Raw genomic sequence first — 88,367 nt, 5'->3', positions numbered from 1 at the left:
ATATGACAGATGCCCAAAGGTATTCCTTTCGGCCATCGCTCTAGCAGCTACCGTACTGTTCTGGCTGTAAATCAATGAGTCTGGAGCCTAATTCTGCAAGGTTGTCCGTCATCGAATGATTTGGAACACGAGCGTTTGATTGGTTTTGGTGGATCAGGCTCGCTGTAGTTTCTATCTACGCCGCGTTCTGATGATGCAGCAAGCGGCGTTTCTGGATTGTCTGGTGTTTGATTTCCTTTCTGCGTCTGAGGATTGTTTCGGCTCGACCGAAGTAGACATCGGCGGGTGTCAGATTGCTGATGCTCTCGTGGTATCGGTTGTGGTTGTAGTGATCGATGAAGTTGCCGATGGCCTGTTCGAGCGCTCCTGGCAGATAGTAGTTTTCCAGCAGGACACGGTTCTTCATCGTCTGATGCCATCGCTCAATCTTGCCCTGGGTCTGCGGATGGTTGGGCGTTCCCCGAACATGATCCATACCCTGCTCATCCAGCCATTTCGCCAACTCGCCAGAGATGTAACTGCTGCCGTTGTCGCTGAGCAGCCGGGGCTTGTGGGCAACGGTGACACTGTCACAACCTGATGCATCCAAAGCGTCTTCCAGCGTTCCTGTGACATCGTCAGCTTTCATCGTGGTGCAAAGGCGCCAAGAGACAACGTAACGGCTATAATCATCCAGGATCGTAGACAGATAGAACCAGCCCCAGCCAATGACTTTGAGATAGGTGAAGTCGGTCTGCCAAAGCTGGTTCGGCCGCACAGTCTTCTCATGGAATTCATCCGCCGCTTTGATGGTGATGCAGGCTGGACTGGTGATCAGATCCTGTGCCTTCAGAAGCCTGTAAACACTGGCCTCAGAAACGAAGTAGCGCCTGGTGTCGGTGAACCGTACCGCAAGCTCGCGGGGCGATAACTCGGGTTCTTCCAGAGCCAGTTCCACGATCTGCTTGCGCACCTTGTCGGGGATGCGGTTCCAAACCCTGCCTGGCCGGGAATGGCGATCCTCAAGCCCGGCCTCGCCGAAAGACAGATACCTGTCGTACCAGCGGTAGAAGGTCGTTCTGGGAATGCCGAGCTTTTCCAGTGTGCGTTTGATCGGCAGGTGCGAACCGTCAACCAGCCGGATGATCTCAAGCTTTTCGGATGCGGGATATCTCATTCGTCGTCTCCCCCATCCTCGAACATGCTTTTTTTGAGCAGCCGGTTCTCAAGGGTCAGGTCGGCGACTACCTCTTTCAGCGCCGACGATTCCGCTCTCAAATCCTTCACCTCAGAGCTGGTAGCCTGGCGTGCGGTATCGCCAGCCAACCGCTTCTTACCGGCCTCAAGGAACTCTTTCGACCAGCTGTAATACAGGCTCGTAGCTATTCCTTCGCGGCGACACAGCTCCGCTATGCTGTCTTCACCACGAAGCCCATCCAAAACAATACGGATCTTCTCCTCTGCCGAATGCTGGCGCCGTGTCTTCCTGCGGATGTCTTTGATAACTCTCTCTGCTGACGCTTTCTGTTTCCCGGACTTCATTCTCATCTCCACTCTCTGATGGTTACGATGAGCCTGAAATCCTCCGCTACGCAATCAACCTAGTCTGTTCCATGGGTGCCGATGGCAGACAGTCGAAACCGGAGTTGTAGCGCGCGAATCCGAACAGGCGATCACCAGGAATCCCCTCTCCTGCTCGCAGCTTTACGGTTTGCATGGGCTCGGCACTTAAGCCTTTAATTGGGTACCGGTTCAATCTGACGATAGAGAGCGTGTTCATATCACTGCACCTGACCAAATGAATTGTGCACGATTCTGCGTGGTCCGTGCAGTTTGACGCTATCTCCAATCCTCAAAGGTATCGAGCAAATAATCTGCCAGAGCATCGCTAGCGGGTTCGCCAAGCCGGTCGCCGCATGCTGGCCGCGATTGTGAGCTGCGCTTATTTTAGTCGAATTGACCATTTAGTGCCTCACTGCTGAAAATACATGCGCATCATCGCAAACCAAAAAGCTCATTTAAAATCAATGGCTACAAAGCGAAATTAACGACCTTCTTTGTTCACTTGAGGTACGAACCTCAAAAATTTCTGGACTTGAGGTGCGTACCTCAAATAGCCTTGGAAGTATGCCGCGATTCGCACATCCTCGATTGACGGCGCAAAAAGGGAGGAATGGATGACTTACACAAAACTGGCCTCGGCCAGCGCAATAGTCCTTGCCGCTACTACTCTTTCTACCAAGGCAAATGCTGAAGATCTGACACTATGTTGGGCTGCATGGGACCCGGCCAACGCGCTTGTTGAGCTATCGAAAGAATTCGAAGCAGAATCCGGCCACACAATGAACTTCGAGTTTGTTCCCTGGCCAAATTTTGCGGACCGGATGCTGAACGAGCTGAACTCTGGGGGTAAGCTCTGCGACCTGCTGATTGGTGACAGCCAATGGATCGGCGGTGGCGCTGAGAATGGTCATTATGTCCAGCTGAACGAGTTCTTCGATGCTGAAGGCATCAGCATGGATGACTTCGCGCCGGCCACTGTCTACGCGTACTCGACCTGGCCCAAGGGTACACCAAACTACTATGCGCTGCCTGCGATGGGCGATGCAAACGGCTGGTTCTATCGCAAGGACTGGTTTGAAAACCCCGACATCCAGGCTGCATACAAAGAGGCGACTGGTCAGGACCTGCGTGAACCGCAGTCTCAGAAAGAGTTGTTGCAGATCGCTCAATTCTTCCAAGGTCGTGAGATCGACGGCAAGACTGTCTATGGGGCAGCAATCTTCACCGAGCGCGGCTCGGAAGGGATCACCATGGGTGTGACTGGGGCGCTGTATCCTTGGGGTTTCAAATACGAAAACACCCCAGGATCCTATGACATGGAAGGCGCCGTAAACTCACCCGAAGCGGTTGAGGCTCTGGAATTCTACAAGGAGTTCTACAAGACAGCGACGCCCCCGGGATACACCAACTCTTACATGGGTGAGAGCTTGGACGCCTTTAAGTCCGGTCAAGTCGCCATGGCGATGAACTGGTTTGCGTTCTTCCCAGGTCTCTATGCCGACCCCAATACCGGCGGTGACAAGATCGACTTCTTTGTGAACCCACCCCAAAATCAGGCAGGTTCGACACTGGGCGGACAAGGTATTTCTGTCGTCAGCTACTCTGACAAACAGGACGCCGCACTTGAGTACATTAAATGGTTCGCACAGCCCGAAGTTCAAGCCAAATGGTGGGAACTTGGCGGATACTCCGCACATAACTCGGTGCTGGAAGATCCCGGTTTCGTAGACAGTCAACCGTTTGCCGGTGACTTCCTGGAGGCAATGGGCGGTGTGCAGGATTTCTGGCAAGAGCCTGCTTACGCGGAGCTTCTGCTGGCAATGCAGAAACGCATCCACGACTACGTGGTTGCTGACCAAGGTACAGCTCAGGAAGCGTTGGACCTTCTGATCGAAGATTGGACGGAAGTCTTCGAAGACGAAGGCAAGCTGTAATCCGGACACAGGCCGGAGCGGGTGCAATCCCGCTCCACCTTCACCCGTGAGCCCTAAACCAACAAGAACTGGCAAAGAGATGTCTGACAGGACCGTAGATCGCGTTGCGCAGGCAACGCCCGAGCGAGTTGCGCGAAAGATCCGGGGATTATCCGACCGCGCGATCGCCTGGATTTTCATCTCCCCAACGATTTTTCTATTGCTGGCGATCAACATCTTTCCGTTGATCTGGACCATCCAACTGAGCTTTACCAACTACAAGGCCAATCGGATCGGGCGCGAAGTCAAAGATGTCGGTCTCAGGAATTACGAGCGTATCCTGACGGACTCGGACACCTGGCTGAACATGCAGGCGACGGCGCATTTCCTGTTCTGGACGATCTTTTTCCAGGTCCTGATCGGGTTTACCCTGGCGTGGCTGATCAACAAGAAATTCAAGGGCAACGATCTTTGGACCACAATTATCGTGCTGCCGATGATGCTGTCTCCGGCGGTTGTCGGGAACTTCTGGAAGTTCCTGTATCAACCTCAGATCGGCCTGTTTAACTACATCGTGTCGTGGTTTACCGGCAAGGACCCATCGAGCTTTGAAATGCTGGGGTCCGTCACGTTGGCCCCATGGGCGATCGTGATTGTCGACACCTGGATGTGGACCCCCTTCGTGATGCTGATCTGTCTCGCCGGGTTGCGTAGTATTCCCGGCTACATTTACGAGGCGGCTGAGATCGACAGGGCCAGCAAGCTGCGGCAGTTCTTTACGATTACCATCCCAATGGTGTTACCGTTCCTGATGCTCGCTGTGCTGTTTCGAGGGATCGAGAACTTCAAAATGTTCGACCTGGTGGTTCAGCTCACCGGCGGAGGACCGGGGTCTGTTACGGAACTCACTTCGATCAACCTGAAACGCGAAGCCTTTGAAAAATGGCGTACAGGCTATGCGTCAGCCTATGCGATCATCCTTTTCGTCACCGTGTTCGGCCTTGCGTCGATCTACGTCAAAGCCCTGAACAAGGTGAAACAGAGATGAGCAGTTTTTCCGTCACAGAACCTTCGAACCGGTCCAAATGGATCGCAGGCTTCCTGGTCATTACTTATGCGCTGATCACGATGATCCCGCTGGTGTGGATCTTGCTGACAGGCTTCAAATCCCCGGCCGATGCGATCAGCTATCCACCCAAAGTGGTCTTTGACCCAACGCTTGAAGGCTACGTCAACCTCTTCACCACGCGCACACGGCAGACGCAGGAGTTTCTGGAAGCGAACCCACCGCAGAATTGGGCCGATGAGATTGTCCGCCAGTACGACATGGTGATAGTCGGGCCGTCCAAGTTCGGCGAGCGCTTTATGAATTCGGTTATCATCGGATTTGGCTCAACGTTCTTGAGTATCTTCCTTGGCACGCTGGCCGCCTATGCGTTCAGCAGGTTTAAGGTCCCACTCAAGGACGACCTTCTGTTCTTCATACTTAGTACAAGGATGATGCCTCCGGTTGCTGTCGCCATCCCGATTTTCCTGATGTTCAGAAACCTCGGTTTAAGCGATACGCATCTCGGGATGATCCTGCTCTACACGGGGGTGAATATTTCCCTGGCAGTTTGGTTGCTTAAAGGGTTCATCGACGAAATCCCAAGAGAGTACGAAGAAGCCGCCCTCATAGATGGCTACACGAGGTTTCAGGCCTTCTACAAAGTGGTGCTGCCGCAAGCCGCCACAGGCATCGCGTCAACTGCGATCTTCTGCCTTATCTTCGCCTGGAATGAGTACGCGTTTGCCGTGCTGCTGACATCCGCGAATGCGCAGACTGCACCACCGTTTATCCCGACCATTATCGGTATTGGCGGCCTGGACTGGCCTGCTGTGGCTGCAGGTGCCACGATCTTCCTGATCCCCGTCATGATTTTCACCATCCTGATGCGCAAACATTTGCTGCGTGGGATCACATTCGGAGCCGTACGCAAATGAGCGAGTTTCTTACCGGATTGCTACGGCTCCGCCGCGGTCCATGGGAGATGGTCGCAACCATCCTAATCGCACTGGGTGTCTTCATGCTGATGCAACCCTTTGTCCTTTGGGCCTTCACCTACTCTTTCATCGTCACGCTGATCGGAACCGTCATGTTCATCATCGTCAGCCATTTCCCGGAGTAGAAATGGCCCAGATCGTAGTCAAAAACGTTAAAAAGATGTTCGGCGATTTCACGGCTGTCCGCGAAAGTTCGTTCACGATCGAGGATGGTGAGTTTTTCATGTTGCTGGGCCCGTCCGGTTGCGGAAAAACCACGACCCTGCGGATGATCGCAGGGTTGGAGCTTCCAACGTCGGGTGAGATTTATCTGGACGGCGAAGAGATCAGCCAGCGGCCGCCATCGGAGCGGGACATTGCCTTCGTGTTCCAGATGTTCGCGCTGTACCCCCACATGAACGTGCGCAAGAATATCAGCTACCCCCTGATATCGCAGGGCATGCCGCGTGCCGCTGTCAAAGCCAAAGTCGAGGAAGTCGCGGGAATTCTGGGGATCAACCACATCCTAGATAGCCCGGTAGGTGGGTTGTCAGGCGGCGACAGGCAGCGCGTGGCGCTCGGGCGCGCAATTGTTCGTGAACCCAAGGCGTTCATGATGGACGAACCTCTTGGCGCCCTGGATGCCGAGTTTCGTGAGCACATGGCCGAAGAACTGCGCGCGCTTCATGATCGCATGGGCGCAACCACTGTTTATGTCACACACGATCAGTTGGAGGCCATGCAAATGGGTGACAAGATCGTTGTGATGAACAACGCTGTGATCGAACAATTCGGCACGCCGCAGGAAATCTACGACAAACCAGCTACGATGTTCGTTGCGGATTTTATCGGGTCTCCTTCTATGAACTTCCTACCGTTTCAAGGAAAGGTCGCGCCTGGCTCAGAAATGGTTCGACTGAATGGCCATGACGAAGCCGTGCCCAAACTGATGGAAAGTGCGGAAGGTGACTTGGTTTTCGGCGTTCGCCCCGAGCATGTTTTTCTGTCAGACAACAGCGCCTACCGGGCCAAGGTTCTGGCCGCAGAATATTTGGGAACCACCCAGATCGTGACGCTGCAAAGCCCAAACGGAGAGCTGAAAGCCCGGATTGATGCCCGAGAAACCGTTAATCCCGGCGAGACTGTGGGATTGGAATTCCGCTCACCTGCGGTAACCCTGTTTGAAAAATCTACCGGGCGCGCGTTGAGGTCCGCTCTGAACGACGAGGTACTAAGCAATGGCTGAAGTCGTTTTGGAAAACATCTCGAAATCCTTCGGCAATCTTAAAGCAGTGGATGATATCTCAATGACGATCCCCAACGGCGCTTTTGTGGTGCTGTTGGGCCCGACAGGTGCGGGAAAAACAACGACGCTGAGATTGATTTCCGGGCTTGAGAAACTGGATTCTGGAACGGTGCGCATTGCCGGGCGTGACGTTGGAATAGATACACCTGCCCAGCGCGATGTGGCGATGGTCTTCCAGCAATACTCGCTGTACCCGCATATGACAGTGCGTGAGAACCTGTCTTTCCCTCTGCGGTCGCCGATCCTGAAGACGCCAGAGGATGAGATCGCGAGGAAGGTCAACGAAGTCTCGGAAATCCTCCAAATCCCGCACAAACTGGACAACAAAGCCACCGAACTGTCTGGTGGCGAAATGCAGCGTGTATCGATAGGGCGGGCGCTGGTGCGCGACCCCCAGATCTTCCTGATGGATGAACCACTCAGCTCTTTGGACGCCAAGTTACGGGCGGATTTACGAGTCGAGTTGAAAAGGATTCAGGCCGATCTGGGGTCGACTTTGCTCTATGTGACGCACGATCAGGTCGAAGCCATGACAATGGCGACGCATATTGGCGTGTTGGAAAACGGAAAACTGGTTCAATACGGAACACCCCGGGATATCTATGAAAACCCTGGCAGTGTTTATGTCGCCAGCCGGTTGGGTCTGCCGCGGATCAACATCCTGCCATCCGAGTTATTCGGAGGCGATCACAAAGGCCCGCAGATTGGCTTGCGCCCAGAAAACATCATTGAAGGCGAAGGCAGTGAAGCGCGTGTCATACGTGCCGAACATCTGGGCGATCAAACACGGCTGCACCTGGACCTGAATGGTCACCCGGTTGTGACCCTGATTGATGTCCATCAGGACTACCCATCTGGAAAGATAATAAAAATCCGTCCCAACAACCCGTTGTATTTTGACGCGTCCGGCGCGCGCGTGAATTAAGGAGCAAAAGCATGGCCCAGTTCCTCAACACAAAAGAAACCCTGGTGACAGAGGCGATAGACGGCCTTCTGGCTTCCTCTGGCGGTCAGCTTACGCGGTTGGACGGCTATCCGCATATCAAGGTTGTTTACCGGTCGGATTGGGACAAGTCGAAGGTCGCCCTGGTGTCCGGAGGAGGGTCTGGTCACGAACCAGCCCATGCCGGTTTCGTTGGTGCCGGTATGTTGACAGCCGCGGTCTGCGGCGAAGTGTTTGCATCCCCGTCAGTCGAAGCAGTTTTGGCGGGCATTCTTGCTGTCACGGGTGAGGCTGGATGCTTGCTAATTGTCAAGAATTACACCGGTGACCGGCTGAATTTTGGACTGGCGGCTGAACGCGCTCGTGCATTGGGTCGCAAGGTTGAAATGGTCGTCGTCGACGATGACATCGCCCTGCCCGACCTTCCGCAACCACGTGGCGTGGCGGGTACGTTGTTCGTTCACAAAATCGCCGGAGCGCTCGCCGAAAGCGGTGCCGATTTGGACACCGTTACCGCCGCAGCGAGATGCACCATAGCAAAGGTTGTCAGCATCGGCATGAGTCTGGACACCTGTACGGTTCCGGGATCTCCGAAAGAAGACAGGATCGCGCCGGGGAAGGCAGAGCTTGGCTTGGGTATTCATGGCGAGCCCGGCGTACAGCAAGTCGAGTTCTCAAATGCTGTTTCGGCTATGTCCACGGTCGTGGAGAAGCTGAAGCAAAGGGTTGGGTCTGGGGATTGCGTGGCGTTGGTCAACAATCTGGGTTCAACGACTCCGCTAGAAATGGCTGTCCTCACGCACGCGTTGTCCGAAACTGATATCGCCCACCATATCATTGGCCCGGCACCCATGATGACATCGCTGGATATGCACGGGTTTTCGGTTTCCATTCTGCCCGTGGATCAAGACGATTTGTCAGCCCTGGAAGCACCCGTTGATCTGGCCGCATGGCCCGGGGTCAATTCCATCGACCCGATCAAAGTTGCACCATTGCCTGATGGCCTGACCCCGATCGATCCAATTCCTTCGAACAATCCCGCAACAAAGGAAACGATCACCCGGCTGTCTGAGCTGCTGATCAACGCCGAGAAAACCCTGAACGAGTTGGATGCGAAATCCGGGGATGGCGATACAGGAAGCACACTGGCCACCGCCGCTCGGGCGTTGCAAGGCAGCCTTGACCGCATGCCCCTCGCGGATCTGACACAGCTGTTTCCGGCGTTGGGCAATGAGTTAAGCCAGACAATGGGTGGTTCTTCTGGCGTGATACTCGCAATCTTCTTCAACGCAGCTGGAGATGCCTGTGCGAGCGGGGCTTCGGTACCGAAGTCTCTGGTCGAAGGTTTGAATCGCGTCAGCCAGGTTGGAGGTGCCAAGGTCGGTGACCGGACAATGATTGACGCGCTGGCACCGGCGCTTGCCGCGCTGCCATCTGGTCTGACGCATGCGGCCGAGGCTGCCCGAGAAGGCGCGAACAACACAGCGAATATTCGACGTGCGAAGGCAGGCCGCGCGGCCTATGTTCCCGAAGAAAACCTAGTTGGACATAACGATCCCGGCGCTGAGGCTGTTGCTTTGTTGTTTGAAGGCTTAGCGCGGGAGATTGAGGGCTGAAGAACACGTGGAAGACCAAAAACAAAAACTAGAATTGGTGAAAAAGCCAACCGTCAATGACATCGCGCGCGTCGCGGGTGTCAGTCTCGCGACTGTTGACCGGGTCTTGAACAGACGCCCCGGCGTGCGGGCCGTAACCGTACAGAAAGTACAAAAGGCAATTGATGAGCTGGGCTATGTGCGCGACACCGCTGCGGCCAACCTTGCGCGAAACCGGGTTTACAACTTCCTCTTTGTTCTGCCGGACACAGACAATGAGTTTGTGGAGGCAATCAGCAGTCAGATCGCAGAGCAATCCCGTGACCAATTTATCGAGCGGACCCGCATTGCGATAAAGAAGGTCGCTCCGTTCGAGCCGCAAGATATCGTCAACATTTTGGATGCTGTCGACAGTTTGGATGTTGATGGGGTTGCCGTTTTTGGGCCCGAAACGCCTTCTGTTCGCGACGCTGTAAAAAGGCTCAGGGACAAAGGCGTTCCGGTGGTTGCCTTGGTATCTGACTTGCCAAGTTCCGAGCGAGACCATTTCGTGGGAATCGATAACGTTTCGGCAGGACGAACCGCCGCTCAGCTGATGGGGCGGCTTGTCCATCGCGACGGCAAGGTCTTAGTTCTTACAGGATCCCGTTTGGCGCGTGACCACCTGGAGCGTCGCCAAGGCTTTGACATTGTCGTGGCCGAGGAATTTCCGCACCTCCAAGTCGTAGCGTCGGTTGAGGGCCGGGATGACCCTGATCTGATTTACAAGATGATGCCCGAGATCTTCGAAACCTATCCGGATCTGGTCGGAATATACTCGTCAGCAGCGGGCAATGCGGGCCTGATACAATTTCTTTCAGAGAACAGGTTCAGCAAGGATCTGGTGATCATAGCGCATGAGCTCACTCCGCTCAGTCGTGAGGCGCTTAGGCTTGGCACATTTGACGCCTTAATCTCGCAAGACACCGGGCATATTGTTCGTTCTGCCGTCCGTCTATTGCGCGCAACTAAGGACAAGGTTCCATTCAACAAAGCGCAGGAACGCATCCGTATCGACATCTATCTGAAGGATAATTTACCGCCGTAGAGGCTTAGGTTTTGGGGAGGAAATTTTATGAAGACGATCAAAGGTCCAGCTTTGTTTCTTGCACAATTTGCGGGGGACGAAGCACCGTTCAATTCGTGGGACGCGATCACCAAATGGGCGGCTGATTGTGGATACAAGGGCGTTCAGGTCCCCAGTTGGGACAGTCGGTTATTCGACTTGGAACAAGCCGCGTCCAGTACCGGTTATTGCGATGACTTCAAAGGCAAAGCTACGGAGAATGGCGTCGAAGTCACCGAACTTTCAACGCATCTTCAAGGCCAGCTGGTGGCCGTTCACCCAGCCTATGACAGCGCGTTTGATGGCTTTGCTGCCGAAAGCGTTCGGGGGAACCCGAAAGCCCGCCAAGAATGGGCCGTGGATCAGGTCAAAAAGGCACTGTCAGCATCAAAGAACCTGGGCATTTCGGCACATGCGACATTCTCAGGCGCTTTGGCATGGCCCTATGTCTACCCCTGGCCTCAACGCCCTGCCGGCTTGATTGAAACGGCGTTTGATGAGCTGGCGCGCCGTTGGGTGCCTATCCTGAATCACGCCGAAGAGTGCGGCGTTGATGTATGCTACGAAATTCACCCCGGAGAGGACCTCCATGATGGTGTGACGTACGAGATGTTTCTGGAACGGACGGGAAATCACCCACGGGCCTGCATGCTGTACGACCCGTCGCACTACGTGCTGCAATGCCTCGACTATCTGGACAATATCGACATCTACAAAGATCGGATCCGGATGTTCCATGTCAAAGATGCCGAGTTTAACCCGACCGGACGGCAGGGTGTTTATTCCGGATATCAAAGCTGGGTCGATCGTGCCGGGCGGTTCCGGTCGCTTGGTGATGGCCAAGTGGATTTCGGGGCCGTGTTTTCAAAAATGGCCGCGAATGACTTTGATGGCTGGGCTGTGGTCGAATGGGAATGCTGCCTGAAACACCCCGAGGATGGTGCGCGTGAAGGCGCGCAGTTCGTGTCCGATCACATCATCCGTGTGACCGAGAAAGCCTTTGATGATTTCGCTGATGGTGGCGCTGACGAAGCCGCCAATCGTAAAATGCTGGGGATTGAATGATGGTCACAGGACGCAGTGAAGAAACCTCGGGACGCATTCGCCTTGGCATGGTTGGCGGCGGAAATGACGCCTTCATAGGCGGCGTTCATCGCATCGCGGCTCGACTGGACGACAAGTTCGAGCTGGTAGCCGGTGCTTTGTCTTCGACGCCAGAGAAATCTCTTGAAAGTGGTCATGCATTGGGGCTCGAACGGGTCTATGAAGATTTTAAACAAATGGCGATAAGGGAAGCCCGGCTGAAATCTGGGATTGAGGCGGTCTCAATCGTCACGCCAAATCACGTCCACTATGCCGCCGCGCGTGAGTTCCTGAAACGCGGTATTCATGTCATTTGTGACAAGCCACTCACCTCGACCCTTGCCGATGCAAAAAAGCTGGTCAAAGCAGCAGAAAGCGCGAACGCACTGTTCATTTTGACCCACAATTACACGGGCTATCCGATGGTTCGTCAGGCGCGTGAAATGGTTGCCAACGGCGATATTGGCAAGATCCGCGTGGTTCAGGTTGAATACCCTCAGGATTGGCTGACCGAGCAGCAGGATTTCAAGCAGGCGGAATGGCGAACCGATCCCGAACGCTCGGGCGCGGGTGGATCAACCGGTGACATCGGAACCCATGCCTACAACCTCGCTTGCTTTGTAACCGGGCTGACAGCGGAAAGCCTTGCGGCGGACTTGCAGGCCTTTGTGCCGGGGCGCAAAGTCGATGACAACGCCCACGTATTGCTTCGCTTCGAAGGCGGAGCGCGGGGTATGCTGTGGTCGTCCCAGGTGGCTCCCGGAAATGAAAACGCACTGCGGTTGCGGGTCTACGGCGAAAAAGGTGGGCTGGAGTGGGCCCAGGAAGATCCCAATTACCTTTGGTTCACACCATACAACGAACCCAAGCGTCTGATCACCCGAAATGGAGCTGGAGCTGGTGATGCTGCCAATAGGTTGAGCAGAGTCCCTCCGGGCCATCCCGAGGGATATCTGGAGGGGTTCGCCAATATCTATGGAGAGGCTGCTGAGGCGATCCAAGCCTTCCGAAACGGGATTTCACTTGGCGCGTCCGTTGTTTATCCAACGGTTCATGACGGGCTCAATGGTGTTAAGTTTGTAGCCGCATGCGTGCAAAGCTCTTCAAGGAATGCGGCTTGGGTCAGCTTGACTTAAAAAATCCGGCTTTGGGCCTCAGGCAAACATCTTGGAAGGCAGCGGGGGTATCTGCCAAAAAAAGTCGAAGCGCACGCAGCCTATAGATGAACACTCCGGAGTGTCTGACGTCAGCGCCGATGGGACATTTAGGTTAATTTGATAAGAGAGGGTATTCCATCACATCAAAGCAGCCTGATATTCCAGGCCGCACGGACTTCAGGCACTCAGCCAACGGTATCAAGACCGGTCAGACCGATTGCAAAACGGTTCTGGTACTCGATGTCAGCAGCTGGAGCTTTTCCGAGACGCTAAAGTCTGAAGCACGCACGGTGAATGCAGGCACGACGACCAACGGGCCTGAGAAGTTACCGTTTAAAGCCACCTTGGGAATCAAGTTGTAAAACGACAAATCCAACTCGGCTCGTTTCAGCAGCCCGTTCTTCTAGAACTGGTCGCGGTCCACTAATTTATCCACACCCATCGCGACGAATTGCTTCCGTCAGCGATATTGGGTTTGTTTAGATACGCCGAATTATCTGATTACATCAAAGCGGGGCATCCCCGCCCTGTCGGCACCTTGAATGGTCGCTGTTTCGAGACAGTCTCTCCCGGCTTTGGTTGTTCGACTACCTTCGTCGGTTCCAAGTTTCGTAAACACCAAGATAGGTTCACTCACCTATTAGGTGCCCTTACGCAACTTCGAATTGAATTGAAACAGTCAACCCAGGTGAATTGTTTGTGGCTGTTAAGAGCGATGAATGGTGGTCTGCGATCGCTTTCACCAGCGCCAAACCCAAACCATTCCCAACACTGTTCCGTTCACTTTCCAGTTTATAGAAGGGAACAAAAAGCTTACCAAGTGTGTTCTCGGGGACGCCAGGGCCATCGTCAACAACCGAAAGCGTAATGGTGCTTTCTTCTTGTTCTACAGTTAGGAGAATTCTGGAATGTTCCGGACAATGATCAATAGAGTTCTGCAAGAGGTTTGCACAGAGCTGATTCAGCATACCCTCATCGCCTTCAATAAGCGTGCGCCCTGCTTGGTTCTCCGCAAATCTAAGGCTTTGTCCTTTCACTTCCGCCAGTGGGATCATGTTCTCAACAGCTTCTCTACCTAGTCTATTCAAATCCAGATAGCTGAACGCCTTGGAACTGTTGCCTTCTTCGATGCGATTGATCCGCAAAACTGTTTCAAATGTCCATTTAAGACGATCAAGTTCAGATTGAATTCGATCTATAGCTTCGACAGATTGACCGTCCGATTGCAGTGAATCCTTCGCCTTCTGAAGTGCGATGTATGCATGGGTGAGCGGGTTTTTCAAATCGTGTGCAATGGCAGCGGCGGCTGATCGCGTCGTGGACATCAAGGATGTTAGGTTCTCGAGATGACCGTTCATCAGCTGTGCAACTCGATCTATCTGATCGTTATTCTTGCCGACAGGGAGTCTCGCTTTGACTTCCCCTCTTGAGACTTTGTTGAGCGTCTTCGCCATTTGATCGAGCTTGCGATAAGTTCTTATGCTGGTGATGTAGCCCACCAACAGAGTACACAGCGTTGCCACAAGCCCGATTACTATCAACGACCAAGCCAACGATCGAAGTGTGCTTTTGACAAACGCAAGATCGCGACCAACCACGATTACAAAGCCACGGTAGGATTGCACATTTACCCGATGGCTACGTTTTTCACCCCCCAAGTTAATGCCATCATCCTCAATTTCTCCCCAGCCGCGAAAGGATGGGTATTCGTCGATGTTTCCTGCCAGACGCTTCCCCTGTTTGTTGAACAGGCCAATCAAACTCGTGTCAAACGGCAACCAGAGTGTCGCGTCATCAATCGCTTGTACAACGTCGGAATCGTTGTCGTTGTCGTCCAGAATTTCCTGAATGAAACGCATTTCATCGATTAACAACGAGTCCATTTCACGCTGCAAATCGCCACGAATTTTTTCAAAGGTTAAAAATGCCAATGCTGCAACCGAAAAAAGTATGACCACCGCTGCATACAACGCGGTAGTAAAAGCTGCTCCAGATACAATGTTTGAGCGTTTCATTTTTCTTCAGTCCGGTTTTTGTGTCGTCACCATTTGGTTCGGCTAGCGACGAACCTGTTCTGGCGGATCAAGTATGTGATCTGAGGGTTTTAGCTGCATTTTCAGTCGAAAAATGGGGAATTTGGCCGAATGTGTTGCAACACTAGCGATGCAGACCCAACGAAGTTCAGTAAAGTCGATGCGTTGGCGTCCATACAAGCTGCACTCGATTGCGCACAGCGAGCCACTTTTGACAGTCAGCTCACAGCCGGCTTCCGGAAGCAACAAAAAGCCAAGTTTAAGCGAACTTACAACGCGCCCTTCCGAGGGGGAGGAAGGGCGCGGTGCTTTGACTGAGAGAGGCGTGCTTACGAGTGAGTGGTCCGTGTCTTCACGGTACCGGTAATACCCTCAAGGAGGGGTACGAGTGCTTCCTCAGTCGGGTATTCGCATTCAGTTCCGAACCTGACGGCATCTTTTGCAACGTGATCTTTCCAGCGGGTTTTCACCATCCTTACGTTTTTGAAAGGGTTTTGCGATCTACCCTGCGAACACCGAGTGATTTGCATTGATCATTCACTCTTTGTGCAGTGCCCATGATCTTCGATTGGTGTGGCACTATGAGTGGACAACTCATAGGTCATGGTTGGGAAGTGGAGCACCAACGTCCAGACTTCGTCAGGCTTGACGTGGATGAATGTCACGCCGTCCAGACCGTGTGCGACCGAGGCTGTGCCTTCTGTATCCTGCACTATTAGTCGCGCTTCTGAGAGGTCAGTATCCTGAAAAACCTGAACTACTTCTCCGTTTGTTTCTGACGTGCATTGGAATACTGTCTCGCCCGCCGTCGCGGCACTCGCAGGCAAGAGCGCCATTAGGAATATTGCATTTTTTATCATTGTGTTTCCGATCAAAGAGGTTGAGCTTTCAGGCCTGAGTGGTCCTGGTGATGGTTAGAATTCTGAGCTGCACAAATCTTCCGCTTGTGTTCAGGCCGCAATCGGAGGCTTCCCGAAGCTCACGCATACCCGCAGGCCCGGTTTGTTGTTTTCTGCGGTGATAAGTGCGCCGTGCTGCATCGCGATGGCCTTAACAAGCGATAGGCCAAGTCCATTTCCGGCGTCGTTTTTTGGGTGGTCAGCTCGGAAAAACGCGTCAAAAATCTTGGTGATTTGTGGGTCCGGAACCCCCGGTCCATTGTCTTCAACAACCAGCTGTATCGCTTCAGTCGTGGCCGTAAGGGAAATCCTGATCCAACACCCAGAAGGGCAAAACCGGAGTGAGTTATTCACAAGATTGACGAGCAGCCGTTTAAGCATGTTTTCGTCGCCTCGTATCAAAATCGTGTCAGCGTTGTAGTCAGCGGTGATGTGTTTACCTGCTTCTTCCGCAACCGGATGAAACGCCTTTGCCACATTCTCAACCAGCGCACTTAAATTGACGGTTTGGAAGCTTACTTCATGGCAGCCTGCCTCGATCTGAGATACTTTGTGTACTGTGTCGAAGACAGTTCTGATGCGCTTAAGGTTTTTCTCTACATCGCCGAGGCCTGGACGCGGGTCGCCACCATATTCAACTTCGCTATACACCTTTTGTAGCGCCATGAACCCGTTCGTTAGTGGGCCCCTCAAATCGCGGGCAATTGTGACCGCCGCGGTTTGAGAACAGTTGGGTGAGCTCGAAATCCAATCGAGACGTCGGTTGATCATATGGCAAATTTGATCGCATAGGTCGCTTGTATCTGACACGGGAAGACGAAAACTGAAATCTTCTTGAAAGACTTGGTCGAGGTTTCGCTCAATCCATTGGAGTTTTCGGATGTTTTGAGCACTGAAGTAGTAGCCAAGACCCAGGACAGCGGCGGTTGTCGAAAGCGTCAGCAGCAACAACCCTTCCCAAAGCGTTTTCAAAGCCTGATTAAGTGTTGTCAGGCTGCGGGCGACCACGGTGCGATACCCAAGATACTCAGACATATGGAGCAGATAGGCAGGGGCAGACCCACCGATTTGCAAAAAATCCCGATCGACCTCGTGCCAACCTAACGTGTCAGGCGTTGTTGCGATTGATCCAACAAGTACTGAACCGTTCTGGTCGAACAGGGCGACGACGTGAAGCTCGGTTCGATTGGGACTATTCAAATGTTCGATTGCTCGCTGCACTGCGTCCGAGCCTCCGTCCAGCAAAATCTCATGAAGCAGGAGCTCTTCGTCGAGGATTTGTTGCTGGAGATCGGCACGGAGCCTGTCTGCAAGCGCTAAATAGGCAGCGTATCCAAACACAGCAGTTATGATCCAGACTATCAATGCCGCGAGACAAGCTGATCTAAACGGGGCACCTGATAGATTGCTAAAGCGGCCCATGAAGGCTGTATCCAACGTTTCGAGACGTGTGCAAAAGTGGCGTCTCGAAGGGTTTGTCGATCTTCGACCTCAAGCGACTTATATACGTCTCGATCACGGTCGAATTTGGATCAAAATTGTAGTCCCAGACTTGCTCCAAAAGCATGTTGCGTGTCACGATCCGACCGGCATTCCGCATCAAAACTTCCAACAGCGCAAATTCACGAGGTAACAACTCTATTGTAACGTCTTGCCTTTTAACCACTCTGCTAAGCAGATTCATCGTTAGATCGTGGACGTGAAGCTCAGTTGAGGCAATGCTGGTCGGCTGTCGTCTGATAATGCTGTTTAGGCGCGCCAGAAGTTCTGAAAAATGAAAAGGCTTAACCAGGTAATCATCCGCCCCTTCGGTCAAACCCTCAACTCTGTCCTGAACGTCGCCTATTGATGTGAGGAACAAAACTGGAGTCTGTTTCTTCGCTGCCCTCAGGGCCTTGAGAACAGACAGACCATCCATTCCAGGCAACATACGGTCTAAGACTATGGCGTCACATTCGTTGTACAAACAATATGAGAGAGCGTCTCGGCCATCATCATACCACTCCACACTGAAGCCGTTCGATCTCAGCCCGGAGTTGACAAAATCGGCGGTCTTTTTGTCGTCTTCTGCGACGAGTATTTTCATTTTAAGACCTCCGACTCTATCGTTGGATCCGTTTATCGCAGTTACCAATGCGGGGTTAACTGAACTCAGCCATAACGGGATGGCTAAGTCCATTTGGCATTTCGTTACAGACTAGAGGCTGAGCGTTTCTTCGACAGCTTTTACTTGTAGTCGGGCGAGACCCAGATTGGCGGTCTTCTTGTCTAGCGCGACGTACACAAAAATGTTTGGGTTTTTGTCCAGTGGACGAACCAGGTGAAACTGTTTGCCAAGCGTGATCAGAATGTCTTCGATAGTATCGTTAAGCTTCAAAGCTTCAATTGCCTGAAGTTTGGCACGCACGACTTCAACATTTGCTGCCCCTGCGGTATCAAGATCAAACTTGGAACCGCCCTCTGTACCCAGAGTAAGGCCAGTATCACTGTCGACGAGGCACGCCCCCAGAAGACCTTTGATTTCACTTAGTTTGGAAATGTCCAACGACATGTTTGGCTCCTTTTTGGCCTTGGAATTGTTGGTCTGAACCACACCAGACACATTGTTGTCTGGACCGGCTGTGTTGTTTGCGGGTGGAATGGTGATTACGTGCCTTTGAACCAGGCCAAATCTCTCGTTAAATCTGGCCAGCACTGAGGTGGCCTCATCTTTGGGTCTCGACATTTACAATCCAATTCTCGTTGTGATCGTGGAAGTAGAACGTCGAACTGGGTGACTGTTGTTTCGAACTGCTTGGGCGTGAAGAAACACCTGATCAACCAATCTTTCATCCAAACAAGGGAGATCTCTTTTCCTTTGATGGGGAAGACACTTGGGTTCTGATGTGACTTTCAAAATTGTTGCGCTTGGGTCTCGGGAGCTGTTCTGGCCTCTGTGCAAAAAACTCAACGCGACAACGCAGGCTGGGGCCATGAATTGGGCAGTGTTGGTTGAAAGAGCCAATACACTTTCCGGACCCATAAGGAATGCGGGCCACAAATGTCCGAGTTCGAAAAGAACGCCAGCCAGAACGGGTAGAACAGAACTCAGCATCAGACCTTCGCCTCGTTACCAAACGACTAAGTGGTCCGTAGAGTATCCAGAGTTTTAACCAACCTTTCAGAAAGCTTAAACATTTGTAAGAATTGATTTTTTACGTTGACGGGAAATGGAAGCTTCAGCGCAAATGGTTCATCAACCAACCTTGCGAGTATTCAGACGCCGACTGTGGCTCAACGTTGAAACAACTTGGTAGGCCCCCTAAGGGCGAGAGCAAGCAAGCTGTTGGTCTATTGAAGAAAGTCGCCAGACTTCCTGACAAATTACGCGATGGCACAACCAGCTAAGAAGCTGGCATGATTTGGTCAAGCTCCGCAAAAACGATTGAGAGGCCTCTGCAATTTTATCGGGTAGAAGTACTTGATGCGAAAGCATTGAATACTCACAGACTGGAAATGAACTGGCTGAAGGTCCGCAACGGCCCGACCAAAGTTAAACATTTGGGACTCGATCACTCACGCCGCTGCAAAGTATAGCCAATTGATCATCTGGTTAATTTAGTCTGCGGACACGATGGCTTAGACTCCATGCCGAATGCCTGCAAGGCACTACATAGCGTCGCCAAAATTCATCTGACGTTCATCAGAAGAATATCAGCGTTTCATCCGAGCACGCTAACTTGATCTACTGAGATAGAAAAACTTGGCTCTCAAGGAACATTCGTCGGTTAAAAGGATATCTTTGTTGTTAGATCGACGCGAGGCGGCGACGTGCAGAAAAAGGACATTCAACCATATATACTGCTCGTTCGTTTTTGCCCTTATCCTGATAATCGGCCTTGGTTTATCGGCGAAGGCCTCTGCACAGACAGCAAGTTTTCGCTCTGTCGATACAAATTCCGATGGCGTTCTCAGTTTCAATGAACTCGTGGCTGCGTTCGGGGAAGCAGGCGCACGCAGGTTGATTGAGGATATCGACCGTAATGGCGACAACCGGATTTCAATCAGAGAGCTACGGCAAAGCTCGGACGACAAGAATGATGATCGAAACGGACGCGGAGGAGAGCGAGACGACGACCGTGATGACGACGAAGGAGATGATAACGGCGATGACAATGATGGGGATGATGGAGGCGATGACGATTGATCGTCGACGAGCCATTGCCAAACGTTAAATTCACCTCACCCGTCTCTGCCAATACGGGTTCAATCCTGGGTGAAGCTACCACTAAGCTAAGTTTGCGCACAAAACTGCCGCCCGAACAATGCTTTCATCTGCTGTTCATTCAATCGCATAAGGTCCCTTCATACGCCTTTGCAACCTTTCTCACACGGTGCTGACAAAGTGAAACCATGGACACGTCAGCCACGGAGCAAAGCATGAAACAGTTTCCCCCAATCCCCCTCAATGCCTGCGAAATCGCAAAATGGGCATTCACGACTCGCCGCGTTGATCGGTCGGATGTCCACGGCTTCAGCACACAGATGAACAGTGCTAAACCAGGTGATCTGATCCTTTGCGAGATCGTCGAGATCGGGCACCATAAGAAAATACAGCTGGCCGAGCGGCGGGTCTCAACCAGCTATCCGGGTGACTTTGTAGTTCTATGCCTGGGCGATCGATATGCGCCGGACCAGTTCCTTGCGAGTGCTGTTGTCGACGATGATCACATAGATCTGGTCGCAGGTGGCGGTGTTGTTGGTCGGGTGGATGCCGCACATACCCGCATGGAGGACCCCACGCGGTTGAAACCCCATGGAGGACCCCACGCGGTTGAAACCCCTAGGCCTTCTTACCAACGCCCAAAACCGGGTGATCAATATCGCGGACTACGCTCTGCCCCAATTGCCAGCGAATGACCAAGTAACTGTTATCGGCGTTTTTGGGGCATCGATGAATTCCGGCAAGACAACCGCTGCATCAAGCCTGGGCCATGGCTTGATGCGCTCGGGTTACTCAGCGTCGGGTGTCAAAGCCACAGGTACCGGGGCATTTGGTGATTTCAACAGTTTTGAGGACGCAGGCGCGCCCGCACTTGATTTTACGGATGTCGGAATGGCGACAACCTATCGGATGCCTCTGGACAAGATCGAAATTGGTTTCGACACTCTGGTTGCCACAGCTGCATCGCGAGGGTCTGAGGTGGTGGTCGTTGAAATCGCGGACGGTGTTTTCCAGCAGGAAACGCGCGCAATTCTGCGATCATCGCGCATCCGGGACCGTTTGGACGGCATACTGTTTGCAGCGCCAGACGCGCTTAGCGCATTAGGTGGCGTCACCGTGCTGAAACGGGTTGGCTTAAGTCCATTTGCGATTTCCGGGAAAGTAAGTTGCTCACCCCTCGCATCGGCCGAAGCGCTTGAAGCTACCGGGTGCCCGATCCTTTCGCGTGAAGACCTGTGGTCGCCTGCAATGATCGCCAAGCATGTTGCACCCCTGATGCGGCATGAACCAGAGAACGTGGCCGCATGACCCCCCTCCCCAGACTGGCCACTCGGGACCGCATCATTGATGCGGTCCTCGTGGTATCAAGCAGCGTCTTTCAGGCGATCGCGCTGGCCTTTGCTGCTTTCGCAACGCGGGACGCGTTTGGGGCGATTCACGCGGGACATGTGCTTGCCATCGAGACCATATTGCAATTGGCCGTCTCTGGCGTGATCGGCGCCGCGTGTTTGTTTCTTTCTCGATATCGCGCGGAAGCGCTCGGCCAAAGCTATGCGATCTGCTTGCGGCGTGCGTTGTATCAGCAAATCGCGCAACTTCCCAAGTCGCGCCATGAGAAACGCCGGGTTGGTGCGCTATCTCTCAGGTTTGTTGGTGATTTGTCAGCAGCCCGGCTGTGGTTTGGGCGCGGTTTACCTTGCGTCTGCTCTGCAGCAGTTGTGATCCCGGGCGCTGCATTCATTCTTTATAGTCTTGATCCGGCGATTGCGGTCAGTGGTCTGGCAGCGCTTGTTTTCTCACTTCTGCTGGCAGCGGCGATGGCCTGGCATCTTGAGCATAGACACCGAAGGCTGCGCCGGCGCCGGGCCAACATCGCGATCTCCATGATCGAACGGATTGCGATTGCCCCCGAACTCGATCTGATGGGTCGGACTGACCGCGAATTGCAAAAGCTAGACAAGCAAGGTGCGTCACTGCGCAATGACGCGCTGGCGCGCCGCGGTCGAGTGGTCAGCCTTCAGGCGATTCTGCAATCGGGTGTGGCTTTCGCGAGTCTCTGCATGCTTTGGCAAGCCAGCCAAACAGACAATGCCCCTGCGATCGTTGCGGCCGGTCTTGCGGTGATGGCGCTGATCGCTCTGCCGTTGCAGAACCTCGCCAGCGCATGGGATTATTACTGCGCTTGGCGTGTCGCGCGCGAGAAAGCGCAACGGCTTCTTTCGGAACCGACGGTCAAGCGAGGTTTTGCAAAACAGACCAATGCCAAGGTCATTGAGGTTACTGGGAAGATTGACGAAAGGCCTGTCACATTTGCTGCCAGATCGAACAAGATCTCAGAGTTGACGGGGCCAAGTGCCAACAAGCTCGCGCGATGTATCGCTGGATTTGACACTTGTGAGGGTATCGAAGTGCGATATGGTGAGCAGCAAATTCTACCGAAGATTGCCTTTGTTGGAGACGCCCATATCGGGCTTCAGGGCAGTCTGCGCCGATCCGCAACCTTGATGTGCCAGAAGCGGCCCAGCAACAGCAGGATCGCGAAAGTGATACAGGAGCTTGGCCTTTCCGACTTGCTTATGGCCCCCGAAGGTCTCGATCAGCGGATTTCGGAAAACGGCCACGGGTTGACCTCTGATCAGACTTTGCGGCTGGATCTTGCGCGCGCTATTCTGGGTAAGGCGGAAGTTGTTGTGATCGCCTCGATCAGATGGGCTGCCTGCCGGCATCACAAGGATGAGCTGCTCGCAACTTTTCAAAGGCTTTCCTCGGCAACGATCATATTGGCCGATGCCTCCGCCCCTTCTAATATGCATGAGAACTCAAGGGTCATTTGATATGCGCTCCTCCACCCTGTTTGGAATATACGCTGCTGTTCTTGTCGGGTTTCTGGGCGGGCTTGCGGGGCTGACCCTCTACAGTCTGGAAAAAACCCGCTGGTGGGATGCCCGGATATTGCTGGCCCAAGAGTCTTATGGACTCCATCTCCGGCTCGAGGCAGACCTTTATCGCCTGTTCAAACAACATGGCGACGCGCTCCTGATCGGCGATCGGGATGACGGCGCTCGGGAAGCCGAGCTACAGGCCAAAATCGCACAAACTCTCGAAGACATTCGAAATGTCATCGCGCGCGAAATCCAGATGGTTGGTGACGAGGAAGTCGAAGAACTGAAACTGCTCGATCAGATTGAAGATGATATTGAATCCGTGAACGCAGCCATCGCCAGTCTTACGGCAGAAGGTAGCCCGATTGAAACTTTTGTCCGCATCGAACGCCTGGCAGCCCTTCTGGACGGGGATATCGATGACGAACTTGATCGAAAAATCAAATCCGCGCTCGACGAAGAAGTCGAGGAAGTCGAAGACGTTCTGGCTGAGGCCACAGCCTTCCGGGAATGGAACAAACGATTGGTCTACATGATTGTAGCGGCCGCAATCGGAGTCCTTCTGGTGGCCCTCGTGTCTTTCAATCGCCAAATCAGAAAGCCTTTGATCCGGCTTGCCGAAGGCATTGGCCACCTGCGTAGGGCCGATTATTCTGAGCCTGTGAGGCTTGGTGGCAGTCGCGAGTTCAGGGAACTCGGTATTGTTCTGAATAGCATGGCCGAAGGTTTGGCAGCACGTGAAGCCAGCCGCGCGGAACAAAAAAAACAACTTGAACAAACCGTTGCGGCAAGAACATCCGAGCTTCAACAGCTCATCGACAAACTTGAAACTGGGGAAGAGAACCGCAAACAGCTGATGGCCGATATCAGCCACGAATTGCGCACACCGCTGGCTATCATACTTGGAGAGGCCGATGTCACATTAAGGACATCTGATGAGCTATCCGAAGAAGTCTCAGATTCCCTCGCCCGTATCCGGGACTCTGCCAAGCACACCAATCAGATCGTCGACGATATGCTGACCGTGGCCCGGTTCGAGGCGGGTCAGCTGCGCCTTGATCGCCGGAAGATCGACCTGCGAAAGATATTGCACGATGCAGTCGCTATGTTCCCTGAGCCGGTCCAGGTCGAAACACCCAACGACAAAGTTCTCGCATCCGTTGACGAAGTTCGTCTGCGCCAATCGCTTCTCGCATTGCTGCAGAACGCACGGCGCTATGGCGGTCCAACGATAGAGGCCAAGCTGGATGAAGGCCTCGCCTCTTGCTCAATTGCAATCGAAGACAACGGGCCCGGTTTGAGTGCGGCAGAAAAGTCCCAGGCATTCAACCGCTTCTATCGGGGGTCGAACGCCTCGGGCCAAGGGATCGAGGGCAGCGGTCTTGGTCTTCCCGTCGTCAAATCAATTGTCGAGGCCCATGGCGGAACCGTTGATCTTCAGGACCGTCGAGAGGGTGGCTTAAAAATCGTCTTAACACTTCCCAAAGGCCCCAGGATGAAAGTTGTGCAAGCCGATACGTGGCGAGAGACGGGCTGATGTTCTTTTGTTTTTCTGAATTTCTGTCTTCAAGGCTGAGGAAGCCATACTCCCTTCGGCATTGTGATGGATTGATGCAGCTAGTGAGTTGAGGCATGGCATGAATATTCTACTTGTTGAAGACGAAATTCGCGTTGCCGACTTCATCCGTCGCGGTTTGTCCGCAGAAGGATGGACCGTCGATCACGCCTCAAGTGGGGAAGATGCGCTAGAGCACGCGATCACAGGCGAATACGATGTCATCCTTTTGGATCTGATGCTGCCGGGAATTCAAGGGCAGGATGTCTGCCGCAAGTTGCGCGCCCGTAAATCCAAAATCCCCATCCTTATGCTGACCGCATTGGACAGCCCCGAAGAACGGGTCGAAGGATTGAAAATCGGCGCTGACGACTATCTTCCGAAACCCTTCGATTTTGACGAGCTCATCGCTCGCGTTGAGGCGTTGCACCGGCGCGCCAATAGCTATGCCAGCGATCTCGAAGACACCGTCATCAAATGCGGAACCCTGAGCTTTGACAGGCGCTCCCTCCACGTGACCGTAGCTGGCGCGGAGGTTCAGTTATCTAAAAAGGAACGCGATCTTCTTTTGCTGTTTCTAACCAATGTGGATCGGGTTCTGTCTCGAGAACGCATACTCAACTCCGTATGGGGCATGAACGAAGATCCCTTAACCAACGTCGTCGACGTTTATGTTGGCCGCCTACGGCGCAAAATTGGACTGGAGGGTCAGCGGATCGTCACCCTCAGAAATGTTGGGTATAGGATGAGTTGACTAGCACGCTGAGAACTTAGTCTATAGGTTAGTTGGCCGCGACAGGTTCAGTATTCTAGAAGATGGTCACTTTCTGTGCATAGCCGACATTCCCGGCATTCAGACAGATTAAGATATTGCCCTCCCACGATTGGACCCATCGACACCTCGCCAGAAGAATGCGCAAAATTTGGCGAGTCAGACTACTTTCGTTGGCGCTGCTCAATACTCTCTTGCCCTCCCCAAAGGCTGTTGTGACAGCTCCGTTTAGGCATCAGTACCTGACGCAGCGTTTCTTGACCGATCTCACCATCTTCCGCCAGCAGACCGTTCATTTGGGGGACATACGTGACGGCATAGAGGATTTTTGTGAAGCGATCCTTGGTTGAGTGGTCAGCTAATCATCGAGCCCAACGCCCATTGCTTCAATCCACCTTCTGGCGACCATTGATCCTGCCTGCAGAGAAGAGTGTGAGGGAGCCAGAACGGCCCATCATACTCTGGACAAAAATGCAGCTCTGATAGATTCCTTCATTGCGTCTAGAGGCCTATGCTCTTTTGGATTACTTGATGCCATCACCAGCTTGGAGGCAGGAGTAGCCTCAAAGCCCAGCCCCTCGTTGACCACGGTTAGCCCGATGTGAAGCGACGACCGGCCCAGCAGGCCAACCGCGATCCCTGCCTCTACCGCTGCAATCACGCCAGAAACGCTTTGGCTCGAATAGACGATACGGTATGGCTTTCTGCGGGCTTGCAACGAACTGATTGCAGCGTCGCGCCACCAACACGCTTCATCGAAAAGGGCCACTGGTAGGACTTCATCGGTTGAAAAATCCCGATGTGCCGAAGACACCCAACAAGTCGGGTCTTCATAGAGGAGTTCCTCAAAACCAGATGGAGATTCGACCTCGTAAACCGCAAGGTCTAACAGCTCTTTGTCGAGCGCATCAGGAAAATGTGCGCTCAAGGCGCAGGTGACCTCCAGTTCGACATTAGGATGATGACTGGTAAACACCGCAATAATTTTCGCGAGTTTGGCGCGCCCGTGATCGTCGGGTATGCCCAAGCGTAGTTTTCCGCTCACAGAATTGTGGGAAATCTCCCGCTGCACCGCGTCAAGACGGGCCGTCACGTCTTTCGCAACGAACAGCAACGTCTGCCCCGCATCGCTCAACACAACCCCGCGACCATGCCGATCAAAAACAGGGCGGCCCAGAATGGATTCCAGGCGTTTGATCTGAAGGCTCGTTGCAGATTGGGACCGGTGGATACGAGCTGCACCATCCGTGACGCTGCCAGCCTCAGCCACGGCGACGAAGGTTCGCAAAAGATCGCTATCCAGATTTTCCATCTGTTTTCCCAATATCTGAAATTGAAACTATTCGTTTTAATGATGGCTCGTGCCACTCTAGTTTTCAAGATCAAAGGAGTAGGCAATGTCCGATCAAACCGCTGCCCATCAACCATCTACCCGGAAAAACCTGATGTGGGGCGCTTCTCTGGTGCTGTTGTCGGGTGTCTGTCTTGTGTGGCCGGAACACGCAGCAAACGCTGCAAAGTTTGTCGTCTTAGGCTTGATTGCCGTCGCCCCAATCGTCATTCCGGGTATTATCCTTGCGGCCTGGATCATTGCCAGCGGCGCCGACACTCATATTGCTGCTGCCTTTGAGGGCAGGACAATGCGTACGGTGTTGGCAGCGTCGCTGATCGGAGCCGTTACACCCGTTTGCGGTGTTACCGTGTTGCCGTTAATGGCTGGGTTGCTGTCGGCGGGAGTGCCTCTTGCACCAATCATGGCATTCTGGCTGTCCTCTCCGATAACGGACCCGGCGATGCTCACGACCACCGCCGCAACATTGGGTCTAAGCTTTGCGATTGGCAAAACACTTGCAGCTTTCGGATTGGGTGTGCTCGGGGGCGCGGTTACCGGGCGATTTGCCAGGGCACCTTGGGCAATGAATGCGCTTCGCGATAATGATCTCGCCCGCCAACTGAGTGCTGCGCGATGCGGCGAAGGTCAGCCCTTTGATCCCTGGGTATGGCGGTCTGAGACGAGACGACGTTCCTTCGGCAAACAGTTCTGGGCAACCAGTCGACTTATCCTCATTTGCCTGACACCGGCGTTTGCAGCCGAGTACGCCCTGAACACGGCACTGACACCTGGATCGCTTGCAGTATATGTCGGGGAAGACAAATGGTGGGCCATACCCACCGCTGTTTTCATTGGTGCCCCAGCCTATATCGACGGGTACGCGGCACTCCCACTGACGCGAGGGCTGATCGACAACGGCATGTCCGAAGGTGCGGCGATGGCTTTCCTTGTATCGGGTGGCGTAGTCAGCATCTGGGGTGCAATGGCCATCGCACCGGTGCTCAAACTGAAGCCATTCCTGCTCTATCTGTTGCTTGCTGTTCTTGGGTCGATTGGAGCGGGGTATGTCTTTGGGTGGATCGTCTGAGAGCCAACGCCAATCTGCCGGATTGCATCCAGACGGGACATGCCTTGCCCCATCAATATCTCAACCTGCCGCAACTTCGAGACAATCTCTTCCGGCTTCGGTCGCTTGTTAGCCATGTGGCCCTCCGTTTTCATAACCATAACGGCGGACCACTTCAGAGGGGGAGGATCATGAGGTTAGAGTGTAAAGCTATCGATGTGGCCAACCATAAGGCCCAGTCCAAGGTCTCACTGCCCACCGGCTTTCGAACGCGCAAGCACTGGACGAGCTTAGGTTTCCGTCTTCAGGTTCGGATGATTCTGCACAAATTTTTCAAAGTACTCTGCAAACGTTCCGACGATCGGTGGGAGTTGTTCGTATGGGGGATAGTACAGCGTCAACCATAACGATGTGATAGACCAGCTTGGCATCACCTGCACGACTTGCCCGCTAGCCAGTCCCTTGTCAGTTATGAAATCCGGTAGAACACATATGCCCTCTCCTGCGACCGCAAGAGCGTAGAGGAAGTCTCCATTGTTGGAGATTATCTTTCGGCCAGCTTGAACTGAAACGTTGCTACCTGCATACGAGAAATCCCAAGTTTCAGGGCGGCCTTGCGCGCTGTATGACGTCAGAAAGTCTGGGTTCAGATCGCGCGGATGATCAGGCCGGGGTATGCGTTCAAACAGAGACGGCGCAGCAATCATATGCCGCGGAACTTCGCAGAGTTTGCGCCAAATTGTCGATTTGTCGGTGGGCGGGCCCGATACACGTACAGCGAGGTCGCAGTTTTCCTCGATCACATCGAGCAGTGTATCGGTGAAGTTGATCTCGACTGAAATATTCGGATAGGCGAAACGAAACCCCGAGATCACTTGCGGCAGCAACGTGACGCCCAGTGATACCGGCGCGGTCAGTCGCAGATGGCCTTTGTCAGGTTGATTGGCCCGTTGAAGATTTCGTGTGACCTTTTCAAACCCCTCCAAAAGCGGTCTGTACTTCGCAAGGACAGTTGCTCCGGCGCTGGTTAGTGAAACCTGCCTAGTCGTACGCACCAGAAGCTGTGTGCCCAGGTCTCTCTCAAGCTGCGCTATGATGCGTGTTGCTGATGCCGGCGCGATGCCCAGTTCGCGCGCTGCCAGGGAAAAGCTTTTCAGGTCTGATACGGCGCGCAGGACGCGGATGGGCTTCAGCTCGATCATCTCAGCTTAATAATTCCGTTTTCGACAATAATAAAGCCACAAAGCTGTCTATTCACTTCAATAATCGATGCGCCATCTTTGATGCAAGTTGAACACTCGCCAAGGAGCGAAACATGATCAAAGATATCAAAGGGCTGCACCACGTCACATCGATGGCCGCAGACGCCAGCGCCAACAACGCTTTTTTCACCAACACACTTGGCATGCGCCGAGTGAAAAAGACGGTAAATTTCGATGCGCCTGAGGTGTATCACCTCTATTACGGGGACGAGGTTGGAACACCGGGCTCGGTCATGACCTATTTTCCTTTTGGTCAGATGCCAAAGGGACGCAGAGGGGCCGGTGAGGTAGGTGTGACCGAGTTTGCCATCCCTACAGGCGGTGTCGAATTCTGGAAACAACGTCTTGCATCTGAGGGCGTGACTGGGCTGGCCGATGGCACAGTCTTCGGAGAAAAGCGTCTGTCCTTTGACGGTCCCGATGGTGACAGCTTTGCATTGGTCGAGTCTGATGCGCGAGGCCGGACAGCCTGGACTCAGGGCGGTGTTCCCGATGAGGCCGCGATTCTTGGGTTCCGGGGCGCGCGGTTCGCTCTGAAGGATGTTGATGCGACGGGTGAACTGCTGACCTTCATGGGATACCATAAGGCTGAAACCGAGGGTGACGTCACTCGCTATGTGATTGAAGGGGGTAACGCTGCGGACACGATCGATCTGCAGCAGCTATCGTCAAGTACCCCGACCGCTGGTCAGGGCGCTGGGTCCGTTCATCATATCGCTTTTGCCGTCGAGGACCGAGCCGCACAACTGCGTGTTCGGCAGGCCTTGCTGGATACAGGCTATCAGGTCACGCCGGTTATCGACCGAGACTATTTCTGGGCGATCTATTTCCGCACGCCGGGTGGGGTGCTGTTTGAGATCGCTACGAACGAGCCCGGTTTTGACCGCGACGAAGACACGGCCCATCTGGGCGAGGCGCTTAAGCTGCCCACCCGTTACGAGCCACATCGCACCAAGATCGAAAACCTCCTGCCCCCACTTGCATCATGATTTCAGAGGTTGAAATGTCCAAAGATCTCTATCAGGCGCTTGTGCATGCGCCGCAACCCGCCCGTCCGCTGGTTTTTGCCTTTCATGGCACCGGAGGGGATGAGCATCAGCTTGTTGAACTTGCCGGCACTCTTGTCGTTGGCGCCGGGATCGTGTCACCGCGCGGCGATGTCTCTGAAATGGGGGCCGCGCGGTTCTTCCGCCGCACTGCCGAGGGCGTATATGACATGGAGGACCTTGCCCGTGCGACGGACAAGATGATTGCGTTCATCGAAGCCCATCGCGCATCGCATCCCGGTCATCCGGTTTATGGCTTCGGCTATTCGAACGGGGCGAACATCCTGGCGGCGGTCTTTCTAAAACGCCCGGACCTGTTCGAGCGGGTCGGCCTTTTGCATCCGATGGTCACGTGGGAACCGAACGCAAATCCTAAGCTGGTGGGGCGAAAGGTTCTGGTGACCGCCGGACGACGCGACCCAATCACGCCATGGCCGATGTCGGAACGCCTGATCAGTTGGCTTTCTGAACATGGTGCCGATGTCACTTCGGACGTCCATGATGGCGGGCACGAGCTGCGAAACTCTGAACTGACGGCGCTAGCCTCCCACTTCAACGGGGATGCCGGCACCGGGTGAAGGTTCACGCATTGCATTCAACGTAGACAGGACGGCGGCTTCTTTGCGCGCCCAGGACATGAACTCATGAACATGCTCTTCACGTTCCCGGCCCGGGTGGCAACATATGAAATAGCTGAACCCGGTTTCCACCACCGGACCGAACGGGCAAACAAGCCGTCCGTCCGAAAGTGCGGAATACACCAGCAGCGACCCGCAGAGCGCGACACCCGCACCTGCGATCGCCGCGTCCACAATCTGGCCACCCGGAGGTCTTTCGAACCGCATGGCTTTCGAAGGATCAACCGCATTCGGACGCCCGGCGTGTTGGCTCCAAAGAATCCAACTGGGAACCGACCCATCCAGCATCGGCGTTGTATCATAAAGAACATGCGCGGCCTTGATGTCGTCAGGGGACTTTATGTCGAACGTATCCAGCACACCAGGGCTGGCGACCACCAGCATCAACTCGCGGTGAAGCAACTCCGTATAACGGTCGTCAGGCGGCTCGCTAGTGTATCGAATTTCGATATCGGCGGTCGCATGGGTTTTGTGGTCCGAAGGGTTTTCAGACTCAATGTGGACCTGAACGTCGGGGTGGTTCTTGGTGAACTTGTGCAGCCTGGGCAAAAGCCACTTGCTGATCAAGGCATTGCCAGAACTGATGCGCAGCTTGGGGGTCTTCTTGGGTCGGACCTCATCGACCACCTGACGGATCTGCAAGAACGCTTCGCTGATCGTTGGCTGCAAGCGCTGCCCTTCGGGTGTCAGATGGATTGCGCGAGTCTTTCGCACAAACAAAGCCACCCCAAGGTCGGCCTCCAGCGCCTTGATCTGTTGGCTAACCGCACCCGGCGTCACCGAAAGCTCATAGGCCGCTTCCTTGATCGAGCCGCGCCGCGCCGCGGCCTCAAAGGCACGCAGACTTAGCAAGGAAGGCAATCGGGACAGCGGCATGGCACTTCAGAAAAACAGTTTAGCCCAACTAATGCATACCCGCAGAACTTCTGCTTTGTCGAGTTCAAACTACGCCCCACATCGAAGAACAACAGAACTTGGAACTGAGTAAAATGATCAAGATTCACGAAAAAGCATCGCGGGGACGCACGCAAAACGGATGGTTGGATAGCTATCACACGTTTTCGTTCGGCCAGTTCCAAGACCCGTCGCGCATGGGGTTCGCCAATCTGCGCGTGATCAACGAAGACAGCCTGATCCCAGGTGGTGGTTTTGCTGCGCATGACCATGCGGATATGGATATCATTACACTGGTTCTGGATGGGCAGCTGCGCCACGAGGATGATCAGGGCAATGTCGCCAGTATTAGCGCAGGCGAAGTGCAGGGAATGTCTGCAGGCACTGGCGTGCGTCATTCCGAATACAACGGCTCCACGTCGGAGCCCACACAATTCCTGCAAATCTGGCTGATCCCGGATCAGGTAGGTGGTCAGCCTGCATACACACAAGCCTCGGTTTCGAACGAAGGGGATGTCCTGCTCGCTGGACCCGCCTCATTGCACCCTTTGATCCCGTTGAGATCAAGGACGCGACTGGCGCTTCGTCGGTTCACCGAAGGACAAGAACTTGTACTTTCTGCAAATGGCGAAAGTAATCGCTTCGTTCATCTGCTGGATGGCCTTGCCTATGCCGAGCACGAACGTCTGAGCGCGGGTGACGGACTACAGGTTCCGCGATCCGAACAGGTCACTTTGCGGTGGCACACCGACGGGGCCGCGCTGGTTTTCGAAATGCCAACCCCCTCGGCAATGAAAGAACCCAAAACCCGATCAATCGAAACAGAATTGCAAGGAGACCCGACGTGACTTGGCAACCATATCTCATATCGCTCGCAGCGGGCCTCGGGATTGGGGTCATCTATGGCCTGATCGCAGTCCGCAGTCCCGCCCCACCAATCATCGCGCTTTTGGGCCTCTTGGGCATGCTCGCCGGAGAAGCCGCTGTGCAATGGATCCGGGGTCATTCCGACGCTGTGTCACAGGCCCTGCATCTGAAATCCTTCGCCGTGACGCAGGCGGAAGAGACGAGCCAACCAACCAAACCCAATACCCTTTAACCCCATCCAAACTCAACAACGGAGAAGTCAAATGTCGAAACACGAAATGATCACACCTGAGAACGCGGCCCTTGTGCTGATCGACTTTCAGCCCGCGATGTTCCAGGGCGTCGAAAGCCATGATCGCCTGTCGGTGATGCACAACGTTCAGATTCTTGCCAAAGGCGCGAAACTGTTTGGTTTGCCGACCGTGATCTCAACCGTCGCGAAAGACAGCTTCTCGGGCCCGTTCATGCCTGAAGTGACCGATCTGTATCCGGATCAGGAAGTGATTGACCGGACATCGATCAACTCTTGGGTTGATGAGAATTTCCGCAAGGCAGTTGCTGCAACTGGTCGCAAAAAGATCGTGCTGGCAGGTCTGTGGACTGAGGCCTGTGTCATGTTCCCGACGCTCGACCTGCTGCGTGAAGGCTATGAAGTCTATATCCCGGCGGATGCGTGCGGCGACGTCACGCCCGAGGCCCACGAGCGCGCAATGGATCGTCTGGTTCAGGCGGGGGCGGTTCCGATGAACGCGCTACAGTTCGTCTTCGAGCTTCAGCAAGACTGGGCACGCGGCGAAACCTACGATGGCGTCATGGATATCCTGAAAACGCATACGCCATACGGTATCCAGGTTCGCTTCTCGAAGTGGGCTTTAGGTGAGCACGCCTCGGAAGCAGGTATCGCTGCAGAATAATCTGCCGCGCCACGCCCGCTCGGTCCCTTCATCCCTCCCCATGAAACCGAGCGGGAGACTTTCCAAACCTCCCTCAATCTGTGCCCCTCCGGTGGGCGCAGACCACTCCCGCTTTGCCAAAGGATCTGCACCATGGCCGCCCCAGACAAGATACTCTTCAACGGCAAGATCACGACAATGGATCCCGACAGGCCCGAAGCAACGGCCGTGGCGATTTCAAGGGATCAGATCACCGCCGTTGGAACGGACAAGGACATGCTTGGGCTTGCGGGCCCCGAAACCGAGACCATTGATCTGGGCGGTCAGCGTGTAGTTCCCGGTTTGATCGACAGCCATACGCACATCATCCGACAAGGCAACAATTTCGCTATGGAGCTGCGTTGGGACCACGTTCCGTCGCTTGCTGACGGACTGCGTATGCTGAAGGCTCAGGCAGAGCGTACGCCTGCCGGGCAATGGATCCGCGTGGTTGGCGGTTGGTCCGTCGATCAATTCGCCGAAAAGCGCCTGCCGACAATTGATGAGATCAATACGGTCGCACCGGATGTGCCTGTCTACGTGTTGCATCTTTATGATCGGGCGTGGCTGAACAAAGCCGCCCTGCGTGCAATCGGCATCGACAAACATTTCTACGAACCCTTTGTCTCGGGCCGTCTCGAGCGGGACAACCAAGGCAACCCGACAGGTCTTGCGATGGCGCGCCCGAATGCGCAACCGCTTTACGCATTGTTGGACATGGCGCCGAAGCTGGACTTCGAACAGCAGGTCACCTCGACCAAGCACTATTTCAAGGCGCTGAATGGTCTTGGACTGACCTCGGCTTTGGATTGCGCGGGTGGGTTCCTGAACTATCCAGATGATTACGGCGTCATCACCGAGTTGAACAAACGCGGCGAGCAAACCGTGCGCATCGGCTATCAGCTTTTTGCGCAGCGTCCGATGTTTGAGCTGGACGATTTCAAACGCTGGAATGACATCGTCAAGCCAGACGAAGGCAACGACTACCTGAAATGTGTGGGCGCGGGCGAGATGCTGGTTGCCTCAGCTTATGATTTCGAAGATTTCAGCTACCCGCGCCCCGATCTGCCCAAGCGGATGGAAGGGGACCTCAGGCCGGTACTCGAGTTTCTGTTCGAAAACCGCTGGCCGATCCGTTTCCATTGTACTTACGAGGAAAGCGCCCACCGGTTGCTGAGCCTTATTGAAGAGGTCGGGCGTGACAAAGGGCTGGAAGAGCTGAATTGGATTTTCGATCACGGTGAGACGATCTCGGAGTCAACCATGGAATGGGTTGCTCGCCTGGGCGGCGGTATCAGCTATCAAAACCGCATCGCTTTCCAAACCACAGCCTATCGCGACCGTTACGGTGAAGACGCCCTTCGCGAGGTCATGCCGGTCAAGAAGATGATGGCCTCGGGTGTGCCTCTGGCTGCTGGTACGGATGCGACGCGGGTGTCGTCGTACAATCCGTGGTTGGCTATTCATTGGGCCGTTTCTGGCAAGGGTCGTGGCGGAGACGTCATCTGGAGTGCGGCGAACCGTTTGGATCGCCACGACGCGCTGCGTCACTGGACCGCCGCCGGGGCTTGGTTCAGCCGGGAAGCGGACAAGAAAGGTCAGATCAAGGCGGGGCAATGGGCGGATATCGCCGTGCTCGACCGGGATTATTTCTCGATCGCCGAGGATGAGATCACCGAGATCGAGGCCGACCTGACACTTACAGGCGGCAAGATCGTGCATGCCAAGGCCCGTTTTGCGGCGCATGCGCCGGCCCCGCTGCCAGAGCTTCCAGATTGGTCACCCGTTCCGATTTTCGGTGCACCCGGTGCTATGACGCAAAGCCAAGGCAGCCTTGCCGCTGAATAGCGGCAAGACCTCAGGAGATTTCCCATGTTGGACGACCAAAAACTAAAAATCACCTACAGCGAAAGCGATACAAAAGCACGGTACGGCGCTTCGGTGTCCGGGATCGTGAGCGAGGCGGAACTGACGCTGTCAAAAGTCACGCCCAGCCTCGTTATCGCGGACCACACCTTTGTCCCGGAAGAGTTGCGTGGTCACGGCTTGGCGCGGACGTTGGTCGCGCAACTTGTGGCAGACGCGCGCGACAAGGGTCTCCGCATTGTGCCTCTTTGCCCGTTTGTACGGTCCTACGCTGAAAGAAACCGCGAGGAGTTGGCAGATGTCATCCAGTGGTAGCATCGCAAAACCTGCACCTGCGGCATCAAACTCGGCTTGGGCCCCGTTCAAACATCGGGCGTTTGCGCTTCTTTGGGTCGCGACCCTGATCTCCAACGTCGGCACGTGGATGCATGATGTGGGCGCTGGGTGGCTGATGACGACGCTCAACTCATCTCCGGCAGTTGTCTCACTCGTGCAGGCGGCAACTACCCTGCCAGTGTTCATCTTCGCCTTATACGCTGGTACGCTGGCGGATCGGTTGGATAAACGCAAGCTGTTGATCACGGTGAACGTGGTGCTTCTGGTGCTGGTGACGGTGCTCACCGTGCTGGTTCAGCTTGAACTGGTAACACCGACGCTGCTGATCCTGTTCACACTGGCCATCGGAACGGGCACCGCCTTCATGGCTCCGGCCTGGCAAGCGATCGTGCCAACTTTGGTGCCACGTGATGCGTTGCAACCAGCCATTGCGTTGAATTCAATGGGCATCAACATCAGCCGCGCGATCGGCCCTGCCTTGGCGGGCGTTTTGATTGCATCGGTCAGTTTGGCGGCGCCTTTTGCGGTCAACGCGGTCAGCTATCTCGTGATCATTGGCGCTCTGTTGTTGTGGAAGCATGACGGCGGTGTATCGAAGACATCTCAGCCCGTGTTCAACGCGATGATGACTGGCATGCGGCACGTCGCACATAACGGCCCACTCAAGGCAACGTTGATCCGGTCCTTTGCCTTCTTCATCTTTGCCTCTGCCTATTGGGCTTTGCTGCCGCTGGTCGTACGGACGATCGAAGGCGGCGGGGCGGCGCTGTATGGTTTGTTGCTGACTTTGATCGGTGCTGGGGCTGTTGTGGGCGCTTTGACCCTCCCGCAGTTCCGAGCGAAGCTTGATGCAAGCACGACAGCTGCAGGCGGCACCATCGGCACGGCCGTTGCCATGGCAATACTTGCAACGGCGACAACACCTCCACTAGCCTATATCGCCGCACTGTTAGGTGGCTTTAGCTGGATTGCCGTTCTCACCACGTTCAATGTGTCGGCGCAGACCGCGCTGCCCAATTGGGTTAGGGCCCGAGGATTGTCTGTAAATCTGATGGTTTTCTTCGGGTCGATGGCGTTTGGATCAGCAATCTGGGGTCAGGTGGCCACGGCAACATCTGTGTCGATCACCTTGCTGATCGCAGCAGGTGGTCTGATCGCCGGCTTGATCCTGACGCGCAAATTCCAGCTTGGTCAGGGCGAAGATCTGGATCTGTCGCCCTCAATGCATTGGCCTGCGCCACAGGTTGCCTTGGAAGAGGACGGCTTGGCATCCCGCGGTCCTGTCATGATCGAAGTTGAGTATCGAATTCGACCCGAGGACGAAGCTGCGTTCCTGTCCGCAATTCAGGAGTGGTCAGGCGAGCGCTGGCGCGACGGAGCCTATGACTGGCGCGTGTTCCAAAGTGCAGAAGAGCCTGACCTATGGGTCGAAGCCTTCATGGTTTCATCTTGGGAAGAACATCTGGCCCAGCATGAGCGTGTATCGTATCAGGATCGGGACCTTCAACAGAGAGTCGCAGCCTTCGATACCCGCGAAAGCGGGCCGGTCGTTCGCCATCTGATCGCACCATGATGAGAGTGTTTAAGATGCTATCGACATTCGTCATCACAAGACCCTTTCTTTCGACCACAGTCCTTGTGGCGCTGTTCTGGGGCCATGCACCTGAACAGGCATCCGCGGGTGGTGCGGAGTTTGAAGGTCGTATCGAAGCAGTCGAGCGGTCGGACGTCTATAGCCGGGCGGAGGGCATAGTCGAAGAAGTTCTGGTTGAGCAAGGTGATTATGTCGAAGCGGGAACACCAGTGCTGCAGCTACGAAACGATCTGGAAAGACTGGCGGTCGATGCTGCGAGTGCAGAGCTGGCCAAGGCCAATGCTCTGTTGCTTCAAGCCCGGGATAGGCTGGAACGCGCAGCCCAACTCTCGACGCGCGGGGCGGCGACAGAGGTTGCTTTGTTGGACGCTGAAACCAATCTAGCTTTGGCTGAGGCTGAAAGGAGCTTGGCGGAAACCGAGTTGGAGATCGCACAAACCAACTACGAAGACACCCTCATACGTGCGCCGATCTCGGGACATGTGGAAGACCCGCGTGTTGGACCGGGTTCGCTGGTTGAGTTCAATTCCGGCGACCCGCCCCTGTTTCAACTCGTAAATCTGAACCGCTTACGCGTTGTGTTCGAGCTTCCCTATGCCCAATGGGTTTCAGGGCTGAACACGACTAACACGCGCTCAGAGGAGTTATCAAAATCTGGCTGGTTCCATGTTGAAACGGAGATCGGTCAGGTTCTGTCAGAGGCAATTCGGCTCACTGGATCAGCGGTCTGGTTCGATGAAAACAGCGGAAAGATACGTGTCTGGGCAGATCTGGAAAACCCCGACCAAACGTTGCGACCGGGAATGAAAGTTCGTGTCACGCCCATGGTCCACCCAGTCACCAACGCCGACCAAGACCACTCCATGGTCAGGCCATGACGAAATCCACTCCACAAGATCCCATCAACATCAGGCATCACAAGGACTGTTCCAAATGATCAAATTCGAATTGAACGGCCGACCCGTAGAGGTTGATAACCCCCCTGACGAAATGTTGCTGCTGGTCCTTCGAGATACGCTCAAACTCAAAGGTACGAAATACGGGTGCGGTGCTGCCATGTGTGGAGCCTGCACGGTGCATGTGGATGGTGTGGCGAGCTTCGCGTGTCAGATGTCAGTTAGCGACGTGGAGGGCGCGCAAGTCACGACGATCGAAGGATTGTCCGAAGACGGCTCGCATACTGTTCAGAAGGCCTGGATCGAAGAGCAGGTTGCACAATGCGGCTATTGCCAGTCGGGCCAGATCATGCGCGCGGCAGCACTTCTGGCGGACAATCCATCCCCGACGCGCGAAGAAATTGTCGATGAGATGAGCGCGAACCTCTGTCGCTGCGGCACGTATAACCGAATTTTCAAAGCCATCGAACGCGCAGCCAAGGAGGTTTGAGATGACCATGACCGTGAACCGCCGAGGGTTTCTTAAAGGCGCTGCTGGACTGACATTTTTCATCGGTACGGGTGGCATATCATCCGTCCGGGCTGAGGCCACAATTGGCACGCTGGATGTCAATCATTGGTTGACGATCCGGGCCGATGGCAGCATCCGCGTTGTCTTCCCCTCGACCGAAATGGGGCAAAGCAGCTACTCCACACTGCCACAAATCCTTGCTGAGGAACTCGATGCAGCATGGGACGACGTTGAGATCGAACAGCTAAATGCTGATGATCGACGCTTTGGAAATCAGCTGTTTGGCGGTGTTCTATATACGGCTGGCAGCACCGGAACGCAGTTCTATTTTGACCCGATGCGCAAGGCGGGCGCGCAGGCGCGCGACGTTTTGTTGCAAATCGCAGCACGTGAATGGGCTGTGGACAAAGCCAGCCTTAGGACCGAACCAAGTGTTGTTTTGGGTCCCGATGGCCAACAGGCCAGCTATGGTGAACTGGCGGCGCTCGGTTTGACAGATGTGAAGGTGCCAGACGTTGCAACAGTGCCGCTGAAAGACCCGTCCGCGTTTCGGATCATCGGGCAAGATCTGCCGCGTCGCGATGTTCCGGCCAAAAGCACAGGTCAGGCTGAATACGCGATCGATGTGGATTTGCCCAATATGGCCTATGCGGCTGTTCTACGTGCACCAGTCGAGGACGAAGTACCGCTTTCCATCAACGACGACGCCGCACGCGAAGTACCGGGCGTCATTGATATCGTGACGGTACCGGACGGTGTTGCCGTGGTCGCGGAAAGCCTGTGGTCTGCCTTGGGCGCACGGGGTTTGCTTCAGGTCGAATGGTCCACCACCTCACCCTTCCGGACCTCAAACAGCGAAGAGACGCTGGCCGAATACGCCGCCGCTGTCAGCGCTCCCGAAGCGTCGGGGGCAACCTGGGCCGAGAAAGGCGACGCCCCTTCCGCCATTGGCAACGCTGACCGTCAGTATTCGCAGCTTTATCTGTCGGACTACGCCTACCACGCGCAGATTGAGCCGATGGCGGCTGTCGCAGCTGTCGATGCGGACGGGCAAGGTGCTGAGGTTTGGGCGGGCACGCAAACTCAGTCTTGGACTGCGCGCACTGTGTCCGAGGTTTTGGGTATCCCCGTCGAAAACGTTCGACTGAACATGATGACAATGGGCGGAGGCTTTGGTCGACGCACAGCCCTGATGCAGAACTATGTGCGCGATGCGGTGCTGTGCTCGAAAGCTATTGGACGCCCAGTCAAAGTGATCTGGCCGCGTGAAGACGACGTGAAGCAGGGGACTTTCCGCCCGATTGCAGCCCAAAAGCTTGAGGCCGGCCTGACAGCGGACGGAAAACTGGACGGGTGGTATCACAAGGTCGCCACACCAACCGTGATCGGATTTTTCAATCCCGTACGTTGGGATGCGGTGAACCCCAACGATGTGATCTCGATGCGGGGTGCGGAGAGCAAATTCTATGGGATCAAGGATTTCCGCGCCGATCACCTGATCATGGACCGACACGCGCGCCTTGCCCCCTATCGCGGTATTGGTGCGTCCTACACGGCCTTTGCGGCAGAGTGTTTTATGGATGAACTGGCAGAACAGGCCGGGCGGGACCCATTGGAGTTCCGGCTAGATCTTGTTTCCGAAAACCCGCGTGGGCGACACCTGATTGAGAAGGTGGCCGAGATGTCGGATTGGCAAAATCGGGGTGATCGAAACCTAGGGCTTTCTTTCGCTGGCTACAGCTCCTCCATGGCCGCAGGTGTGGCGGAAGTTGAAGTTGACGCGGACAGTGGAGAGATCCAGATTACCAACTTCTGGGCCGCGATAGATGCGGGCCTGATTGTCACGCCGGACAACGCTCTCAATCAGATCGAAGGTGGTATCGTGTTCGGCATCTCGATGGCTCTTTCCGAAAAGATCGACATCGAAAACGGTGAAGTGGTGCAGAGCAATTTCTGGGACTACGAGATCACACGCGCGTCGCAGATGCCAGAAATTGAGATCTACGTCGCAGAGGTTGATGCGCCGCCTGTAGGTGTTGGCGAGGTCGGCACGCCGATGGTGCCCGCGGCCATTGCCAACGCGTTCTATGCCGCGCAAGGCAAGCGCCTGCGCCACATGCCGTTTACTCCGGATCGCGTCACCGCGGCGCTGGAAACGTAGGTACCTAAGGATGCTGCCGGTCATTTCCTTTGACCGGCGGCGCATTTGGCAAGACCCAACTACAGACAAAGGACCCAATGCATGAGTTGGAACCCCACGCATAACCCTGAGTGCCCAAATGCTTCGGCAGAAAGTGTTGAAACTCTGATTATTCCGCGCGCCCGAGATCTCGGTGGGTTTGAAGCTCGACGCGCATTGCCTGCGCCGGAACGCCAGATGGTCGGACCGTTCATCTTTTTCGACCAGATGGGCCCGGCCGAGTTCATCACGGAAGGCGGCATAGATGTTCGCCCACATCCGCATATCGGTCTTGGAACGGTAACCTATTTGTATGATGGCGAGTTTGAGCACCGCGACAGCTTAGGCACTCATCAAATGATCTACCCAGGTGAAGTGAACTGGATGGTTGCAGGCAAGGGCGTCACGCATTCCGAACGCACCAGTGCTAAAACACGGGCCAAGCGCAATAGGTTATTTGGTATTCAGACCTGGATCGCGTTGCCAAAAGACCGCGAAGACATGGCGCCAGACTTTGAACACCATAAGAACGCGGCGCTACCGGAGCTTCAAGATACGGGCGTTCAAGCAAAGCTCATACTCGGATCGGCCTACGGCAAATCCAGCCCTGTGACGATGCAGTCCGAGACGTTTTACGTCGATGTCATTCTTTCGCCGGGTGCGCATTTTCCATTGCCGGACGATCAGGAAGACCGTGGGATCTATGTCACTGAAGGGTCGGTTGAGATTGCTGGTGACGTCTTCGAAGCCGGGCAAATGATGGTCTTTCGACCCGGTGATAAAATTAGCGTTCGGGCTGGCGAAAAGGGTGCGCGTCTCATGGCATTGGGCGGGGCAACCCTGAGCGAGGAGCGTTACATCTGGTGGAACTTCGTCTCATCGTCCCGAGACAGGATTGAAGACGCCAAAGAGTCTTGGAAGGCGGCGGATTGGGCCAATGGCCCCTTCAAACTGCCACCGGGTGACGACGCCGAGCATATCCCGATCACGCCAAAACTTGAGCAAACCTTGCCTAGTAGAAAAACCGAGCCTTCGGCCTGATTTTTTGACCGGGTTTGTGGGTTTTCAAAGGTGCGCAAACCCGGTCTAGAGGCCCAGAATACTTCGTGCCTGGGCCGCTGTTGCAACTGGCCGATTGTATTGGTCACAGATTTCAGCTGTCCGGGTCACAAGAGCCGCGTTTGATGGTGCAAGCGTATTGCGATCCAGTCGCACGTTGTCTTCCAAACCCGTACGCGCATGGCCACCTGACAAAATTGCCCAATGGTTAAGAACCTCCTGCTGCGCACCAATGCCTGCGGCGCACCAGGGCGCACCGGGAAACAGTCGATCAACTGTCTTCACGTAGAAGTCGAAGACTTCGCGATCCGCAGGCATTGCGTTTTTCACACCCATGACAAATTGCACATACGGCGTGTCTTTGATTTGACCTTTCTTGTGCATCTCGGCCGCCTTCAAGATATGGCTCAGATCAAAGGCTTCAATCTCTGGCTTGACGTCATAAGTGGCCATCTCAGCCGCGAGCCAGTCGACAAGATCGGGTGGATTTTCGTAGACGCGCGTGGGGAAGTTGTTCGATCCAACCGACAGCGACGCCATATCCGGCCGCAACGGCAACATGCCGCCCCGCGTCTTGCCCGCCCCCGACCGCCCGCCTGTCGAAAACTGGATGATCATGCCAGGGCAGTGTTTCTCAAGCCCCTCTTTCAACCTTGCGAACTTTTCCGGGTCGCTTGAAGGCGTTTCATCATCGTTTCGAACATGGGCATGGCAGATGGACGCGCCCGCCTCAAAAGCAGCCTGTGTACTTTCGACTTGTTCTTCGACTGTTATGGGCACAGCCGGATTGTTGGCCTTGGTTGGCAAGGACCCGGTTATTGCAACGCAGATGATGCAGGGGTCGGACATTTCAGGTCTCTTTCGGTGCGAGGACAAAGTCGAATTCGACATCCCAATAGGGACCTTCAAAGCCAACTTCCGCAGATCGCGCCGGATCATCGACCCGGTTGAATTCGGCGATCAGGCTTTCTTTGACCCCAAACACCGAATCCGAATTGATATACTCGTCATCGGGATCAAAGATATGCGTGGTCAGGTCGTCATACCCTTCTTTGGATACGATGTAGTGTAGGTGCGCTGGTCGGTACGGGTGCCGACCAAGACGCTTCAACAGATCGCCAACCGGCCCGTCATCCGGGATTGGATAGTTCTTTGGCCGCACCGCACGGAACCAATACGTCCCGTCAGCACCGGTCGTGAACACGCCGCGCAGGTTGAAATCGGGCTGAATACCTTTCTGTTGTACGTCGTAAAACCCGTCATCATTGGCTTGCCAGACATCAATCTTAACGCCTTCCAACGGGTTGCCGTCCACATCGGTGACACGACCCCGCACCACCATGTCCTCACCCTTTTGGTCGAGACAAATGTTGTGCCCCATCTCGTATTCCGGAGCGCCGCCCACGTGAAAGGGACCCAGCACAGTGTTCTCGGAGGCTCCGGTTGGGCGGCGAGAGTTCACGGCATCCACCAGCATCGAAACGCCCAGGACATCGGACAGAAGAATGTACTCCTGCCGCCAGTCATCGCACATGTGCCCAACCTTGGTCAGGAACATGATTGCCTCGAACCATTCCTGCTGCGTTGGTTCGATTTCCTTCACGGCTTCATGGAGTTTTCGCGTGATGACCTCCATCACCTGCTTGAGCCGTTCGCTTTCTGCGTTTTTGTTGCGTGCAGTGACAACCTCGGCCGAGTTTTCCTCGGTGAAGTATCCCATCTCATGCGAGTCCATTTTGGCCTCCTGACTTGTGTAAGTTTGCTCCAGATTGGCTCATCGCGAAAGGACTATGGTCAGCGCGCGACGCAGTTCGGCTTCGGCATCCGCAGCCATATCGGCTGAGCGCCACGCCACATGTTGATCGGGACGGACCAACAAACAGCCCGTATCCGAAATCTCCGACGCGCGCGCCCAATCCCCGTTGTGGTCAACATAAGTCTGGCGCGGACCGATGACGTGACAGCGAATGGGCATGCCCAGTTCGCGAGAAACGGTCTCGGCCGCCGTCAACCAAGCCTCGCCACCAATTCCGGTCAGCAAGGTGAATTCTCCGCGACCGCACAAATCCAGAGTGGAATGTTTGTTCCCAGTATCATGATCAAACACCCAAACATGTGGGATGCGCGCGCCGGGCCAAGTCGTGGGCTGGTAATGCAGCTCAGCATCCTGATCAAAACCGGGATTGGGTTGACCATCCGGTTCAATCGCACGGGAGTCGTAGCGTTGGTTCATTTCAACGCCATGCGCATCGAACTCATATTTCTTGAAGGCAATCGCCTCGCGAATGGCCTGCCTTTGTGCCGCAGCTTCAGGCGTTGATCCCGAGCGTGCCTCAAGGTTGCTTTGCATGACCTCTGGGTCGACACCTTCTGCCATTCCGAGAGATTCAAAGATAGGACCGAATTCACCGATGGATTGATTGGCTCGTGTGACGATCTGCTTTGCTACCGGCGCGCGCTCTTCGCTATAGCTGTCCAGCAGGTTCTCTCCGGCGTGGCCTTTCAGGACTGCCGCCAGTTTCCAAGCGAGGTTAAAGCTATCCTGAATCGAGGTGTTCGAACCCAGCCCGTTTGACGGAGGGTGTCGGTGCGCTGCGTCGCCCATGATGAACACGCGGTCCTTTTGCATATGGGTCGCGTACATATTGTTGACGGTCCAGGTGTTGGCGCTGATCAATTCGATCTCAAGTTCGGGGTCGCCAACAAGTTGGCGCGCCACCTGCGTGGCCATGGCCTCGTCAACTTCGGGGGCGGGTTGGTTTATGTCATAGCCCCAGACAATGAGCCATTCGTTCCAAGGGCGGACCATGCGGACTAGACCCATGCCAATGCCACCGACATTCGCACCCGGTTGCATCACCCAATAGAGGACCGATGGCCGATGCGCCACGTACTTGCTGAGATCGGCCCGGAACAGGATGTTCATGGACCCGCCGACGCCCATCTGACCTTCGAATGGCAGACCGGCATGTTCGGCAACTAGTGAATTGCCCCCATCCGCACCGACCAGGTATTTTGAACGGATCGTGATTTCTTCGCCCGACAAGCGATCCAAACACGTCGTCGTCACACCATCTGCGTCTTGCTCATGTCGCAAGTATTCGGTGCTCATACGTGCTTGAGTCCCACGGCGACAAGCGGTGCCGAACAGGATCGGCTCCATGAATGTCTGCGGAAGGTCGTTCATCATGGTCGGGCTGGACAGCAGGTGCTCGGCTTTGGATAGAGGATGATTGCCCCAGCTTTTCATCCGTCCGATTTCCTCACCGGCGAGGCTTTCGCAGAACACGTTCTCACCCATCAAATCCTGATGCGCGGCGTGCATATAGGCTTCGGCCTCGACCTCATGACCAAGGTCGCGCAAAACCTCCATCGTGCGCTGATTGGTGATATGCGCGCGCGGCGTGTTGGCCAGCCAGCGATAGCGGTTGATGACCATGTTCTCGACGCCATAGCTCGACAGCAAAGCCGCCGTTGCGGACCCCGCCGGGCCGGTCCCGATGATCAGGACATCCGTTGTGATGGTGGCCATAAGCTCTCTCCCTTGTTGTTTGAATTTATCAGGACCGTGGGTCCCAAAGGCGGCCGTCATATTCGGCCTCATAGGCTTTGCCGTCCGGGTAGCTGACCAGTTCAAGCTGCATGCCCCAGGGGGCGAGGAAATAGACCCAGGTTTCCCCAGCGCTTGGGCCTTCGGTCATGGTTGTCGGGTTGCCCAGGACCTTAATGCCCTTGTCCTGCAAATAGCTGACGGCACCGTCCATATCGGTGGTATAGAACGCGATGTGATGCCCGCCGATATCCGAGTTACGCGGCAGCTTCGTATCCTGATCCGGCGCGGTGTATTCGAAGATTTCAAAATTGGCGCCGTTGCCACAGCGGACCAGTCGCATCGTCGGGATCTCGGCCTTGGCGTCCACGTTTAGATGGTCCGCCATCCAGGTGCTGTCACCGCCCGAGAACGGGCCCAACGGGTAAAACACATTGCAGCCGATAACGTCCTGAAAGAAGGTGACAGCCTCATCGACACTCGGGACTGTAAATCCCACATGGTCTGTACCCGTCATTCCCGGCAGGGAGTTGCCAGCGAATGCGCCAGTTCCTAATGCTGCGACGGCGGTCGTAAATGCGAGTGCTCTCATGGTTCAATCCTCCTTGTTCGACTGCGCGCCAATCACCAGACGACGGCGCACGGGGAATATTTGAAGCCCGGTTTTTTCAGAGATCAGCCCCCAGATGCCGCGCGGTGCGAAGAGCATGACGGCGATCCCGATCAGCCCAAGCACCATGAGGTACCAGGAGCCGTAGTCGGCCAGCAGGCTTTGCAAGATGAAGAAGATCAGCACGCCCAGGATTGGGCCTTCGATGGTGCCGATGCCCCCGATCACCACAATGAAGATCACATAAGCCGTCCAGTCGGTGACCGAGAATGCGGCATCGGGTGAAATCCGAAGCTTTTGAACGTAAATCAGAGCGCCGGTCAGCCCGGTCCCGGCGGCTGAGACGAGGTAGACCAACCACTTCATCCGCACCGCATCGACGCCGATGGATTTCGCTGCTTCGACATTGTCCCGTACCGCAGCCAGTGCCAGCCCACGCTTTGTTCTGAGCAGCCAGTAGATGCCTGCAACCGTTGCGATCACCAGCGCCAAGGCCAGCCAGTAGGTCAGGATATCGCGTGCCGCCGCACCGCGAACATCAAACGTGGTTTGGATCCACTCGGTCGCCCACATCTCGCGCGTTGCTGTGCGCGGCAAAGAGGTGCCGGTGCCGCCGCCGAGCACTTTCCATTGGGCTACCAGCAGGCGCATGACCTCGGCGATGACCCATGTTCCGATGGCGAAGTAAGCTCCTTGCAGCCGGAAGGCGAAGAAAGCCGTGGGTATGGCGACAATCAGGGCTGCAACGCCGCCCAGCAGGATCGCCGGAACCGGGTCCATACCCCAAAGGATGACACCGCCGAACATGGCGTAGGCGCCCATGCCCACGAAGGCTTGCTGGCCGACGGACACAAGGCCACCATACCCCGCCAGCAAGTTCCAGAATTGCGCCAGCACCAGCATGGTGAAGATGAAGAACAGGTCTTGAATCAACCCTCGGCTGGCAAATGTCGGCAGCAGGATGAACAGGATGATCAGGGCGATACAGACGGCTCCGGCACAGTAGGACGCGCGGGTCTGAGTTTGGACGCGGTAAATCGAAGTATCAGCCATCAGTCCACCGCCCTTGGAAACAGGCCTCTTGGTTTGATCAGAAGCACGATGAGAAACGCCAGGTGACCAGCCAGGATTTGCCATTCGGGGTTAATTGCTGCGCCGATAGTCTGCGCGACGCCGATGATGACGCCTCCGATCAGAGTGCCCCACAGACTGCCTAGGCCACCAATGATCACGGCCTCAAAAGCGTAGATCAGGCGCGCGGGGCCGATATTGGGGTCAAAGTTCGCCCTCATTCCCAGATAAAGCGCCGCCAAAGTCACCACGAGCATCGCAATGGCTGTCGCAGTGGCGAAGATGCGTTCTGGCCGGATACCCATCAGACCCGCTGTCACCGCATCATCCGAGGTCGCGCGGAACGCCCGCCCTAATTCCGTGCGATAGAAAAGCTGGTTCAGACCGATGATGACAAGGATTGCTGAGGCAAAGGTCAGCAGCGGCAGTACGCCGAGGTTCAGACCGCCCATTTGAACGGACGCCGTTGCAATCTCACCCGCAGGCAAACGTTGGCTATCGGCTGAGAACCCTTCGAGCAGAGCATTCTGCAAGACGACCGACAGACCGAATGTCACAAGCAATGGCGGCAGGATATCAGGCCCCAGCACGCGATTCAGCACGTGTCTCTGCAAAGCCCAGCCGACGCCAAACATGATTGGTGCGGCAATGATTGCTGCCAAAAACGGAGAGAGACCAAGCAGCGAGACCAGCAGAAGGATCAGATAGGCGGCAAAGACGATGAGATCGCCATGGGCCAGATTGACCAAACGCATGATCCCGAACACAAGGCTCAGTCCTGCCGCGAACAGCGCATAAAGCCCGCCCAACAGAACGCCCTGAATGATGGTGTCGATCCAGATCATGCGGCGGCTCCTCCGAAATAGGCGTCGTGTATGGCCTCGCGGCTGAGCGTCTCGGCGGTACCTTCCAGCGTGACGCGACCCTCCATCATGCAGTAGACGCGATCCGCGACTTTCATCGCTTGACCAATGTCCTGCTCCACCACGATCAGACTGGCACCGGCCTCCTGAATGCGGGGGACGGCATCGTAGATGTCTTTGATGACCACAGGTGCCAACCCGAGGCTGATCTCATCGCACAGCAGAACGCGCGGGTTGCTCATCAGGGCGCGGCCAATGGCCACCATCTGCTGTTGCCCGCCAGACAGGGCTGTGCCGGGGTGGTTGCGGCGCTCTTTTAGAATCGGGAACAGGTCGTAGATTGTCTGCAATGACCAATGGCCCGATACCTTGCGGCCATAGGTGCCGATCAGCAAGTTTTCCTCGACGCTTAGGGAAGGAAACAGCCGACGCCCCTCGGGCACCATGGCCACTCCGCGCGCCATAATTTCGTCGGCGGCCAGGTCTCCAATGGGTTGCCCATCAAAGCGTACTTGGTCTGCTCCGTTGGTCAGAACGCCCGAGATTGAGCGCATGAGGGTAGATTTCCCGGCCCCGTTTGCACCGATGATGGCAACGGCTTCGCCTTCCTCGAGTCGGATATCCACCCCGAACAGGGCTTGGAAGTCTCCGTAACGGGCGGTCAGTGAATGGGTCTCTAGCAGGCTCATCAGACTTCGATCCCCAGGTAGATTTCTTTGACTTCCCGGCTGTTCATGATCTCATCCGGATCACCGAGGCCGATGACCTTGCCGAAATCCAGAACCAGCAGCCGTTCGACGACCGAGGTGAGCGCATGCAGGACGTGTTCGATCCAGATGATCGTGACGCCGCTGCTATGCAGCCCTTTGATCGTGTCAATCAGCGCGGTGCATTCCGCGTCGGTCAGGCCTCCGGCGATCTCGTCCAGCAGCAACAGCTTTGGATTGGTTGCCATAGCGCGGGCCAACTCCAACCGCTTGCGTTGCAACAGCCGCAATCCACCGGCCGTGTCATTGGCCACGTCCAGCAATTCCGTTTGCTCAAGAATGCGGGCGCAGTCCTGTTCGACCTCATGTTCCGATTTGCTCTGCCCATGGGTCGCGGCCACAAGCAGGTTTTCGAACACCGTCAGATGATCAAACGGCTGAGGGATCTGGAACGAGCGCCCAATACCCGACAAGCAGCGCTGCATGGGCGGCACGCGCGTCACGTCAGCCCCGTCGAAATGGATCGACCCCGCGTCAGAGGTCAGATTGCCTGTTATCAGATTGAACAGCGTCGACTTGCCCGCCCCATTCGGACCAATGATCCCAAGGGCCTGCCCTTGCGCGACATCAAAACTGACATCGTCAGTGACGGTGAGCGCGCCGAAGCTTTTCGAGACGTTTTTGAGAGAAAGAATGGTCATACCGGTGTTCCTGCCCCGGACCGGGTCCGGGACGCTGGTTTCATTGCGATCAGGAGATTTCTTCCATCACACCTGCGGTCGGGATTTCGGGTGCTGAAGAGTTGTCGACGATCACGAGGTCATAGCTGCCATTGTCGAGCAGCCTCCACTGCCCTCCGACCAAGGGTGTTTTCGCAACGTTCTGCGCGGCGAAGGGTGGCAGGCCTGCTCCATCAAAGGCGATCCGGCCAACGATCGAGTCCAGCTGCGTCGCTGCGATAGCCTCGGCTACGGCATCGCCATCACCTGCGTCATCAACACGTCCCATGACGTTGGCGGCCATTTCAAACAGCGCGTGCACAAAGCCGATGGGCTGGGTCCATTGGCGGCTGGTGGCGGCCATGTAACCCTGAGCCAGTTCCGCTGAGCTCGCACCGGTGAGCGACGATGAGAACGGATGCGTCGGTGACCACCACACTTCGGAACTCAGGTTGTTGCCTGCGTTGCCCAAAGCTTCGACGGCCTGCGGGAATAGGATGGCTTTGCCGATGCTCGCCGCCTTAGGGGTGAAGCCTTGCTGCTTGGCTTGGCTCCAGAAGGTGGTGAAGTCAGGTGGGATCGGAACGCCGGTTACAATTTCGACATTTGCCTGGCGGAACGCATTGATCTGGGCCGAGAAATCGTCGGTCAGGTTCTGGTACCGTCCGGGATCTGTCAGGCTATATCCCAACTTGGATAGAACCGGCGGGAAACCTACATTCGGATCGCCCCAGGCATTGCCATCACCGTCATTCGGGAACAGAGCACCGACCTGCTTGTTGGTCTCCAACTGGCCCCACATCGCCGTGAAGACCGAGATCACATCCTCAAGGCCCCAGAAGAAGTGATAGGCGTAGTAGAACGGTTCCCAACTTGCTGGATCGCCGGGGTTGCCCTGCTGGCCGATGAACCACGGCTGCCATGGCGCAACAGTGGAAATACACGGTATTTCCTCCGCCTCACAGGTGGAGGCAACGGGGTTGGTCGTTTCTGGCGTCGAAGCGACCAGCATCAGGTCGATCTCATCGTCCACAATCAGCTCGCCCGCCACGTCTGCTGCACGGTTCGGGTTAGACTGGCTGTCTTTGACGATGACTTCAAAATTCGCACCGGCGTCGGACGCGGCGAAATTGTCGAGAATAAACTTGTCGGCCTCAGAGAACGCGGCCAGAGGACCTGATTGCGGGCTGACATAGCCCAGCTTGATCTTGGCGCCCTGAGCGATAGCGGGCGCAGCGAGCGTGCCGGCGGCTAGGCCGAGGCCGGTTGCAGCGCTGGATTGCAGCAATTTGCGTCGTGTGATCATGTGTCCCTCCCTTGACACGGTGAAGTCAAACGCTTGGGGCGTTGCCCGCCCACGCGCTTTGAAGAAGCGCCCGCAGCCCATCAGCAGTGACCGGTTGCGGGTTCCAATACGGGTTTCTAAGTGCGATTTCGGTGGCACGATCCAGATCGGTCTCCGAGAGGCCAAAGTCTCTAAGAGCCATTGGGGCGCCCATGTTTTTGGCAAAATCCCAAAGGGCTTGCCCGGGTCCAGAACCGCCGAGAACATCTGACACCGGGGCCAGCAGCTCCGGTACACCCGCCGCGTTGTAGGCAATGGCATGGGGCAGAACGACTGCGTGGGTTTCCGCGTGCGGCAGATTGAAGGATCCACCCAGCGTATGGCAGAGCTTGTGGTGCAGGGCCATTCCGACCAGACCAAGTACCGTGCCGCAGGCCCAAGCACCGCGCTGTGTTTCTTCTCTGGCTTTCAGATCGTCGGGGTTTGCCACAACGGTCGGCAGGCCTTCTGCAAACGCCTTCAGGCCGTCGGTCGCCAATTCCGTGGTCTGATCCGTGCGATCCTTGGCATAAAGCGCCTCAGTTGCATGAGCCATTGCGTTCAAGGCGCTTGTTACGGTCATTGCAGGCGGCAATGACGCCACAAGTTCGGGATCGTACAGAATGACCTGCGGCAGAACCTTCGGGTCTGTCAGGGTAGTTTTGATGCCATCCTCAGTCTGGCCCAGGATCGGAGTAGCCTCGCTGCCGGCATATGTTGTCGGGATGGCGATTTGTGGCAAACCGGTCCGAAGGGCAATCGCCTTGCCTAAGCCAATCGTCGAACCTCCACCGATAGAAACAATGCTATCGGCATGGACTGACAAAGCGTGTTCAACCGCTTCTTCGGTCACGCCGACCGGAGTGTGCATTGTTGCCCGAGTGAACACGCCTGCAGCACGATCCCCAACGGTTGTCGCAAGCTCCATTGCCATATCGACTTGCTGAGGCGTCGATAGGATCAGCGCCTTATTCGATCCCAGCTCCGCCAACTCCGCGCAGATGTCGTTGCGCAAACCTGCGCCGAACCGGACTTTCTGGCCATTGATGCTGGTGATGTTCGGGGCCATTGGGCGGATTCCAGTCCTGCGCGAAATTGCGGATTGGATGCGACGCTAGCAGGTGTGGACTACGGTCTTGATTGAATTTTCGATCATCAATATAACTTTTCGTTATGAAGTTGGATCCACGACATCTCGAAATTCTCGCGGCCATTGTTGAGGCCGGAGGATTGACCGAAGGCGCTGTTTTGCTTGGCAAATCTCAACCCAGTGTCTCGCGCAGCGTGTCCTTGCTGGAAGATCGCGTGGGAGAACCCCTGTTCGTGCCCGCACGGCGACCTCTGCAACCTACCGAACTTGGTCTTTCATTGGCGCGTGAGGGGCAGAGGATTGTGGATGCCGGTCGTCATGCGAGCCGTCTGGTGGACGAATATCGGCAAGGCCTTGCCGGCGCGGTGCGGGTGGCGGGTACGCCGATCTTCATGGACGGCGTCATCTCGAGCGTGATTGCAGAATTTCAGGCCGAGCACCCAAACATCCGGATCGATCAATCCTATGGATACCCCGCCGATCTGTTGTCGAAGATTTCCAATGAGACATTGGACGTGGCAATTCTCCCTGTTCGTCCGGCCGACGTGTCCGATGAGTACGAGTTCCGCCAAATCCTTCCTGGGCGAAATGTTATTGCTTGCCGCATAGGGCACCCTTTGGCGCGCAAGAAAGAGGTGAAACTCGATGATATTACCAACTATCCTTGGATCGCGCCGCCCGCGAACAGCCCACTTTTCCGCGACCTGAGAAATACCTTGGATGGAATTGGTATGCGCGACCTCAAGATAAGCTTTACCGGAGGGTCTCTCAGTGCGGTCGCAAATGTCTTGACTGGCTCAGACTCTTTGACCGTGTTGCCGTTCTCGGTTGTCTTCATGATGCAGCGCCAAAACACCCTGACATCCCTTCCCATCAAAATCGGCGACCCGGACCGCCACCTGGGCTGCGTTACGCTTTGCAATCGAATAATGTCCCCTTCATCGAGCCGATTCATAAGTTTTGTTGAACAAAAATTTCAGGTCTTGGATCGATTAATTTGCAACGCCTGAGTTGACCGCTGATGCAGGTCAATGGTTCCAGCCCAAGGTTACTTCAGCTTAGAGCTTATTGCCGCCCCGCGGTTGTGCAGAAATCAGCTGCTCAAAGTGAGCACCGGAGTGTCAGCTTTCACAGATTGCCCCATAAGATCTCGCACTCCCCAGCTTTTTCGCGACACGTTTCCCGGATTGGTAGAGTATAAGGCCCGGACAATGTTGCGTCTCGCATTCAGTTTCCGAAACCTAGCTTTGAAGTAAGCGCTGAAATGGTCAACGTTGTCCGATTTCGGTGTCTGATCTGCAAATCAGTCCTGAATTTCCCAACAGGGAAGTCAGTAGCATTGAAATCGCTCTAGGTGCTTGATGAAGGAAGTGAGGCGAAAATGGCAAGGTTCTGTCGCTGGTGGCAGATAAGCCCTTGATTTTAAATCGCTCAACTTTTTACTAGTGCACAAGATTTGCCATTTGCGACTCAAAAGGCTTCCAACGCAATTCAGCATTTGAACCATAACTTTGGCTACCAAATGCCGTAGCTTTGCTTTGCTGGGGTTTACCTTCATCCATTCACATTCAAGAAAACTGAATAGAGCGAGCTGGTCGCCGTTACAAAGAGCCGATTGAGCTTCGCGCCGCCAAAGCAGACATTCGAGACAATCTCGGGGATATGCACTTTCCCGATCAAAGCTCCTTGGGAATTGATGCAATGCACGCCATCAGCGGCCGAGCTCCAAATTCGGCCATCGCGGTCCAGCCGGAACCCGTCAAAAAACCCGTTTGTACATTCGGCAAAGACATCGCCGCCAGACAGGGATTTCCCATCGCCATTAACCTTGAACTTGCGAATATGCGCCGGACCACCCGGCGCATGAGTACCACCGGTGTCCGCTACAAAAAGCGTCATGCCGTCACGTGAAAAAGCCAGACCGTTTGGTTTCACAAAATCCGTCGCGACCGCTGTCACCTCTTTCGTGTCGGGATCGACACGATAAACATGGCAGGCAACAATCTCGCTTTCGGCGCGCTCTCCTTCATAGTCCATCATGATCCCGTAAGACGGATCGGTGAACCAGATTGAGTCATCTGATCTGACAACGACGTCATTCGGAGAATTGAGCCGCTTGCCGTCCCAAGCATCTGCTAGAACGGTGATCGATCCATCATGTTCCGTGCGGGTCACCCGGCGGGTCAAATGCTCGCAGGAAACCAAACGTCCCTGCTCATCAACCGTATGACCATTAGAGTTGTTTGCAGGCTCGCGGAACACCGACACCGAACCATCCGTATCATCCCAACGCATCATCCGATTGTTGGGAATATCGGACCACACGAGATAGCGTCCAGCAGCAAACCAGGCAGGCCCTTCAGTCCAGCGCGCACCTGTCCAAAGCCTTTCAACGCGGGCATGGCCGATGAAACAGCTTTCAAACTCTTTTTCGATGACCTCGAACCCAGTGCCTTCCAAAACGCCAAACACTATTCCGCTCCTTCGCTAGAGGGGTATTTCAATTGGTCGCCGGGTCGCACGGTGCGCCATCCCATTTTTGCTCTTTTGTTACCCGGTAATGATGGGTCAGGCCCCCAGATCGCCTGATATGTATCATGGGCCCGGCCAGAGCGTTGCAAGAAAATGGCAACACCGATCAACAGAAGCCAATATCCGTTGATCATAATCCACATCCAACGCGGGGCGTTCGACGACCAAAGCCCGCTGAGGATCGCGAGTGCCGCCAGAAGCAGCGCAAGATATCCCAACACGCGGTGAATATGCTCAAACGCGACCCGCCACGCTGTCATATCGTAGTGATCGCCAGACAGGCTGCCATCGCTTGCGGGTGCAGTGGGGCCCCCTTTGCTGCCTCGGAAAACGCCCAGAACAACCTGTACCGTTCCCAGACCAAGAACCGTATAGCCCAGAGCCTTATGCAGCCACGCATCTGAGCGTTCGCCGGCACTGGCAAGGATCATCCCCAGCCCGACAAGTGAAAGTACATAAGCAAAGGTCTGTCCCTTCCAGTGGCACAACCACCAGAACCGATTGTCCAGCTCATGTGGCCAATTCTGACCGGGCAGGATCTTGAAGTAACGCGCAGCCAAGACCGCGGCCGGACAAATCACACCCCAGGCAATCACCATGCACCGAGCATGCCAAGACAGGAAGAAACCAACATCATGTCCTCGCGTTGGATCGATAGGTGAAAGCAGCCAATCGATCATCAGCCCTTCACCGCTCCCGCTGTCATACCGGTGATGATCTGCCGCGAAGCCACAAATGTGAAAATGATCGGCGGTACGGCCAGCAACATGCCCGTGGCCATGATCACACCCCAGTCAATGTCATATTCGGTGATCGAGTTCACGATGGTGACAGGTACGGTCCGTGTCGATCTGCCAAGCAGGGCATTGGCCAAAAGGAACTCATTCCAAGCGATGCGGAAAGTGAAGATCGCGGCCGCAGCAAGGCCGGGTTTGATAATCGGCAGAACCACCAGATAAAACACCTGAAAAGGATTCGCGCCATCCATGCGCGCTGCTTCTTCCAACTGGATCGGAACTTGTACGATGAAGCTCTGTAAGATCCAGATAACAAAGGGCAGGTTCATCGCTGTGTAGACCAGAATAATCCCGGCATAAGACTGATCGAGGTGGTACTGAAACGTCCAGATGCCAAACACCGGCACCAGCAACACAGCTGGCGGAACCATCCGCATCATCAGTGTTGTCATCGAAACCGTACCACGGCCCATAAAGCGAAACCGGACCAGCGCATATGCCGCCATACAACCAATCAGAAGGGTAACACCTGTGGAGATTGTCGCCACGATCAGAGAGTTACGCAGAGCGCGCCCGAAGGTTGGATCGCAATACTGCACGTGATCCGGGTTGTACCACAGCACGTCGCACAAGACCGTTTCATAGTTCCTGATTGTTGGTGTGAAGAAAAAGGCCGACACGCTTTCATCGTATATGTCGACATTCATTTTGAAGGACGTCGCCAGCATCAAAAGGATAGGCCCCGCTGACATGACAACCAGCGCTGCCAGCAAAGCATAGAAAGCCGGATTTTGTTTTTCGGTCTGAATAGCCATGATCTTCAGCTTTCCGTTTGTTCGGCGGCGGCACGCATTCTGGCGGCCCGCGCCTCTTGAACCTTGGTGTACATGAACATCCCTACGGTCAGCCCCATCAGCATCAGCAAAAGGACATTCGACATTGCTGCGGCCTCACCCAGTTCCTGAAACTCCTGCGCGGTGCGGAAGATGCGCAAGGCGATGATCTCGGTGGACAGGCCGGGGCCGCCATTGGTCAGAACCAGAATGACCTCAAGCACTTTGAACGCATCAATCAGGCGCAACAGCAGAGTCACGATCAAAACCGGCATCATCAGCGGTATCTTGATCATGGTGATCTTCTGCCATTCGCTTGCGCCGTCGATCTCGGCGGCCTCTAACGCGGACCGTGGCAACGACTGCATGGCCGCCAGCGCGAGAATGAAGATAAAGGGTGTCCACTGCCAGACATCGGCAATCACAACCGCAATGAACGACCATGTGCTGTCCGACAGCCAGGGAATACCCTCGTCAAACCCCAGACCTTTGATTGTGCGGTTAAAGATGCCGACCGTCGGGTGATACATATAGCGCCACATCAGGCCGACCACGATGGGGGCGATCATCATGGGCAGGATGAAAACAGTCCGCAGCATAGACATTCCGCGAATGTTCCGATCCAGCAACAAAGCCAGACCGACGCCCAGAGCCATTTCCAGCGTCACCACTATAAAGGCAAATTTGATCGTGACCCAGAAGCTTTCATGGAACGCACTGTCGTGCAGAAGATTTATATAGTTCTTTAGTCCAACAAACTCGGCCTGACCAATGCGCTGGCTGGGGCTCCAGTCGAGGAAACTGGCGTAGATCATATACCCGATCGGGTAAAGCAACGCGAAGACCAGCACGATCGCTGCAGGCGCAAGAAACAGATATGGGGTGAGCCGATTGGCCCGTGCGACAGCGCTCATAACTGCGGCCCTTTGACTTGTTGGAGTATCGTCTTGGGAGGCAGCGCCCGAGCAAACCCTCAGGCACCACCTCAGGGGAGAACCTACTGCTGCCAGGTGTAGTAGCCGGCGTCATCCATGATCGCTTTGCTGCGTTCAGCCACACCATCCAGCGCTGTCTGGATATCCAGATCTTCGGTCAGAACCTGGCTGAGCGTTGTCCCCAGATCAGCATTGATCTTACCCCAGACCGGGATGATCGGACGCCAGTCCGGATCAGCATGTTTGAGCGCCTCGCCAAACACCTCAAGATGCGGCTGCTCTGCCAGTACATCCGGATCGGAGTGCGTTGAGAACCGGGATGGGTTACCTCCGGCAATCGCGATTGCCTTGTCCGCCCCTTTCGAAGTTAGCCATTGCATCAGCAGGAAAGCTGCATCCTTGTTCTGGGCGTTTGTCGGGATACCAATGCCAAACCCACCGGTCTGGCTGCCACGGCGCGCGCCTTCAGGATGCGGAGCCCAACCGATTTGGCCCACAACCTTTGATTTCTCGGGGTTGTTGACCTGACCGGCAAAGACGGTGGAGTCGAGGAACATCGCTGAATTGCCCTGCAGGAAAGATGCGCCTGCTTCGGCGAAGCCGAATGTCTCGGCCCCTTCAGCGCCACAATCAACAATTGTCTTCAACGCTTCGGCGGCTTTGACCCCCTCAGCGTTGTTCATAATCGGGTTCCAGTTCTCATCGAAGATGCGACCGCCCAACGGAGCCAGGTGCAACAGGTAGGCGTGGGATGCGTGATGCCCCGAGGCCGCGCGCGACGCCAATCCACCCATGCCGGGTTCCAGCTCGGGTATTTTACACGCCAGTTCCAGCAATTCGTCGTAGGTTTCGGGAACCTCAAGCCCATGCTTATCGAAAATGTCTTTGCGATACCCAAGGATTGATGTCTCTGACCCGAAGGGGATGCCAAACAGCGACCCAGTAGGTCCCGGCAGATACCCTTTGCTGCCGCCCGCGACACCAATGTTGCCGACATAGCCATCAATCAGATCATCCGCGTCATAGGCCGGATCTGCGAGCGCGGGATTCATGAAGTACTTGGCGAGGTTCTCCAACTGGTCGGCATAAACATAGTCAGCCTTGGAAAACACCACATAAGCGATCAGGTCATAATCGCCTTTGTTCTTGGTCAGTTCCAGTGTCTGCTTCTCGCGCATTTTCAGGTACTGAAGCTGGTCGACCTCCACGCGAATTCCGGTTTCTTCCGTGAATTGCGGCAGCACCTGCATGACCGCATCAAAATGCGGATGGGCCGGGAAGTTCACAACCAACGTTGTGCCTTCGTAGGGTTCGTAAGGATTGGCGATGGCCAACCCAGCTGTCAGTGTCAGGGCCGCGACGCCCGCACCGGTTTGTTTGAGTAAGTTCAGCATTTGCTCCTCCCATGCTGGTCTTGGGCCGCTGTTACAGGGCGACCTCCCTTTCGCGATCAAAGAGATGAATTGCGTCTGCGTTGACTTCGAACCGAAGAGTTTCACCCAAAGCGATGGGTGTGTCCGATTTCAGTTCGACCTCAACTTTTTGACCTGCGCAGTCACAGATCAGAACAGACTGCGCGCCGATGTATTCCGACACCACAACTTTCAGGTCCAAACTGGCAGCTTCCGGGGCATCCGGGTTGTAGCTTAGGTCAGAAGGTCGGACACCAAGGATGACGTTGCTCAGGTCAGCGCCCGACAGGGTTTTCTGACGTTCCTGACTGAGACCGATGGCGAAACCTGCCCCGGTTACAAACAACTGGCCACTTCGATCTTCGACCGTTGCATCCAGAAGATTCATTGGGGGCGATCCGAGGAACCCGGCGACAAACTTGTTGGCCGGGCGCTTATACAGTTCTTCCGGTGTGCCTTGCTGCTGGATGTACCCGCCATGCATCACCACGATCCTGTCGGCGAGTGTCATCGCTTCGATCTGATCGTGGGTGACGTAGATCATGTTCTTTTGCACCTGTTGACGCATCAGCGCCAACTCAGCCCGCATTTGCCCGCGTAATTTGGCGTCTAGATTGGATAACGGTTCATCGAACAGAAAGGTGCTGCTGTCGCGCGTCAGGGCCCGCCCCATCGCGACACGCTGGCGCTGTCCGCCTGACAACTCGCCCGGTTTGCGATGCAAGTAATCGGTGAGGCCCAGCATCTTGGCGACCTCGCCCACCTTCCTGTCAATCTCAGCCTTTGGAACTTTCTGCAGCCGCAACGCGAAGGACATGTTTCGCGCCACGTCGAGATGCGGATAGAGCGCATAGTCCTGAAACACCATCGCCAGATCGCGGGCCTTGGGCTCTAGATGACTGACTGGTTTTTCATCAATGAAAATCTCACCGTCCGAGACCGTCTCGAGCCCGGCGATCATGCGAAGTGTCGTGGACTTCCCGCAGCCGGACGGCCCGACAAAAACCGTGAACTCATTCTCCTCCATTTCGAGGTCAATTCCATGCAGAACCTCAAAGTCCCCGTACCGTTTCACGAGGCCCTCCAACCGTATCCGGGGCATTGTTCCTCCACCCTTTGTTACCGGTCACACTATCAGCTATGTGACCGGTCACATAGTAAATTATATTTAATTTTATCAATGGTTTAGAAAATTAAAGGGGTTTGCAGCTTTCGCGAAACTCGACACGCGGTGTCAGCGTTACGTGGCAAGGCGAATCTGTTGGGCTTTCTTCCTCGTTCAAAAGGCGCGAGATAAGCTTGCCGGTTTGCCTCCCGATTTCGATCGGATCAACGACGACGGTGGAGATCGAGGGGGAACTGAACCGCGACACCTCGAAATTGCCGAACCCAACGACAGAGATATCCTCTGGCACGGATTTACCAATTTGCAAAAGGCGGCTCTGAACACCAAAGGCCGCCATGTCCGATACGCAAAACACGCACTCCACCTGCGGATACTGTTCCAGAATAACGTCAACTGCTGCAGCACCGTTTTCGATAGTCAGCGGCGGTGTCCCCAACATGATCTGAGCGTCGGCGTCCAACCCCGCACTGCGCATGGCCTGCTCGAAACCATCCCGGCGTGCGGCGCCTCGGGTCCAATCATCCTGCTCCTCGCCAAGAAAAACGATGTTCTTGAAGCCGCGCTCAATCAGCGCCGTCGTCATGTCACAAGCGGCTTTGGAATTCGAAAACCCAACCGTGTGCGCAATGGGATGTTTCGGTTTTTCCCAGATTTCCACGATGGGCACCGATACGTCCGCCAGCAAATCAAGCGTGCGCTGTGTATGGCCATCATAAGATAACACGATCGCCTCAGGGCGGCGGCGCAACATGGTTTCGACCAACTGCTCCTCGCGCTCCGCCGAATAGTCGGTGTGCCCTAGCAGTAGTTGAAGACCCACCTTTTCCAACTCTTCCGTCAGGCTTTGAACCGTTAACGCAAAATGCAGATTGTTCAGAGAGGGCAAAAGTACCGCAACAAAGCCGGATTTCTTGGTCGTCAGGGAACCTGCCATCTGATCGGGCACGTAATTCATCTGCTTGACGACTTGCAGAATATGGTCCCGCGTTTCTTTGGAAATAGGGCTGTTTTTCTTCAGTGCCCGACTGACTGTCATCCGTGAAACGCCTGCCGCTTTGGCGACGTCTCGCATCGTGACATGCGTGCGACCGGGATTCTTGTTCGTCATGCAACCACCGCCTTTGGGCAGAAGTTAGACCACCTTGTTCCCGGTCACAATCTCAGAAACTCAGCCTCGCAATTCGCTGGGCAAAAGCGATGCGGGCATATTCTGATAACTGACGGGTCGCAGCCAACGCACGATCCCCAGGGTGCCAACTGATGTGGCGCGCACATCCGTGCTTGCCGGATAAGGCCCGCCATGCATCATCGAAGAACACACCTCGACCCCCGTCGGGAAGCCATTGGCCAGCAAACGGCCTGCCTTTTCTTCCAGCACCGGCATCAGGCTGCTGGCAAGGTCTGCGTCTGCGTCCTCCAAGTGTAGAGTCAAGGTCAGCTGACCCTCAAGGCACTCAGCAACGGCCTGCATCTCGTCAAGGTCGTCACAGCGGACGAGTATACCCGCTGCCCCAAAGACTTCGTGTTGCAGCTTTGGATTTGCCATCCATTCCTTGGCAGTGACTTTGAACAGCGCCGGAACAGCCGCGCGTTTGCCGGTTGCCGCCCCGCAAGACGTAACCTCGACCATCAGATCGCGGAACTCACGGACACCTTGCTCATATGCCTCGTGGATACCGTCGGTCAGCATCTTCTGTTCAGCCGTGCCATTCAGCGCGGCCGCACAAGCCGATTCCAGCGCGTCAGACTCAGGTCCGGCCAGCATGACAGCGACTCCGGGATTGGTGCAGAATTGACCCGCGCCCATTGTCAGGGACGCGGCCCACCCTGCCCCGATTTCGGCGGCGCGGGCAGCCATCGCGGCAGGCAGGCAGAACATTGGATTGACCGAGCCCAGCTCACCATAGAATGGGATAGGCTGCGGACGCGCATGGCACTGATCATAGAGAGCGCGTCCACCGGCCAGCGATCCGGTAAAGCCAACCGCCCGAATGTCAGGATGCTGGACAAGCGCAGACCCGACCTCACGCCCCGAGCCTTGTACCATCTGGAACGTGCCCGAGGGCATGCCACAGATCTCAATCGCTTTTGCGATGGCTTGCGCCACAAGCTCAGCGGTGCCCGCATGGGCGCTGTGCCCCTTGACGATGACGGGACATCCCGCCGCCAAAGCCGAGGCTGTATCACCGCCCGCCGTAGAAAAGGCGAGCGGGAAGTTCGACGCACCAAAGACGGCGACAGGGCCGATGGCTTTGTGCGTCAGGCGCAGATCAGGACGGGGGAGTGGCGTCCGATCAGGAAGTGCGCCGTCTTTGCGGATATCGAGATATTCTGTCTCTGCAATCAGGTCAGCGAACATGCGCAGCTGGCCGGTGGTCCGGCCGCGCTCGCCCACTAAACGCGCCTCGGGCAGGCCGGTTTCGGCCATGCCTGTCTGGGTGATTTCATCCCCCAACACATCCATTTGATCCGCAATCGTGCGCAGAAACGCGGCACGCTCGGCCCGCGATTTGGCAGAGTATGCGCGAAAGTCCCGGCGTGCGGCCTTGCAGGCTTCATCCACCTGCGACGCTGTCGCCTGCGCAAAGCTTTGTCCGTCCAGATCGTCCGACGCGCGTGAATTGTCTGATCCGACCCATTTGCCGTCGATCAGGTTTTTTCCAAGGATCATTCTATTTTCCCCATTTCAGGACCAGCGGGTCCAGCGGTTTCAAAAGGTCTATCAAACGGTCGCGAATGGCCGGTTGCAGCGGATCAATCGGGTGGCGGCAGAATTCAGACCGGATCACGCTGCCTTCGACCATCGCTGCCTTGCACGATTGCCAACCGCATTGGCGGTTCTCGTGGTTGATCACCATCGCGACACGCCCATAGGCCGCCGTCGCCTCATCAATGCGACCCGCATGGTGATGCGTAATCACTGGCTTGATCTGATCCACGATCATGCCCGATGTCATCGACCCCTTGGCCCCGGCATCCAGATCAGCCAACAGAGTGATGCCTTCCTCACCATCAAAGGGTGCCTCGATGGCATCACCGCCTTCTGCGATTAGCGCGCGCAGCTTGTTGGCGGCACGCGGACATTCGACCTTGAACAGCTTTACCATGTCGATCTCTTGCGCCATGCGCACCAGCAGCGGAACCGGCAGATCGACACCCGACAAAGGCGCATCCTGCACCATGATCGGAATGCCAACCTCACCCACGGCAGCAAACTGCTCGAAGGTCTGTTGGGCGTTCCCTTTCAGAAGCGCCCCGTGATAGGGCGGCATCATCATCACGACATCAGCACCCAAATCCTTAGCGAATTGCGCCCGTTCCACCGCGATCTGCGTTGCGAAATGGCTGATCGTTACGATCATCGGTACACGACCGGTGACATGCTCAAGACTCAGCCGTGTCAGGATCTCGCGTTCTTCATCTGAAATCAGGAACTGTTCCGAGAAATTGGCCAGAACGCAAATCCCGTCCGCGCCCTGATCGATCAGACAATCCAGAACCCGCTTCATCCCTTCCAGATCAAGTGTTCCGTCATCATTGAACGGCGTCGGCGCAACCGGCCAGATACCAGTATAGCTCATGAGTTACTCCGTAATCTCGAAGTGTTTGAGGTGCTTATCAGTGATCTCGATGCCCAGACCCGGCTTGCTATCATCCAGATCAATGAACCCGTCGACTGCATCTGGATCACCTTCGAATATGTAATAAAACAGCTCATTTCCGACCTCGACATCGAAGACGGGGAAGTACTCGCTGATCATGCAGTTGGCATTAGCCATGGTCAGATGGTAGTTGTGCATCTGGCCCGCATGCGGGATGACTGGCACCTGGAATGCTTCTGCAATGGCGTTGATCTTTTGCGCCGCTGTGATACCCCCCACGCGATTGGTGTCATATTGCAGGACACTGACCGCTTTGCTGGCGATCAGATCTTTGCAGCCAATAACCGAGAATTCATGCTCACCACCTGAGATCGGCACGATGTTCATTGCGTTGAGCTCCTGATACCCGGCAACATCATCACCGATCACAGGTTCTTCCAGCCAGCGAGGCTCATATTTTGCCAGTTTCGGCAGCATGCGCTTGGTGTAGTCCACGTTCCAGCCCTGATAGCATTCCAGCATCAGATCAGCGTCATAACCAACCACTTCACGCACCGCCTCGACGCGTTTAAGGTTTTCGCGCATGCCCGGCATCCCGTCTTTGGGCCCCCAGCCAAAGCGCATCTTATACGCGGTGTAGCCGTGCTTTTTAGCCTCTTCCGCCTCTGCCTGCATACTCTCGATCGAACCGGAATATAGTTTCGAGTAGTAGACAGGGATCTTTTCCTTTGTGCGCCCCCCAAGCAGCTTGAAAACCGGTTTGCCCGCCAACTTGCCCATCAGATCCCAGATCGCCAGATCAACGGCCGAGATCGCGGTCATCCCGATCCCTTTGCGACCCCAAGCATGGCTGCGGCGGTACATTTTCTCCCACAGATAGGCGTAGTCAAACGGGTCTTCGCCGATCACCATGGGTGCAAACCAGTCGTCGATGGCCTTCTTAACTACGGTTGGCGCAAGAGCCGCGTTACCAATGCCCACTGTGCCGTCTTCTGTCTCGATCTCGCAGGTCAGCCATTGATGGAAGCGAAACGATGACATTGCATCGCCCTTGTCCCAAAGCACGTCAGACGCGTTCGTGCAAAAGTTTCCGGTCGGCGGAACCGTCGGCCCCGTCCAGTTCCAGACGCGGGTACGTACGGATTTGATCTTGGTCATTTTTGTCTCCTCAGTCCGCGCTGCGTTCGGCGCGATGCGTTTTCGCCATGCGCACCAGCAGATCAAACGCCTGCCGTGTTGCGCCCGGATTGGCCTTGTTCTGTCCGGCGATATCAAAAGCAGTGCCATGAGCCGGGGTGGCGACCGGAATGGGCAAGCCGCCTGCAACGGTCACGCCGCGTTCAAACCCCATCAGCTTGATCGCGATCTGGCCCTGATCGTGATACATGGTCACAACCGCATCGACCTCGCCCCGCTGCGCCTTCAGGAACACCGTGTCCGAGGGCCACGGGCCGGTCACATTCAACTGTTTCTGCTGCGCCTTGCGCACGGCAGGCTCCAGAATATCGATCTCTTCCCGGCCAAACTTGCCATTGTCCCCCGCATGCGGGTTCAGCGCCGCCACCGCGATATTGGGGCGGGTTTTCCCGGCCTTGCACAGGGTGTCATTGGCCAGATTGACCGCCTTCAAAATTCCCTCTTCGGTAATATTGGCCGCCACGTCCTTGAGCCCGATATGCGAGGTCACGCGGGTCGTCATCAGCTCATCCAGAACGTTGAGTTCCGAGTGATAGCCGGTGTGCCCCATATACCGCGCCATATAGCGGTGCTCATCTTCGGCATTCAGCCCGGCTGCGGTCATTGCGGCCTTGTTGAACGGACCGAACAGGATGCCGTCCACTTGCCCCGCCATCGCCAGATCCATCGCCTTGTCGAGACAGCGGAGCGATGTGGTGCCCCCCTCGACTGTAACTTCGGCGATTTTCACGTCCTCGGGCGCGATGGTGTCCAGCGCCAGATGAGTCAGACCCGGTTGTGCTGCCACCTCGGCCACCGCGTTCAGCGGCACGTCCAGTTCAGCCTGTTCCGCGCCGCGCTGCCAGAGGTGGCTGTCGCCCACCAGAACGATGTCGGCGGCCTCTTGCACGCCCTCCTGATGAAGCAGTTTGGCGATCAGTTCCGGGCCGATCCCCGAAGGGTCGCCGGGCACAATAGCGATACGAGGCTTGGTCATGCCGCACTCTCCCAGTGTTTGGAAAATCCGTCGGGCAGGATGACCATCACGTCCGGTTCCTTGCCCGTGTCAAAGGTCTGCACCACCTCGAATGTATCAAGGTTGAACCGCTGCACCTGCTCGCAATCGATGGCGATGTATGCAAAGGCGGCCTCATCATCGATACAGAGAGCCAGCGGGTTAGCAGGTGTTTTCTGTTCGTGCAGCATCTCTCCGGTGGCTTCATCGAATACTGAGAACGATCCTCCGAAATGGTTCATTGTCACCAGCCGGTTGCGTTTCTCGTCGTAATAGATGCGACAGGGATCATCCGGCGTTGGAAAGGTGCGCTCGATCTCAAGCGTTTCGGTGTTAATCACAGCCACGGTGTTCGAGATACGCTGCGAGGTATAGAGCGTCTGCGCCTCTTCCCGCAGGCAACGGCCTTCGGGTTTCTGACCGGTCTTGATCGAGATCGGCGCGACCGACGCATCATAGGGATTGAACACGGTCACATCGCCCGAAGTCAGGTTCATTGAATAGGCCGTATGCCCATCCTTGGTCAGCGCAAACAGATGGCATTTGGTGCCGCCGGTTGGCGTGATGTGATCCCAGCCCTGATCGAAGGCGCGCGGGTTTTCTTTGACCAGCAGATGTCCGGTCCATTCCGAAAGCACATAAAGCCGGCCCTGACCGTCAAGACCGATCCCATGCGGGCGCGCATGTTCACCCAGATCATAGCTGTGCACGATTTCCTGCTTACGGATATCAATCACTATGACCGAACGGCCATCGGTGCCGTCGATGCCTGAGTTTTGCACTCCGTAATGTCCGACATAGGCATAGTGAAAGTCATCATCGACCACGAACTCATGAGGGAAATGCGGCAGATCCAAGCGGCCCTGACGGGCCGCTGTTTCAATATCGTACCAGCTTACGCAATGGCTGCATTTTTCGATCAGCATCATGGATTGCGCCATCTTGGATCCCTTTCCACATCATCTTTTTTTCTTATGTGACCGGTCACATCGTTATTAACCGCTCAAGCAAACGTCAATCCCCAATTCGGATTGAACCGGGTGGGTATGGGCGGGATTCCCCGCCCAGCCCGTTTAGCGCTCCAGCGCGCCAACACCCGAAAACCGGAACGCTTCCTGTTCCAGTGCATCCAGTTCTTCGGGGCTCATTTGGTCATGCGCGACTGTGATCCGACCAAGGAAGACAAAGGGCAGTTCGTCCTGGCGACCTTCCATATGCGCCTTGATCGCCTCGGCCGTTGCGGCGCCCACGTCGTCACCCATGCGCATCGGGGTTGCATCCAGCTCACCCCGGCGGATCGCGTCCAGCTCGAGGCCCGTGCCGCCCCAACCGGTCGAGAACACATCCTTTTCCTTGCCAACAGCAACCTGTGCTTCGACCGACCCCATCGCCATCGCGGTGTTGGCGTTGTGGATGATCGTGGCTTCGGGATAGGCCTGCAGGATTAGACTGGTACCTTCGAAGCCGCCTTCGCGCTGGTACTCGCCATAATGTTCATAGACAGTGGTCCAGTTGCCCTTCTCTTCAACGCAGGCTTTGAAATCGCCTGAGCGTTGGTCATCAGTGATCCCCGGAATTCCACGGTTCATCGCCATGGTCACGTCACTGCCCAGACGTTCCAGCATATAGTCGCACATGGTTAGCGCCCCGGCAGCCGAACTGAAGTCGAACCATGCATCAGGCTGGTTTTTCAGATCCTTGGGCGGCGTGTGAAATGCCCACACGAATGTGGCAAACTCGTCATTGCCGGCCATTTTGTCGATGTTGTCTGCCTGAATGGCAAGTTCAGAGGGGCCGAAGATGACAAAGTCATACAGGTCGGAATCCTGCACCACCTGATTGGCATAGGTCGATTGCAAGCTGTGTTCGATCTGCCGGCTTGCGAACTCGGTCGTTTCATATTCGATGCCCAGCTCATCCAGACGTTTTGTCATCGCAAGATAGTTGCGCGCCCAGAAGTCAGATGTATCCGCAGAGGGGTATATAAGGGCAATCTGCAGTGGGCCGTCCTGTGTACCCGAGTATTTGACCGCCTCGGCCCCCGTGGTGGCTTGCAAGGCCTCCAGCTTGCCGTCGGCATTTACCTCGCCCGGCACCCAATAATCCCGATCTTCGATACCCGGCAGCTCTTTCAGCGGTAGTTTTCCGTGCCCGTCGGCAAAGGCCGCAGTGGCGCACAGGCAAAACGCGCTTGTCGTTAGCAGTGCTTTGTTGAATTGTTTCACGGTGAGTCCTCCCTTTCGCGAACATTGTGGGGTCTTGCAGGTGCGCCGGGACTCCTACCTCCCGGCGCACCACTTCTTTGCCTTAGCCGCTTGGCGCAGGCTCGGTTGCCAGCCCGGCCCCAAGGGCCAGCAACAGGATCAGGGCTCCGATCAGCGCGGCGGAGAAACGGATCAGTTTCTGCGCCTCTTTGGTGCGCAACCCGGCCAGCAGGCTGCGGGCACCATCACGATCTTTCTTCTGCATCCACGTGTAGAGCGCGACCGAACTGACGATCACCACGCCCGAGGCGACCGATTGCCAGAAGAATTCAATGCGCAAGGTCACCAGCGCATTGATCATCATCGACAGCAGCAGCACACCTGCCAGCGAGCCCAGCATCGAGGCGCGCCCACCAAACAGCGAGGTGCCGCCCACAACAACCGCCGCAATGACGTGCAGGTTGAAATACGGGGCCGAGGTCGCCTGAATGGCGTTCAGTTTGCCGGTCAGCATGACACCCGCCATCGCTGCCGCCGCGCCCATCAGCACATAGGCATAGATTTTGTGGCGGTCGACGGCCACGCCGGTCATTTCACTGGCTTCCGGGTTCGAGCCAATAGCAATCGTGTAGCGCCCGAAATAGGTGCGTGTCAGCACGACATAGCCGATGGCCATTGTGATCAAGCCCAGCACCACCGGCACCGGAATAAAGCCCGGAATCTGGCCACGTCCGATTTCGGTGATCAGGTCGGGGAACCGCGCGAGTACCAGACCTTTTGCAATCACCAGTGCCAGACCGCGGTAAACAAGGTCCATGGCCAGCGTGCCAATCAGGTCTGGGACCTTGAACCGGGTGATGACCAAACCGTTGATCAGCCCCATTAACGCGCCAAGAACAATGGCTAAAGGCACCGCTACCCAAGCCGGAAACCCGTATTGCTTGACCAGGAAGGCCATCAGGATCGCGGACAAAGCCGCGATTGACCCAATCGACAGGTCAATTCCACGCTGCGTAATGACGAAAGTCATCGCCATCGCCATCGGCATATAAAGCGCAGCATCCAGCAGGATCAGGTTCAGGTTGGTAAGGCGGAAGTAACGCGCAGGTTCGGCAATACCCATGAAAATAAGGATGGCAAGAATCATGACCATCGGCCCGATAAAGGCCAGATAAGGCTCCAACCGGTCCATGATGGTTCTTTGTTCAGTGTTTGTCGTCGCCGCGGACATATCGTTCTCCTTCACGCAGCTGCATCCTGGGCACCGACAATCAGGCCCAGAACATCTTGAACGGAACTCTCCGCAGTTTTGACAACGCCAACAGCGCGGCCCCGGCGCTGCACGTGCACGCGGTCGGCCACTTCGAACACGTCATCCAATGAGTGAGAGATTAGGATCACGGCCAGACCCTGCTCGCGAAGCGCCTTGATCAGCTTCAGTGTCCGCGCGGTTTCCTGTGGACCCAACGCGGCGGTAGGTTCGTCCATCACCAGCAAGCGTAGGTCTTCGTGATAGACCGCGCGCGAGATCGCGACCGCCTGACGTTGGCCGCCTGACAGGCTTTCCGTCATCACATCCATCGATCGCAGCCGGACACCAAGACGTTCTTCCAGAACCCGGGCGGCCTCAGATTTCATGCGTTTGTTGTCTAGAAACGGAATGCCGAACACGTTCCTGGTCAGTTCGTTGCCCAGAAACATATTGGCAGCAGGGGAAAGATGATCGGCCAGCGCGAGGGTCTGGTAAACCGCATCAATCCCGTTTGCGATTGCGTCAGAATGGCTGGCCATCTCCAACGGTTTTCCATCCATCAGGATTTGACCCTCAGTCGGCTGATACACCCCGGTCAAAATCTTGATCAGAGTGGACTTGCCCGCCCCGTTGTCTCCGACGATGGCAAGCACTTCACCCGCATAGGCCGTCAGATCGACATCCTGCAGCGCAGTCACCCCGCCAAAGCGTTTGGTTATTCCCAGCATTTGAACCAATGGCTGTTCGCTCATGGTTTCCTCCTTTGCGCAAGGCTCCGCCATGGCGGTCGAAAGACCGCTGAGTTGGCTTTGCGCTGTGTCATCTTTTCGAGCGGGGCCCTCGCCAATTCAGGCCAGGACCACCGGATCGGTTATTTGCCCCAGATCTCCGCGTAGGCTTCGCGATAAGGGCTGTCCGGGTCGAACTGATTGCTATCGCCCAGCTTGGCCAGACCTTCCTCGGTCACCAGTGCAGGCGATGTGACATAGCCCGAGCATGCCTCGCCCTGAATGGCACGGTTCAGTTCATCGACCAGTTGCCAGCCTTGCAGGTTGAGTGGCTCGGCCACGGTGATTGTCTGGTAATTGCCGCTGCGGATACGCTGGAACGCAGCCTCGGACCCGTCACCAGCAGACCCCGCCTGAGGCCCGTCGTCGGATGAGATACCCGCCGCCGCCAATGCCGGCCCCATGAAGTCAAAGTACAGATCGTTGATCGCAAGCGCGTGGGTCCACTGATCCCCGTACTTCTGCAACAGGCTCGTGGTTAGTGGTCCCATCCGGGCCGAGGTGTCGGCGATGGGTGTGTCGACATATTCCAACACCGTGCCGCCAGCGGCTTCGATGGTTTCTTTGATGCGGTCCGCCTTGTCGATGGCGATCTGATAGGTCGAGTCAGTGAAGATGATCGCCCCCACCCCGTCACCGCCATCTTCCATCGCCCATTCGGCAGCCACTTCGGACACGGTCATAGCGTCGGTCGAGACATTGGCAAAGATGCCTCCGGGCGCGTCACATCCGATCTTGGGGCCGGAATGCCAGGCCACCATCGGGATACCCGCGCTTACCACGCCTTCCAGCGCGGCCTGCTGTTCGATGGCGTCAAAGCCGTTGATGATGATCCCGTCGGGTTGCAGGGCAAGCGCCTGACCAATCGCCCCGGTCCGGCCCTGAATGGACCCGGCCCCGTCCAGAACACGCACGTCCCAGCCAATGGTTCCAACCGCTTCTTCGACACCATTGGTGACCCCAAGAATACCACCGTTTTTGAGATCGCCCGCGACGACGACAATGGATTTGCCCTCGGCGGCCTTGGGTCCGCTGGTCGGGCCGTCAAACGCCGTCTCGGCGGTCACCGGAAATCCCAAACCTGTCAGAAGCGCGGCAGCGGATACCGCCATGAAAGTCCGTTTCAGCATAATCTCCTCCCTTATGCTGTTTACTTTTTGGCGCCTTTGCGACGCTGAGCGTAACCGGCAATGCCGATTGCGATCAGCAGCGTGACACCGTTGAACATCGGCTCGACCCAGAAGGATCCACCGAATTGCTGAATGCCCGAGATACCAACAGCCAGGATCGCGACACCCACGACCGTTCCCCAAACATTCACGCGTCCCGGCTTGATGGTTGTGGACCCAAGAAAGGCCCCGACCAAAGCAGGTAACAGGAATTCAAGACCGACCGAGGCTTGCCCGATCCGCAGTTTCGACGCCAAGAGCACGCCTGCGAAGGCGGTGATCAGCCCCGATGACATAAAAGCGCCAATGACGAATTTCCGGGTCGGAATACCGTTCAGCTGCGCAGCACGCTGATTGGCTCCGATCGCATAGAGGTACCGACCGATGGGCGTGTACTCCAGGATCAGCCACATCGCGACTGTGATCCCCAGCACGTAAAACCCGGTGATTGGCAGGCCGAATACAAAGGTGCCGTTGATGGCATAGAAGCTGTCCGGCAGCGCGCCGACCATCTGACGCCCACCGGTATGCCACAGCGCCAGCGCATACAGGACCGTGCCTGTTCCCAGCGTGGCAATAAAGCTATCAATCTTAGCGACTTCGACCAGCAGACCGTTCAGGAATCCAGTTAGCAGGCCCAGCAACAGAACAATCGACACCGCAATCGGCCATGGAATGCCGTACAAGGTCTGCAGAGAAATCGCCAGGATGTGCCATAGCACAATCCCATACCCGACCGTCAGGTCGATACGGCCTGCCGCCATCGGTATCATCGCCCCCAATGACAGAAGCGCAATGATCGCCTTGTCCGAGATAATTGCCCGCAGGTTCAGAAGTGTTGGGAACGTGTTCGGCAGAAGGATCGAAAACAGGATGATCAGAAAACCTGTCAGCAGAACCAACCCGTAAACCGGCAAGAACCTTAGAATTCGAGTCTTTAACGAAGCGCCTTTCAACTCGGCCTTGGTCGGTTCCAGCGCATTGGATTCAAGCGATTGCATAGTCGTATTCCTTAACTTGCCACGGCGTTCGAGGCCGAGGCAGCCTGTATCAGGTTTTCAGTGGTCAGTTCGGTACCGGTCAATTCGCGCACGATCTGACCCTGGCTAAAGACAATGGCGCGGTGGCAGATGGCAGCGACTTCCTCGAAGTCGGTTGAAACGACTATGATGCCGACGCCTTCCTCCATCGCGCGGTTCAACAGCGCGTAGATTTCAGTTTTTGCGCCAACATCGACACCCGCGGTCGGATCTTCGCAGATCAAAAGCTTGCGTTTGGTTTCAAGCCAGCGCCCGATGACAACCTTTTGTTGGTTCCCACCCGACAGGCTTTCAATCGCCATGCTTTGATCATTGGGGGACAAAGCCACGTCCGCGCCGATCCGGGCGGCGCTTTCAGTCTCGGCCCGATGGCTCATGAACGACAGCAACGACCGTCCGATGGCCGCAGGGTTCAGGAAGGTATTCTCGCGAATGGTCAGAGACATCGCGACGGATTCTTCGGTTCTGTCCCGTGCCACCAAACCGATCCCCGACGTCATCGCGGTTTGCGGAGAGCTCAGATCCGGGCGTTCGCCATGCAAGCTGATCTGACCGTCAAACGCTTCGGACCCGAACAGGGCTCGCGACACGTTTTCGTGCCCTGCGCCGCGAAGGCCCACAAGCCCCACGATCTCATTTGTCTGCACTTGGAAACTGACACTGTGCGCCGCCTCCATGTTCAGGCCCGACACTTCCAGCAGCGTTGCACCGGGTGGAGTGTCCGGCTTCATCACCTGCCGGGTCTTGCGGCCGACGATCATGTAAACCAGCTCTTCGGGCGTTGTGTGGTCGATGCTGCGCAGGCCCACCATCTCTCCGTCACGCAGCACAGCAACCCGGTCGGCAATTTGAAAAATCTCATCCAGCCGATGCGAAACGTAGATCATGCCAACGCCCTTTTCTTTCAAAGGGCGCAGCGCTTCGAACAGTCTTTCGACCTCATCTGCGGGCAATGACGCCGTCGGCTCATCCAGAACCAGATAGTCACAATCCACGGCCAGCGCCCGCGCAATCGCGACCAGCGATTTTTCGGTCCGGGACAGGTCCTGCACCCGCGTGGTCGGGTCGAACTCGCACCCGACCTTGTCCAGTGCGTCCTGCGCAAAGTTGTCGACGGACTTCCAGTTGATCAAACCGCTTTTGCGAGAATAGCCCAGAGCCAAAGCGATGTTTTCGGCGACCGTCATCCATTCGATCATGCCCAGATCCTGATGGATGAAGGCCACGGACTGACGCTCACCAAACCCGCCCGGACGATGTTCGTAAGGCTGCCCGTTGATCAGAACCCGCCCCTCATCGGCTTTGTGGATGCCGCCAAGGATTTTGATGAGGGTCGATTTGCCCGCCCCGTTTTCACCCAGCAGCGCAACGATCTCGCCGCGTTCAACGTTCAGCGACACATCCCGCAGCGCATAGGTGCCTCCGAAATGCTTCTTTATCCCGTCAAAGAACAGATTGTTTTGCGCAGTGCCGGGCACGGCTGCCTCCTCCTGGACCTGGGTGACCCTGATGCTCCTCAACACCGTATTGAGTTACCCGTAACGTTACGCTAGCATTCGCCTAGGCAATGCGAATGTCAACAAAAAAGAGTTACCCGTAACGTAAATGAGCAGCGACCCTGATAAAATAAGTAAAAACAATAAGGTGAGCCTCGCGGAAGTGGCGAAGGCCGCAGGCGTTTCCAAGATGACTGCAAGTCGAGTCTTGCGAGATGAAGGGGGCTTCTCAGAAAAAACGCGTGCCAAGGTCATGGCCGAAGTGGATCGTCTGGGATACCTACCGAATCGTTTGGCAACGGTTTTTGCCGGTGACAAAAAATCGACTTTTGTCGGCGTCAGCATCCCGGAACTTGGCAATGAAATCTTCGCTCAGGTTCTCGAGGGCATCGACCGCAAGCTTGGTGCGTTCGACCACCAGACCGTTCTGGGCCTGACAGAACACGAGATCGATCATGAAGAAAAATGGATAGAAACCGTCTTGTCCTGGCAGCCCGCTGGGCTGATCATAACAGGCCGTTCTCATAGCCAAAAAGCCATTCAGATGCTGCGCGGCGCTGGAATTCCCTTGGTCGAAATATGGGACTTCAATTCCAGCCCTCTAGATATGTGTGTTGGGCTGAACCACTTTGACAGCGGCTATAGTATGGGCCGTTACCTTGCAGGAATGGCGTACCAAAAGTTTGGCTATGTCGGCACATCTCATGATGTGGCAAATGCAGCAACTGCGCGGCTCAATGGATTCTCGAAAGCAATTGAAGACGCAAACGGGCGACTTGAAAAACAGCTTCTTCTTAAAGACACCCCAGGTTTCTACACCGGGTTTTACGGCACCGAACAATTGCTGGCAGCCCATCGCGATGTCGAAGTCATTTATTATCAGAACGACAATATGGCGATAGGAGGCCTGCAGTATGCGCAGAAGATCGGCATGAGCGTCCCTGACGACATCGGTATCGCAGGATGGGGCGACCTGCCAATTGCAGCAATACAACCTTATCGGCTGACATCAATCGCGGTCCCTCACCTCAGAATTGGCCAGATCGCTGCCGAGATGGTGTTAGCTCAGATAAATGGTGAACCGACAAAATCCACAAAGGACGTCGGATTTCGGCTCATTCCCGGAAGTACAGTCAGGAAAGCCAGATCGAATGAATAGTTAAGCCTCCTGCATTCATCAGCTTCATGTTTCGCACAAACCTCTGGAGAGAGTTTGTTAGGTGGAGCGACTAGCCCCAGTTTTGTTAAAACTACGAAATACTATCGACGCAGGTGTTCAACAACCTCGGGGTGTTTACTACCGGCAAAACAAACCGCGAACATCGCTGAAGCGGTGTTATGTGAAGCGATCTCCGGTTGAGTGATGGCCGTTCAGTGGAACGAGTACGAAAGGCTGCCTCGCGGGACAAAACCGACCTTGCATACTTGACCTTTGCCGACGCGGCATGCCTTCGCAGCTGCAGCACACTTTCTGGTGCGATGCAGCGCATGTCATCGAAGCAGTCGTTGAATGGCACCGATCTGGCGGGGATCCTTGAGGAAGTTAACCGTCTGTCCTCTATTCGTGCGGAATGGAATTGCCGCGCCAAATCAAAAGCCATGCCGCGCTTGATCGACGCGGCACGGTATTTTCTCCTACGGGAACCTGCGCGGTCACATTCAAAGAACTTCACCGCCATAGATCTCTGCGAGGTTTTCGGCGCTGCCTTCCATGAACATTGGCATCATTTTCGACATCATCCAGCCCTGCATGCTCGTGGTCTCAAAATACCGACGCATATGCATGATTGAGCCGCCTTCGGCAGGAGTAACGATCACGACCCCACGGTGGCCTTCAAACGCATCAGGTGCCCAAAGCGGCTTCGCGACCATGGAAGACTCTGGATCAAGGTACTCGATTTCGTCTGTTTCGCCTTCCTTGTACGACACAAGCGAACCGACCCCAAAATCCCCAGCTTCTCTGGCGGAGTTATCAATCACAACATTCTCCGGTGGAGGGGAAACCCATTCGGCGTACTCTTCGAACGCAGCGACGATCACCATTGCCTCAGCCGGTGTTATCGGCAGGAACACCTTTACCTCAGCGCCGAGCGGTTTGTCAGTGAAATCCCGGACGTCCAACTCTCCAAAAGCATGCGTTTCGGGCGAAAGGCCTATACTTGGGTCGCTTCTCAGAGTGGGGCTGAAACTGAGAAACCCCAATCCCCCAACGACAGCGATAACGACGAGGCCGCCAATTAATGCGAGTATCTTCTTCATTACGTTCTCCATCGTAGGCGCGGCGACGACCGGCCACGCCGTTTACGTTTTGATGTCTTATGCAGGCACGGCACCAGCGGCAGACGGAGAGCTGTGCTTGACGCCTTTGCTATCGATCTTTCCACCGGTTTTGAGGTGATGCTCAAGGCTCTCCAGCATCAACGATACGCGCTTTTTCATCATGGGCTTCATCATGAGATTTCCCATTATCGCGCCGAGGGGGCCCATGCCGATCTCGATCTCCATTTCGACGATGACGTCGGTACCGTTGCCGCTTGGGCTAAGACGGATGACGGACTTGCCGCCCTTCATGGGCTTAGGCGTCTCGCTAAGCGTCATGTGAATGGCGCGACCTTCCTCAATCTTCGTGATTGTCTCGACGATGGACGTCTTGTCGACGAACTCGCAGCGGCGTTTAGCGCCCACACCTTCGTTGTTCTTGCTTAGCAGCGGAGAGCGCACGACCCATGGCTGAAAGCGCCAGATGCCGCCCCAGTCGTTGAAGGCCGCCCATATGTCTTCGGCCGACGCGTTCACGCGTTTTGTCATTTCTGCATGCATGTTTTTGTTCCTTCTAGGTTTAAGGGGGAGATGCGCAGGATACGCGCTTAAGCTGTCGTTTCCGTGAGATCGTCGACGGATAGGGCATAGGCCGACATCGCGGCGTCGACTTCGGTTCCGACCAAGTGGTTGGTGTAATTGGAGAAGGTCTTGCAAGCGATCGCGAGGATCACCCCAAAGACGTGCTGATTGGTGAAGCCGGCGGCCAGAAAGCGGTCGACATCCTCTTGCGTGACCGCTCCTCGCAAGAGGGTCATCTTGCGTGTGTATTCGGCCAAGGCACCAAGCCGGGCGTCGGCAGGCGTCTCACCCCTGCGGAGCGCATCCAGCGCGTCCTTCGGGACGCCCGACATCATGTCCGCCAGCATGGAGTGGGCAGCGATACAGTAGTGGCACCCGTTTGCCTGACTAATGGCGAGAAAGACCGTTTCCTGCTCGTCAGGAGTAAAACCCGCAGCTTCGCGGAACACTCCGTAACTTGCGGTGTATTGCTCCAAAACAGCTGGCGCATTCGCCATGGCTGCGTACATATTCGGGACAAAGCCAAGCTGGTCACGCGCGCCAGCTAGGATATCCGCTGCGACACCTTCGGCGGTATCGGGCGTCTTTAGTTCAACTGAGATGAGCGGTGGCTTGGACATGGCCGTAATTCCTTTGGACCTCGATAGCGGCAATGTGGGCGCACAGCTCCACCTGCGCTATGCCCAATTTTGCACCAGCCAGTTCCAATAATGATACGTGTCGGTCTGAAATTGGTCCGTTAGGGTGAGAGGACTTACCCGAGAACAGGAGTGGCCCAATGCGGTTTTTCAGATCGTTTGCAGTTGCGATTGCTCTTCTTTCAGGGGTGTCCGCACAGGCGGATGACGGTTGGACGGAACTGGATCTGTCGAGTGCGCGGCTGATCGCGGCACAGACGGCAGCGTCCGCCGATGGGCCGCTGCAGGTTGGCGTCGACATTCGGCTCAACGACGGCTGGAAAACCTATTGGAGAAGCCCCGGTGATGCAGGGTACCCGGTCACGGTAGACTGGTCGGGCTCGGACAACGCTGAACCATCTGTAATGCAATGGCCAGCACCATATCGCTTTTCGCTGTTCGACCTCGACACCTTTGGATACGGCGAACGCGTCGTGTTTCCGGTCAGTGTGAATATCCCTGATCCGACGCAGCACGTACAATTGAACGCGGTGGTGGACTATCTGCTCTGCAAGGAAATTTGCGTCCCGCAAACCGCCACGGTCTCACTTACGCTCGATCCGGGCACGCCAACCGCAAGCCCGGATGCACAGTTGATTGACCTCTACCAATCTCAGGTTCCAGGCGATGGGTCGCAATCCGGGTTGTCACTGGATGACGTCACGCTCACGGACACCGGGAGTGGCATTGCAGTACGCGCCACGTCCGTGTTCCCGCTGACCTCGCCTGACGTTATCGTAGAAGGGCCGGAGGACATCCTGTTTTCGCGCCCTATCATGGAACAGCATGAAGATGGGCTGGGCTTCACCGCGACACTGCAGGCCGAGACGTTTGAAGGCACGCCCGCTGACCTGGCGGGGCAAAACCTGACACTCACCATTGTGGATGGTACGCGCGGCCTCGAAGCACATTTGGACGGCACAGCGTTCACCCAGGCGACGGCTGGCATCTCGGTCTTCGCGTTTCTGGGATTTGTTGGGATTGCCTTTGTCGGCGGCATGATCTTGAACCTGATGCCATGCGTCTTGCCTGTGCTTTCGATCAAACTGCTCTCTGTCGTCTCTCACGGCGGGCATAGTCCGGCCCGGGTCCGCCTGTCATTCCTGGCGTCTGCCATGGGTATCCTGGCGTCTTTTTGGGTCCTGGCCCTTGGGGCCATCGCACTGCGGTCGTTCGGCGTTGCGGTAGGTTGGGGCATTCAGTTCCAGAACCCCTATTTCCTTGTCTTCATGGCCATCGTGGTCACGGTGTTCGCCTACAACCTGCTGGGCATGTTTGAAATTCCCCTGCCACACTGGATGTCCGGTGCAGCGCAGATTGGCGATTCCGACACGCTCAAGGGTCACTTCCTGACCGGCGTCTTCGCGACGCTGCTCGCCACACCGTGTTCCGCACCTTTCGTCGGGACAGCCATCGGGTTCGCGCTGTCATCGGGCACGTTCGAAATACTTACCATCTTTACCGCGCTCGGTGCCGGCCTTGCCGCGCCCTTCCTGCTTGTCGCCCTGTTTCCGCGGCTTGCAACGTCGATGCCCAAGCCCGGCAAGTGGATGCTCACAATGAAGAAACTGCTTGGGCTTGCCCTTGCCGCGACGACCGTGTGGCTCCTATTTGTCATCGCTGGCGTTTCCGGGCAGACCCTTGCCATCGTCGTGTCGGTTGGCCTTGTCGCGATGGGGGCGGCGCTTTGGGCAGGCCGGTCCGTCGAGGGCAGGGGCGGCGTTATCGGGGCAACTCTTGCCATTGTCGCCCTGGCACTGATGTTCAGCCCCAGCGTGATCACCGCGTCGCAGGCCGATGCCTCTTCTTTGGCGGCGGCCGAATTCGGAGTATTCACCGTTGAGGAGCGCGACCGCCTTGTCTCGGCGGGTGAGGTTGTCTTCGTCGATGTCACTGCAGATTGGTGCATCACGTGCAAGGTCAACAAACGCATCGCACTTAGCGACGGCGATGTCCGTGCGGCACTGGAAGCGGAGGGCGTAGCTCCATTGCAGGCCGACTGGACGCAGCGCGATGATCGCATTCTTTCATACCTGACAAGCCACGGCCGCTACGGCATACCGTTCAATGTGGTCTACGGGCCCGGCGCGCCGGACGGGATCGTGCTGCCTGAGCTTTTGACCCGTCGTGCCGTCCTCGATGCTCTTCGCGAGGCACAAGGCTAAGCGCCGCGCCCCTCGATGAGATCAAGCTTGTCGGAAACGGTGTCGTAGAGATACTCTCGGAAACTCCGAAGTCGTACGCTATCGCGCAGATCTGGATGGGTCAGAACCCAGAGAGACGTATGCGGGACTGGTCGTGCTCCGGGCACACGCTGAAGTCCGGGATCCAAGTCGCCCATCATGCATGGAAGGAAGGCCATACCGAGGCCACGCTTGGCAAAAGCCATCTGGACAAACACGTCGTCGAAACTGCCCATGACCGGCATGGGTTCCAGACCGGCCGAATGAACCCATTTTGGATATTCGACCACATCGTCCCATCCAAGCCAGCGTCCGTTTCGATCAGATCCTGAAAACACATGTGACTCTATGTAGTCGGCCGAGGCATAGGCACAGGACGCTTGAGTCGCCAAATTGCGCCCGACCAGGTAGTCGGGCGGGGAATTACCCTGGGATGTAAAACGCATTGCAATGTCAGCTTCCCGCTTTGACAGATCAAGAAGGTCCTCGGTCAGATCAAGGATCAAGTTAACGAGCGGATTCTGCTCAACAAAGCTGGCCAGGTCGTCGGTCAAAACGCACACGGCCATCGGTAGAGGAAGGGTAAAGCGAACGTCACCGGACAGCTCACGGTCGCGTCCCGCCACGGACCGTTCGGCAGAATGCATTGTGTCTTCAATCGTTTGGGCAGATCCAAGCAGGTCTTCGCCTGCCGAGGTGATCAGCAAGCCGTCCGGTGTCCGATCAAACAAACGGGCCTTCAACGCAAATTCAAGCGCATCCATTCTGCGGGACACAGTGGAGTGCGCGACCCTCAGGCTCTCTGATGCACCGCGGATTGACCCCGCACGCGCGACAGCGAGAAAGACCTTCAAATCGTTCCAATCAACAGACAACGTTAAGATCACCTTTGGCCTAGAGACTACATTTGTTCGTGTGTGGATGTCACACTTCAATACATAGCAAGCGTTCCATTTTTCGTCCAGTGTGGCCCTAAAACAGAACATGAGGTGCAATTTCGACTAGTGTAGTTCTTGGGCGCAGGTACCCAACCAGGAGGATTCCAATGCGCCTGATTTCCACACTCAAGACAACCGCGGCCGTTCTGGCCGTTGCCACAAGTCTCGCGGCCACCGCACCTATAGCGGTCGCCCAGGATATGCCGCCGCGTGTCGTCGGGGCGGTTATGGTAGACGAACTGACCATGGCACCGATGCAATTCGCCATCGAAGTCGAACTCGCCGCTTCGCCGGCTGATGTTTTCGCCTTCGTCTCCGACAGCACCAACGTTGATGACATGATCGGCGCAGTGTCCGATGTCTCGGTGTCCAGCGACGGCAAGTCCCGCGACCTGACCCTCGCCGATGGCACGGTGGTGACCGAAACGATCCTCGTGAACGATGCAGGCAAAATGTCTTTTGCCTACAGCTTGCCCGGCGGCAACCCGTTGGGCTTGTCCAACCACCTTGCCGTGATGCAGGTACGCCCCGCTGAAGAACGCGACGGCGCAGTCCTGTCGTGGCAGCAGTATTTCGATGGCGAAACCTCCGAAGAGGTGATGGCGCTTTACACCGAAGCTGCGGCAAGCCTCACTGACCGATTTGGCGGCTACTCCAGCGGGATGCACAGCGGGATCGCCGATGTCACGTTGACCCACACCCGTATGTTCAGTGTGTCGGCGCAGGCCGTTTGGGCTGAGGTTGCCGAGAACTACGCAGGTGCCCACGAATGGTCGAGCGTGATCGAGTCTATCGAGTTCGAAGACACGGATGGAAAAATCGGCGACGTGCGCGCCTGCTTCATCCCCGGTCTTGGTGGCGCGACCCGCGAGATCATCACACGCTACGATGAGGACAATCTCACCTACGCGTACACAATCGAGGCAGGCATGCCGCCCTTCGTGACCTCCAACGAGGCCGAATGGAGCGTCAAACCGATTGATGAAGACTCGTCAGAAGTTACGGTCTCCATCGTCTTCGAGACCGCACCCGGCGTGCCGCCGCAGGCTGTCGCATTCGCGCGGACGAGCTTCTTCATGTTCGCGGGCTTCGGGATCGACGATCTCAAGTACTTCCTTGAGAATGGCACGCCCTACGCCCGTCAGTTCCCGTCTTAAAACTGATCGCCCAGGGGGTTGAACATGCGTAAAACAATATCTCTTCTGCTAGCAGTCGGCTTGTCGATCCCCATCGCAGCCTTGGCCCCCAATGGGGCTGCGGCGCAATCTGACGCGGACATCATCACGCTCGTGACCGATCAGGGTGAGATCGATGCACGGATCATACGACAGGCGGACGCACCCGGCGCCGCGCTCATCATCGGCCTCCATGGTTACGGCATGGACGCCAAGCAGATTGAAACACTCGTCAATATTGAGCCAAACACAGACCACTCCTTTGTTGCCTTGAACGGGCCGGTGCCCGTGGAGGGCGGAGGGGGCGCTTGGTTCCCTCTCGACGATAGCTCGGGCTCAATCGTGGTGGACCCTGGCGACGTCCGCCTGGGCAGCGACCGGGTCGCGGACGCAACCCTCGCCCTCGTCACCGAGACCGGAGCGGACCCCGCACAGGTCTACATTGTTGGGTTCAGCCAAGGTGCTTCCATGGCACTTGGGCTTGCGTTGACCCACCCCGATCTCGCTGCAGGCTACATTGCCTTTGCAGGCGGGTTGCCGCGCGAGGTCCGTGCAGAAGACTGGACAGTCGAAGTCGGCGCGCCTGTTCTGTTGGGATACGGCACACGCGACGCGCGCTTCAGCGCCGAGGAACTGGATGCCACAGTCGCCACGCTGTCAGATGCCGGATTGTCCGTACAACTGGAAACCTTCCCGGTCCCCCATGTCGTCAGCAGCTCCGGACGCCGCGCCATTACGGTCTGGATTGACGACCGGATTGCAGGTGTGCCAGTGCCGCAAATCCGACCACTTCCCATTTCTGCCACGGCTGCCCCGGACACCGACGCCGCGCCGGAAGCCTTAATTGCCGAAGCCTTAGCCGCGGCTGAGGCACGTGGCGGCTATTTCGGGAACCCGGACGGCGATCTCGTGATCTACAAATTTTTTGATTTCAACTGCTCGATCTGCCGGATTGCGCACCGTCAGATGGACCGGTTCCTGTCGCAGATGCCCGACAACACGCGGGTGGTCGCGGTGGACGTTCCGTTGATTGGTCCCGGATCGCGCGAAGCCACGGCCCTGACGTTCTCTATAGCAGAGCCGGAGCACTATAATCGTGCCTACCACGCCTTGATGGATGGCCGAGGCCAGATGACGGGCGCTCGCGCGCTCCGCGAGTTTGACGAAATCGGGATTGCTGTCGGGACTACGGATACCGAGGCTGCAATCGGCACGTACCAGAACGACATGCGGGTCAACACGGCGGCCATGCGCGCGCTTGGACTTGCGGGTACGCCCGGTTTCTTTGTCCGTTTGCCGGATGGCCGCGAACAGATGTTCACCGGCTGGGACCCGCAGGCAATTGCGGCCTTCGCTGGCGTATCGCTGAATTAACACCAGACAGTTCCCGGAGGCTCCACACTTGACCGAAGCCCTGTATTTCAAGACAGATGACTTGGGTGCCGCGCAAGCGCTCCTGTCTCAGGTTCGTCAGCGCACGACGACTTTGGCCGAACCTCTCTCTGCCGAAGATGCGATGCTGCAGTCCATGGAAGACGCTAGCCCTGCCAAGTGGCATTTGGCCCATACCACCTGGTTTTTTGAGGAATTCATCCTTCGGTCCGCTGTCAAAGACTATGTGTCACCCGATGACCGTTTCGCGTTCCTCTTCAATTCCTACTACGTGCAAGCAGGCCCGCGACACGCCCGTGACAAGCGCGGTCTGATTTCGCGCCCTTCGTTGCAGGACGTTCAATCTTATCGCGCTCATGTCGATGCGTCGCTCGACAGGCTTCTCAACTCCGGACGGGATGAGCTGCCTGAGATTGCCGCATTGGTAGAGCTTGGATGCCACCATGAGATGCAACACCAGGAGTTGCTGGTGACAGATCTGCTGCATGGCTTGTCCTATAATCCTTTGTTGCCGTCCTACCGCCCGCCGGAACCGCTCCCGCTGGTCCAAGCGCCAGATCTGGAGTTCTTTGGCCATGCAGGCGGGCTTACTGAGATCGGCTACACGGGCGATGGGTTCCACTATGACTGTGAAAGCCCCCGCCATCCGACCCACCTTGCCCCATATGCCCTGGCAAATCGCCCGGTCACAAACAGGGATTGGATCGCCTTCATCGAAGACGGAGGATACGAGACACAGACCCTGTGGTTGTCCGACGGTTGGGCAACGCGCCAGCGGGAGAATTGGGACGCCCCGCTTTACTGGTGGCGCCAGGATGACGAATGGTGGTCGTTCACTTTGCGCGGCGCACAACCTGTTGCACTCGATTCTCCAGTCGTTCACGTCAGTTACTACGAGGCGGATGCTTTCGCCCATTGGGCAGCAGCGCGTCTACCGACTGAGGCGGAACACGAGGTGGCGTTCCGCAATCGTCCCATCGAAGGCAACTTTGCGGACACAAACGCCTTCCGCCCGCTGCCGGGCAACGGAGTCTGGGGCGACGTCTGGGAGTGGACGCAAAGCCCCTACACGCCCTACCCCGGCTTCCGCGCACCAACTGGCGCCATCGGCGAGTACAACGGCAAGTTCATGGTCAACCAGTTCGTCTTGCGCGGGGGCTCCTGCGCGACGCCGCAGGCGCAAATGCGGCCGACCTATCGGACGTTCTTTTACCCTCATCAGCGCTGGCAGATGCTTGGCCTTCGGTTGGCGAAGGACGCGTAATGCTGGACAAGCCGGTCATCACGAACGAGGCGCTCTTGTCCGCGGCACTGGACGGTCTCCAGCGGACTCCGAAAGAGCTGCCAAGCAAATGGTTCTACGACACCGAAGGCAGCCGGCTTTTTGAAGAGATCACACAGCTCCCGGAATACTACCCAACCCGAACGGAAACGCAGATATTGCGGTCAAACGCGAGAGAGCTTGCGACGTCAATCGCGTCGGGCGGAGCGCTCGTCGAGCTTGGCAGCGGCGCAAGCGTCAAGACTCGCCTACTCCTCGACGCTGCGCGGCACGTTAGTTTCTATGCGCCGGTCGACATCGCGGACGACTTCCTACAGCAATCTTCGTCTCGGCTGGCGACGGATTATCCACACTTGACTGTACAACCTGTGGTCGCTGATTTCACTGGGCCGGTCGGCTTGCCAAGAAACCTCTCAGACGTACCGAAGACGGCTTTTTTTCCTGGCTCGACTATCGGCAATCTAGATCAACGGCAGGCTGTCGAGTTGCTTTCCAGCATACGCGCGTGGGACGGCATTCACCGGTTCATCCTCGGGGCTGACCTCGTGAAACCGCCTGAGATCCTTATTCCAGCCTACGATGACGGGGCTGGTGTCACAGCCAAGTTCAACCTGAATCTACTACGCCGGCTTAACCGGGAGATTGGTGCAAACTTCAATCTGGCAAGCTTCCGGCACGAGGCCCGCTGGAGCGCAGATGAAAGCCGCGTCGAGATGCACCTGCGCAGCGAGGTGGATCAGAGCGTATGCATTGGTGATACGCATATTCATTTCAAGGTTGGTGAAACCATCCATACCGAGAACAGTCGAAAATACACTGAAGCAGGGCTCCATGAGTTGGCGAAGGCGTCCGGTTGGAAGATCGACGCGTTCCACACCGACGCTCAGGCTTGGTTTGCAGTGATTGTGTTCTCTCCAGGTTAAGGCTTGCAGGACACCGGTTGGTAAGCATTCACCGGACTTTGCCTCGCGTCCGAACCGGCCAATCGTCAGCCACTAACTAAGTCCAAATTCAAAGATAAAAGAAATCTCGCCTTTGGCGCGATCATTCAAGACGCGTCTGGTGCCGGACATATCTGGCTAAGCAAGCGGATAAGATGGAGTGTTCAAATGTTCGTATTGAATGGCGAAAATCAAGACGTACCCGAGGCGTGGACCGAGGAACCACTTCTCTACCTTCTTCGTGAGCACTTCGGGCTCAAGGGCGCAAAGTTCGGATGTGGCGTGGGCGTTTGCGGCGCATGCACGGTCATCGTCGATGGGGAGGCTGTGCGCTCTTGCACCTTCCCTGCTAGTGCATTGGAAAACGCCGATGTGAGGACCATTGAGGGCTTGGCGAACGGTGACAGGCTGCATCCCGTGCAGTATGCTTGGTTGGCGGAAAGCGTGCCGCAATGCGGTTATTGTCAGGCCGGCCAGATCATGAGCGCCGTGGCATTGCTGGAGAGTACGCCTAACCCATCGGAAGAGGATGTGGAGACTGCGATGGACGGCAATTTGTGCCGCTGTGGTACCTATGGGCGTATCCGCAAGGCGATCGCCCGCGCATCGGAGGCCGTGTGATGAAGCGTCGTGCATTCCTGAAAGCGGGTGGTGTCGGTCTTGTTGCTTTGATCGGTGCGGGCGCGGGCGTCTATTCGCAGGTGCCCGTGATTCCGAGCCGACCGAACCCTGACCTGGAAGCAGCAGCAGGCTGGATCGCTTACCGAGACGGCCGCTACACACTGACCGTGCCACGGGCTGAAATGGGTCAGAACATTGCCACGGCGATGAAACAGATTGCCTGCACCGAACTGGATGTTGACTGGGATCTAGTGGATGTCGTTTTGCATGACACGAGGAGGGCCGGGCTCAAACCGACCGTGGGCAGCGAATCCGTACAACTCTTTACCGAGCCATTGGCGCAGGCTTGTGCGGCGCTACGCGACGCTATCGCGGCGGGTCGGGCGAATGGGGAAGTTGAAGTGCTCGCGCGCCCTCTCTCCGAACTGAGGGTGTTTCAGGGCGGCGGCGCGGTGGGGCAATCGCCTGCGCTTGCGCAAGGTCTTGAGATTGTAACCGGACAGCCACTTTATGCGGCAGATGTGGATTTGCCCGATATGCTGTTTGGCCGCGTCTTGCGGGCGCCGGCATCGACCGAAGTCCCATCGAAGCCAGTTGCGTGGGACATTTCTGCTGCCCGCGACGTGCCAGGTTTTGTTGCCATCGTCGAAGAGGCAGGCCCACCTATCGGGCAAGCCCGAGGACTTGGAATTATCGCAGAGCGCACGGGTGCATTGGACGCTATTGCCGAAGCGTTGAGAGTCGAGTGGGAGATCGGCGACGACCATCCCCGCGCAGATATCCCGGCAAGCATTGACGTGGATCGCGCACTCGCCGAAGGCGCGCTACCCCTCATCGCCATGGACGGCACTCCCGAGGCCGGTAACTGGGACGTGGATTTGCGCTTTGACATTCCGGCAGCGGCCCATGCCCCGATTGAGCCGCGCGCAGCCGTCGCGCAATGGCGGAGCGGTGAATTGAGGCTTTGGGCGGGAACGCAGGATGCCTTCTATATTCGCGACTTCGTTGCAAACGCCTTTGGGCTCGACCCGGATCGTGTGCTGGTGCAATCCTCACGCATCGGTGGTGCGTTTGGCGGCAAGACAATTTGCACCGTAGAAGCCGAGGCGGCAGCATTGTCGATAGCCGTCGAAGCACCGGTCAAAGTTCAATGGACAAGGCCGCAGGAATTCGCGCTCGCCTTCCATCGACCTCCATCATCGCATCGGATCAAGGCCCGGCTGGCGAATGGGCAGATCAGCGACTGGGATCATGATCAGGTCTCATCGCACATCATGTTTACATCTGCCGTGGTGCCAAGCTGGATGCAGGCGGGTACCGACATGTTTGCAGGTGATGGAGGGGTGGAGCGCGGAATGGTCCTGCCTTACCGGCTGGGTCGCGCGCGCGCGGCCTATGATGCGCTTCGGTTGCCCATTCATACCGGGCCGTGGCGGGGTCTCGGGGCCGGGCCCAACGCGCTGGCGACAGAAAGCGCGATTGATGAAGCGGCGCGTGCAGCCCGCGAAGACCCCTTGGCGTTTCGATTGAAGCACATCGATGACCCGCGACTTGCTGCTGTGCTGACTGCGGTCGGGGAGCTCTCGGACTGGTCCACGAAGCCGCGAAGCGACACACAAGGCGACACGCGCATCGGGCGCGGCATTGCCTGCGGCATTTACAAAGGTGTGTCCTATGCCGCAACAGTGGCAGAGGTGGCCATCGCGACGGACGGCGACACCAAAGTCACGCGGCTCTGGTGCACGCATGACTGCGGGCTAGTGATCAACCCGGATCAGGTGAAGGCGCAATGCGAAGGCAACCTGATGTGGAGTCTCGGGATGGTTCTATCCGATCATTTGCCGATAGAAAGTGGACACGTCAGTGCAGAGTACTTTACGGATGCCCCGATCCCTCGGCTTTCGGAAACGCCTGACATCATTGTTTCCCTTGTCGAAAGCTCGCAGCCACCGGTGGGAGCCGGGGAGACGGCAATGGTGTCTGGACCAGGAGCCATCGTAAACGCGATCCGGGCAGCGACCGGGCAGCGTATTGCAATGTTCCCTGTAGATTTCGAGGCACTTGCAGTCTGATGGTGCAACTCAGACAATCGGAGCAAACACTATCTGCAGCCGTTCGTATATTGTACCGCCCGGACTGGTTTGCCTGCCGCCAAAAGGAAGCTGCTTGTGACTGAAGAAAAGAACTTCGCATCTGCCGTTATGATGCGGCTTGTCGCTGCGGGGCTTCAGAAGCAGGGCATCGACATGACACCGCTCAAGACAAATGGCGCTTATGTTCCGCAACCACAAAAACGTGATTTGTTGATGCGTCTTTGCGAAGAACACGGCGCTTTGGCCATCTTGAGACTATCGGACGCAGTGCACGATATGCCCTCTGAGCCCGTTGTCCTAGCGCTCCGACGTGCGACCAGCGTTTCAGACCTACTAGAACGGTGGCGGCGTGTCGAAGTCTTTAGCCATGGATCGCACCGGATTTTGTCGAAGGAGCTTCGTCCCGGGTGCTTTCAGCTTCGGCATATTGGGCGTTCGGCTTCGGCGCAGCCTTCGTTAGCAGAGAGCTTGCTGGTGTTAGGTGTGATCACACAGCTATCCGAACTGGCATGCGAACAACCGCTTACGGCAAAATTGCCAGAGGGTCAGATCATCCGGCGCGACAGCGTTTGGCAGACTTTCGATGTCAGGCGATGGGACCAAACGCTTTCCATCACTCAAACTCCGTCAAAGAGCCTCCAAATCCCTTCCATAACGGATCGAACGGAGCTTATGGCTGTATGCAAGGACCTTTTACTACAGGACCCGGTCAAGCGTTGGAGTGTTCAAGACCTTGCATCCGAGACAGGTGTTTCACCGCGAACCTTGCAACGCCGTTTCGCGGAGCAAGGTGAGACATTCTCCGGGTTGGTGTCCAAGACACGCCTGGAAAAGGCTGCACTTTATCTTTGCGAAAGCGACGGACCTGGACTGGCAGAAACTGGTTTTCTGGCCGGATACACCGATCAAGCGCATTTCTCGCGCTCGTTCACTCAAAACGTTGGCACAACGCCAACCAAATACAAACAAAACTTCGCATCATAGAGGTCGTGCAGTCGCTGCGACGGGTGATTTCGGACCAACCAGGTCCAAGTGTTCTTTGCGGCTTCATGATGCGCCAAAAGTGGACATAGATTCGAAGAGATCGAACAGCAGGTTTGTCCGCGACTTGCTCCTTGCCTTCTAAATTCTTGCTGCGCCAAAATCGAATGGCAGGTACCGCTGCCGCAAAGCAGCATCATGAAGCAAGCACGTGCAGCAATATTCTTTCTGCTTGCGCAAGCAGCAAGAATATTCAAATCACAGCTTGGGCTCAAAGCAGCCATCCAAGCACTTCGCTCGAACGACTGCTTTGCTTTGCTTGCGAGGCCGTGCCGGGTCAGTCGATCAATTTCTGCAGTGCCCTGTCAGCGCGGATAAGTTCATTGATCGTCTTGCGCATTTCCTCGGTTTCTCTGCGACCGTTCCCCATGCTTCCATGACGGATGGCTTGGCCCAGCAGCATGCCCACCTCTGGCCCCATGCATGCGACAAACACTCCAAC

At 56.1% G+C, this 88,367-nt stretch carries 80 protein-coding genes and 1 pseudogene; 39 read left to right on the top strand and 42 right to left on the bottom strand.

From position 1 onward, the window contains the following. Positions 1–175: 175 nt before the first annotated feature. A protein-coding gene (locus tag ACR0JE_RS16455; RefSeq protein WP_480864946.1) for an IS3 family transposase occupies positions 176–1,527 on the bottom strand; the annotation gives its coding sequence in 2 pieces (ribosomal slippage) (positions 176–1,191 and positions 1,191–1,527; 1,353 coding nt in all). Between the two features lie 629 nt (positions 1,528–2,156). Here ACR0JE_RS16455 and ACR0JE_RS16450 point away from each other — a divergent pair. From ACR0JE_RS16450 to ACR0JE_RS16405, 10 genes are all read left to right on the top strand, one after another. Beyond that, a complete protein-coding gene (locus tag ACR0JE_RS16450; RefSeq protein ID WP_480540328.1) occupies positions 2,157–3,476 on the top strand; it encodes an ABC transporter substrate-binding protein in 1,320 nt (439 codons plus the stop codon). A 79-nt stretch (positions 3,477–3,555) separates the two neighbouring features. Beyond that, positions 3,556–4,503, top strand: coding sequence for a carbohydrate ABC transporter permease (locus ACR0JE_RS16445; RefSeq protein ID WP_480540326.1), 948 nt, complete (start codon positions 3,556–3,558; stop codon positions 4,501–4,503). Beyond that, entirely contained in the window at positions 4,500–5,438 is a 939-nt protein-coding gene (locus ACR0JE_RS16440) for a carbohydrate ABC transporter permease (RefSeq protein WP_010442361.1), read from the top strand. The genes ACR0JE_RS16445 and ACR0JE_RS16440 overlap by 4 nt, the downstream gene beginning before the upstream one ends. Further along, entirely contained in the window at positions 5,435–5,623 is a 189-nt protein-coding gene (locus ACR0JE_RS16435) for a hypothetical protein (RefSeq protein WP_155150119.1), read from the top strand. Before ACR0JE_RS16440 ends, ACR0JE_RS16435 begins: the two co-directional genes overlap by 4 nt. 2 nt (positions 5,624–5,625) lie before the next feature. After that, complete coding sequence (locus ACR0JE_RS16430; RefSeq protein WP_480864945.1) at positions 5,626–6,723, top strand: ABC transporter ATP-binding protein; 1,098 nt, start codon at positions 5,626–5,628, stop codon at positions 6,721–6,723. Continuing rightward, positions 6,716–7,708, top strand: coding sequence for an ABC transporter ATP-binding protein (locus ACR0JE_RS16425; protein WP_480827838.1), 993 nt, complete (start codon positions 6,716–6,718; stop codon positions 7,706–7,708). Before ACR0JE_RS16430 ends, ACR0JE_RS16425 begins: the two co-directional genes overlap by 8 nt. 11 nt (positions 7,709–7,719) lie before the next feature. Next, positions 7,720–9,342 carry a dihydroxyacetone kinase subunit DhaK gene (locus ACR0JE_RS16420; protein ID WP_480864944.1) on the top strand — a complete coding sequence of 541 codons (1,623 nt, stop codon included), beginning with the start codon at positions 7,720–7,722 and terminating at the stop codon, positions 9,340–9,342. Between the two features lie 7 nt (positions 9,343–9,349). Further along, positions 9,350–10,408 (top strand): LacI family DNA-binding transcriptional regulator, encoded by a 1,059-nt coding sequence (locus ACR0JE_RS16415; protein WP_480864943.1) that lies wholly within the window; start codon positions 9,350–9,352, stop codon positions 10,406–10,408. A gap of 27 nt (positions 10,409–10,435) precedes the next feature. Next, complete coding sequence (locus ACR0JE_RS16410) at positions 10,436–11,491, top strand: sugar phosphate isomerase/epimerase family protein (protein WP_480864942.1); 1,056 nt, start codon at positions 10,436–10,438, stop codon at positions 11,489–11,491. After that, complete coding sequence (locus tag ACR0JE_RS16405; RefSeq protein ID WP_480864947.1) at positions 11,491–12,645, top strand: Gfo/Idh/MocA family protein; 1,155 nt, start codon at positions 11,491–11,493, stop codon at positions 12,643–12,645. Before ACR0JE_RS16410 ends, ACR0JE_RS16405 begins: the two co-directional genes overlap by 1 nt. A gap of 671 nt (positions 12,646–13,316) precedes the next feature. Here the strand turns inward: ACR0JE_RS16405 and ACR0JE_RS16400 are convergent. From ACR0JE_RS16400 to ACR0JE_RS16380, 5 genes are all read right to left on the bottom strand, one after another. Beyond that, a complete protein-coding gene (locus tag ACR0JE_RS16400) occupies positions 13,317–14,681 on the bottom strand; it encodes a sensor histidine kinase (RefSeq protein ID WP_480864941.1) in 1,365 nt (454 codons plus the stop codon). Between the two features lie 551 nt (positions 14,682–15,232). Next, positions 15,233–15,412: a hypothetical protein gene (locus ACR0JE_RS16395; RefSeq protein ID WP_480544906.1), complete on the bottom strand. Its 180-nt coding sequence runs from the start codon at positions 15,410–15,412 to the stop codon at positions 15,233–15,235. A gap of 237 nt (positions 15,413–15,649) precedes the next feature. Continuing rightward, positions 15,650–17,020: a sensor histidine kinase gene (locus ACR0JE_RS16390; RefSeq protein WP_480864940.1), complete on the bottom strand. Its 1,371-nt coding sequence runs from the start codon at positions 17,018–17,020 to the stop codon at positions 15,650–15,652. Then, entirely contained in the window at positions 17,007–17,684 is a 678-nt protein-coding gene (locus ACR0JE_RS16385) for a response regulator (protein WP_480864938.1), read from the bottom strand. The genes ACR0JE_RS16390 and ACR0JE_RS16385 overlap by 14 nt, the downstream gene beginning before the upstream one ends. 111 nt (positions 17,685–17,795) lie before the next feature. Then, positions 17,796–18,323: a roadblock/LC7 domain-containing protein gene (locus tag ACR0JE_RS16380; protein ID WP_480864937.1), complete on the bottom strand. Its 528-nt coding sequence runs from the start codon at positions 18,321–18,323 to the stop codon at positions 17,796–17,798. A gap of 1,017 nt (positions 18,324–19,340) precedes the next feature. Between ACR0JE_RS16380 and ACR0JE_RS16375 the strand changes: the two genes are divergently transcribed. The 6 genes from ACR0JE_RS16375 to ACR0JE_RS16350 all read left to right on the top strand — a co-directional run bounded on the left by ACR0JE_RS16375 (position 19,341) and on the right by ACR0JE_RS16350 (position 24,993). Next, a complete protein-coding gene (locus tag ACR0JE_RS16375; RefSeq protein ID WP_480864936.1) occupies positions 19,341–19,784 on the top strand; it encodes an EF-hand domain-containing protein in 444 nt (147 codons plus the stop codon). A gap of 233 nt (positions 19,785–20,017) precedes the next feature. Continuing rightward, positions 20,018–20,497, top strand: coding sequence for a hypothetical protein (locus tag ACR0JE_RS16370; protein ID WP_480864935.1), 480 nt, complete (start codon positions 20,018–20,020; stop codon positions 20,495–20,497). Positions 20,498–20,531: 34 nt separating this feature from the next. Next, the gene (locus tag ACR0JE_RS16365; RefSeq protein WP_480864934.1) at positions 20,532–21,110 is read left to right on the top strand and encodes a hypothetical protein; all 579 of its coding nucleotides are present in this window, start codon (positions 20,532–20,534) and stop codon (positions 21,108–21,110) included. Continuing rightward, complete coding sequence (locus ACR0JE_RS16360) at positions 21,107–22,636, top strand: ABC transporter transmembrane domain-containing protein (protein WP_480864932.1); 1,530 nt, start codon at positions 21,107–21,109, stop codon at positions 22,634–22,636. Before ACR0JE_RS16365 ends, ACR0JE_RS16360 begins: the two co-directional genes overlap by 4 nt. A 1-nt stretch (position 22,637) precedes the next feature. Next, positions 22,638–24,221, top strand: coding sequence for a sensor histidine kinase (locus ACR0JE_RS16355; protein WP_480864930.1), 1,584 nt, complete (start codon positions 22,638–22,640; stop codon positions 24,219–24,221). 100 nt (positions 24,222–24,321) lie between these two features. Further along, positions 24,322–24,993 carry a response regulator transcription factor gene (locus tag ACR0JE_RS16350; protein ID WP_480864929.1) on the top strand — a complete coding sequence of 224 codons (672 nt, stop codon included), beginning with the start codon at positions 24,322–24,324 and terminating at the stop codon, positions 24,991–24,993. 472 nt (positions 24,994–25,465) lie between these two features. On the opposite strand, the gene ACR0JE_RS16345 is transcribed toward ACR0JE_RS16350, so the two are convergent. Continuing rightward, positions 25,466–26,323 carry a LysR family transcriptional regulator gene (locus tag ACR0JE_RS16345; RefSeq protein ID WP_480864928.1) on the bottom strand — a complete coding sequence of 286 codons (858 nt, stop codon included), beginning with the start codon at positions 26,321–26,323 and terminating at the stop codon, positions 25,466–25,468. 85 nt (positions 26,324–26,408) lie between these two features. Here ACR0JE_RS16345 and ACR0JE_RS16340 point away from each other — a divergent pair, with 85 nt between their 5' ends. Continuing rightward, the gene (locus ACR0JE_RS16340; protein WP_480864926.1) at positions 26,409–27,431 is read left to right on the top strand and encodes a permease; all 1,023 of its coding nucleotides are present in this window, start codon (positions 26,409–26,411) and stop codon (positions 27,429–27,431) included. Here the strand turns inward: ACR0JE_RS16340 and ACR0JE_RS16335 are convergent. Then, positions 27,419–27,547: pseudogene (locus ACR0JE_RS16335) on the bottom strand (IS3 family transposase); the annotation flags it as partial. The gene ACR0JE_RS16340 and the pseudogene ACR0JE_RS16335 sit on opposite strands and share 13 nt — an antisense overlap. A 153-nt stretch (positions 27,548–27,700) precedes the next feature. After that, positions 27,701–28,612 (bottom strand): LysR family transcriptional regulator, encoded by a 912-nt coding sequence (locus ACR0JE_RS16330; protein ID WP_480864925.1) that lies wholly within the window; start codon positions 28,610–28,612, stop codon positions 27,701–27,703. Positions 28,613–28,725: 113 nt separating this feature from the next. Here ACR0JE_RS16330 and ACR0JE_RS16325 point away from each other — a divergent pair, with 113 nt between their 5' ends. Both ACR0JE_RS16325 and ACR0JE_RS16320 read left to right on the top strand, forming a co-directional pair. Beyond that, on the top strand, positions 28,726–29,661 hold the full coding sequence (locus ACR0JE_RS16325; protein ID WP_480864924.1) for a VOC family protein: 936 nt from the start codon (positions 28,726–28,728) through the stop codon (positions 29,659–29,661). Between the two features lie 14 nt (positions 29,662–29,675). Further along, entirely contained in the window at positions 29,676–30,296 is a 621-nt protein-coding gene (locus ACR0JE_RS16320; RefSeq protein WP_480864923.1) for an alpha/beta hydrolase, read from the top strand. Here the strand turns inward: ACR0JE_RS16320 and ACR0JE_RS16315 are convergent. Beyond that, positions 30,258–31,232, bottom strand: a complete 975-nt coding sequence (locus tag ACR0JE_RS16315) for a LysR family transcriptional regulator (RefSeq protein ID WP_480864922.1) — start codon at positions 31,230–31,232, stop codon at positions 30,258–30,260. The genes ACR0JE_RS16320 and ACR0JE_RS16315 overlap by 39 nt on opposite strands. A 113-nt stretch (positions 31,233–31,345) precedes the next feature. Between ACR0JE_RS16315 and ACR0JE_RS16310 the strand changes: the two genes are divergently transcribed. From ACR0JE_RS16310 to ACR0JE_RS16265, 10 genes are all read left to right on the top strand, one after another. Next, positions 31,346–32,098, top strand: a complete 753-nt coding sequence (locus ACR0JE_RS16310; RefSeq protein WP_480864921.1) for a pirin family protein — start codon at positions 31,346–31,348, stop codon at positions 32,096–32,098. Further along, entirely contained in the window at positions 32,095–32,349 is a 255-nt protein-coding gene (locus ACR0JE_RS16305) for a DUF1427 family protein (protein WP_480540342.1), read from the top strand. Before ACR0JE_RS16310 ends, ACR0JE_RS16305 begins: the two co-directional genes overlap by 4 nt. Positions 32,350–32,380: 31 nt before the next feature. Next, positions 32,381–33,031, top strand: a complete 651-nt coding sequence (locus ACR0JE_RS16300) for a hydrolase (RefSeq protein ID WP_475220598.1) — start codon at positions 32,381–32,383, stop codon at positions 33,029–33,031. Between the two features lie 132 nt (positions 33,032–33,163). Further along, positions 33,164–34,897, top strand: coding sequence for an amidohydrolase (locus tag ACR0JE_RS16295; protein ID WP_480864920.1), 1,734 nt, complete (start codon positions 33,164–33,166; stop codon positions 34,895–34,897). A gap of 24 nt (positions 34,898–34,921) precedes the next feature. Continuing rightward, positions 34,922–35,230: a GNAT family N-acetyltransferase gene (locus ACR0JE_RS16290; RefSeq protein WP_480540338.1), complete on the top strand. Its 309-nt coding sequence runs from the start codon at positions 34,922–34,924 to the stop codon at positions 35,228–35,230. Then, positions 35,214–36,824, top strand: a complete 1,611-nt coding sequence (locus ACR0JE_RS16285) for an MFS transporter (protein WP_480864919.1) — start codon at positions 35,214–35,216, stop codon at positions 36,822–36,824. Before ACR0JE_RS16290 ends, ACR0JE_RS16285 begins: the two co-directional genes overlap by 17 nt. A gap of 14 nt (positions 36,825–36,838) precedes the next feature. Further along, positions 36,839–37,723 (top strand): efflux RND transporter periplasmic adaptor subunit, encoded by an 885-nt coding sequence (locus tag ACR0JE_RS16280; RefSeq protein WP_480864918.1) that lies wholly within the window; start codon positions 36,839–36,841, stop codon positions 37,721–37,723. A 55-nt stretch (positions 37,724–37,778) separates the two neighbouring features. Next, a complete protein-coding gene (locus ACR0JE_RS16275) occupies positions 37,779–38,231 on the top strand; it encodes a (2Fe-2S)-binding protein (protein ID WP_480864917.1) in 453 nt (150 codons plus the stop codon). A 1-nt stretch (position 38,232) separates the two neighbouring features. Further along, a complete protein-coding gene (locus tag ACR0JE_RS16270; protein WP_480864916.1) occupies positions 38,233–40,413 on the top strand; it encodes a xanthine dehydrogenase family protein molybdopterin-binding subunit in 2,181 nt (726 codons plus the stop codon). Between the two features lie 81 nt (positions 40,414–40,494). Next, entirely contained in the window at positions 40,495–41,472 is a 978-nt protein-coding gene (locus tag ACR0JE_RS16265) for a pirin family protein (RefSeq protein WP_480864915.1), read from the top strand. A 45-nt stretch (positions 41,473–41,517) separates the two neighbouring features. Here ACR0JE_RS16265 and ACR0JE_RS16260 read toward each other — a convergent pair whose 3' ends face one another. The 10 genes from ACR0JE_RS16260 to ACR0JE_RS16215 are packed head-to-tail and all read right to left on the bottom strand — an operon-like array spanning position 41,518 to position 51,403. Further along, positions 41,518–42,339 carry a 3-oxoadipate:acetyl-CoA acetyltransferase gene (locus tag ACR0JE_RS16260; protein ID WP_480864914.1) on the bottom strand — a complete coding sequence of 274 codons (822 nt, stop codon included), beginning with the start codon at positions 42,337–42,339 and terminating at the stop codon, positions 41,518–41,520. A gap of 1 nt (position 42,340) precedes the next feature. Further along, the gene (locus ACR0JE_RS16255; protein WP_480864913.1) at positions 42,341–43,225 is read right to left on the bottom strand and encodes an intradiol ring-cleavage dioxygenase; all 885 of its coding nucleotides are present in this window, start codon (positions 43,223–43,225) and stop codon (positions 42,341–42,343) included. Positions 43,226–43,264: 39 nt separating this feature from the next. Then, on the bottom strand, positions 43,265–45,022 hold the full coding sequence (locus ACR0JE_RS16250) for an FAD-dependent oxidoreductase (protein WP_480864912.1): 1,758 nt from the start codon (positions 45,020–45,022) through the stop codon (positions 43,265–43,267). 28 nt (positions 45,023–45,050) lie between these two features. Beyond that, the gene (locus ACR0JE_RS16245) at positions 45,051–45,632 is read right to left on the bottom strand and encodes a VOC family protein (protein ID WP_480543871.1); all 582 of its coding nucleotides are present in this window, start codon (positions 45,630–45,632) and stop codon (positions 45,051–45,053) included. A gap of 3 nt (positions 45,633–45,635) precedes the next feature. Further along, on the bottom strand, positions 45,636–46,703 hold the full coding sequence (locus tag ACR0JE_RS16240; RefSeq protein ID WP_480548175.1) for a branched-chain amino acid ABC transporter permease: 1,068 nt from the start codon (positions 46,701–46,703) through the stop codon (positions 45,636–45,638). Next, on the bottom strand, positions 46,703–47,566 hold the full coding sequence (locus ACR0JE_RS16235; RefSeq protein ID WP_480543869.1) for a branched-chain amino acid ABC transporter permease: 864 nt from the start codon (positions 47,564–47,566) through the stop codon (positions 46,703–46,705). Before ACR0JE_RS16235 ends, ACR0JE_RS16240 begins: the two co-directional genes overlap by 1 nt. Beyond that, positions 47,563–48,273 carry an ABC transporter ATP-binding protein gene (locus ACR0JE_RS16230; protein ID WP_480864911.1) on the bottom strand — a complete coding sequence of 237 codons (711 nt, stop codon included), beginning with the start codon at positions 48,271–48,273 and terminating at the stop codon, positions 47,563–47,565. The genes ACR0JE_RS16235 and ACR0JE_RS16230 overlap by 4 nt, the downstream gene beginning before the upstream one ends. Beyond that, the gene (locus ACR0JE_RS16225; RefSeq protein WP_480548181.1) at positions 48,273–48,992 is read right to left on the bottom strand and encodes an ABC transporter ATP-binding protein; all 720 of its coding nucleotides are present in this window, start codon (positions 48,990–48,992) and stop codon (positions 48,273–48,275) included. Before ACR0JE_RS16225 ends, ACR0JE_RS16230 begins: the two co-directional genes overlap by 1 nt. 49 nt (positions 48,993–49,041) lie before the next feature. Beyond that, a complete protein-coding gene (locus ACR0JE_RS16220; protein WP_480543866.1) occupies positions 49,042–50,316 on the bottom strand; it encodes an ABC transporter substrate-binding protein in 1,275 nt (424 codons plus the stop codon). 25 nt (positions 50,317–50,341) lie between these two features. Further along, the gene (locus ACR0JE_RS16215) at positions 50,342–51,403 is read right to left on the bottom strand and encodes a maleylacetate reductase (RefSeq protein ID WP_480864910.1); all 1,062 of its coding nucleotides are present in this window, start codon (positions 51,401–51,403) and stop codon (positions 50,342–50,344) included. A gap of 104 nt (positions 51,404–51,507) precedes the next feature. Here ACR0JE_RS16215 and ACR0JE_RS16210 point away from each other — a divergent pair, with 104 nt between their 5' ends. Continuing rightward, positions 51,508–52,434, top strand: a complete 927-nt coding sequence (locus tag ACR0JE_RS16210) for a LysR family transcriptional regulator (RefSeq protein ID WP_480864909.1) — start codon at positions 51,508–51,510, stop codon at positions 52,432–52,434. 544 nt (positions 52,435–52,978) lie between these two features. On the opposite strand, the gene ACR0JE_RS16205 is transcribed toward ACR0JE_RS16210, so the two are convergent. The 18 genes from ACR0JE_RS16205 to ACR0JE_RS16120 all read right to left on the bottom strand — a co-directional run bounded on the left by ACR0JE_RS16205 (position 52,979) and on the right by ACR0JE_RS16120 (position 72,723). Next, complete coding sequence (locus ACR0JE_RS16205; RefSeq protein WP_480864908.1) at positions 52,979–53,896, bottom strand: SMP-30/gluconolactonase/LRE family protein; 918 nt, start codon at positions 53,894–53,896, stop codon at positions 52,979–52,981. Then, positions 53,896–54,636, bottom strand: coding sequence for a cytochrome b561 domain-containing protein (locus ACR0JE_RS16200; protein ID WP_480864907.1), 741 nt, complete (start codon positions 54,634–54,636; stop codon positions 53,896–53,898). Before ACR0JE_RS16200 ends, ACR0JE_RS16205 begins: the two co-directional genes overlap by 1 nt. Continuing rightward, positions 54,636–55,508 (bottom strand): carbohydrate ABC transporter permease, encoded by an 873-nt coding sequence (locus ACR0JE_RS16195; RefSeq protein ID WP_480864906.1) that lies wholly within the window; start codon positions 55,506–55,508, stop codon positions 54,636–54,638. Before ACR0JE_RS16195 ends, ACR0JE_RS16200 begins: the two co-directional genes overlap by 1 nt. A gap of 5 nt (positions 55,509–55,513) precedes the next feature. After that, positions 55,514–56,440 (bottom strand): carbohydrate ABC transporter permease, encoded by a 927-nt coding sequence (locus ACR0JE_RS16190; RefSeq protein WP_480864905.1) that lies wholly within the window; start codon positions 56,438–56,440, stop codon positions 55,514–55,516. An 83-nt stretch (positions 56,441–56,523) separates the two neighbouring features. Next, positions 56,524–57,855, bottom strand: a complete 1,332-nt coding sequence (locus tag ACR0JE_RS16185) for an extracellular solute-binding protein (protein ID WP_480864904.1) — start codon at positions 57,853–57,855, stop codon at positions 56,524–56,526. A 31-nt stretch (positions 57,856–57,886) separates the two neighbouring features. Beyond that, entirely contained in the window at positions 57,887–58,975 is a 1,089-nt protein-coding gene (locus ACR0JE_RS16180; protein ID WP_480864903.1) for an ABC transporter ATP-binding protein, read from the bottom strand. A 91-nt stretch (positions 58,976–59,066) separates the two neighbouring features. Beyond that, positions 59,067–60,107, bottom strand: a complete 1,041-nt coding sequence (locus ACR0JE_RS16175) for a LacI family DNA-binding transcriptional regulator (RefSeq protein ID WP_480864902.1) — start codon at positions 60,105–60,107, stop codon at positions 59,067–59,069. Between the two features lie 60 nt (positions 60,108–60,167). Continuing rightward, complete coding sequence (locus ACR0JE_RS16170) at positions 60,168–61,670, bottom strand: aldehyde dehydrogenase (NADP(+)) (protein WP_480864901.1); 1,503 nt, start codon at positions 61,668–61,670, stop codon at positions 60,168–60,170. Position 61,671: 1 nt separating this feature from the next. Continuing rightward, a complete protein-coding gene (locus tag ACR0JE_RS16165; protein WP_480864900.1) occupies positions 61,672–62,580 on the bottom strand; it encodes a dihydrodipicolinate synthase family protein in 909 nt (302 codons plus the stop codon). Between the two features lie 3 nt (positions 62,581–62,583). Continuing rightward, positions 62,584–63,759, bottom strand: a complete 1,176-nt coding sequence (locus ACR0JE_RS16160) for an L-rhamnonate dehydratase (protein ID WP_170537300.1) — start codon at positions 63,757–63,759, stop codon at positions 62,584–62,586. Positions 63,760–63,769: 10 nt separating this feature from the next. Then, positions 63,770–64,774: a 4-hydroxythreonine-4-phosphate dehydrogenase PdxA gene (locus tag ACR0JE_RS16155; RefSeq protein ID WP_480864899.1), complete on the bottom strand. Its 1,005-nt coding sequence runs from the start codon at positions 64,772–64,774 to the stop codon at positions 63,770–63,772. Then, positions 64,771–65,733, bottom strand: a complete 963-nt coding sequence (locus ACR0JE_RS16150) for a YncE family protein (protein WP_480864898.1) — start codon at positions 65,731–65,733, stop codon at positions 64,771–64,773. The genes ACR0JE_RS16155 and ACR0JE_RS16150 overlap by 4 nt, the downstream gene beginning before the upstream one ends. Positions 65,734–65,865: 132 nt before the next feature. After that, positions 65,866–67,017 (bottom strand): substrate-binding domain-containing protein, encoded by a 1,152-nt coding sequence (locus ACR0JE_RS16145; protein ID WP_170762623.1) that lies wholly within the window; start codon positions 67,015–67,017, stop codon positions 65,866–65,868. Positions 67,018–67,099: 82 nt separating this feature from the next. Then, a complete protein-coding gene (locus tag ACR0JE_RS16140) occupies positions 67,100–68,227 on the bottom strand; it encodes an ABC transporter permease (protein WP_170537307.1) in 1,128 nt (375 codons plus the stop codon). A gap of 11 nt (positions 68,228–68,238) precedes the next feature. Beyond that, positions 68,239–69,000, bottom strand: a complete 762-nt coding sequence (locus ACR0JE_RS16135) for an ATP-binding cassette domain-containing protein (protein ID WP_480864897.1) — start codon at positions 68,998–69,000, stop codon at positions 68,239–68,241. Positions 69,001–69,119: 119 nt separating this feature from the next. Beyond that, a complete protein-coding gene (locus ACR0JE_RS16130; protein WP_480864896.1) occupies positions 69,120–70,166 on the bottom strand; it encodes a substrate-binding domain-containing protein in 1,047 nt (348 codons plus the stop codon). Positions 70,167–70,186: 20 nt separating this feature from the next. Then, on the bottom strand, positions 70,187–71,206 hold the full coding sequence (locus ACR0JE_RS16125; protein ID WP_480864895.1) for an ABC transporter permease: 1,020 nt from the start codon (positions 71,204–71,206) through the stop codon (positions 70,187–70,189). A gap of 11 nt (positions 71,207–71,217) precedes the next feature. Continuing rightward, positions 71,218–72,723, bottom strand: coding sequence for a sugar ABC transporter ATP-binding protein (locus ACR0JE_RS16120; protein ID WP_480864894.1), 1,506 nt, complete (start codon positions 72,721–72,723; stop codon positions 71,218–71,220). Positions 72,724–72,850: 127 nt separating this feature from the next. Between ACR0JE_RS16120 and ACR0JE_RS16115 the strand changes: the two genes are divergently transcribed. Further along, the gene (locus tag ACR0JE_RS16115) at positions 72,851–73,900 is read left to right on the top strand and encodes a LacI family DNA-binding transcriptional regulator (protein ID WP_480864893.1); all 1,050 of its coding nucleotides are present in this window, start codon (positions 72,851–72,853) and stop codon (positions 73,898–73,900) included. Between the two features lie 500 nt (positions 73,901–74,400). On the opposite strand, the gene ACR0JE_RS16110 is transcribed toward ACR0JE_RS16115, so the two are convergent. Genes ACR0JE_RS16110 through ACR0JE_RS16100 form a run of 3 tightly spaced genes read right to left on the bottom strand, consistent with a single transcriptional unit; the run spans position 74,401 to position 76,202 of the window. After that, positions 74,401–75,000, bottom strand: a complete 600-nt coding sequence (locus ACR0JE_RS16110; RefSeq protein WP_480864892.1) for a hypothetical protein — start codon at positions 74,998–75,000, stop codon at positions 74,401–74,403. A gap of 57 nt (positions 75,001–75,057) precedes the next feature. Next, positions 75,058–75,561, bottom strand: a complete 504-nt coding sequence (locus tag ACR0JE_RS16105; RefSeq protein WP_480864891.1) for an SRPBCC family protein — start codon at positions 75,559–75,561, stop codon at positions 75,058–75,060. A 47-nt stretch (positions 75,562–75,608) separates the two neighbouring features. Then, positions 75,609–76,202: a carboxymuconolactone decarboxylase family protein gene (locus tag ACR0JE_RS16100; protein ID WP_480864889.1), complete on the bottom strand. Its 594-nt coding sequence runs from the start codon at positions 76,200–76,202 to the stop codon at positions 75,609–75,611. Between the two features lie 158 nt (positions 76,203–76,360). Between ACR0JE_RS16100 and ACR0JE_RS16095 the strand changes: the two genes are divergently transcribed. After that, entirely contained in the window at positions 76,361–78,424 is a 2,064-nt protein-coding gene (locus tag ACR0JE_RS16095; protein ID WP_480864888.1) for a protein-disulfide reductase DsbD family protein, read from the top strand. Here the strand turns inward: ACR0JE_RS16095 and ACR0JE_RS16090 are convergent. Then, positions 78,421–79,428: a LysR family transcriptional regulator gene (locus ACR0JE_RS16090; RefSeq protein ID WP_480864887.1), complete on the bottom strand. Its 1,008-nt coding sequence runs from the start codon at positions 79,426–79,428 to the stop codon at positions 78,421–78,423. The two genes, ACR0JE_RS16095 and ACR0JE_RS16090, sit on opposite strands and share 4 nt — an antisense overlap. Before the next feature lie 59 nt (positions 79,429–79,487). Here ACR0JE_RS16090 and ACR0JE_RS16085 point away from each other — a divergent pair, with 59 nt between their 5' ends. The 7 genes from ACR0JE_RS16085 to ACR0JE_RS16055 all read left to right on the top strand — a co-directional run bounded on the left by ACR0JE_RS16085 (position 79,488) and on the right by ACR0JE_RS16055 (position 87,868). Beyond that, entirely contained in the window at positions 79,488–80,537 is a 1,050-nt protein-coding gene (locus tag ACR0JE_RS16085; RefSeq protein ID WP_480864886.1) for an SRPBCC family protein, read from the top strand. A 24-nt stretch (positions 80,538–80,561) separates the two neighbouring features. Next, on the top strand, positions 80,562–81,929 hold the full coding sequence (locus tag ACR0JE_RS16080) for a DsbA family protein (RefSeq protein ID WP_480864885.1): 1,368 nt from the start codon (positions 80,562–80,564) through the stop codon (positions 81,927–81,929). A 28-nt stretch (positions 81,930–81,957) separates the two neighbouring features. Then, the gene (gene egtB / locus ACR0JE_RS16075) at positions 81,958–83,211 is read left to right on the top strand and encodes an ergothioneine biosynthesis protein EgtB (protein ID WP_480864884.1); all 1,254 of its coding nucleotides are present in this window, start codon (positions 81,958–81,960) and stop codon (positions 83,209–83,211) included. Continuing rightward, positions 83,211–84,152 carry an L-histidine N(alpha)-methyltransferase gene (gene egtD, locus ACR0JE_RS16070; RefSeq protein WP_480864883.1) on the top strand — a complete coding sequence of 314 codons (942 nt, stop codon included), beginning with the start codon at positions 83,211–83,213 and terminating at the stop codon, positions 84,150–84,152. Before egtB ends, egtD begins: the two co-directional genes overlap by 1 nt. A 186-nt stretch (positions 84,153–84,338) precedes the next feature. After that, the gene (locus tag ACR0JE_RS16065) at positions 84,339–84,791 is read left to right on the top strand and encodes a (2Fe-2S)-binding protein (RefSeq protein WP_480864882.1); all 453 of its coding nucleotides are present in this window, start codon (positions 84,339–84,341) and stop codon (positions 84,789–84,791) included. Further along, positions 84,791–86,863, top strand: coding sequence for a xanthine dehydrogenase family protein molybdopterin-binding subunit (locus ACR0JE_RS16060; protein WP_480864881.1), 2,073 nt, complete (start codon positions 84,791–84,793; stop codon positions 86,861–86,863). Before ACR0JE_RS16065 ends, ACR0JE_RS16060 begins: the two co-directional genes overlap by 1 nt. Positions 86,864–86,959: 96 nt before the next feature. Next, a complete protein-coding gene (locus ACR0JE_RS16055) occupies positions 86,960–87,868 on the top strand; it encodes a helix-turn-helix transcriptional regulator (protein ID WP_480864880.1) in 909 nt (302 codons plus the stop codon). Positions 87,869–88,367: the final 499 nt, after the last annotated feature.

Source organism: Ruegeria sp. H3, from assembly GCF_056533095.1.
The sequence above is the reverse complement of the archived record's forward strand: the minus strand, read 5'-3'. Positions and strand labels throughout refer to the sequence as shown.

Bases quoted from the DNA above. Each gene is read 5' to 3' on its own strand.
- ACR0JE_RS16450 (WP_480540328.1), top strand. From the start codon at position 2,157: ATGACTTACACAAAACTGGCCTCGGCCAGCGCAATAGTCCTTGCCGCT.
- ACR0JE_RS16445 (WP_480540326.1), top strand. From the start codon at position 3,556: ATGTCTGACAGGACCGTAGATCGCGTTGCGCAGGCAACGCCCGAGCGA.
- ACR0JE_RS16440 (WP_010442361.1), top strand. From the start codon at position 4,500: ATGAGCAGTTTTTCCGTCACAGAACCTTCGAACCGGTCCAAATGGATC.
- ACR0JE_RS16435 (WP_155150119.1), top strand. From the start codon at position 5,435: ATGAGCGAGTTTCTTACCGGATTGCTACGGCTCCGCCGCGGTCCATGG.
- ACR0JE_RS16430 (WP_480864945.1), top strand. From the start codon at position 5,626: ATGGCCCAGATCGTAGTCAAAAACGTTAAAAAGATGTTCGGCGATTTC.
- ACR0JE_RS16425 (WP_480827838.1), top strand. From the start codon at position 6,716: ATGGCTGAAGTCGTTTTGGAAAACATCTCGAAATCCTTCGGCAATCTT.
- ACR0JE_RS16420 (WP_480864944.1), top strand. From the start codon at position 7,720: ATGGCCCAGTTCCTCAACACAAAAGAAACCCTGGTGACAGAGGCGATA.
- ACR0JE_RS16410 (WP_480864942.1), top strand. From the start codon at position 10,436: ATGAAGACGATCAAAGGTCCAGCTTTGTTTCTTGCACAATTTGCGGGG.
- ACR0JE_RS16405 (WP_480864947.1), top strand. From the start codon at position 11,491: ATGGTCACAGGACGCAGTGAAGAAACCTCGGGACGCATTCGCCTTGGC.
- ACR0JE_RS16400 (WP_480864941.1), bottom strand. From the start codon at position 14,681: ATGAAACGCTCAAACATTGTATCTGGAGCAGCTTTTACTACCGCGTTG.
- ACR0JE_RS16390 (WP_480864940.1), bottom strand. From the start codon at position 17,020: ATGGGCCGCTTTAGCAATCTATCAGGTGCCCCGTTTAGATCAGCTTGT.
- ACR0JE_RS16385 (WP_480864938.1), bottom strand. From the start codon at position 17,684: ATGAAAATACTCGTCGCAGAAGACGACAAAAAGACCGCCGATTTTGTC.
- ACR0JE_RS16380 (WP_480864937.1), bottom strand. From the start codon at position 18,323: ATGTCGAGACCCAAAGATGAGGCCACCTCAGTGCTGGCCAGATTTAAC.
- ACR0JE_RS16370 (WP_480864935.1), top strand. From the start codon at position 20,018: ATGAAACAGTTTCCCCCAATCCCCCTCAATGCCTGCGAAATCGCAAAA.
- ACR0JE_RS16365 (WP_480864934.1), top strand. From the start codon at position 20,532: ATGAATTCCGGCAAGACAACCGCTGCATCAAGCCTGGGCCATGGCTTG.
- ACR0JE_RS16360 (WP_480864932.1), top strand. From the start codon at position 21,107: ATGACCCCCCTCCCCAGACTGGCCACTCGGGACCGCATCATTGATGCG.
- ACR0JE_RS16355 (WP_480864930.1), top strand. From the start codon at position 22,638: ATGCGCTCCTCCACCCTGTTTGGAATATACGCTGCTGTTCTTGTCGGG.
- ACR0JE_RS16350 (WP_480864929.1), top strand. From the start codon at position 24,322: ATGAATATTCTACTTGTTGAAGACGAAATTCGCGTTGCCGACTTCATC.
- ACR0JE_RS16345 (WP_480864928.1), bottom strand. From the start codon at position 26,323: ATGGAAAATCTGGATAGCGATCTTTTGCGAACCTTCGTCGCCGTGGCT.
- ACR0JE_RS16340 (WP_480864926.1), top strand. From the start codon at position 26,409: ATGTCCGATCAAACCGCTGCCCATCAACCATCTACCCGGAAAAACCTG.
- ACR0JE_RS16330 (WP_480864925.1), bottom strand. From the start codon at position 28,612: ATGATCGAGCTGAAGCCCATCCGCGTCCTGCGCGCCGTATCAGACCTG.
- ACR0JE_RS16325 (WP_480864924.1), top strand. From the start codon at position 28,726: ATGATCAAAGATATCAAAGGGCTGCACCACGTCACATCGATGGCCGCA.
- ACR0JE_RS16320 (WP_480864923.1), top strand. From the start codon at position 29,676: ATGTCCAAAGATCTCTATCAGGCGCTTGTGCATGCGCCGCAACCCGCC.
- ACR0JE_RS16315 (WP_480864922.1), bottom strand. From the start codon at position 31,232: ATGCCGCTGTCCCGATTGCCTTCCTTGCTAAGTCTGCGTGCCTTTGAG.
- ACR0JE_RS16310 (WP_480864921.1), top strand. From the start codon at position 31,346: ATGATCAAGATTCACGAAAAAGCATCGCGGGGACGCACGCAAAACGGA.
- ACR0JE_RS16300 (WP_475220598.1), top strand. From the start codon at position 32,381: ATGTCGAAACACGAAATGATCACACCTGAGAACGCGGCCCTTGTGCTG.
- ACR0JE_RS16295 (WP_480864920.1), top strand. From the start codon at position 33,164: ATGGCCGCCCCAGACAAGATACTCTTCAACGGCAAGATCACGACAATG.
- ACR0JE_RS16290 (WP_480540338.1), top strand. From the start codon at position 34,922: ATGTTGGACGACCAAAAACTAAAAATCACCTACAGCGAAAGCGATACA.
- ACR0JE_RS16285 (WP_480864919.1), top strand. From the start codon at position 35,214: ATGTCATCCAGTGGTAGCATCGCAAAACCTGCACCTGCGGCATCAAAC.
- ACR0JE_RS16280 (WP_480864918.1), top strand. From the start codon at position 36,839: ATGCTATCGACATTCGTCATCACAAGACCCTTTCTTTCGACCACAGTC.
- ACR0JE_RS16275 (WP_480864917.1), top strand. From the start codon at position 37,779: ATGATCAAATTCGAATTGAACGGCCGACCCGTAGAGGTTGATAACCCC.
- ACR0JE_RS16270 (WP_480864916.1), top strand. From the start codon at position 38,233: ATGACCATGACCGTGAACCGCCGAGGGTTTCTTAAAGGCGCTGCTGGA.
- ACR0JE_RS16265 (WP_480864915.1), top strand. From the start codon at position 40,495: ATGAGTTGGAACCCCACGCATAACCCTGAGTGCCCAAATGCTTCGGCA.
- ACR0JE_RS16260 (WP_480864914.1), bottom strand. From the start codon at position 42,339: ATGTCCGACCCCTGCATCATCTGCGTTGCAATAACCGGGTCCTTGCCA.
- ACR0JE_RS16255 (WP_480864913.1), bottom strand. From the start codon at position 43,225: ATGGACTCGCATGAGATGGGATACTTCACCGAGGAAAACTCGGCCGAG.
- ACR0JE_RS16250 (WP_480864912.1), bottom strand. From the start codon at position 45,022: ATGGCCACCATCACAACGGATGTCCTGATCATCGGGACCGGCCCGGCG.
- ACR0JE_RS16245 (WP_480543871.1), bottom strand. From the start codon at position 45,632: ATGAGAGCACTCGCATTTACGACCGCCGTCGCAGCATTAGGAACTGGC.
- ACR0JE_RS16240 (WP_480548175.1), bottom strand. From the start codon at position 46,703: ATGGCTGATACTTCGATTTACCGCGTCCAAACTCAGACCCGCGCGTCC.
- ACR0JE_RS16235 (WP_480543869.1), bottom strand. From the start codon at position 47,566: ATGATCTGGATCGACACCATCATTCAGGGCGTTCTGTTGGGCGGGCTT.
- ACR0JE_RS16230 (WP_480864911.1), bottom strand. From the start codon at position 48,273: ATGAGCCTGCTAGAGACCCATTCACTGACCGCCCGTTACGGAGACTTC.
- ACR0JE_RS16225 (WP_480548181.1), bottom strand. From the start codon at position 48,992: ATGACCATTCTTTCTCTCAAAAACGTCTCGAAAAGCTTCGGCGCGCTC.
- ACR0JE_RS16220 (WP_480543866.1), bottom strand. From the start codon at position 50,316: ATGATCACACGACGCAAATTGCTGCAATCCAGCGCTGCAACCGGCCTC.
- ACR0JE_RS16215 (WP_480864910.1), bottom strand. From the start codon at position 51,403: ATGGCCCCGAACATCACCAGCATCAATGGCCAGAAAGTCCGGTTCGGC.
- ACR0JE_RS16210 (WP_480864909.1), top strand. From the start codon at position 51,508: ATGAAGTTGGATCCACGACATCTCGAAATTCTCGCGGCCATTGTTGAG.
- ACR0JE_RS16200 (WP_480864907.1), bottom strand. From the start codon at position 54,636: ATGATCGATTGGCTGCTTTCACCTATCGATCCAACGCGAGGACATGAT.
- ACR0JE_RS16195 (WP_480864906.1), bottom strand. From the start codon at position 55,508: ATGGCTATTCAGACCGAAAAACAAAATCCGGCTTTCTATGCTTTGCTG.
- ACR0JE_RS16190 (WP_480864905.1), bottom strand. From the start codon at position 56,440: ATGAGCGCTGTCGCACGGGCCAATCGGCTCACCCCATATCTGTTTCTT.
- ACR0JE_RS16185 (WP_480864904.1), bottom strand. From the start codon at position 57,855: ATGCTGAACTTACTCAAACAAACCGGTGCGGGCGTCGCGGCCCTGACA.
- ACR0JE_RS16180 (WP_480864903.1), bottom strand. From the start codon at position 58,975: ATGCCCCGGATACGGTTGGAGGGCCTCGTGAAACGGTACGGGGACTTT.
- ACR0JE_RS16175 (WP_480864902.1), bottom strand. From the start codon at position 60,107: ATGACGAACAAGAATCCCGGTCGCACGCATGTCACGATGCGAGACGTC.
- ACR0JE_RS16170 (WP_480864901.1), bottom strand. From the start codon at position 61,670: ATGATCCTTGGAAAAAACCTGATCGACGGCAAATGGGTCGGATCAGAC.
- ACR0JE_RS16165 (WP_480864900.1), bottom strand. From the start codon at position 62,580: ATGAGCTATACTGGTATCTGGCCGGTTGCGCCGACGCCGTTCAATGAT.
- ACR0JE_RS16160 (WP_170537300.1), bottom strand. From the start codon at position 63,759: ATGACCAAGATCAAATCCGTACGTACCCGCGTCTGGAACTGGACGGGG.
- ACR0JE_RS16155 (WP_480864899.1), bottom strand. From the start codon at position 64,774: ATGACCAAGCCTCGTATCGCTATTGTGCCCGGCGACCCTTCGGGGATC.
- ACR0JE_RS16150 (WP_480864898.1), bottom strand. From the start codon at position 65,733: ATGGCGCAATCCATGATGCTGATCGAAAAATGCAGCCATTGCGTAAGC.
- ACR0JE_RS16140 (WP_170537307.1), bottom strand. From the start codon at position 68,227: ATGTCCGCGGCGACGACAAACACTGAACAAAGAACCATCATGGACCGG.
- ACR0JE_RS16135 (WP_480864897.1), bottom strand. From the start codon at position 69,000: ATGAGCGAACAGCCATTGGTTCAAATGCTGGGAATAACCAAACGCTTT.
- ACR0JE_RS16130 (WP_480864896.1), bottom strand. From the start codon at position 70,166: ATGCTGAAACGGACTTTCATGGCGGTATCCGCTGCCGCGCTTCTGACA.
- ACR0JE_RS16125 (WP_480864895.1), bottom strand. From the start codon at position 71,206: ATGCAATCGCTTGAATCCAATGCGCTGGAACCGACCAAGGCCGAGTTG.
- ACR0JE_RS16115 (WP_480864893.1), top strand. From the start codon at position 72,851: ATGAGCAGCGACCCTGATAAAATAAGTAAAAACAATAAGGTGAGCCTC.
- ACR0JE_RS16110 (WP_480864892.1), bottom strand. From the start codon at position 75,000: ATGAAGAAGATACTCGCATTAATTGGCGGCCTCGTCGTTATCGCTGTC.
- ACR0JE_RS16105 (WP_480864891.1), bottom strand. From the start codon at position 75,561: ATGCATGCAGAAATGACAAAACGCGTGAACGCGTCGGCCGAAGACATA.
- ACR0JE_RS16100 (WP_480864889.1), bottom strand. From the start codon at position 76,202: ATGTCCAAGCCACCGCTCATCTCAGTTGAACTAAAGACGCCCGATACC.
- ACR0JE_RS16095 (WP_480864888.1), top strand. From the start codon at position 76,361: ATGCGGTTTTTCAGATCGTTTGCAGTTGCGATTGCTCTTCTTTCAGGG.
- ACR0JE_RS16090 (WP_480864887.1), bottom strand. From the start codon at position 79,428: ATGTTCTGTTTTAGGGCCACACTGGACGAAAAATGGAACGCTTGCTAT.
- ACR0JE_RS16085 (WP_480864886.1), top strand. From the start codon at position 79,488: ATGCGCCTGATTTCCACACTCAAGACAACCGCGGCCGTTCTGGCCGTT.
- ACR0JE_RS16080 (WP_480864885.1), top strand. From the start codon at position 80,562: ATGCGTAAAACAATATCTCTTCTGCTAGCAGTCGGCTTGTCGATCCCC.
- egtD (WP_480864883.1), top strand. From the start codon at position 83,211: ATGCTGGACAAGCCGGTCATCACGAACGAGGCGCTCTTGTCCGCGGCA.
- ACR0JE_RS16065 (WP_480864882.1), top strand. From the start codon at position 84,339: ATGTTCGTATTGAATGGCGAAAATCAAGACGTACCCGAGGCGTGGACC.
- ACR0JE_RS16060 (WP_480864881.1), top strand. From the start codon at position 84,791: ATGAAGCGTCGTGCATTCCTGAAAGCGGGTGGTGTCGGTCTTGTTGCT.